General features: G+C 42.3%; 65 protein-coding genes, 1 tRNA gene and 1 pseudogene. 32 read left to right on the top strand and 35 right to left on the bottom strand.

Annotated features, from left to right (window positions below; translation table 11 throughout):
* Window positions 1–344 precede the first annotated feature (344 nt).
* Window positions 345–2,837, top strand: coding sequence for a TonB-dependent receptor domain-containing protein (locus FNH22_RS28640; RefSeq protein WP_143401960.1), 2,493 nt, complete (start codon window positions 345–347; stop codon window positions 2,835–2,837).
* 158 nt (window positions 2,838–2,995) lie between these two features.
* Here the strand turns inward: FNH22_RS28640 and FNH22_RS28645 are convergent, their stop codons facing one another.
* The 6 genes from FNH22_RS28645 to FNH22_RS28670 form a co-directional block, all read right to left on the bottom strand.
* Complete coding sequence (locus tag FNH22_RS28645) at window positions 2,996–4,279, bottom strand: mandelate racemase/muconate lactonizing enzyme family protein (RefSeq protein WP_143401961.1); 1,284 nt, start codon at window positions 4,277–4,279, stop codon at window positions 2,996–2,998.
* A gap of 223 nt (window positions 4,280–4,502) precedes the next feature.
* On the bottom strand, window positions 4,503–5,729 hold the full coding sequence (locus FNH22_RS28650) for a mandelate racemase/muconate lactonizing enzyme family protein (protein WP_143401962.1): 1,227 nt from the start codon (window positions 5,727–5,729) through the stop codon (window positions 4,503–4,505).
* 61 nt (window positions 5,730–5,790) lie between these two features.
* Window positions 5,791–7,008, bottom strand: coding sequence for an ADP-ribosylglycohydrolase family protein (locus tag FNH22_RS28655; protein WP_143401963.1), 1,218 nt, complete (start codon window positions 7,006–7,008; stop codon window positions 5,791–5,793).
* Between the two features lies 1 nt (window position 7,009).
* On the bottom strand, window positions 7,010–7,591 hold the full coding sequence (locus tag FNH22_RS28660; RefSeq protein ID WP_143401964.1) for a DJ-1/PfpI family protein: 582 nt from the start codon (window positions 7,589–7,591) through the stop codon (window positions 7,010–7,012).
* A gap of 2 nt (window positions 7,592–7,593) precedes the next feature.
* Complete coding sequence (locus FNH22_RS28665) at window positions 7,594–8,814, bottom strand: mandelate racemase/muconate lactonizing enzyme family protein (protein ID WP_143401965.1); 1,221 nt, start codon at window positions 8,812–8,814, stop codon at window positions 7,594–7,596.
* Between the two features lie 8 nt (window positions 8,815–8,822).
* Window positions 8,823–9,920 carry a WD40 repeat domain-containing protein gene (locus FNH22_RS28670; RefSeq protein WP_143401966.1) on the bottom strand — a complete coding sequence of 366 codons (1,098 nt, stop codon included), beginning with the start codon at window positions 9,918–9,920 and terminating at the stop codon, window positions 8,823–8,825.
* Between the two features lie 137 nt (window positions 9,921–10,057).
* On the opposite strand from FNH22_RS28670, the gene FNH22_RS28675 reads away from it, so the two are divergent.
* The 7 genes from FNH22_RS28675 to FNH22_RS28705 all read left to right on the top strand — a co-directional run bounded on the left by FNH22_RS28675 (window position 10,058) and on the right by FNH22_RS28705 (window position 23,565).
* A complete protein-coding gene (locus FNH22_RS28675; protein WP_143401967.1) occupies window positions 10,058–10,663 on the top strand; it encodes a fumarylacetoacetate hydrolase family protein in 606 nt (201 codons plus the stop codon).
* A gap of 72 nt (window positions 10,664–10,735) precedes the next feature.
* The gene (gene aceB / locus FNH22_RS28680) at window positions 10,736–12,331 is read left to right on the top strand and encodes a malate synthase A (RefSeq protein ID WP_143401968.1); all 1,596 of its coding nucleotides are present in this window, start codon (window positions 10,736–10,738) and stop codon (window positions 12,329–12,331) included.
* Between the two features lie 33 nt (window positions 12,332–12,364).
* Window positions 12,365–14,047, top strand: a complete 1,683-nt coding sequence (locus FNH22_RS28685) for an L-lactate permease (protein ID WP_143401969.1) — start codon at window positions 12,365–12,367, stop codon at window positions 14,045–14,047.
* Between the two features lie 400 nt (window positions 14,048–14,447).
* Window positions 14,448–16,685: a fibronectin type III domain-containing protein gene (locus FNH22_RS28690; RefSeq protein ID WP_143401970.1), complete on the top strand. Its 2,238-nt coding sequence runs from the start codon at window positions 14,448–14,450 to the stop codon at window positions 16,683–16,685.
* Between the two features lie 470 nt (window positions 16,686–17,155).
* A complete protein-coding gene (locus tag FNH22_RS28695) occupies window positions 17,156–20,578 on the top strand; it encodes a putative Ig domain-containing protein (protein WP_143401971.1) in 3,423 nt (1,140 codons plus the stop codon).
* 5 nt (window positions 20,579–20,583) lie between these two features.
* Window positions 20,584–21,024: a hypothetical protein gene (locus FNH22_RS28700; protein WP_143401972.1), complete on the top strand. Its 441-nt coding sequence runs from the start codon at window positions 20,584–20,586 to the stop codon at window positions 21,022–21,024.
* 171 nt (window positions 21,025–21,195) lie between these two features.
* Window positions 21,196–23,565: a putative Ig domain-containing protein gene (locus FNH22_RS28705; RefSeq protein ID WP_143401973.1), complete on the top strand. Its 2,370-nt coding sequence runs from the start codon at window positions 21,196–21,198 to the stop codon at window positions 23,563–23,565.
* A gap of 81 nt (window positions 23,566–23,646) precedes the next feature.
* Here FNH22_RS28705 and FNH22_RS28710 read toward each other — a convergent pair whose 3' ends face one another.
* Both FNH22_RS28710 and FNH22_RS28715 read right to left on the bottom strand, forming a co-directional pair.
* Window positions 23,647–25,497 (bottom strand): glycoside hydrolase family 2 protein, encoded by a 1,851-nt coding sequence (locus FNH22_RS28710; RefSeq protein ID WP_143401974.1) that lies wholly within the window; start codon window positions 25,495–25,497, stop codon window positions 23,647–23,649.
* Between the two features lie 56 nt (window positions 25,498–25,553).
* The gene (locus FNH22_RS28715; protein WP_143401975.1) at window positions 25,554–26,579 is read right to left on the bottom strand and encodes a LacI family DNA-binding transcriptional regulator; all 1,026 of its coding nucleotides are present in this window, start codon (window positions 26,577–26,579) and stop codon (window positions 25,554–25,556) included.
* Between the two features lie 202 nt (window positions 26,580–26,781).
* Here FNH22_RS28715 and FNH22_RS28720 point away from each other — a divergent pair, with 202 nt between their 5' ends.
* The 7 genes from FNH22_RS28720 to FNH22_RS28750 all read left to right on the top strand — a co-directional run bounded on the left by FNH22_RS28720 (window position 26,782) and on the right by FNH22_RS28750 (window position 35,370).
* Window positions 26,782–27,372 (top strand): RNA polymerase sigma-70 factor, encoded by a 591-nt coding sequence (locus FNH22_RS28720; protein ID WP_143401976.1) that lies wholly within the window; start codon window positions 26,782–26,784, stop codon window positions 27,370–27,372.
* Between the two features lie 33 nt (window positions 27,373–27,405).
* Window positions 27,406–27,645, top strand: a complete 240-nt coding sequence (locus FNH22_RS28725) for a hypothetical protein (RefSeq protein ID WP_143401977.1) — start codon at window positions 27,406–27,408, stop codon at window positions 27,643–27,645.
* A gap of 23 nt (window positions 27,646–27,668) precedes the next feature.
* Window positions 27,669–30,554 carry a TonB-dependent receptor gene (locus FNH22_RS28730; RefSeq protein WP_143401978.1) on the top strand — a complete coding sequence of 962 codons (2,886 nt, stop codon included), beginning with the start codon at window positions 27,669–27,671 and terminating at the stop codon, window positions 30,552–30,554.
* Window positions 30,555–30,566: 12 nt separating this feature from the next.
* Complete coding sequence (locus FNH22_RS28735; protein ID WP_143401979.1) at window positions 30,567–32,174, top strand: T9SS type A sorting domain-containing protein; 1,608 nt, start codon at window positions 30,567–30,569, stop codon at window positions 32,172–32,174.
* A 3-nt stretch (window positions 32,175–32,177) separates the two neighbouring features.
* The gene (locus FNH22_RS28740; RefSeq protein ID WP_143401980.1) at window positions 32,178–32,645 is read left to right on the top strand and encodes a DUF5004 domain-containing protein; all 468 of its coding nucleotides are present in this window, start codon (window positions 32,178–32,180) and stop codon (window positions 32,643–32,645) included.
* A 30-nt stretch (window positions 32,646–32,675) separates the two neighbouring features.
* The gene (locus tag FNH22_RS28745; RefSeq protein ID WP_143401981.1) at window positions 32,676–34,214 is read left to right on the top strand and encodes a hypothetical protein; all 1,539 of its coding nucleotides are present in this window, start codon (window positions 32,676–32,678) and stop codon (window positions 34,212–34,214) included.
* A gap of 163 nt (window positions 34,215–34,377) precedes the next feature.
* The gene (locus tag FNH22_RS28750) at window positions 34,378–35,370 is read left to right on the top strand and encodes an NAD(P)H-quinone oxidoreductase (protein ID WP_143401982.1); all 993 of its coding nucleotides are present in this window, start codon (window positions 34,378–34,380) and stop codon (window positions 35,368–35,370) included.
* 8 nt (window positions 35,371–35,378) lie between these two features.
* On the opposite strand, the gene FNH22_RS28755 is transcribed toward FNH22_RS28750, so the two are convergent.
* The 3 genes from FNH22_RS28755 to FNH22_RS28765 all read right to left on the bottom strand — a co-directional run bounded on the left by FNH22_RS28755 (window position 35,379) and on the right by FNH22_RS28765 (window position 37,978).
* Complete coding sequence (locus tag FNH22_RS28755; RefSeq protein ID WP_143401983.1) at window positions 35,379–35,777, bottom strand: hypothetical protein; 399 nt, start codon at window positions 35,775–35,777, stop codon at window positions 35,379–35,381.
* Between the two features lie 68 nt (window positions 35,778–35,845).
* Window positions 35,846–36,283, bottom strand: coding sequence for a cytochrome B (locus FNH22_RS28760; RefSeq protein ID WP_143401984.1), 438 nt, complete (start codon window positions 36,281–36,283; stop codon window positions 35,846–35,848).
* Between the two features lie 63 nt (window positions 36,284–36,346).
* Complete coding sequence (locus FNH22_RS28765) at window positions 36,347–37,978, bottom strand: S8 family peptidase (RefSeq protein ID WP_143401985.1); 1,632 nt, start codon at window positions 37,976–37,978, stop codon at window positions 36,347–36,349.
* Window positions 37,979–38,399: 421 nt separating this feature from the next.
* Between FNH22_RS28765 and egtB the strand changes: the two genes are divergently transcribed.
* The 3 genes from egtB to FNH22_RS28780 all read left to right on the top strand — a co-directional run bounded on the left by egtB (window position 38,400) and on the right by FNH22_RS28780 (window position 40,843).
* Window positions 38,400–39,653, top strand: coding sequence for an ergothioneine biosynthesis protein EgtB (gene egtB, locus FNH22_RS28770; RefSeq protein ID WP_143401986.1), 1,254 nt, complete (start codon window positions 38,400–38,402; stop codon window positions 39,651–39,653).
* A gap of 17 nt (window positions 39,654–39,670) precedes the next feature.
* Window positions 39,671–40,606, top strand: coding sequence for an L-histidine N(alpha)-methyltransferase (gene egtD, locus FNH22_RS28775; RefSeq protein WP_143401987.1), 936 nt, complete (start codon window positions 39,671–39,673; stop codon window positions 40,604–40,606).
* Window positions 40,607–40,759: 153 nt separating this feature from the next.
* Window positions 40,760–40,843 (top strand) — tRNA-Leu (locus FNH22_RS28780).
* A 491-nt stretch (window positions 40,844–41,334) separates the two neighbouring features.
* Here FNH22_RS28780 and FNH22_RS28785 read toward each other — a convergent pair.
* The gene (locus tag FNH22_RS28785; protein WP_143401988.1) at window positions 41,335–41,688 is read right to left on the bottom strand and encodes a hypothetical protein; all 354 of its coding nucleotides are present in this window, start codon (window positions 41,686–41,688) and stop codon (window positions 41,335–41,337) included.
* Window positions 41,689–41,789: 101 nt separating this feature from the next.
* A complete protein-coding gene (locus FNH22_RS28790) occupies window positions 41,790–41,975 on the bottom strand; it encodes a general stress protein CsbD (RefSeq protein ID WP_185154474.1) in 186 nt (61 codons plus the stop codon).
* 158 nt (window positions 41,976–42,133) lie between these two features.
* On the opposite strand from FNH22_RS28790, the gene FNH22_RS28795 reads away from it, so the two are divergent.
* Entirely contained in the window at window positions 42,134–42,889 is a 756-nt protein-coding gene (locus tag FNH22_RS28795; RefSeq protein WP_143401990.1) for an NYN domain-containing protein, read from the top strand.
* 161 nt (window positions 42,890–43,050) lie between these two features.
* Here the strand turns inward: FNH22_RS28795 and FNH22_RS28800 are convergent, their stop codons facing one another.
* Window positions 43,051–43,872, bottom strand: coding sequence for a ThuA domain-containing protein (locus FNH22_RS28800; RefSeq protein WP_143401991.1), 822 nt, complete (start codon window positions 43,870–43,872; stop codon window positions 43,051–43,053).
* A 346-nt stretch (window positions 43,873–44,218) separates the two neighbouring features.
* On the opposite strand from FNH22_RS28800, the gene FNH22_RS28805 reads away from it, so the two are divergent.
* The 5 genes from FNH22_RS28805 to FNH22_RS28825 all read left to right on the top strand — a co-directional run bounded on the left by FNH22_RS28805 (window position 44,219) and on the right by FNH22_RS28825 (window position 49,780).
* A complete protein-coding gene (locus FNH22_RS28805) occupies window positions 44,219–45,121 on the top strand; it encodes a hypothetical protein (protein ID WP_143401992.1) in 903 nt (300 codons plus the stop codon).
* 351 nt (window positions 45,122–45,472) lie between these two features.
* Window positions 45,473–45,949, top strand: a complete 477-nt coding sequence (locus FNH22_RS28810) for a nucleoid-structuring protein H-NS (protein WP_143401993.1) — start codon at window positions 45,473–45,475, stop codon at window positions 45,947–45,949.
* Window positions 45,950–45,992: 43 nt separating this feature from the next.
* Window positions 45,993–46,538, top strand: coding sequence for a hypothetical protein (locus FNH22_RS28815; RefSeq protein WP_143402024.1), 546 nt, complete (start codon window positions 45,993–45,995; stop codon window positions 46,536–46,538).
* 4 nt (window positions 46,539–46,542) lie between these two features.
* A complete protein-coding gene (locus tag FNH22_RS28820; RefSeq protein WP_143401994.1) occupies window positions 46,543–47,370 on the top strand; it encodes a hypothetical protein in 828 nt (275 codons plus the stop codon).
* Window positions 47,360–49,780 (top strand): leucine-rich repeat domain-containing protein, encoded by a 2,421-nt coding sequence (locus FNH22_RS28825; protein WP_143401995.1) that lies wholly within the window; start codon window positions 47,360–47,362, stop codon window positions 49,778–49,780. The genes FNH22_RS28820 and FNH22_RS28825 overlap by 11 nt, the downstream gene beginning before the upstream one ends.
* Here FNH22_RS28825 and FNH22_RS28830 read toward each other — a convergent pair whose 3' ends face one another.
* Entirely contained in the window at window positions 49,781–50,926 is a 1,146-nt protein-coding gene (locus FNH22_RS28830) for an alpha-hydroxy acid oxidase (RefSeq protein WP_143401996.1), read from the bottom strand.
* A gap of 605 nt (window positions 50,927–51,531) precedes the next feature.
* On the opposite strand from FNH22_RS28830, the gene FNH22_RS28835 reads away from it, so the two are divergent.
* Complete coding sequence (locus FNH22_RS28835; protein ID WP_143401997.1) at window positions 51,532–52,032, top strand: RNA polymerase sigma factor; 501 nt, start codon at window positions 51,532–51,534, stop codon at window positions 52,030–52,032.
* A gap of 167 nt (window positions 52,033–52,199) precedes the next feature.
* On the opposite strand, the gene FNH22_RS28840 is transcribed toward FNH22_RS28835, so the two are convergent.
* On the bottom strand, window positions 52,200–52,775 hold the full coding sequence (locus tag FNH22_RS28840; protein WP_143401998.1) for an N-acetyltransferase: 576 nt from the start codon (window positions 52,773–52,775) through the stop codon (window positions 52,200–52,202).
* A 78-nt stretch (window positions 52,776–52,853) separates the two neighbouring features.
* Window positions 52,854–53,174, bottom strand: coding sequence for a TfoX/Sxy family protein (locus tag FNH22_RS28845; protein ID WP_143401999.1), 321 nt, complete (start codon window positions 53,172–53,174; stop codon window positions 52,854–52,856).
* Between the two features lie 206 nt (window positions 53,175–53,380).
* On the opposite strand from FNH22_RS28845, the gene FNH22_RS28850 reads away from it, so the two are divergent.
* Window positions 53,381–54,739 carry an NAD-dependent succinate-semialdehyde dehydrogenase gene (locus FNH22_RS28850; protein ID WP_143402000.1) on the top strand — a complete coding sequence of 453 codons (1,359 nt, stop codon included), beginning with the start codon at window positions 53,381–53,383 and terminating at the stop codon, window positions 54,737–54,739.
* Between the two features lie 71 nt (window positions 54,740–54,810).
* Here FNH22_RS28850 and FNH22_RS28855 read toward each other — a convergent pair whose 3' ends face one another.
* The 14 genes from FNH22_RS28855 to FNH22_RS28920 all read right to left on the bottom strand — a co-directional run bounded on the left by FNH22_RS28855 (window position 54,811) and on the right by FNH22_RS28920 (window position 80,237).
* Window positions 54,811–55,929 carry an efflux RND transporter periplasmic adaptor subunit gene (locus tag FNH22_RS28855; RefSeq protein WP_143402001.1) on the bottom strand — a complete coding sequence of 373 codons (1,119 nt, stop codon included), beginning with the start codon at window positions 55,927–55,929 and terminating at the stop codon, window positions 54,811–54,813.
* An 11-nt stretch (window positions 55,930–55,940) separates the two neighbouring features.
* Window positions 55,941–60,311: a CusA/CzcA family heavy metal efflux RND transporter gene (locus FNH22_RS28860; protein WP_143402002.1), complete on the bottom strand. Its 4,371-nt coding sequence runs from the start codon at window positions 60,309–60,311 to the stop codon at window positions 55,941–55,943.
* An 89-nt stretch (window positions 60,312–60,400) separates the two neighbouring features.
* A complete protein-coding gene (locus FNH22_RS28865; protein WP_143402003.1) occupies window positions 60,401–60,781 on the bottom strand; it encodes a hypothetical protein in 381 nt (126 codons plus the stop codon).
* A 207-nt stretch (window positions 60,782–60,988) separates the two neighbouring features.
* Window positions 60,989–61,537: a hypothetical protein gene (locus FNH22_RS28870; RefSeq protein WP_143402004.1), complete on the bottom strand. Its 549-nt coding sequence runs from the start codon at window positions 61,535–61,537 to the stop codon at window positions 60,989–60,991.
* Entirely contained in the window at window positions 61,491–61,925 is a 435-nt protein-coding gene (locus FNH22_RS28875; protein WP_143402005.1) for a DUF983 domain-containing protein, read from the bottom strand. The genes FNH22_RS28870 and FNH22_RS28875 overlap by 47 nt, the downstream gene beginning before the upstream one ends.
* A gap of 8 nt (window positions 61,926–61,933) precedes the next feature.
* Window positions 61,934–63,793: a cbb3-type cytochrome c oxidase subunit I gene (locus tag FNH22_RS28880; protein ID WP_143402006.1), complete on the bottom strand. Its 1,860-nt coding sequence runs from the start codon at window positions 63,791–63,793 to the stop codon at window positions 61,934–61,936.
* Between the two features lie 17 nt (window positions 63,794–63,810).
* On the bottom strand, window positions 63,811–64,866 hold the full coding sequence (locus FNH22_RS28885) for a cytochrome c oxidase subunit II (RefSeq protein WP_143402007.1): 1,056 nt from the start codon (window positions 64,864–64,866) through the stop codon (window positions 63,811–63,813).
* A 63-nt stretch (window positions 64,867–64,929) separates the two neighbouring features.
* Window positions 64,930–65,832, bottom strand: coding sequence for a helix-turn-helix domain-containing protein (locus FNH22_RS28890; RefSeq protein WP_143402008.1), 903 nt, complete (start codon window positions 65,830–65,832; stop codon window positions 64,930–64,932).
* 840 nt (window positions 65,833–66,672) lie between these two features.
* A complete protein-coding gene (locus FNH22_RS28895) occupies window positions 66,673–70,800 on the bottom strand; it encodes an AAA family ATPase (RefSeq protein WP_143402009.1) in 4,128 nt (1,375 codons plus the stop codon).
* Window positions 70,801–71,180: 380 nt separating this feature from the next.
* Window positions 71,181–73,316 (bottom strand): family 10 glycosylhydrolase, encoded by a 2,136-nt coding sequence (locus tag FNH22_RS28900; protein ID WP_185154476.1) that lies wholly within the window; start codon window positions 73,314–73,316, stop codon window positions 71,181–71,183.
* A gap of 93 nt (window positions 73,317–73,409) precedes the next feature.
* Complete coding sequence (locus FNH22_RS28905) at window positions 73,410–74,972, bottom strand: hypothetical protein (protein ID WP_143402011.1); 1,563 nt, start codon at window positions 74,970–74,972, stop codon at window positions 73,410–73,412.
* 53 nt (window positions 74,973–75,025) lie between these two features.
* The gene (locus FNH22_RS28910) at window positions 75,026–75,706 is read right to left on the bottom strand and encodes a hypothetical protein (protein ID WP_143402012.1); all 681 of its coding nucleotides are present in this window, start codon (window positions 75,704–75,706) and stop codon (window positions 75,026–75,028) included.
* An 11-nt stretch (window positions 75,707–75,717) separates the two neighbouring features.
* Window positions 75,718–77,205 (bottom strand): SusD/RagB family nutrient-binding outer membrane lipoprotein, encoded by a 1,488-nt coding sequence (locus tag FNH22_RS28915; protein ID WP_185154477.1) that lies wholly within the window; start codon window positions 77,203–77,205, stop codon window positions 75,718–75,720.
* 11 nt (window positions 77,206–77,216) lie between these two features.
* Window positions 77,217–80,237 carry a SusC/RagA family TonB-linked outer membrane protein gene (locus FNH22_RS28920; RefSeq protein ID WP_143402014.1) on the bottom strand — a complete coding sequence of 1,007 codons (3,021 nt, stop codon included), beginning with the start codon at window positions 80,235–80,237 and terminating at the stop codon, window positions 77,217–77,219.
* Between the two features lie 573 nt (window positions 80,238–80,810).
* Here FNH22_RS28920 and FNH22_RS28925 point away from each other — a divergent pair.
* The gene (locus FNH22_RS28925) at window positions 80,811–81,410 is read left to right on the top strand and encodes a hypothetical protein (protein ID WP_143402015.1); all 600 of its coding nucleotides are present in this window, start codon (window positions 80,811–80,813) and stop codon (window positions 81,408–81,410) included.
* Between the two features lie 184 nt (window positions 81,411–81,594).
* On the opposite strand, the gene FNH22_RS32215 is transcribed toward FNH22_RS28925, so the two are convergent.
* The 4 genes from FNH22_RS32215 to FNH22_RS28940 form a co-directional block, all read right to left on the bottom strand.
* Window positions 81,595–81,762, bottom strand: coding sequence for a hypothetical protein (locus tag FNH22_RS32215; RefSeq protein WP_185154478.1), 168 nt, complete (start codon window positions 81,760–81,762; stop codon window positions 81,595–81,597).
* A gap of 103 nt (window positions 81,763–81,865) precedes the next feature.
* Window positions 81,866–83,416 (bottom strand): glycoside hydrolase family 10 protein, encoded by a 1,551-nt coding sequence (locus tag FNH22_RS28930; RefSeq protein WP_143402016.1) that lies wholly within the window; start codon window positions 83,414–83,416, stop codon window positions 81,866–81,868.
* 61 nt (window positions 83,417–83,477) lie between these two features.
* Entirely contained in the window at window positions 83,478–84,338 is an 861-nt protein-coding gene (locus FNH22_RS28935) for an N-acetylglucosamine kinase (RefSeq protein WP_143402017.1), read from the bottom strand.
* Window positions 84,339–84,446: 108 nt separating this feature from the next.
* A complete protein-coding gene (locus FNH22_RS28940; protein WP_143402018.1) occupies window positions 84,447–85,082 on the bottom strand; it encodes a response regulator transcription factor in 636 nt (211 codons plus the stop codon).
* A 448-nt stretch (window positions 85,083–85,530) separates the two neighbouring features.
* Here FNH22_RS28940 and FNH22_RS28945 point away from each other — a divergent pair, with 448 nt between their 5' ends.
* The 5 genes and pseudogenes from FNH22_RS28945 to FNH22_RS28970 form a co-directional block, all read left to right on the top strand.
* Window positions 85,531–86,247 carry a DUF1349 domain-containing protein gene (locus tag FNH22_RS28945; protein WP_143402019.1) on the top strand — a complete coding sequence of 239 codons (717 nt, stop codon included), beginning with the start codon at window positions 85,531–85,533 and terminating at the stop codon, window positions 86,245–86,247.
* Between the two features lie 27 nt (window positions 86,248–86,274).
* Window positions 86,275–87,231: a phosphate/phosphite/phosphonate ABC transporter substrate-binding protein gene (locus tag FNH22_RS28950; RefSeq protein ID WP_185154479.1), complete on the top strand. Its 957-nt coding sequence runs from the start codon at window positions 86,275–86,277 to the stop codon at window positions 87,229–87,231.
* Between the two features lie 55 nt (window positions 87,232–87,286).
* Window positions 87,287–88,693, top strand: a complete 1,407-nt coding sequence (locus FNH22_RS28955; RefSeq protein ID WP_143402021.1) for an aminotransferase class V-fold PLP-dependent enzyme — start codon at window positions 87,287–87,289, stop codon at window positions 88,691–88,693.
* A 73-nt stretch (window positions 88,694–88,766) separates the two neighbouring features.
* Entirely contained in the window at window positions 88,767–89,069 is a 303-nt protein-coding gene (locus tag FNH22_RS28960) for an antibiotic biosynthesis monooxygenase (RefSeq protein ID WP_143402022.1), read from the top strand.
* Between the two features lie 7,662 nt (window positions 89,070–96,731).
* Window positions 96,732–97,819, top strand: a pseudogene (locus FNH22_RS28970) (hypothetical protein); the annotation flags it as partial.

The following is a 97,819-nucleotide window of genomic DNA, read 5'->3' on the forward strand; positions in this document are numbered from 1 at the left end:
CTGTATCCTATCGGTAGGTTAACCATTTGGGTGAATTTAAAACTCCTTCAAAATCGCCCTTTAATTCCTTTATACAAAAAATTATTGCATTTTCTGAAATCCTATTGCATAATCGCGGTTAAACAAGAAATTGCAACGCCCTTTTGTTTCGGTTTGGCCATTGTATGCAACCCGAAGATGTGTAGAAATCATTCGCTGAAACAACATTACCTTATTATTAAATTGCGCTAACGGTCTTAATTTAACTCCCGGAATGCCGTAGTTTTATCCGCTGGATAAGTGATCAGTAATGTTGGTGATGATCTATAAAACATGCCGTTTTACAGCTTTAATATGTGAGATCGATGAATGCTGCTAAAAGGAATTTTGGGGCTATAAAGCATATCTTTTTGGTTGGTATGTTATTGACAGTTACGTATGTGGCCAAATCGCAGGAATTGAATGGAAGGGTGATAGACTTTGCCCAGGGTGAGCCACTTGAATATGCGAGTATTGCTCTCTATAACTTATCAGATAGCGGTCTGGTAGCAGGAGTGATCACCGATGAACAGGGAACCTTTTCCATCAAGGGAATGAAGGAAGGAAGTTATTACCTCATAGGTCAGTTTCTTGGATATGAACCGTTGACTATCAGCGATATCAAACTTAAACAAGATCAACACCTCAACCTGGGTACGTTGAAACTTGAGCCTAACCAAAAACTATTGAAAGAAATAGAGATTACAGGAGAAAAGTTAACGGCTATACACAAAATTGACCGTCAGGTGTATACTGCTGAAAAGTTTCAGACAGCCCGGGGAGGAACAGCAACTGACCTTATACGTAATATGCCCTCGGTATCTGTGGATGCATTAGGTAACATTTCGGTACGAGGTGCCACGGGTTTTGTAGTATTACTGAATGGTAAGCCTATTCAGACGGATGCTACCACTGTACTTAATCAGTTGCCGGCCAATGCTATTGAAAACATCGAACTTATTACTGTTCCGTCTGCAAAGTACGATCCGGAAGGTAAGGGAGGTATCATTAATATACTTACCAAAAAGGGAGCTACAGACGGCCTTTTTTTACAGGTTAACGGGCGTTATGGTTTGCCTAGTATAGCCCCATACGATAATGCTGAAAATGCACACAGGTATGGTGGAGATCTGGTAATGAATTATAGAAAAGACAAGTGGGATGTGTCGTTTGGCTTCAATTATTTACGTAACGATATTTCAGGGAGAAGAGAGGGGAATGTCAATACTACCCAGGGAGATAGATTTACTTCTTTTCCTTCTGACGGGGAACGAAGTTTTGATGAAATCAACTATTCGGGAAGGTTTACGGTAGGCTATTCACCCGGGAAAAATAACGAGATCAACCTGGGGTTTTTCGCTGGTAAAAGGACAAAAGACCGCACCGCAGATATTCTTTATTTTAATAACAGGGCAGAGCGTCTTTCGACGGGAGAAGAGCTCTATGCTTTTCAATATTTCAATGAGAACCTGAGAGTAAGAAAAGGAGATTTTGTGTTGGGGAGTTTAGACTATGCGCATACATTCGGTAATCAGTCCAGCTTAAAAACCTCACTGTTGTTTGAATACACGTTGCTTGGAGGTCCTACCACAAATCTTAACCTTAACCCTGAGACCGGGTTCGTTTACCAAGACGAATTTAATACGAATGACAATCCTTTAAACGGTATCCGATATCAACTGGATTACTCATTAAAGCCAATGGAATGGGGTAAAATAGAAGTGGGATATCAATTCAGAAGCCTGGATCATACAGGCGATTTTATTTATGAGCGCAGGAATAATGAAACAGGAGATTTTGAATTAGTTCCTGAATTTTCCAGTGAAGTCGATCTTCTGAGAAGTATTCATTCAGGTTATGGTGTACTATCCGGTGGCAAAGGTAAATGGAATTATGGTGTTGGCCTGAGAATAGAGGTAATGGATCGTGAATTAACGCTAAAAGACAAAGCAGGAACCCTGAATACAACGTTTGATTATGACTTTGTCCAGGCTTATCCGTCCGCTAATTTGCAGTATGCGATGACTTCGGACTTCAGGCTAAAGGCAGCCTACAGCCGACGTGTGGAGCGCACCACTACATTCAAAATGAACCCTTTTCCTGAACGCGAACATTCGGAAACATTGGAACAAGGTGACCCTGAGTTGCTTCCTGAGTTTATTGACGTGGTGGAACTGGGTGCGGTGAAAGACATCGGTGATCATTCCTTTTTTGGTAATGTGTATTACAGGCATGTTAATAACCTTGTCAACCGTGTCAATACAGTTTTTAACGATACCATATTAAACAGGATTTACTCCAACGTCGGTACTGGCCGTTCATTAGGCTTTGAACTGGGAATGGAACTAAAACCTACAAATTGGTGGCAATTATTTTTGGGTGGGAATACCTATGAATACAGGGTCAAAGGTGTGTTTGATAATCGGCCCGTAAACACCTCAAGCTGGGTATATAATATCAATTTGAATACAACTTTTGACATCGGAAAAGCCATATCACTTCAATGGACATTAAACTACATTTCAGATAGGAACACTGCTCAGGGGGAAGACTCCCGTTTCTTATCACCTAACCTCACCTTGCAAAAAACATTTTTAGACAACCGCCTGTCCACTACTTTACAATGGCTGAATATGGACGCAGGTCTGCTATCTACCAATGAACAACGTATTACCACTTCCAGTCCCGGAGAATTCTTCACTACCACCAATTACGTGTATGAAGTGGATGTACTCATGATCAACATTAGTTATAGGATCAATAAGATTGCCGATAAGACCAGGTTTATTAAGAGTGAATTTGGTGAAAAGGAGTTTTAACCTGCCGTATTGATCAGGTAGGTTATGTATTTTATACCTTAGATTGTGGTTCCGCAATGTCCTTGTGCCTTGAAAGCTATAGGTCATGGCTTCTGATATTATTGAAAGTCAGAGCTCTTGCTGTTTCACCTTATCTTCCCGGCTATAGCTCAAAAGCACTATATGGTCGTGATTTTTACGGCCTTTTCAATGAAACCAGGTTCAAATTCAACGCCTAAACCCGGTTCACCCGGAACAGTGATCTTACCTTCTTTAGGTTGCAATGATGATGTAACAGAAAATACAGGCACTTTATCTTTATTACCTTTGAACTCCTGGTAATTACCTATATTGGGTACGCAGGATGCAAAGTGCATCATGTATAAAAAACCAAGAGCCTTGCCAGAGATGTGAGGTGTACAGTCAATTCCGATGGATCTTGCCATCCGTGCTACTTTTATTGAACGTGTAAGTCCACCAAAAAAGAGGAGGTCCGGCTGTACTATGGATAGAATGTTATGATCCATTAACCACATGAACTGGCGCATGCTTACTTCTTCTTCTCCCCCTGCTATGGGAATATTTAATCCGTCGGCTACAGCTTTTGTTTCTTCATAATGGTCAAATCGACAAGGCTCTTCATAAAATGCTGTTTGATATTCTTCCAATAGTTTACCTATTTCTATACCCATTTTGACATCGTATGACCCATTGGCATCTGTGTAAATCGTGGTGTCATCACCCAGCGTTTTGCGTACCAGTGGGATCAATGCCTTGTCCCTTTTTGTAGAGGCATCGTCGTAGGTCATGCGGGCGCCCAGGCGATATTTTACAGCCTTAGCGCCACTTTTTTCTATTAACCCCTGTAAGTATTCTACTTCCTCTTCAGGCCTGTTACCCCGATTTCCACTGGCATGGTAAATAGCAACTTCATTTCTTACCCTTCCGCCTAGAAGCTCACCAATGGGTTTTTTGGATACCTTGCCAAGCAGGTCCAAAATGGCCAGTTCAACATAGGCAACACCTACCCAAAAAGCCAGTCCTTGCCATTTGTAGTTTAATGCGGACATATACACTTTGTCCATTAGCCTGTCCAGGTCACGGGCATCTTCATTGAGAAAGTGTGGGGTCACACGATTGTACATTAATGCATAGATACTCTCGATGTATTTTTTATTATTAACAGAAATGCCTGTGACTCCATCTTTCGATGTTACTTTCGTAAAGAAATGCTCGCCGCTTTTAAATATTCCAATGGATTCGATCCACACGGAAGAAGAAATGAGCTCAGACCGCAATACCGGCTTTTGGACAATTTGCCTGAAAGTTGAAAGTCTTTCACTTGGAGCGTAGCCACTTAACTTTTTTTCAGGTGCCCGCTCTTGTATAGGTTCGCAGCTAACCAATGACGCCCCTAATGAAAGGGCAGTAGTGTTTTTGAGAAAGTCTCTACGTGATCTCATGACTATATGACGAAAATGAATAATTCACCCCTCACGATACCGGGATTTTCTGTGTTATAAGCTTTGGTCGATCATGCCTTTGCTTTCTTGATATCAGTACAGTCTTTGTTTCTCTGAATATTTAACAATGAAACTATTAGAGGAAGCCGCTCATGGTTGCAGAGCTTGCAGCCATCAACCTTACTTTTGATGAGAATGATCTTCGACTGTTGAATGCGTTTGCTTAGACCGGTTGAAATTTTTTCATATAATCTTCATCGTAATTTACTCCGAAGCCGGGCCCCTTAGGCACTTTTACTTTTCCATTCACTACCGGAAGATCCGGGGACAATCTTGAGCTCTCTTCCAGTTCTGCCCGATATTCCTGGAAAGGGCCGATGTTTTTGGTCATAGATGTAAAATGTAGCATATATGCTGCAATGGCATTCTTTTTTGGTGAATGTAAGGTGCAATTGATGCCTTGCGCTTCGGCCATTTTAGCTACTTTGATGGTCCTTATCATTCCTCCGTTATACATAATATCCGGCTGTACAGTATCAAAACCTTTATTTTTGATCATCCAATCCCATTTGGGCATACTATGGTCCTGTTCGCCACCTACCACCGGAATATTCAGGGCATCATTCACCGCTTTGGTGCCGGCAAAATCTTCCCAGGGTACCGGCTCTTCATAAAAACCCACCTTATACTCTTCCATAAGCCTCCCTATTTCTATGGCTTTAGGTACGTCATAAGATCCGTTGGCATCAAAGTAAAGCGTGAAGTCATCGCCCCAGGTTTTTCTGGACAGGCGTATCAGGTCTTCGGACCGTCCGGGATATGCATCCTTATTTTTACTCATTCTACCGCCTATTTTTAATTTTACTGCCCGGGCACCGGTTTCCTGTACGCGATCAGCTACCCACGATACTTCTTCTTCAGCTGTAGTACTTCTCAACGTGCTTGACATATACACCGGTATTTCTGTTTGTAGTACTTCACCGAGAAGTTGATTAACAGGTAAGCCAGCTTCTTTCCCCAGCAGGTCCAGAATACTTAATTCTATTTGTGCCAGGCTGTTCCATAAGGACAGCCCGGAATATTTATAATTCCGCCGAAAGGTGTACAATCCTTCTATCAGGGACTCTATGCTCGTAGCATCTTTACCTATGAAGAAAGGCTTTACATTCTTATCATAAAAAGTGAGCATTTGATTTAACTTACCATTTCCTGTGCAAACCCCTCTGGCGCCGCTTTTTGAAGTAACCACAGTGATGTACTCACCCTTGTAAGTCTTTAATTCTATGGAATCAATAATAACTGCCTGGCCTACTTTCTTTTTTAGATCAGGGATGAGGTGATCGTTATCGTTATCTTCCACAAAAGATAGACCCTTCAATGGATTGGTGATCAAACAAGCGGCCCCTATTGATCCAATGGTGCCTTTGTTTATGAAGTCTCTTCGGTTCATGATATTCACATAGTCAATGTACTGGATACTAAATTCAGTGGGTTAAGGCTATAATGACCTTCTATTCATTTAACAATATCTCCCTATTCATCAAACGCTCTTTATCCTTTTGATGGATGATCTTTATGGTCTGAAGAAATTCCGCTGCTATTTTTGAGAAGTCGCGCTGGTTTGCTGTAACCGAGGCCTGCATTAAAGACCGTGGTAATATAGAACTTCCATGGATGGCAGCAAGTAACCCTGTGGCAACTGCAGCGATGGATTCACAGTCCCTGCCATAGTACATGATGGTTCTTAGCGTTTTCATATAGTCACCCTGCCCATATTTTAATGCGGCATAGATAACAGGCAGGTTTTCTATGGTTCCCGTACGTGAAGGCCTTCCTACATTTGTTCCGGATTTATCCATATGTGGTACCTCAGGATCTTTTTGAGCTAATAATGCCGGTGGTAGCTGGGCATAATTCAGATAGACCTGGCGGACCTTTTTTCGGAAGGTTTCAAAATCATCTTCATGGTCAGTAGCCTTTAACGCATCCTCTAAAGCTAGTTTAGTGCCATCGCGGGCTACTTTTCTTGCCGTAGCTATCACGGATTCCAATGTGGCGTCAGGTGCAAAAGCAGCAGCAAAAGCGGCGGCATTTACAGCCCCTGCTTCCAGGGTGTATGACTCTGTATGGGCTATACCATAGCTGGCTGTTTCGTCATAGGCCCGCCATGGATCACCCGCATTGACGGCTCCTGTGGGGAGCGTAAAGGCTGAAAACCCATTCCCTAACCAGTTGCCTACACCGGCTTTGCGTGGATTTACCTGGTTCCATACCAAACGATGATACATGTACCTTTCCGGCCAGAACAAGGGTCTGTCCAATGGATAACGGTCTTCTTTTCGTTCAGGAATATAAACTTTCTTTTTGCCAATTTCCCGGACGAATAACTCCGCATAATCATAGGCGTCCAGGTGGTCCTGGTGTGTGTTGTAGATGTTAATAATTGCTTCTATTGCCAAAAGATCATCGGTGAAACGGCCATTCCCTTTGCCGGTATCTTTTTCAAGGTCTTTTTGTTTTGTGGGGGGGAGAAACGTTGTGAAATCCCAATCCGGAAACCTTTCCTGTATTTTGTCCGGATGCCAACCTTCTATGGGCGCCCCCATAGCATCACCAATAGCTGCGGCAAAGAGTGCCGCAGTTAATCTGTCTTGAAATGCAGGTGATGAGGGTTGCGCAATAAGATAACTGCTTACCAGTAATAATATGGCTGGCAATAGCTTGAGCATATTAAAGGGAAATTTGAGTGCCCAAAATGTCCAGAAAACTTCTTATCCATTTCGGATGTCCGGGCCATGCCGGAGACGTTACCCAATTGCCATCTGTAACCGCTTCGGTGGCACCTACCTCTATAAATTCGCCTCCGGCCATGGTCACTTCAGGACCTACTGCAGGATACGCCGTTAGTTTTTTTCCCCTTACCACATCTGCTGCCGTCAATATCTGGATACCATGGCATATGGCTGCGATGGGCTTGTTAGCCTGAGCAAAGTGCTGCGTGATGGCGATGATCCGGTCATTTAAACGAAGGTATTCAGGCGCCCTTCCACCCGCGATCATCAGCGCATCATAGTTGGAAGGTTCAGCCGCATTAAAGTCATGATTCAGTACAAAATTATGTCCTCGTTTTTCCGAATAAGTCTGAAAACCGTCAAAATCGTGGATGGAAGTAGCTATGAAATCCCCCTCTTTTTTACCGGGGCATACAGCATGAACTTCATGACCTACCATAGTCAGCATTTGAAAAGGGACCATGATCTCGTAATCTTCACCAAAGTCACCTACCAGGAAAAGGATCTTTTTCTTACTCATTTTTATTGGTCTCCATTTTTTTCCATGGCTTTTTCATTTACTATCAATCCGAGTCCCGGCGTTTCGGGCACTTTCAGAAAACCATCTTCAAATTCAAAGTAATTTTCGAAAAGCTCATAAAGCGAGCCGTACCCCTGATGCAGACGTTTGCCGGCGTATTCCTGGAAACGAGCTCCGTTAGGAATAGAGGCAAGTAGCTGTAAGCTTGCTCCGGTAGCAAGTGTAGGTTTGGCATTGTGTACCATGATCTGCTTACCAAAAGCATGGGCCATAGAAGCAGTTTTGCGACAATCGGTAATACCTCCGCACTTAATCACATCCGCGTTGATCACATCTACATTCGCCACAGTGATAAGGTCCTTCATCATCCATTTATTGTATTCATGTTCACCGGCCATTACCGGAATATCAAGCGCATCTACCACCTGGCGTAATCCTGTATAGTCTTGTTGAAATACCGGCTCCTCTAAGGCATCAATGCCCAATTTTTCATGCAGCTTTTTACCCATTATCACGGCCTGGGCCGGTGTGTACCCATTATTGAAATCAACAAACAGTTTTATGTTATCACCGATGGCAGACCGTATCTCTTTGACACATTCAAAAATGTCATCAGGATAAGGATTTACATTTTCCTGGCGGATTTGCATACGTGCTTTTACTGCTTTGTACCCCTGACCAACGAAGTCAGCAGCTATTTTGGCCATTTCCAAAGGAGTCTGGTAACGATCACCTTGAAAGCGCCCATAAGAGCCGTATACCTGGATCTTTTCCAATCCATTGCCTCCCAGTAGTTTATGTACCGGCATTTTCAGGATTTTACCTTTCAAATCCCACAATGCACTATCAACTCCTGATAAGGTTCCGGGGTGGATACCTCCAATGCCCGCTTCCAGCCCTTTGAGATAACATTCATGCCAAATGCCTTCACTATCAAAAGGGTTTTTACCTACAATGTATTTTTTTAAACCTTTTTTCAGGTAATCATTCGCATACAATTTGTTAGCGCCGTCACTTTCTCCCCAACCGGATATGCCGGCATCCGTTTCTATTTTTACAAAATGAGCTTTTCGAAAACGATACCCTTTCACATCGGTGATTTTGATATCAGCGGTGTTATCCGGAACAGGTATTAAGGACCTGTTTTCAGATCTTGCCGTCAGTGGTAAACTGGCCCCGGCCGTACCAAGAGCAGCGTATTTAAGAAATGCTTTTCTATCCATGTGTGTGATTATTTGCTTTTCATATGTTCCTTTTGGATCACTTTGACGTTTTTGTGGCGCCGTTCATTGAGGCTCGGATCTTCTCCCATCCAGGCCCATAGTTTTATAAGCCCGTTTTGATGGGCGCTTACAAGGAAACTGCCATCGTTGTTAAAATCGATATATTCAGCATGGTCACCGGCCCATACCTTGTGGGCTAAAGGAATACGATCATTTTTGTATGCAATGACTTCTTCTACCCTGTAAACACGTATATAAGGATCATGTCCTGCAAACAAAAGATAGTTGCCATTAGGATGCCAGGAGACCGTTTCTACCTTTTTACCTGTGTGCGAGAATTTTTTTAGCAATTTACCTGATTGCCATTCCCACAGGTAGAGGTGGCCATCATTGGCACCTGCAAAAACATATTTGCTGTCAGGTGAGAATACCCCTGTAATGAATTTCATATAAGTATCGGCCTCAAGTGTTTGTAACAGAGACCAGTCAGAAGTGTTATAGATTTTTATTCCGCCATGGCCGGTAGCAAGAAGATAACGATCATCTGCAGAAAAAAACAGCTCGTTGATAGTGCCGCCGAAATCTATGGCTTTGATCTCTCTTCCTGAGGGCACTTCAAATACTCTTATGAACGCCTCTTTGGACCCTTTTTTATTTTTGATCTCTTCTTCTCCGCTCACTACCAATGAACCGGTATTGGACCATGTCAACCCGTCAATTCCATTTTGATGCGGTAGTTTTAAAATGATTTCTCCTGAGGCGGCAGAATATACCGTTACTAGAAAATCTTCACTACAGGCTGCTACATATTTGTCATCGGCTGACCAACCTACCCGTTCTATTTCCTGAGCAGCATATTGCCGCCATATTTCAGTTCCGTCAGAAGTACGCCACATAATGACAGAATTGTCATATTTGGTACCACTTACAATGAATTTTCCATCCCGGGAAAACTCGGCCGATTCTACTGATCCGGCTTCGCCGAATACGTCTGCCACGCGTGACCAAACAGGTTCTAGTCTTAGCTGATAATCATAATGACCCTGTGACAAAGACACATAGGACAGAAGAGAAAAAAGACTGGATAAACCAATTGATTTTATCATGATAAATAGCTATTTATTGGTATGACGAAAATATCATGATTTACCATCACAAGGCCATTTAATTTACTTATGGCCTTAAGGGTTTACGTGATTTAAAACGTCAATAAAAAAGGTGTCACAAATCAACTTCATAAGATATGAAAATCATTGGTATAGGTGTTAACTACAATAAATCACCGGATGAAAAAAAAGACATTCCGGATGACTTAATGATCTTTTCCAAACCAGAAACCGCACTGGCCTCAGGAAGTGTATTCCACTATCCGTCGTGCAGTGAAAAAGTTTTCTATGAAATGGAAATTGTCCTTAAACTGAACAAAACATTGAAAGAGGCAACGCTGGAGGAAGCCTTTAATTCATTTGATGAAATAGCCCTGGGTATAGATTGGACGGCCAAAGATCTGCAAAGGGGGGCCAAAGAAAAAGGCTGGCCCTGGGTGTTCGCCAAAGGTTTTGACGAATCAGCTTTTTTATCGGACTGGATACCTGTAAGGGAATTTGAAAATGTACGTGATCTGGACCTTACCTTTAAAGTTAATGGTGAGATACGTCAACAGGGCAACACGCGTCAGATGATTGCAGCTTATGAGCATATCATTGCTTACGCATCACGCTTTATGACATTAGAACCCGGAGATATTATTATGTCTGGTACTCCTCCCACAGCCGGAGAAACCTTTAAGGGCGATCATGCAGAAGGATTTATTGGAAATACTAAATACCTGGATTTTAAAGTGGTTTGAGGGTTGAACAGTTGACACTCCAGTAATTCATCACAGACCTAACAGGCCTAAGAATTTAACCAAAAAATATAAATGAATACATCCAATGTAACTATTTCAGGACTTCTATTGCCTGGCTACGAAACTATACTCACAGAAGGTGCATTAAAGTTCGTCAGTCATATGCATGAAACATTTAATGCCCGGCGTGAAGCGCTGTTAGCTGCACGCGATGAACGTCAGAAAAGAATAGATCTTGGAGAGATGCCTGACTTTCTACCTGAAACGGAAAGCGTGAGGACGGGTGAATGGCAGGTCAATCCTTTACCGGATGACCTGCAAGATAGAAGAACTGAGATTACGGGCCCTGTGGATCGAAAGATGGTGGTCAATGCGCTGAACTCAGGTGCCAAAGTATTCATGGCAGATTTTGAAGATGCAAATTCTCCCACCTGGAAAAATACCATCGATGGGCAGATCAACTTGTTCGATGCCATACGAAGACAAATAGATTTTACGGCTCCCAACGGTAAAGAATATAAGCTAAAAGAAGAAACAGCGGTGCTGAAAGTCAGGCCCCGGGGTTGGCATCTGGTAGAAAAGCATGTGCTGGTAGATGGAGTGCCGGTCTCTGCCTCAATTTTTGATTTTGGACTTTTCTTTTTTCATAATGCCAGGCAGTTAATAGCCAATGGATCAGGTCCCTATTTTTATCTTCCTAAAATGGAGAGTCACCTGGAGGCCAGGCTATGGAATGAAATTTTCAAAGAGGCCCAGCGGCTTCTTGATATTCCTTCCGGTACAGTCAAAGTCACCGTGCTCATAGAGACGATACTGGCAGCATTTGAAATGGAAGAGATCATTTACGAGCTGCGTGAACATATGGCGGGGCTGAATGCAGGACGCTGGGATTATATATTCAGCATTGTAAAGAAATTCAGGAATCATCCTCAATACACTCTACCTGATCGTGCGGAGGTTACCATGACGGTACCCTTTATGCGTTCGTATGCACAGTTGCTGGCCAAGACTTGCCATAAACGGGGAGCACATGCTATGGGAGGAATGTCAGCCTTTATTCCAAGTCGTAGTGATGAAGAGGTGAACCGGACCGCTTTTGAAAAAGTAAAAGCAGACAAAAAATTAGAAGCTTCTACGGGTTATGATGGTACCTGGGTGGCACATCCCGACCTTGTGCCTGTCGCCATGGAGGAATTCAATGAATTTATAGGCACAGGAAAACATCAAAAAGAACAGCTGTTGGATGATGTTCAAATACAAGGAGAGGACCTTATTAATTTTTCTATTGAAGGAGCTAAGATCACAGAAGCCGGATTACGGATGAATATCAATGTGGGTATTTTGTATATCGAATCCTGGTTAATGGGAGTAGGAGCAGCTGCTTTATACAATCTTATGGAAGATGCTGCCACCGCTGAAATATCTCGCGCACAAGTTTGGCAGTGGCTTCATAACCCTTCCATCAAACTGGAAGATGGCAGGGCTATTGATGAGGCATTGTGTGACAATGTACAAAAAGAAGAGTTGGCAAAAATAAAGGATATGGTGGGCCAGGAGAGATATGAAAAAGGCCGGTTTCGGGAAGCTGCTGCTATTTTTGATCACCTGGTAAAGACCGAAGAATTTGTGGATTTTCTTACGCTAAAAGCTTACGATGCCATTGATTGATATTAATCAACTGTTTATGAGTTCAATCTAACCATGTCGTTATCTCTACAGGCTTTTTTTGCTGCGGTGCCTATACTATCCGGCGCTATTCTGATGGTAGGTTTTCGATGGCCTGCCAAGGTAGCTATGCCTTTAGTTTATCTGTTAGCCGTGATACTGGCTTTTTTTGCCTGGGAGATACCTTTTTTACACATTCTTGCGTCCACTTTTCAGGGTTTTTTTATCACTTTTGATATTATTTACATCATTTTCGGAGCCATTCTTTTGTTGAATGTGCTGAAATATTCAGGAGCGGTAAGTGTTATCAGATCAGGTTTTTCAGGAATAAGCAAAGACCGACGTGTTCAAATGGTGATCTGTGTTTGGCTATTCGGTGCTTTTATTGAAGGTGCCGCAGGTTTTGGTACCCCTGCGGCTATTACTGCACCACTATTAGTGGCTTTAGGTTTTCCTGCTGCAGCTGCTGTAATGCTGGGTATGATGGTGCAGAGTACACCTGTTACCTTTGGTTCGGCGGGTACCCCGGTGCTGGTAGGTGTAAAAGGTGGGCTTGAAAATCCTGATCTTATGGCTACGCTGGCAGCTTCCGGGTGGACTTTTTCTGATTATATACAATGGGTGACTAATCATGCGGCACTGATGCATGCCATCACAGGAACACTGATGCCGTTATTTATGTGTGCCATGATGACCCGTTTTTTTGGTAAGAACAAGTCATGGAAGGAGGGTTTAGAACTATGGCCATTTGCCCTGTTTGCCGGAGCATCGTTTACTGTTCCATATTACCTGACCGGTATTTTTCTCGGACCGGAATTCCCTTCTTTGTTGGGATCATTGGTAGGCTTGGGTATTGTGACCAGTGCAGCAAAAAGAGGTTTCCTTATTCCTAAAAAGGTTTGGGATTTCCCTTCTGAAAAAGAATGGCCTTCTTCCTGGATGGGGAGCCTGAAAATGGATTTGAGTAAAGGGAATGATAGTATGAAACTCAGTAAGGCCTGGCTGCCGTATTTATTTGTGGCGCTTTTATTGGTACTGAGCCGGTTGAACCAATTGCCTCTTAAAGCCGCGCTCAACAGCCTGGCATTCCAATGGACTGACATTTTTGGTACGGGCATCGGCGCGTCGACTAAAATACTTTATTTACCAGGTACTATTTTGATGATAGTGGTGGTGGTGACCTACTTTCTGCACAATATGAAGCCTGTCCAATTTCGGGCTGCTTTCAAAGATTCTGCTAATGTGATCCTTGGTGCCGGTTTCGTTTTGATTTTTACCGTACCCATGGTACGAGTATATATTAATTCCGGAGTCAATGATCTTGGACTTTCCAGCATGCCGATTGCAATGGCTGAATGGGTAGCTGCTTCAGTGGGTAACATATGGCCCTTATTTGCTCCTTCGATAGGAGCTTTAGGAGCCTTTATAGCCGGCAGCAACACGGTAAGTAATTTAATGTTTTGTCTGTTTCAATATGGAGTTGCTGAAAAGTTGAGTATTTCAAGCACCATAGTAGTTGCATTACAGGCAGTAGGTGCCGCAGCCGGAAATATGATCGCTATTCATAATGTAGTGGCTGCTTCGGCTACGGTAGGTCTAATGGGACAGGAAGGCGCAATACTTCGTAAAACTTTTTTGCCCACCCTATACTATGTGGTAGTAGTAGGTATTCTGGGCTATCTATCCATCTATGTTTTGCAGGTAACAGATCCTTTTTAGCTCACTCGGAGGTCTTTAGCTCTTAATCTGATCAAATCGGCTGAGATGAAAGGCTTTGCCTGAATTTTTATTTATAAGTAAGTAGTAAGATCAAACTATATTACTCTGACAGGTGAGGTGTCGGCTTTAGTAACTTTCTGTCTTTTCAGACTGTTTTGGTTCAAAGGTAAATTAGTGGAGGGGCTGAAGTTCAGGGATTTCTTACGCTTAAGATTTTCTTAAACATGAGTTATATCAAAAAAATGGCAAAGATTCGTCATTGGAAATTTGATGTTGAAACGGCTTCTTTATTACTGTAAGGATATAGTCTGGCGAAAATATATGTTTTGTATATTTTTTTAAAGAAACCGTAGTTGTAATGTTCCTATTGATGTTCTGTTAATACATAAGCAATTTAGTTATGCGGCACTTTTTGTGGATAAGTATATGTACAATACCACTGTTGTGCTGGTCCCAGGAAAGCTATGTTGTGAATTCAATCAATTATTCCTACAAAACACTGACATCACCTACTGCTATAAGTAAAAATGCCATATCCGATGTGTCAATTCCCATAGGATTTGATTTTACTTTTTATGATCAAAAGTATGACGAGGTTTATAGTAATATAAATGGGTATATTACTTTTCTGGAGTTACAAGGGGACAGTGATTTTGGAGGGCTGTCTATTCCTGGCAATGATATACCCAATGGGTTTATTGCCGGAAACTGGTCATTTTTGGCACCTTCCCAGGGTAGTTCAATTACTTATCAAACTATGGGAGAAGCTCCTGAAAGAGTCTTTATTATAGCACATGAAAACTTCTCCTTATCTGGTAATAACCTGGCTAACTCTCGTTTTCAAATACAACTTTTCGAAGGTTTAAACACGATTGAAATACATTGTGAAAACTGCACCAATAGTGGAAGTCCACAAACCCAGGGGATTGAAAATCAATTTGGTACAGAAGGTATTACCTATCCCGGAAGAAACCGTAATGTTTATAATTTATGGAATGAAGGTGTCATCTTTGTACCAATAAGGGCCTTGCCAGGCTTAAATGAGATAACACTTTCCTGGCAGAATATCTTTAATAAAGCAGGGTATACTTTACAAAGGTCGGTGGATGGTAATAATTATACTACGATTGCGACACTCTCTCCCAGCCAGACTTCTTTTAACGACACGGCTTTAGATTCAGATACTGAATACTATTACCGGTTGATGATCCCCCGCACAGAAGGTACCAGGCAAATTGATATAGTATCAGGTACTACACCGAACATACCTACGGGTTTATCGGCTGCGGTAAACGGAGCTATTGAAATTGAACTGAGATGGGTGGATGATTCAAATACAGAAGACGGGTATGTGATTGAGAGGTCTTTGCCAGATGAAGATGGCTTTGAGATCATAGCTTCCATACCTGCTAATTCCGAAAGTTATGTTGATAAATCGCTTAACTCGGAGACCACATATGATTATCGTATATCAACATTTAATGCAAGAGGCACTTCTCCTGTTTCCAAACTGGCATCTGCTACCACCAGGGCTCGATCGTTGTATTTTGTGGATAAGGATGCCACCGGAAGGAATAATGGAAAATCGTGGACCGATGCGTTTACAGATTTAAGTGCTGCTCTAAAGGTAATTGGCGATGGTGCTGATATCTGGATAGCCGATGGCACCTATAAGCCCGGTGGCATTGCTCCTATCGAAACCTCCTCTTTTGAAATTAATGTAGCTGGTCTGAGGATTTACGGCGGCTTTAATGGAACTGAAGAGAAGCTGGAGGATCGGAAAGTAGAAATATATACGACCATACTAAGTGGAGATATAGGAATAATTGATGATCGATCGGACAACATTGATCAGATCATTTATTATTCGAACTCTTCTAATTTTTTACAGGTATTTGACCTTACCATAGAAGATGCTGATTCAGATACGGCAAAGGGAGGTGGATTGCAAAGTGTTGGTAAAGTGAGACTTGAAAATGTAACATTTAAAAATAACAGTGCTTCCAACGGTGGTGCCCTTTATGCCTTTGAAGATACTTACCTATCTGGTTGTATATTTAAAAATAACAGTGCGGTAGGTAGTAGCCATGGTTATGGAGGAGCCATATATTATAATGGCACAGAGCATTCGAAAGTATGGATCAATAATTCTGAATTCACAAATAACGAGGCAATGCTTTTTGGCGGTGCCATTGCAACAGCTAATCGCAGATCAGGATTAAGTACTATCAGTATGAATGATGTTTATGTCTCAGAAAACGAGGCAAGCTATGGCGGAGGTATCTTTTTTCAGGATGTTAATGCGTTTGTGTCGAATACTATCATCAGCGATAATATGGCTTCTGCATCTGACGGGTTTGGAGGAGGAGGAGGGTTATTTATATATCACAGTACCGTGACTATAGATAGTGCCACGATCTCAGGAAACCATACGGCAGCTACCGGGGGAGGATTATACGTGGAACGTTCTTCTGAATTAAAGATGAACCGGGTGATCATTGTTAATAATCTGGCAAGTACTGATGGTGCCGGCCTTTGCCTTGAATATGTGAATGATCTATCCAATGATCAGGTGCAAATTGTGAATACAGTAATAGCTGATAATGAAGGTATGGGGGCTTGCCATGAAGATATGTAGGAAGAGATTTACTATCCCGATGAATAACACGGACTCACCGAGCCCTGGTTTCAATGTAATTTTTAGTGTTGTACTAAAAAATGACAGATGAATCAGGCTATTCATGATGGTGATAATCACATCCACAGTTTTGCAAATCTCGTTTTTCCTTTAGGTCAGAGATGATCGATCTTAAACAGTCTACAGAAGGTCTGTCTGCCAGGGCTTAATTTTAAGTTTCCCGATTCTTACAGTTTCAGGAAATAGTTAACGATGAACATTCTCCTAGAGGTGACAACTTTCAATTAAAATGATCATACATGCCCCTTTTTGGACTAGCCATCTGATTTACAGGGATTAGTAAAAAATGACCAACCTTGGTCATTGACGTTAGCGTGTATAACCATTTGCTTTGTATTTATACCATTTTTTAAGCGTGCCGTTGTCATGAGCGGATTTTTTTAACAAATGCACCCAATTATCATCAGGTTATGAAGTATTTTTTATGGATAGGCTTATGGATCTATCCCTTACTATGTTGGTCTCAAGAAGACTATATAATCGCAACTGCTCCGTTTTCTTATAAATCATTGACTTCTGCGAATGCGATTAATTTAACCCGTGGTGATGTGAAAGGCCCGATCCCTATTGGATTTACCTTTAATTTTTATGGAGAAAACTATACGGAGGTTTACATTGGCAGTGCTGGATTCATCACGTTTTTACCCTACCAGAAAGATGGATGTTGTGAAGGACAGACCATTCCCAACCCATCAAGTCCTAATGGTTTGATAGCAGGGTATTGGGAGGATTACGTGCCTGAAAGAGGAGGATCTATTTCTTATCAAACCTTAGGAAATGCTCCCAACAGGATTTTTGTAGTGCAATATGCTGACATCAAACACAACTATGGACAAAATCCGGAAGTAAGCTTTCAGATACAATTATTTGAAGGAGCGAATACCATTGAAATACATTGCCTTGATTGTACGTCCGATGGTGATGAACATACACAAGGAATTGAAAGCCAGTCTGGTAATGAGGCTGCTGTGCGGGATGGAAGAAGCGCTGCTGATTTTAGCGTTGTAAATGGTGCAGACATTTTTGCCAGGTTTAATGTACAATCAAATAGCAATGAAATTACACTTTCCTGGCCCGGTTTTCCCCAAGCAACGGGCTATACACTACAACGATTTGATGGCGGCACCCCGGTTGATATTGCAACGCTTTCGGCCAGTGAAACTTCTTTTACTGATAGCCAGTTATCCCCGGATACTAACTATGATTACCGGTTACAGGTGTCTTTGCCCGGGGAAGAGCTAATAGAATTTAACTTTACAGCAAGTACAATATCCAGCTTACCTGGTGACTTTAGGGGAGTGGTGAGTAGTCCAATAGAAGTTCAACTTAGCTGGACGGATAATTCTTCATCAGAAGATGGTTATATCATCGAACGGTCATTGACATCAGGTACCGGATTTGTCGAAATTGCCAGGGTTGGTGCAAATGAAGACGAATATGATGACAGATCACTGACCAGCGAAACAACTTATTTTTACCGTATATCAGCCTATAATTCAACCAATACGAGTGAATTCACTGCCGAGGTGATGATCACTACACCGGGTCGGTCGCGGTATTTTGTAGATGCGGATGCAGAGGGGGGTAACGACGGAAGTTCATGGGAAAATGCCTTTGCAAACCTCTATGATGTTCTGGCCATTGCAGAAGATGGCGCTGAAGTGTGGGTTGCCGAAGGAATATACAAACCGGAACCAAAACCCAGATCTCGTTCTGCACGCTTTGACATCTCTCAGGCAGGTTTATCCATTTATGGTGGGTTTGCAGGAGATGAAAGTAGTATTTCAGCACGAAACATACAAGCCCATCCTACCATATTAAGTGGGGATATTGGAGAAATAGGAACCACATCGGATAATGTTTATCAGTTAATTAGCAATACTTCAGAAGATAATTCACTTCACCTGAATGGTTTGACAATACGTGATGTCAGAGGGGGTGGGGCAAGGTCAGGCGGAGGTATGTATAGCCGAGGTCATATTAGGTTGCATAATGTTATTTTTGAAAACAACCAAGCTTCAACAGGTGGCGCTCTTTACGTGAACAGCGGTGTGGAACTAATCAACTGTACTTTTAAAAATAACAGTACAACCAATACATATGGGCGAGGAGATGGAGGTGGAGCGGTGTACCTGAGGATGCAGCCTGATGAAAATGAAGACATTTATATCAAGGATTCAAGATTTATCGATAATGACTCTGATTATTATGGTGGTGCTCTTTATATCGATGTAAAGAGCAATTACACACCAAAGGTGAGTTTTAATCAGGTTGAAATACGAGGTAACACTGGAGGGTGGCATGTTGGTGGCCTGTACATTGAAGGTAATTGCGAAGTGGATATAACAAGTTCTACCATCAGTGAGAATTTGGCTGATCGCCTGGGAGGAGGCGCGTGGATCAGAAATGATGGTAGCCTTAGTATCAGTAATTCTACGATTTCAGGCAATACGAGTCGCTTTAGTGGTGCGGGATTAGCTTTAAACATAGGTGGTAATGCTTCCTTAAATCATGTCACTGTTTTTAACAATAAAATAACCGGAAATGGTGATTGGGAAGGTGGAGGAATTTTGAATTATACTCCCTTGACCTTAAAAAACTGTATTGTGGCAGGTAACAAAGGTGTCAATTCAATAAATGACGATATCAGTGGAAATAATGACGGGCAGTTTATCAGTTTAGGCAATAATATCATAGGGGATATCGGTTTACAACCCTTTGATGCTAATACTATCGGAGACGTTTATGGGGATACGGAAGGAACCAGTGAGGCCAATGAAGGTGCTGTCAGGGTCACCGATGCACCGGTTGACCCGGGATTAGAAGACCTGGCAGAAAATGGTGGGTTTACACTTACCCATGCATTGAAAAGTGATAGCCGGGCGCGTAACGGAGGTGCTCCTTCTGATTTGTCAGCTGATCAACGGGGATTACCTCACGTCGGACTTCCTGATATTGGGGCTTTTGAGTTTAATGCACCCCCGTTTTTAGCGGACGGTATTCCGGATCAATTTGCTGCACGTTTACAGGATTTTTCTTTCACCATTCCTGAGGGAGCTTTTAATACCGGAGACGAAGGAGATGTATTTACATATACCGCTGTATTGACGGATGATACCGACCTTCCGGCCTGGCTCACGTTGGATGGGACTACCGGACAATTTACAGGAGTTCCAACAGAAGATGATGTTACTGTGGTGGTGAAAGTGACCGCTCAAGATAGACAAGATATCACCATTACGGATGAGTTTGAAATTAGCGTGATCAATGGTCCTGCCGTGGATAATATCATACCGGATCAGGTAGCCTTTCAACTTCAGGAATTTTCATTTATTGTTCCTGCTAATTCGTTTAGTCCCGGAAATGAAGGGGATGTAATTACCTATAGCGCTACACTAAGTGATAATGCTCCTCTACCGGCATGGCTTACATTTGATGCTGATACACGGCAGTTTTCAGGCACACCTACGCTTACCGATATATCGGCCATAGTAATAAAGGTGGTAGCCACCGATCAACGGGGGTTTTTCATTTCGGATGAATTTGAGATCTCAATTAACATTATTACCCGTGTGGATGAGGTGAACAATACTCAGTTGCATCTTTATCCTAATCCAGTGACAGATGTCCTTCATGTTTACCTGCCCGGAGAGGTTTCCGAAGAAGTACAAGTGAAGGTCTCAACACTCAATGGTCTGCTTTTACTTCACCATACCTTGACCAATCAGACCGGGGAATTGACACTTTCAACCTCCAGCCTCAAACCAGGCATATATGTAGTAGAACTATCTTCCAAAACCAATATCTACCAGAACAAAATCATCAAAGAGTAAAAGATATGAAAAGTATAAAAAAATGGACTTACCTGTTAAATGCAGGTGTATTACTAGCTGTTTTTACATTGATAGGCTGTGGCAAAGATGATGATGGCCCGTCAGCGTCTGAAGTACTCCTTTCAGAGCTAAGTGCTAAAAAATGGACGGTAGAAAAAGTAATGCGTGACAATACAGAGGTCACTTCCGAATTTTCAGGGTTTACGTTTTCCTTTACTAAAGAAGGTAAATATGAGACAGAGAATGGTGGGTTAGCCTGGGAAGCAGAAGGCACGCTGATCTTACAAGAGGACTCATCGGATACGTTCACGAGAGATGACGATGTAGTGGTGAAGATCACCATTCAGGAAGGAAGTGCCCTGACCATGGCATTCACAATTTCTGAAAATGTGCATAGTGGCCGAACCACAAGTTTGAAAGGGGTGTACAGTTTCGAGTTGAAGTAATCTGTTTATAGAAGCATAGACAGATCAACTTACTTATTTACTGCAAGGTAAATATCGAAATGCCTTTTGATGTCATAACGGTCATAAGACGGTATGATCATGGTGTAAGCTTCCTCTAAGCTCCTTACGAAGCTATATTTTTTCAGATTTTATCTAATTAATTATCTAGTTATGAAGTTTTTTTTATGCGCAGGCCTGTGTTTTTTACACTTCTTTGCTTTATCGCAAACCAGGTATTTTGTTGACGCGGATGCCTCGGGCTCAAACGACGGAAGTTCCTGGGAAAATGCCTTTCTCAATTTAAGTGATGCTTTGACTGTAATAGCGGAAGGAGATGAGATATGGATGGCCGAGGGGACCTATCTGCCGGGCAATAGCAGATTTTCCTCTTATAACATAAGAGTTTCTGACTTAAAGATATACGGAGGGTTCAACGGAACTGAAACCGATTTGACTGAACGTGATATAACCGCTAATCCTACCATACTCAGCGGAGAGATTGGAGGAAGTGCTGCTTCTGACAATATTCACAGGATTATATTCTTCGGGTTAAGTTCAGGTACCTTAGAAATTAACGGATTAACCATAAGAGATGCTTATAATATCTCTCGCGGAGCTTCCTCAAACGGAGGCGGTATCGTTTCATCCGGGCGGCTAAAACTTGAGAATATGACTTTCTTGAATAACAGGGCGCCGTATGGGGGTGCAGTTTATGTTGGCGGATCGATAGAAGTGGTCAATAGTCGATTTGAGGGGAATATGGCTTCGGGTAGTTCAGAAACAGGAGGTGGCGCTATAGTTATTTCTTCTGGTAGGGATGGTGGGAAGGTATCCTTTGTAAACACGGAGTTTATTAATAATGGTTGTACAACAGGAAATGGTGGCGCAATAGCAATTGGAGGCAGCGTTTTCTCTGTTTTTGAAGAAGTGATCCTGGATCAGGTGATGCTGGAAGGTAATTATGTCCGAAAGACGTCGTATGGTGAAAGAGGAAATGGCGGAGGCATTCACCTGGTGTGTGATTGTAAGGTAGTGATATCTAATACTACTATCAGCAGCAATGAGGCACAAGGTACCGGTGGAGGGATGTATTGCTTTCCGCAGGATTCCTTACAGATTATAAACACAACTATTTCCGGCAATTATGCAGAAGAAGCATCAGGTGGTCTGATAACTATCGGAGGAAATGTAACTACATTAGATCATGTAACCATTGTTGACAATAGCTCTAAAGGAGGGGTAGGAGGCTGGCTTAATAGCGAAGGTAGCCGTACACAATCTGCCGTCAAAACCCAGGTGATTAACTCTATTATTGCAGCGAACAACTCTGAAGAAACCGATTTTCATGATATTTTCGAGGAAGTTGAAGAGGGTAAAATCACCAGTTTAGGCTATAATATCATAGGAAACATTGGAAATCAACCTTTTGACTCCAATACTATAGGTGATATTTATGGTGATCCAAACGGAATCAGTGAAGCCAATGAGGGCGCTGACCGGGTAACCACAGGAGCTGTCGATCCACTGATCGAGGCATTGGCAGATAATGGAGGTTTTACGTTAACACATGCATTGCGTGAAGATAGTCCTGCCCGAAATGGAGGTACCCCTTCCGATCTTTTGAATGACCAAAGAGGTTTGCCTTATGTAGGACGTCCTGATATAGGCGCTTTTGAGTTCAATGCGGCTCCATCGCTTGAGAATGACATGGCAGACCAACTGGCCATTCGGCATCGTGAATTTTCTTTTACGATACCTGGCACGACATTCAATTCGGGAGATGAAGGAGATATTTTATCTTTCACCGCCACAGCCGTGGGTGATGCCGTGCTGCCTTCGTGGCTTACGTTTGATCCTCAAAACACCCGGTTTACGGGGACCCCGCTCAATGAAGATGAAACCATTACGGTGAAAGTAACGGCCTTAGATCAACGATCAGAGGAAATAACAGATGAGTTTAAGATAATAGTGATTGATGAGCCAATAGTGGGCAATACTATACCGGACCAGGCAGCTTTCCAGCTTCAGGCTTTTTCATTTACTATCCCAGAAAATACGTTTAGTTACAGCGATGAAGTGGCAGACAAAGTAAGCTATACCGCTACTCAAAGCGATGGTAGCGCTTTGCCGGCATGGCTTACTTTTGATGAGGACACAAGACAGTTTTCGGGTGCTCCTGCTGCCAATGACCAATCCATATCGGTTAAGGTAACCGCAACATATCAGGAAGGGTTTTCTATATCTGATGAGTTTGATATCACCATGAATGTGATCACCAGCTTGCATGAACAGCATGGTGTGAAGCCATTCTTTTATCCTAACCCGGTAGGGAATGTCATGCATATCCGTTTCCCGGAGAGTACAGGAAATGAAATACAGCTTATCATTTCATCCATCAATGGAAAAGCCTTTGTTCACCATACTTTTGTCAATGATCCGGGAGAATTATCACTTTCTATGAATGAGTTAGCTCAAGGAGTGTATATACTTGAATTCCATACAGAGGTTGATAATTACCAATACAAGATCATTAAACAATAAGTGACTAGCAAAGAGTTTGGAGTCACGGCATGCGTGTAATAGAGGGATGTCGGTAGCTGAAGGTTGAAGTAAAAGGTTGACTTAGTCATTGATTTTATAAGAATATCTTTTCTCCATCTCGTCATAAAAAGCTTTCAAAATGTAGAAAGCCTGTTTTTTGAATCCATTATCAGAGATCAGCCCCTTTCTGTTCCAACCGTCCTGAATGATGGGCAGGTTCCTTCTTGGTGAGCGGAAGTCAGCGAGTATCCAGGGGGTCATCCCTCTGAGTGTCGGGATTTTTTTCAGCATTTTGATCTGTTCACGATACAGATATGCCTGGTATTCTTCCGTCCATCTGGTGAGAGAGTCTCCATGATGATTATATAAAGCCCCACCGCCAAACTCACTTACAAAAAAAGGTTTGTCCGAAGGTAGTTGCCAGGTGACCTTATCACATTTGTCAGGAAGGCCTGAATACCATCCGATGTATTCATTACAACTAAGCATATCTACATCTCCGGCAAAAGGATCAGGTATCTTTACTACATTTTGTATATCTTTTTCATCACGTTCCAGTGCGGCGCTGACGAACCGGGTGTTGTCAATGCCGGTAGCAATATCTTTCAGTTGGCGTAAAAATGCCAGGCGCGAAGGTACATCAGGCGTTTCATTGGCCACAGACCAGACAATGACACTCGCCCGGTTTTTATCACGATGTACCAGGGTTTCCAATTGGCTTTTTGCCTGGTTAAAAGCTGCAGGGTTTTCATAATCTATACCCCAGTAGACCGGAATCTCTTCCCATAGTAATAACCCCATTTCGTCTGCAAGTCGCGGCATATTTTCGTTATGTGGGTAGTGAGCCAGGCGTATGAAGTTACAGTTGAGTTCTTTGGCCCAGCCCATTAGCATCTGTGCGTCGTCCATTGAGTGGGCCCGACTCATACTTTTTGGATTTTCTTCATGTAGTGATATGCCCCTCAAAAAGATAGATTTTCCATTAAGTAAAATGTCAGCCCCTTTTGTTTCGATCGTTCTGAAACCTATCTGATCATGGAGTAGGTCTGTACCGGCACTTACAGTGACATTATACAATTTCGGGCGTTCAGGATACCATTTTTTGATCTTTTTTGCTGAAAAAATGAATGAAGCCCGTCCATTATCGTCTGTAGTTATCGTTTCATTGATCCCCGCTTCAGGAATAGCTATGTTGACTTTTCGCTTAGAAGTAGCATTACGTAGTTGCACATAACCTTTTATCTGTCCGGGTGAGTTTTTATCCAGTTGAATAAAATAATCCTGTATATAAACAGGAGGTACTTCCATCAGTTTTACGCCTCGGGTAATTCCCCCATAATTCCACCAGTCGGTAGTATAGTTGGGTACGCGATCTTTCTCTCTGCGATTATCTACTCTAACCACCAGAGAATTATTCTTCGGCTTTACAAATGCGGTGATGTCAAAGTTAAAGGGATCAAAACCTCCTGAATGCTGGCCTGCTTTTTGGCCATTGACATATACATCCGTTTGATAATTAGCCGCGCCGAAGTAGAGGAACAACCTGTTTTTATCTTTTAGATCGTAGTCAAAAGTAGTCCGGTACCATATAGAACCTTCATAGTATAGCAGCATACGGTCCTGGGAATTCCAGTCTCCGGGTACCTTTATCTCGTCTGAGTTATTGAAATTATATTCCACACGGTCCCACCTTTCCTTGATCACTTTATCCGTGTAATAAGGTTTTGCCGAGTTTTTGGTGGATTTTGCTTGGTCAAAGGGTGCCCAGTTCCGGTGATTTCTGTAGCCGGTTTCATAAGGATCTACTACAAATTTCCAATTACCATTCAAACTGGCAGATGGCCTGTTATAAGCATTATGCAAAAGGCCATTTTGTGCCAAAACCTGCCCGAAGATACTTATAGCTATAAATAAGAGAGCTACTTTATTCATCAATCTTTTTTTAGTTGATGACGTCTATCGAGGTAGCATTCCCCTACATCAGACTATTATAAATATTTGCTTCTAAGAGAAGAATCTCTAACGATCAAATTGCTTTTAATGACCTTAGAGGAGGGGGGTAAGTTTTCATTTTCAATGTGTTTGAAAAGCAGTTCCGCAGCGGATTGTCCTAATTCTTCAGCGGGACTTTCTACGCTGGACAATGGAGGGTCGAAGTATTGGCTAAGTTCATTGTTATTGAAACCTACAATGGCAATATCCTGTGGTATCTTTAGCCCCTCTTGTTTGATGTAATACATTATCTGTATGGCAGACCGGTCATTAAGGGCAAAGATGCCATCCGGGGGTGAGTTTAAGGATAACAGACTTTTGGTGTAAGGTTTGGCATCCTGTTGGTAGTTAGAGGCAAATATGATCAATCGCTTATCAAGGTAAAGATCATGGTCTCTGATAGCATCTTTATAACCTTCCAGTCTTTTTCTGCTGTTGAACAGGTTTGGGGGGCCGGCTATATGTGCTATTCTTCTACACCCCTCATCTATCAGATGTTTGACCGCTTTATAAGAGGCTTCATAATCATCAATGACCACTTTAGAGGTATCAAGCCCTTCGTTTACACGATCAAAAAATACGATGGGTGTGTCCGTGTTAAGGATCTTATTAAAATGTTGAGCGTTAATGGTTTCTCTGGCAAGAGATACAATCAATCCATCCACCCGGTTGGCCATCATGACCTCTACGTTTTTCTTTTCTATTTCTAACGACTCATTTGATTGAGAAGTAATGATATTATAGGCATGTTGACTTACTACCTGTTGGATCCCGGTAAGTGCTTTGGCAAAGAAACGATTGTCAATGTTTGGCACGATCAGACCTATGACATTTGATTTTCTTTGTTTGAGATTAACGGCAATAGGGTCAGGGTAATAGTTTAACTCATCTGCCAGTTGATTAACCAGTTGACGTGTCTCTGCACTGACATCTGAATGACCTGCAAGGGCACGAGAGACGGTTGAGGTGGACAGGCTCAAACGGTCTGCTAAATCTTTAATACGTATTCGTCTGCCTCGCATAAGTGGTAAAGAAACGAAAAGATACGGAACGGCAAGATAATATCAAATCGCAAACGTTTTCGATGTTGGCAAAATCCCGGGATCGTTCCCGGGAACGATCCCTATAAAATTTTATTAACATTTGCAAGTAAATCATTTATTTTTTTGAAATAATTCTTTACTATCGTGTAGCTACTTTTTAAAAAACTATACTTTTTGGCTTATGATATACGCAGAGACGCTCCGTGCAAATACATCTACGCATCCTATCTCAGATGAGGTTCTTATTGTAAAAACTCAACACCACGGAGAGTATTCTGCTTTTGAAAATTTGTATCGAAAGTTTTATGGTGCGCTGACTAATTATGCATATCGCTACATGAAATCCAGGGAAAAAGCGGATGATATGGTGAGCGAGGTGTTTTACAAACTTTGGAATAAAAGGAGTTCAATAGCTGTAACCACCTCGTTGCAGTCGTACTTGTTTACTTCAGTAAGAAATAAATGCCTGGATCAATTAAGAACAGAAGGTCGTGTAAACCAATGTGACGATTCTTTGTTAATAGAATTTGACTCAGCTTGTGCCACACCTTTACAATATACCGTAGGAGAAGAACTTCGGAAAAAAATTGAGTCAGCCATTGAGGCATTGCCGAAAGACAGAAGAAGGATCTTTAGGATGAGCCGCGATAATGGCCTAAAATATAAGGAAATAGCTGCTACGTTGGGAATTTCTATAAAAACAGTAGAAACCCAGATGGGGCGTGCACTTCGATTTCTCAGAGAGGAGTTAGACGAATACGTCCGGATGTAGGGGTAGTTCAGAAAGCTTATCGTCATATGATCAATGTGTAAGCAAGAGATCATGACGGATGCTGACTGGGAACTTTTGGCTAAATGCCTGGCCGGAGAAGGTGATACTATTGATATGCTTTGGCTCAAAATGTGGATCAACTCAAACCCGGAAAACGAGAAGGTTTTTTTTAAGCTTTCTCAGATCTATCATACCCCCGTGTTAGATGAGATGAATGAAGATGAATCGTTTCAAAAGCTCACTGCCAGACTTAAAAAGGATGAATTGTTATAGTTTCAAATTATAGTTGCTTGAATATGTATAAAAAATTTACACACTTTTTTTTCTTTGTTCTGTTTTTTTTGGCGGCATCCACGCAAACGTTTGCTCAGAGATCCGGTGGTCTGACAGGCAAGATAACGGACGCCCAAAGCGGTGAAGAATTACCTGGCGCAACGGTACGTGTTAAAGGTACTACGGTGGGTGCAGTAACAGATATTTATGGAGAGTATTTACTCACCGTACCAGCGGGCAAGCATACGCTGGAATTCAGTTTTTTGGGTTATGCATCCAAAGAATTGGAGGTTGATGTTGAAGTAGGAACCATCGCGGAACTTAATATTCAACTTTCTACAGATGCCCAACAGTTAGATGAGATTGTGGTAACCGGGCAGGCGTTGGGACAGATGGCCGCTATTAATCAGCAGATCAACTCAAATACCATTGTAAATGTTGTTTCTAAGGATAAAATTGAGTCCATACCAGACCAGAATGCTGCGGAGTCCGTGGGTCGTTTGCCAGGTATTGCCATTCAGCGTGATGGAGGAGAAGGGCAAAAAGTTGTGGTGCGTGGGCTTTCACCGAGGTTCAACGCTATTACTATAAATGGTGAAAGAATCCCTTCCACAGACCCGCAGGATCGATCGGTAGATTTAAGTTTTATAGCCCCGGAGCAATTGGAAGGTATTGAAGTTTATAAAGCCTTGACCCCTGATAAAGATGCGGATGCAGTAGGCGGAACGATAAACTTCATTGCTAAAAAAGCCGACAGCGGATGGTCGGGTAGAATCAGGGCCTCAGCCGGGTATAATAGTTTAGCAGAAGAGTATGGTCAACCTAGAATAAATGCGAGTGTAAGTAATCGTTTTTTAGATGATAAACTAGGGGTTTTACTTACCGGTAATTTTCAAAGGGCTAATAGAAGTTCTGATGTGCTCACAGCAGGCTATGAGTCATTTGGTAATGCTCAGGAAATTAGATTGATAGGTGGTGAAGCCTCTGATATAGATGAGATCCGTAAGCGCTTTGGAGGTAGTATGGGGCTTGATTATAAATTGGGTAAAGCTGGTTCCCTTACGCTCAACACTACTTGGGGAGAAACACAAAGGGATGAAACCAGATTTAGACATAGTCACAGTTTAGACGGTAATCAGGAAAGGTTTCAAATTAGGGAACGAGAACAACAAATAAGGGCTATTTCTAATACGTTGGCCGGCGAACATAATGTTTTTGGAGGTTGGATAGTAAATTGGAAAACCTCTTATTCATTTACAAGACAGGAAACCCCATTACAGCAAGAGATGCGTTTTCGTGTAAACGGTGCTTATCCTGCAGAGCAGCTTAGTGTAACAGGAAGAGGACCAACTCAGCTATTCAATGATTTAAGTTCAGAGTCATTAGAAAATGTGTCAGAAGCAGCATTGCAGAGAGGAGATGTAAGAGGTTTCGAGCAATTGACGAAGGAAGATATTTACACTGCCAGTATGGATTTCTCTAAGGATTTTAATTTAGGATCTAAAATAACTGGAAAGCTAAAATTTGGCGGTAAGGCAAGGTTTTTTGATAGATCAAATGATGCCCAAAATTTCAGAGACAATGGGAATGGTCCAAATGACGGTCTTTCTGATCTTGTGGATGAATTTCCCGATGAATTCGAAACGGATGCATCGGGAAATATTTTGTTTGAGCAGTTTATCAGTAGCAATAGTTCAGATGATTTCTTAGATGGAGATCTGGACTTTGGTCCGTCCGTAGATATTAATAAATCCCGAAGGTTTTTTGATGTGTTTGGAAATGTTGTCTTAAACCGAAGAGACATATTGGATGCTAGTATAGGAAATGCAGATTATGAAGCTACAGAGTTAATTTCAGCAGGTTATGTGATGAGTGAGTTCAAGGTAAAAAAGTTGACACTGCTCGGCGGTGTACGTGTTGAACGAACGGATGCGAAATATACGGGGTTTGAGACGTTGTCTCAGGATGATGATAACACGGAAGAAGGTGAAGAGTTAGATGTAATCGTTCGTGAGCGTGTTAATGAAGTCTATTATGTAGACGTTCTGCCAATGGTCCATTTACGCTACAATTTTACGAATTGGTTTGATGTTAGGGCAGCGGTCACAAAATCACTATCCAGGCCAAATTTTCAAAATTGGGTGCCATGGCAAAACATTGATAATGCTAATCGTGTGGTAAGACGGGGTAACCCTAATTTACGAAATGCCATAGCATGGAATTATGATCTTTTCTTTTCCTTTTACAATGAGTTAGGACTTTTTACCGTGGGTCTGTTTCATAAAGAAATTGATAACATCGATGTTCTCTCCACCAGAAGAAATATCACTGGCTTGGAATTTCGTGGTTTTACAATAGAAGAACCCATTTTCCTTTCAGAGACATCTACTGTTCAAGGTATTGAAATAGACTTTCAAACCAACCTACGGCAACTGCCTTCCCCGTTTGATGGCATTGTGTTTTCAGCTAATGCTACCTTTATAAAATCCGAAACATTTTACCCGGTTTTTGATTTAGGGGATGAAACCAGACAACCTGATTTATTCAACCCTAATCCTATTCTTACCTTTCGGGAGGGTTCAATACCGGGTCAACCGGACTTGACAGCTAACCTTTCATTAGGCTATGAAAAAGGAGGGTTTTCCGGACGGGTTTCAGTGCTGGTTCAAGAAGATAGCTTTGATGAATTAGGCTCTCAGGAGTTATTTGACAGCTTTACCGGGCTTTTGACACGCTGGGATGCTTCAGTAAAACAAAATGTAACAGATCAATTACAAGTTTTTGCTAACTGGAATAACATTACTAATTCTCCACCTACAAGTTTCCAGGCCTCTGGTAGTAATGAGACTTTTCGTGAATTATTTGGTGCCACAGTGGACCTTGGTGTGAGTTACAAGTTTTTCAAATAAAGAATTTAAAGAATGAAAAGTATTTATAAAATAGGCTTAGCTGTAACCTTTATAGCTGTACTTCCCCTTTATTTGAAGGCTCAAGCACCTCGTACGGTCATTATCGAGCCGGATACGCTAGCTGCTTTGAATAATACGATTAACGGTGATACGCTGGAAAATGGAGAGCGTGTGGACCCTAATACCGTTTATATCTTAAGAAGGAATTCCGTTTATAAAACCAATGCTTTTATATTAAATCCAGGTTTTAAGTTAGTAGTAAGGGCGGAAGAAGGGCCTGGTTCAATGCCTATTATACAACCAACACCAATCAGAGGCGGTGATGCATTCAGGGCGTTTACACTCTCAAGTGACTTTGAGCTGGACGGTGTATATGTAACCAATATTGATGATACCGGAGGTTCCTTAAATAGGATATTTCGTGTAAACACAGCTGCTACCATACGATTAAAAAACTGTTGGTTAGATGGTACCAGCCAATCTGTGGTAAGATTTGATTCGCCAGGATCATCTGTTTTTATTGAAAACTCTATAATAAGCCATGTTGGTGAGACTTTTGATACAGGGAATGGCAGAGTAATAGATGTCCGCGGAGGAGGAGCTATAGCTGCCGATTCTATTGTTTTTAGGAACAATACAATTTTCAATATTGCTCGACGCTTAGTTCGTCATAATAACAACCTGTCTTCTAATTACATCGAGATCAGTAATAATACTTTGGTCAATTCCATTTCTGCCATTGGGTCTTTTGAACAGACCAGAGAAATCAAAGTAGTTAATAACCTATTTGTAAATCCAAATATGGAAGGAGATACCCGGTCGGCTAATTTATTTTCAATCGATGCGTTTGATTCAGAAAATCTGTATACAGAAGCCGGTATAGACCCTACCAGAAGACTGGAAATTCATCATAATTGGTTTTATTTTGATCCTGTTATAACAGATGTCTGGGCTGATACCGTTGATATGCCAGACTTCTATGATGGTGATATTTTTGAAGATTTGGTTGATTTAAATGGTGACCTTTTTAATGATACCACAGCCGCAGAGAATGCACTTATGTCTGAGCCCTACACATTTACAGGGCCAATAAAATTCAGAAATGCTCCAAGGCCTTCAGAGGCAATTGTTATTGGTGTGGTAAATGATGGCTTAACGGCACCATCGAGAGATGACGGCGTATCTCCCAATTGGAATTACGCTACTTCTCCATTTTTCCAGGTAATACAAGGTACATTGTCATTACCATGGGAATTTCCTTATGATTTTACATATGATGCATCTTCACTAGCGGCTTCATCCGCTCTAAACGGTGGTCCGGTAGGAGATCCTAGGTGGGTACCTCAGGTTTTGAACGACGTCATTGTCAGTTTGGACGACCTTATGGCAAAAACATCTCTTTTTTACCCTAACCCTGTCACACATAATTATATAGCGTTTAAGAACGCCTCTGACATTAAGTCTCTACAAATATACGCCCTTAACGGTTTGGAAGTGAAAAATAAGGAAGACATGATTTCCGGACGGATAGACTTGTCCGGCTTACCTGACGGTATGTTTATTTTGAAAGTAACCAACAGTAGAAACCAAATATTGAATCAAAAAATTATAAAGAAATAAGCTATGAAAAGCTATAAAAACTTAACCATAGTAAGCTGTTTATTAGTGATTTGTTCATTGATGCTGAGTTGTGACAATTTTGTTGATGAAGCGGCTGATTTTAATGACATAGAAGCTCAAACCTTAGCTTTATCGAAGACCTGGAATGCTGATCAGGTAATTTTTGATGGAGTGGACGTTACTGACCAGGAAAGCTTTTCAGATTTTAGCATAACATTCAGTAGTGATAATACCTGGACTGCTGAAAATGGCTCACCTATTATTTTGTCAAATGGTTCATGGAATTTTATTGAGGGGGATATAAATCGAGTGGATATGAGTGGAACCACGGTAATTATTGGATTCTCCATCGACAAAACAACGAGCAGGGTAATCACATTGACATTTACCGCGGGCGGGAGCGCCATTGGTGCCAGAACTAAGGGCGTAGACGGCGAGTATGTCTTTAGACTCTCAACCCTAGAAGAATAATTTATTAAATCACAAACAAACTAATGGAATATGAAAGCTAATCTACATTTGCAAATTTTCAAGCACATATCTATGGCAATGGTCTTACTATTAATACCATTGTTTTTCATAGCTTGTGGCGACGATGACGGAGATGATGTATTGCCACCCAAACCACGTGTAAGTTTTACGAATGGTTCCACAGCTACTGTGGAAAGAGGACAGTCTGTGGAGATAGCGATTGAGATCACCGCTGAGGGTGGTGTGAAGGGGCTTACAGTAAATGATGCTGATCAGACCTTTACCGTAGATGCTGCAGATGCTACAAAGGCCACTGCTACATACACTTTTGAAGCTGGTGACACTGAAGCGGTTGGAGATCAAATTTTAAGCTTTGAAGCGACAGATAACAGGGATCAGACTGGCACAGGGGAGTTTACAGTAACTGTAGTTGGACAGAATATTAGTTTAGCAGCAGATATCACTGAAGATTTAACCTTGGATCCTGATAATTCTTATACTATTGAAGATACAATAAAGGTGTCCGGCGCTACTCTTACCATTCCTGCCGGACTTACCATTAAGTTTAAAGTATTTGAAAAGTCCGGAGATGCATTTACCAGAGTGGCGGGACTGGATGTAAACAATGATGCAAATATTGTAGTCGAAGGTACCGCTGCAAATCCTGTGATTTTCACCCCGGACAGTGATTCGCCTGAACCAGGCATGTGGTCCGGGATACGTATTAACCAGGAGGAGGCAGTTGCAAAACCTGGTGCAGATAAACTGAGTTATGTCAGAGTAGAATATGCTGGTACCGATGAAGAGGAATTGACAGCAAGCAGACCAGCTGTGAGACTTAATGGTACGGATGAGACAGCGATTTTAGAATATATCCAGATCTTCAAACCACTGGATGCAGGTTTTAGGTTAGATGGATCTGAGGTAACTATGAAATACATCATGGTGACCAATGCAGGATCTTCTTCTTATCTTGTGCGTAATGGATCAATACTGAGAGGGCAATTTATCATTGCAAATTCACCGAGTTCTGATCATGGGGATAGAGATTTAAGAACGCGTGATGAAGGTTCAGTGGCAATTTTATCCAATTTCACTTTTTTAGGAAGTGGTATGGATGCGGGTACTTCACTAGACGGAATGAGGTTGGATGCTGAGGATGGTCAATATTATAACCTTTACAATGGAATTGTGGCCAATTATCCTGATGATGGCATAAGAGGAAGAAGTTATACTGCCGGACTAGACAGCATAGCCCATACTTATGTATTTCAGATAGGAGGAAGTGGAAATCCTGATTCTGAAGGGATAGAAGAGCTTAACTGGTCTCAGGCGCTTCGTGAAGGAGCAGTTAATTTTTACAATATGCACGGAAATCAAGTAGATCCCGATAATACACTGATAGCAGGAATAGGTGTAGATGATTTTGTTCCGGATGCAGAGGAAAGTTCGGCACTTGACCCATCTTCTTTAATTACAGGTTTTACGGCCGCAACATATGTAGGAGCCATTGGTGCTACCGACTGGACGTTAGGCTGGACGCTTAATGTCGATGGCAGTACACGATAATTAATTTCCGCTAATGACCAAAGAAGCCCTGATCATTTACTGGTCAGGGCTTCTTGTTTTATAGGCTAAGATAAAATTTGTAATGATCGTTATTTACAGCATTACATAATGGCATTTCATTTAACAATGTTTAGCATTGCCAAATACTACTGAAAGTAACCATATGAAAGCCATCCTACTCAAATCCCCGGGCCGGGCCGATAACCTCTACATCGGAGAAGCTCCTACTCCACAAATCAGCAACCGCCAGCTTTTGATCAAAGTGCGTTCCTGTGGCGTTAACCGTGCCGATATTTTACAACGTGAAGGAAAGTATCCACCTCCCAAAGGGGAGTCGCCTATTATTGGATTAGAAGTCTCCGGGGTAGTGGAAGAAGTGGGTGGGGAATGTGAGCGGTTCCAGGCAGGCGACCATGTAGTTGCTTTATTGGCAGGCGGAGGTTATGCGGAATATGTCGCGGTAGATGAATCATTGGTCATGCCGGTTCCTGCGGGGCTCAGCTTTGAAGAAGCTGCCGGTATTGCCGAGGTGTTCATCACTGCTTACCAGGCCCTTTTTTATATCGCCAAGTTGGAAAAAGGGCAAACAGCTTTAATACATGCCGGTGCGAGCGGAGTAGGCACTGCGGCTATTCAACTGTGTCATAGCATAGGAGCCAAATCGATCGTAACAGCCGGGTCAACAGAAAAGATACGTTTTTGTGAAGCGCTAGGGGCTTCTTCGGGGATTAACTATCGTGACACTCCTGCTTTTGACGGGCATGTTTTAGAGCATACGGGAGGTAAAGGTGCGGATGTGATCATTGACCCTATTGGGGCTTCTTATTTCGATCGCAACCTGAAGGCTATTGCTACTGACGGTCGTTGGGTACTGCTGGCGGCTATGGGAGGAGCAAAAGTTCCGGAGATGAACCTTGGCAAGTTGTTGGTGAAAAGAGTCAGTCTGACAGGTTCTACGTTAAGAAGCCGGGATTCAACCTACAAAGCCAGGTTAGTCAGGCAGTTCAGCGAACAATTCTTGAATAGTTTTGAAAGCGGGGCTTTGAAGCCCGTTATAGATCAGGTATTCCCTTGGGAAGAGGTGGCTAAAGCTCACCGCTATATGGAGCAGAACAGGAATACAGGTAAAATTATTCTCAGTATCACGCGTGAGTAATGAATCCTCTATTCTTCCTGTAATTCTTTTAAAACCTTCTCTTCCTTTAGTTTTTTGTAGAGAGTGATGGGATCATTTGTATCCATTAATGTTTGCCACGTTTCCTTGGTTACATTATCGTATATTTTTTCGACATCTTTCGTTTCCCGTACGATGAGATATCCCGTTTGGCCGTCGCAGGAATAATACCAAGCCTGTTGCGGTATTTTGTAACGTGAAATTTTCATTTGCTCCTGGTAACGGAAAGAGGTGTTCCTTATTGTTTCAATCAGCCCTCCTGTATCCTCTTTTGTAATGGAAAGACTGTCGCACGTGGTTTTTGAAGGGCCTAGTACAAAATTATGTTCTACCTGGGCTCTTAGCGAGTTAGTAACACATAACAATGCTATACAAAGGATCAATTTCATGAAAAATCTAACGCAGGAGCAGTGGCTATGTTGTGTGTGCTATTCTGATACTACAACCTTTTAACACTTTAAAACCAACTGGTACCATAATTTTGGAAGGGCCATGGAATACCTGCCAGCATAATCACCAACCCGATTAAATAAAAGATCAGTACAAGCTTGAATTTTTTACCATTATCCTGTGCTTTTTTAGATTTACTATAGCCTATCGTGATCAGTACAACTGCAATTAGCATAATGAGGATATGTTCTACCAGGAAGAAGCGCAATACACTGTCTTTCATAGATGCACCGGAAAATACTACTTTAGGGCTTATAGAATATAGAACAAGCCCTATCAGGAACTGCGTATGAGTGAAAATCAGTGCGAACAAGCCAAGCTTTTTGTCCTTTTCGGTGAAAGGAGTCGACCCGTTTGTTTTTCCGAGAGCGTTAAAAATGGCGAAAAGTAAGCTGGCCAGTACCAACCATCTGAGCCCTGAGTGGGCATGTTTAAGTATTTCCATAGTGTATAAATAACAAAAGCAGTCTAAAGGTAGACTGCTTTCCATTCAGGACAAAAAACTTCTTTAATTTCCTTTCTTAAGTGTCATTGATTCTGCCATTTTCACCGCTTCATAAGCATTGATGATCCCACCGGTAATGGATAGTTCTTCAAAATCGATTTTCTCTTTGTCTTTTCCCGGTTTAACCACTTTGAGGTGGTCAAAAGTTCGGGCTGATTTCCGGATAATGTCCCTTACCTGAAATGCACTCAACTCAGGGTAGTAAGACATAAGCATGGCCGCTACACCACTGGTAGCGGGTGCAGCCATACTGGTTCCGTCAAAGGTCTTATAGGAATCACCTGGAGTGGTAGAATAGATCTGTACGCCTGGAGCAAATACGTCTACAGTATTTTTGCCGTAGTTGCTGAAAGAACCAACGAAGTTTTCATCGTCGCCCCAGGAAGAGGCCCCTATTTCCAACCAATTGTTTGCAGAAAGGTCTTCAGAATACTTTTTGGTGGGGTAGTTTTTACCGGTATCAATGTTCTTGGAACTATTGCCTGCTGCATGAACCAGCAGAACACCTTTACTCTCAGCATATTTAATTGCTTTGTCTACCGCCTCTTTTTGAGGAGAGTATGATTTGCCGAAACTCATGTTAACAATATGTGCTCCGTTATCAACAGCATAAATAATAGCATTGGCTACATCTTTATCCCGTTCGTCGCCATCAGGTACGGCACGGATCACCATTATTTCTACATTGTCGGCTATTCCATTTATTCCAAGGTCATTATTACGGTTAGCTGCTATGATGCCTGCTACATGCGTTCCATGGCTCGGGTCATGACCTTTAACGTCATTATTTCCATAACCCTTTTCATAAGGGTCATCATAATTGTCACCGATCACGTTCCTGGGATCGAAATCCGTATTGTAGGCGTAGTGTACTTGATTTCCAAAATATTCTACACCCTCTTCCAATTCTTCTGCCAATGCTTCAAAGTCTGCATCCGGGCCTACATTTTGAAAGATCATACCAGTTACAGCCCTGGCGGCTAAAATGGTAGAATCCTGTGTATTGATTTTTTTAATGTCATCTATAGTAAGCTTCTCTACATCAAGATAAGCTTTGAGCAGATCATTGTACCTTACTATGTTTTTTTGAAGGCCATAGTAAAAATCGTATTGTTGCTGGGCTTTTTCCCGAGTCTTTTCAAAATCAGATTTTACTTTTTGCCAGAATTGATACTCTTCCTTTTGTTTCTTTTTGATCTTTTTTTCCGGTATCTCGTCATATTTGGCCTTCAATTCTACATAAATACGTGTTAATTCATAAGTATCTTGCTCCACATTACCTTCTTTTCCACCAATAAAATTCCAACCATACCGATCGTCGATGTAACCATTGCCATCATCATCCACACCGTTACCTTCTACTTCATCTTCGTTAATCCATATTTTACCAGCTAAGTCTTCATGATCTATGTCTACTCCTGAGTCTATTACTGCTACCGTTACCTTTCTTGAAGACTTGCCCTGCAATAGTGTTCTGTAGGTCTTTTCAGCACTAACTCCCTGTGCCTTATCTTCTTCCGGGTCCATTACCTGCCACTCTTTGACATGCATTTCACTGCTGTCCTGGGCCATATCTTGCGCTACAATAGCATATGAGGACATAAGCATGCCTGCTATAATTATATTGCGTACCATATAGTAGGTGTATTTTTATAAAGGCTACGAAGATACATCAAACCTATGATACTTTAATTATATTTTATATGGCTGGTGGCTGGGCTGTAAGCTTTTGTTTAAATAAGGAGAAAAACTTACAGCAGTCAGGGAAGGGCATGTTCAGGTTTTGATACGTTTTGTTGGTATGCGACATTTGTTGGTTCACTAGTGAGGGAGATATCATGTATTACCTGTGTTTGTTGTCCATAGCATTATTCTTTTTTCTTTTCTTTTTAGTAGCGTTCAAGGCTATAGTTGGCAGGGCGCGGCGACGTAAATTCACCAAAGACCTGTCCCGAAGATATTTCGCAGAATAAATTTTTCGATCAATTAATCGGTGCAGGACTTTATCAGGAAGTAAAAGTCTTATAACTTTAAGAATAATTATTTCACCTGCCCGATGGTAATTGAAGGAAACCGTGTAAGAGAACGTTATTTACAAGTTAGAAACCAATCTGAGCAAATATGCAGTCCGTTAACGGCTGAAGATCATGTAGTTCAGCCTATAGTCGATGTCAGCCCACCTAAATGGCATTTAGGGCATACCACCTGGTTTTTTGAGACGTTGGTATTAGCTCAAAATGATCCGGATTATAATGTATTTGATGATAACTATGGATTCCTTTTTAACAGCTACTATGAAACCGTAGGAGCCCGTACGATTCGTACAGACCGTGGTAATCTGACCAGACCAACGGTAAAAGAGATCCTTGAATACAGATCTTACGTAGACGAGAAGATGGAGGGCTTTCTTGAAAAAGTCGAAGACCCCGAAGTTCTTGAGCTCATTGAATTGGGCATACAACATGAACAACAGCATCAGGAACTCTTGTTTTACGATATTAAATATATCCTTGGGAACAATCCACTATTTCCTGTCTATGTTTCTAATTATATATCACCGTGCACGACAGAACTTTCTTCAGCCAATGATTTGATCATTGAGGAAGGAGTCTACCAGATTGGTCACCAAGAAGAAAATTTTCATTTTGACAATGAAAAAGGAGTACATAATGTATTTCTCCATTCCTGCGCACTTCAGGACCGTCTGATAACCAACAAGGAGTACATAGAGTTCATAGAAGATGGAGGATATTCCGATTTTAGGTTCTGGTTATCCGAAGGGTGGGATTGGGTAAAACAAAACGCAATTAAGGCGCCTTTTCATTGGCATTTTAAAGAGGGCGATTGGTTTATGTATTCATTGAATGGTGGCTTGGTGAAAGTGGACCTATTTGCACCTGTCATACATATTAGCTTCTTTGAAGCGGATGCATATGCCAAATGGAGCGGGCTTAGAATGCCTACGGAATTTGAATGGGAAGTAGCATGTAATCAATACGGGACTATAGACAAACAGACCAATTTCATGGAGTCCAATCATTATGCACCTGTATCTCCACTGAATGGAAATAATCAGTTGTATGGAGATGTTTGGGAATGGACTTCGAGCGCTTACAGACCTTATCCTTATTACAAAGCTCCTGAAGGCGCTGTTGGTGAATACAATGGAAAGTTTATGGTGAACCAAATGGTCCTTCGGGGAGGGTCCTGTGCAACTTCCCGCACACATATCCGTAACACCTACAGAAACTTTTTTCACCCACATTTGAGATGGATGTTCTCTGGCGTTCGTCTTGCTAAAGATCTTTAATTCGATATACCCATTTCATGATTGAACAGTTTGCACGTGATGTGCTGGATGGCTTACAACAGTATCCAAAAACGTTACCATCGAAATATTTTTATGATAAAAAAGGCGATGAGCTGTTTCAACAGATCATGGAGCTGGATGAATACTATTTAACCCGTTGCGAATATGAGATATTCCGAACACATAAAGCTTCCTGGCTGGAGATGTTTGCCAACGCTACCGAAAAATTTAACCTGATAGAATTTGGAGCAGGCGATGGTTTCAAAACCAAGGTATTGCTAAAGCACTTTTTAGATAATGGCGCCAACTTCCAATATGTACCTATTGACATTTCCGGAAATGTCTTAAAGCTTTTAGAGACCTCACTGGGGAAAGAATATCCTGATCTCTCAGTAAGATGTATTCAGAATGACTATTTCAAAGCGCTTGAAAGCATGGAAAACGGAGGATCAAGAAATATTGTGTTGTTTCTCGGCTCTAACATTGGCAACTTTTATGATGAAAGCGCTATAACGTTTTTAACTACACTCTCACAACGTCTTAAGCCGGGAGATCTGGTGCTTATTGGTTTTGATCTTATGAAGGACCCTGACGTAATCCTAAAAGCCTATAATGATGATAAAGGGGTTACTGCAGCATTTAACTTTAATTTGTTTGATAGAATCAATACAGAACTTGAGGGAAATTTTGACCTGACAAAGTTCAGGCATTGTCCTGTTTATGACCCCTTAACAGGGACAACTTCCAGCTATTTAGTAAGCACAGAACAACAGACCATAGAGATAATGGATACAGCGATACACTTTGAAGCCTGGGAGGCGATTCATACGGAGATATCGCAAAAATATAACCTCAAAGAGATTACCAGGCTGGCAGAAACATCGGGCTTCAGCGTAAAACAAAACTTCTTTGATGGCAGGAGGTATTTTGTAAATTCTGTGTGGCAGCGTTGAGAGATTGTTAAATGAACTATTGATATCATCAGATTAGCTTTTACAGTTTATTGTTAATCAAACAAAAGGTTGTTAAATTTGCGCTTCGTTTTTAACGCGGTGCTTAAGTGCATTTACTGAAAAGGGTGCTGCGTAATTTTGACATAGTAGTTTGCCCAGGTGCTGGAATTGGTAGACGGGCTCGGTTGAGGGCCGAGTGTCCTAACGGACGTGGGGGTTCGACTCCCCCCCTGGGCACATAAAAATGGCTATATTTACTGAAAGGACAGCTGTTTATTAAACGAGAACCTGATACTGTATCAGGCTTTTTATATTTTTATTGCATGCTTCCCTTCCTTTGATATTTGAGGAAATAGCAAGGTCAAATCAAGAAGTGTACTGCCTCAGTTATATAGGGCTCTCTCGAAAATTCCATTTTCAAGGTTTGTTTCTGGGCGCTGGTCACTGGGCCACTGGCAATACAGCGCACAATTTATTGATTATCATCATATTACAAATACACTTGAAAAATGATATTGCTCAGTCGCTTATTGCAAATCAGACCGTGATAGAAGACAAAAACCTCGAAAATGGCATAATACCGATGATTTTGAGGTTCAAAACACCAAAACCTCCCATAAAAGGTGCATTTAAGCGTCAAAAACACACTTTTTGAGCTAAAACTATTTTTCATGAGTGGCCTATATAAGATAAGTTTTGAGGTAAAAAACTATTAAAGGCCTGAAATATCAAATTTCCTCATCTGATTCTTCCACAGGTATTTCTTCCTGTTTCACATGCAGGATAAACTGTTTATCCAATGTAAACTCATAAATAGCGGTAGAAGTGAGTTCTTGAGCCTTTCCGGATTGTTGAAGGATGAGTAACAGATGTTGTGCCACTATTGAAGTTTTGATATCATTTATCACCTTACCCTTAAAGGAACGTAGTGTGAAGGAATAGCCCCCTTTTTGCCTTGGATCAATATCCAGGAATTCATGTTTTGAAAGCGCATACTCCTGTGGCCCTTGAGCAGCGTCTAACATAAGTTTTAGAAGGACAGGGCGGTATTTATGCCATACAGGTGTATATTTTTCAATCACGTGTTCAAATTTTAAAATAAATCTTGATCTTTTTTCTAAAAGTACTCTTTTAGCCTTTTGAATAGGTTATTCTTACATTCAATATTTGAAAGGGCTGAAAATCAGTAGCGTTGTAAGTCGGCAAAAACTAACTCTAGTTGCGCCCTCGTCTTATCAAGTTTGGCAGCCAGTTTGTCCAGCATTGTTTCCCTGTCTTTATCTTCCAATGCGAAGTCTTCGTCATTAATTACTGGAAATATTCTTTTAAGCAATATTTTCTGCTCTCTCCAGCTTCTAACTATTTGCATATTTGAAGCTACGAATAAATAATGCTTTTTCGTCATGCTGTTGAATAATAGTGTCATAATAGGACAAAATTGATACCTTCACGACACCTTTTAGTTATAGATGAAAGGTTCACCGGACCCGATAGGATCATAAAAATCCCATCATTAACAGACAATTTATGAATTTAAATCTGGCAGTACTTATAGATGGTGATAATATTCCATCATCTCATGTAAAGGAGATGATGGAAGAAATAGCGAAATACGGTAATCCAACCATTAAGAGGATTTATGGCGATTGGACTAAACCTCATTTAACCAAATGGAAAAACCTATTGCTGGAAAATGCTATTACTCCCATTCAACAATATGGGTACACTACTGGTAAAAATGCAACGGATTCGGCTATGATCATTGATGCCATGGATATACTGTATTCAGGTAAAGTCAGTGGTTTTTGCCTGGTTTCCAGTGATAGCGATTTTACAAGGTTAGCCACGCGTTTGAGAGAAGCAGGAATGCAGGTAATCGGTATAGGAGAAAGAAAGACGCCAAATCCATTTATAGTGGCTTGTGATAAATTTGTTTATATCGAGGTGTTGAAAAATCCATTGGATAAGAAGGAATCCGAAAGTGAAAAAAGACTCGGGAAAGAAGAGATAGATAAAATTACTGCAAAGGAAATTAAGCTCATTAAAACCTCCATCTCTGATCTGTCTGATGAAGAGGGTTGGGCATTTTTAGGAGATGTAGGAAGTTTAATACAAAAAAAACAACCCAATTTTGACTCACGGAATTACGGTTTTCAGAAATTAACTCCCCTGATCAAGTCTTTAGATGGTTTTGAAATAGAGCAACGGGAAGGTTCCAGTAGCCGAAACAAACTCATATTCGTTAAAAATAAAGAGAAACACTCCGGCAGGAGTAAAAAGTGATATTCATTCAGTTCGTTTTCTTCATTATCAAGGCTGGTTCTATCATTAGGCCTGAAAATCATTAGGTAATGCCGCGGTAAGCAAGCCTTTCCCCGGAAATTAAAATTGTAGTCACCACCGAAAAGAGATCAAAATGAATTTTCTATGACATCCTAAGTGAGTCATACTGATGTTTTATACACCGGACTCACCCACTTCTCCGGACCGTCATACTTACTGGCACTGGCCCATCTTATACCGCGTTTAATAAGCTTTATAGCTTCAGGTACTTCTGTGACATGACTCAAATTATGCCCTAACGATGTATAGAAAATGCGTCCCTTACCATACATCTTTTTCCAGCAGACAGGCATCGTACACCCTTCTATCCAGTCGTCATGCTGTGCATCGAATTGTGTGGTAGCGAGCACTTTAACATTGGGGTCTACATGCATATAGTATTGTTCACTGGTCATGTCAAAATCCTTCAGGTCATGCGTAATGGTATCGTCATTATCAATGATATTTACTGTATAGTCAATAATACCTCCGGGATGAGCTACCCACTGACCTCCCGTCATGTATTGATAGTTTACATTTTGCCGGAACGCATCACACATGCCACCATGCCAGCCTGCCATTCCGGCCCCCTGCTTCACGGCTTTTAACAGGCCTTTTTCCTGCTCTTCGTTGATCGTCGACATGGTGTGAGTCTGAACAATCAGGTCTATATCTTTCATCAATACTTCGTCCGAATAGGGGGTAAGGTTATCAAAAACGTGCACTGTGGCGCCTTCTTCTTTCATCCAGGGCACCAGGTAATCACGGAATTTTTCCGGCTCATGTCCTTTCCAACCGCCATATATGAACAAGACCTTACGACCTTTTAACTCAGGTAGTGGCTTAACTTCTGTTGAATGTGTTTGGGCCAAACTTGCATTTAACCATGGGGTAGTGGCCAGTAAAAGGCCTGATTTGCGTAGGAACGATCTTCTTGATTTCATATTGACAGTGTTTTGGGCATAGATTGGCAAACTATGGCTTATCATGATTAAATGTAAAGGGTTTTAAAAATACGATTATATATATTCAATTGGAATAGGTGTGCTGTTTACGTGCCATGCTGTTTATTATCAGGTTTTCCGGATAAAGCCCGGGTTAAAAAAATGTTACACCTTGTCATTTGTATTCAAACTTTTTAATCCATCATATAGCGGCATGATTTGTGGAATTCCTCCACAAATTGGGGATGTATTCATTTATAATCAGTATGATTTTCATTAAATACATCACCTCTGCGCTTATGGCACGGCAATGGATACTATTTGGTAACATCAAATAGGAAATCATATGAAACTGTTAAAAAAATACGGTCTTGTGTTGATGTTGGCACCCATAGTTTTGGCTTGTAATCAAAAAGAGATGAAAACGCTCTCCAGTGAGAATAAGGAGCTGGATTCAGCAAATCACCAGTTGGAAAGTGAGTTGGAAACCTATATGCGGACGTTCAATGAAATAGAAAGTAACCTGGCTGAAATAAAAGAACGGGAAAGCGCCATAGCGCTAAAAACACAGGATAATGTAGAATACGAAGGTGATGCTAAACAGGTGATAGTGGACGATATTAAGGCCATTAATGCATTACTGGTCGAGAATCACGAAAAAATGGCACAACTTCAGTCTACGCTCAATACTACCAATGGTGAATTTAAAAAGATGGTAGGGCGCTTGAACCAAAAGGTCAAAGAAAAAGACCAGGAGGTGGTTCTTTTGAAAGAAGAGCTTACAGCGCTTAACCTTGAAAAGGAAAGCCTTACCGAAAGTGTAGCAGAATTGAACGGTTCGGTGGAAACGCTGGAGGGTAGGACTATGGTTCAGGACTCTGTTATTTCTGCTCAAACACAAATGATACAAGATCAATACAATGGTCTTACTACGGCTTTTGTAGCGATAGGCACCTATAAAGACCTGGAAGAAAAGCAGGTATTGCAGAAGGAAGGGGGCTTGCTGGGATTAGGAAGGACTGAAAAACTGAATGAGGATCCTGATTTAGCTGCTTTTACTCGTATTAATATTGATAATGAGTTGCAAATCGATGTACAAGGTAATAAGGCAGAACTTGTCACTAATCATCCGAAAGGGTCTTACAAGTTTGAGATGAATGAGACAGAAGACATTGAAAAGCTGGTAATTTTAGACAAAGATGATTTTTGGAGATCATCAAAAATGCTGGTGGTGATGGTGAATGAGTAAGAAAAAAGTAAAACATACATCAAATACCGGCCCGTATGAACGGGTCGGTATATTTTTTTACGGGCCAATGAAAGTGAATGTCATCAGGTCAGGGTTTTAATAACATAACTATTCTATTGCCGTTGTATTTTTTGTTGTCCTCTTTAACGGCGAGTTACACATTTAGTGCATTGTACCTGGATGATAATCAATGAGATTTCATCCCAGATTTGTTATGAATAAACAATGTTAAATCGCAAAAGAAGGCGAATATTGTGATGCGGACACATTTGCGCCTCAAGTAATGGTTTTTGGCGTACATTTTGCTAATAACGGACATAATCAGTGATCACTAAAATCAAATCTACCATTATGAAAAACATACCTTGGAATTATTTAGTATTCATTTTTTTATTTGGAGTAGCGGTTGGCTGCAAGAGTAAAAAAAAGGTAGCCGATATTACCACACCTCAGGAATCTGCCCCATCGGAGGTTGTGGAAAAAACACCTGAGAAGGAATACCCTGATCATGATGAAAACATTAAAACGGTTGAAAAAGAAGTAACCACTGAGCGTAAGTTAACGGAATATTTAACCGCTATTTCCACTGCCCCTAGTACTACCTCTGCCAACAAAACCATTGGTGAAACTCTTAATATGTTTTCGTCACCCGATGCACTGGTATTGATCATCATCAGCGAGTCGGATGGTATTAAAGACTATGACCGGCCTACTACCATCCAAAAGTATCTGAACTATCTCAAAGATCAGAAAAAAGAGATGGACGAGGTGCACAGTATTAAAAAAGATGCTAATGGTAAAATAACCGAGCTTGAACTAAAGAAATAACGCACTAAATAACACTATCATGAGAGTATTGAAATACGGTATTATGCTGACGTTTTTTGCCCTGACATCTGCGGCCATGGCACAAGAGATCAGTCCCGAAAGAAAACAAGCTATAGATTCACTGGCGTTGGAGAAAGTTCGCGACCTGAGTAAATACATCAGCATCATAGGCGATAAAGAAACACCATTCTCAGAAGCCCAACGCGTGATGGATCGTGCAGAAGAGTTGTTTGCACCTGACAGTGAGATGGGTGTGTCATCTCTTTCAAGAGACGAAATAAATTACTACAAAGTCCGTGAGTATTTTGAACGGCTAATAGCTTTGAATTATGATAAAGTAAATATCAAGTGGTATGATATTCACTACATCAGCGACCTGGAAAGACAGCCGGATGGCAAGTACGTCGGGGTAGTGACTGTTTACCAACGCTTTGAGGGATCATCGGATGATGAGCTCACTTACAAGGACACCACCAAAAAGGACATTACCATTTATGTGGAGAGAAAAAAGACACAGATACAAGGTCGAACCATTGCTTTTTGGGATGTATTGTTAGGCGATATTCGTGTAACGGAGACATCCGCATAACCAGATGCAGAAATTCATCGTATTCGTTTTCCTTCTGGGTACTTTCAGTTTCCGGGTCAGTGCACAGCTAGTCACTGACCTGGAAGATGAGTCAAAGTTATATGCACAAACCAAGCAGGTAGGGCAGTTTTTCAGAAGGTTCAACGGGGAAGAAGATGAAAACGGAGACAGGTACTATCCGAAAGATAAAAAGTACAGAAGCCAGAAGCTGAGGAAATCTTATCTGGGCCTTTTATTTGACAGGGAAAATACCTCTATCAAAAATGAGCTGAAGGTGGCTTTTGCTAAAGAAATGCTGGATAAAGATCAGCCCCGGTACCTGGATTTTCATGGAGGTCAATGGTATGCAGAGGTGAATGCGTTATTCAGGAATAGTGGGAAAAAAGAGATTTTTACCCTATTTATGAAATTGGAAAAAGACCGCCTTGGGTCAAAATGGGTCATTGAAGGGGTAGCTGGGGAGCGTTATGACAGGCATTTTGAAAAAGCTGAAAAGGGAAGTAAGCAATTTCTACACCCCATGAGTCATGAGTTGTCCTTCATGAATTTGCGTAAGGCCTTTGATGAGCCTGATAGTATTTCAGAGTATACCACATCCACATTTGAGCCGGATTATCTGACCTTGTTTATTTATGAATTGGAACTGGGCAAAATGAAGTTTGAGACTGTACAACATGTGAAATTTCATTTCTTTCAATTGGATAACTGGTATTTTGAACTGTCGAATTTTAATCGCCCGGGATACAATACCGGCTGGTTGATATCAAATTTGGTACAAGTGAATGAAGAGACCTCTGAAAGGCTAAAAAAACACCTGTTTTATGAGCAATAAGATCATATCCTTTTGTTGTTGGCTAAGTCTCATTCCATGGGTGGCATTTGCTCAACCCACTGAAGATGAAATAGCTACTTATGAAGGGGAGGCCAGGGAGATGGTGGGTTTTCTGGGATACATGATGAATACCATGGGAAACCCGAATACTTCTGCGCGTGATAAAGAAGTAATTGTTTCGCAAAGTTTCAAAAAAATATTCAGAGATGGTGAAGTTCAGATCCAGGATGATCTGGATGAAGCGCGTAATGTTATCACCAATAAAGACGTTACGGCTTACTTAAAGGACATCGACTTTTTTTTCAGATCGGCCAATTTTGAAATTAACGTAGAGGACATTCAAAATGAAACGACCACGGAAGGAGGTTTGTTTTTCAAGATAACTGCCAGCAGGAGATTATCTGCCATTAGCATCAATGGAGATTCCGTTAATAACACGCAACCCCGTTTCATTGAGATCAACGTAGATCCTGAAAATAAGGAATTAAAAATAGTGAGCATGTATACACGTGCTTATGACAGGACCAAATATCTGACCACCTGGTGGAAGGAGCTTTCATACGAGTGGCGCTCTCTTTTTAAAAAGGAGTTAAACCTGATATCAGATAGTCTGACGCCTTCACAAATCAATAAAGTTGTGGGTATAGCATCCCTGGATCTTTCGGGGAACAGATACATAAACTCCATAGCGCCATTAAGTGAGTTGACAGATTTAAAAAACCTCAACCTTCAGGGCACTAATATTAAAGACCTTTCTCCGTTACGAAACCTGAACCACCTTACGCACTTGAATGCATCAGGTACCCGGGTAACATTGCTGGAACCTTTGAAATATGCCGGCCGTTTGCGTGAACTTAACCTGAAAAATACTCAAATAGATACTTTAAGGGCATTGGCCAGGTTAAGCCAACTGGAATATCTGGATATTAGCCGTAGTGCTGTAAATTCCTTGCAAGACCTCTCCGAACTGACCAAATTGAACCGATTGGATATATCCGGTACGAGGGTGAATGACCTGACCGGTGTGGGACGTATGGCGGATTTGAAAGAGTTCAGAATAAATTCAACTACCGTGGCGGAGTTGGGCCCATTGGCAGGCTTGCAACAACTTACTGCACTGCATATGGATTCCACCCTCGTAAACGATCTAACCCCTTTGAAAGAGTCGAAGGCGCTGGAGATCCTGAGCATCAATAGTTGCAACGTTACCAGCCTTGATCCTCTGAATGGACTTGAGGCATTACGAAAGATCTATTGTGACCGTACCGGTATTAATCATCAAATGGCAAAGAGCTTCATGGATGCCCATAATGGAGTGATTGTGGTGTATGATTCTGAAGACCTGTTGACATGGTGGTCTGCCCTTCCTGAAGTTTGGCAATCTATATTCAATGCGTCCACAGGCATAAACACTTCTCCCTCAAAAGAGGAGCTGGCTAAAGTGGTGTTTATAGACTCTTTGAACATATCCGGACGAAAAGTATTTTCCCTTGATCCGATTATTAACCTGGACAAATTACGTTACCTCAATGCCAGTAATACCTCCGTATCACGCCTTGAACCTCTTACACAACTGAGTGAACTGACTTACCTGGACCTGAGTAGTACGGATGTTGAAAGCGTAGATGACCTGGCACGTCTTGATGGCTTGGAAACCTTGATCATTCAGGATACTTATGTAGATAATTTACAGTCACTGCATGCTTTGGCTAAACTGACATTCCTGGATTTGAACGATACCCAAATTTCAGAAGAGGATATCATTGATTACCTGGAGACTCATTCGAAAAGCCTTGTGCTGTATAAAACAGAACATCTCACAGGGTGGTGGCAAGGATTGAACAGTTTGTGGAAAAGTGTACTTGGTACGGCTATTAGTGCTATTGACTCACCCTCGGCGATTGAACTTCATCAGGCAGCGCAAGTGAAAAGCCTTGAATTTGAAAATGTAGCGGTACAGGACCTTAGTCCTTTGCAAGAGCTTATGCTTCTGAAAGACCTGGCCTTGTCAGGTACACGAGTGACGTCCCTGTCCCCTCTAAACACGCTGGATAAATTAAGGCGATTAAAAGTAAATAAGACCCCGATAGTGGACCTAAGTCCAATTGCTGATCTTAAATTAACTGATCTGGATGTATCAAATACAGGGGTAGTAACCCTGGAACCATTACAGGATATGATCAGTCTCAATGCTATTAATTGTTCGGGTACTCCTTTAAAACGTCTGAGAGGGCTTGAAAACCTGTCAGATCTCCAGTCGTTGGATTGTTCAAATACTGCAGTTAAAAAGCTGGATGAGGTAAAATACTTAAACCTTAAGGCCCTTTCCTGCTTTAATACTAAGATCTCAGATAGCCGGTTAGATAGTTACAGGGAGGAAAACCCTGATTGTAAAATCACTTTTTACTGATCATGATGGCAGTATCAATCGTTGTGGCAATTCTTCCATTTTTTCGCACCCCAGTTGTTCCATCACTTGCTGAAGTTGCATTTTCAATAACTCCATAGTATGGTTTCCGCCTTCATTACCTAATGCACCCACACCATACATAAATGGACGGCCCAGAAAAACAAACTTGGCGCCGCTGGCAATACAACGTGCGATGTCAGGCCCTGATCTGACACCACCATCCATCATGACTGTCATTTTATCTTCGAATGATTTTGCCAGGTGCCCCAAAGGCTTAATCGTAGACTGACCTGCATCTAACTGTCTGCCCCCGTGGTTAGACACAATTATACCGTCCGCACCAAGTAAAAGCGCTTTTTGTGCATCCATTTCATTTACCACTCCCTTAATTACCAGTTTGCCTTTCCAACGGTCTCTTAACCCTTTGATTTTTTCTTCATTCAGGCGCCCGTTGAATGTTTTATTCATAAACTGTCCCAGCTGGCTCATATTCATATTTTTGGGCATATAAGGAAGTAAGGTAGTAAACTCTGGTTTACCATGATACAGCGTTTTTAAAGCCCATATTGGTTTGGCCAATATTTGAAGCACATTACGTAAAGACATGCTGGGTGGCATTGAAAGTCCGTTTCTAATGTCTTTGTAACGTATTCCAAAGCTCGGTGTATCTGCCAGGGCCACTAATACATCACACCCGGCATCGCTCGCTCTTTTTAGTAATTTATCTCTTAAGCTGTCTTCAGCCGGATGATACAGCTGAAACCAGAATTTCCCTTCTGTTAGGTCACTGATCCGTTCGATACTTGCGGTAGTGACGGTGCTTAAAATAAAAGGAACGTTGTATGCTAATGCGGCTTTAGCCAGTATTTCCGGAGAATTAGGCCAGATCAGCCCCTGTAAACCAATGGGAGAGATGCCAAAAGGTGCATTATATTCATGACCAAATAGCTCTGTGCTCAAGTCAGCCTTGTCAAAGTCTTTTAAGTATTGAGGCATGAGCTCTACCTGCTGAATATCAGATTTATTTCTGGCCAGATTAATTTCTTCATTGGCTCCTCCGGTAAGGTAATCAAAGGCGAATGTTGGAATATTTCTGCTTGCCTTCTTTTTTAAGTCTTGTATGGATGGATAGTTCGGGTTGAACATGGGTGGTAGCGTTTAATGATCTGGTGCTCGCCTGTCAGGTACGATGTTAATAAACTAACAGGTTCATGGCTTACATCTTTTATGTCTTACTCTTGCATATCATCCGGAGCAGGAAAATCAGGATTAAGATAAAAAGAAAGATTATTTTTTGCTTCCTGCTGTATCCTGTTCGACTCAGAGAGTATACCGCTCGGTCTTTATCAGGCACAATGGTCCTGGGGGTCAGATGAGCTGACAGTTAAAGGTTCTTCCTCCTTTTTGGGTCAGGAAGAACCTGGAAGGAATTCTGCGGGTACTTACGTTAAGTCAGCTTCATTATAAAATAAGAGGTTTCCCTTACTTCGTTTTACCCGCGAACTCTTACAGGATTTTTAACTACAGAGTTTAATAAATCTGTGAGATGATAAAAAGAAGCTTTAACGAGTAATTAAGCCCCTTTTTCTAAGTGATACACTGATATGTCTATTTAAGATTTACACTAAGGAGCGGACCGCGATTAATTCCAACATTTGTTATGCAATTAGTTCTTACATAGAAACTAATTCTTAATCAATCACAAGTCTGATGCTACCGGACAATCACGACAAAAGTTAAATAACACAAAAATGGCAGAATTTGATCACGAAATAGCCTCTCTTCACGGAACGTTGCAATTGTTTACAAAGCGATTCACTAACAATCAGGAGGAATCAGAAGACCTAATCCAGGATACTATCTTAAAAGCGCTTACCTATAGAGATAAATTCAAACAAAATACGAATCTCAAAGGGTGGCTTTACACCATAATGCGTAATGTGTTTATCAATAACTACCGTAAAATGCAAAGGGCACGTACTACTTTGGATGATACGAAAGATTCCTATTACCTTCATGTACCGGATACACATACATTCTCCACGCCGGATGGGAGTTATGAGTATAAGGACATAACAAAATGTGTGAATGAGATCAGGGCAGATCTCCTTGTGCCCTTCAAACTGCGGACAGAAGGTTATAAATACCATGAAATAGCCGATAAACTCAATGTACCTATCGGCACGGTGAAAAACAGGATATTCCATGCCCGGAAAGAGATCCAGAAGAAATTAGTGGCCTATTCTTGTTGAATTACAAGCACTGCAAAAATGATGGTCAAAAGATTGGATGGCTGACTTTTCAATGGCTTATGATCAGTTCATGTCTTTAGCAAAGGTATTCTTTGATTTAAAATCAAACGGAAATGCAATCAATCACCTGGTTTATTCAGTAGTGTGATGTGATAAGAAATTGGAATTTATTGAATTGCTTTTTTAAGAAGATAAAGATCATAACCCATATCGATCTTGTGATACACCTGAAAGCCAAAAGAGCTATACCAGGGCAGGTTTCTATTTACTGACGTTTCTAAATAAAAGGGTAGTGAACTGTCGGAGTAGTGTTTTATGATCTGTTGGAGCAACAGGCTTCCTACACCTTTCTGTTGTTGGTCCGGGTCAACACCAATGAACCAGATATAAACATAGGAATAATCCGTATAATATTGTTTTATTTGTTTTTCTCTACCCATAACTTTTAAGACCCGACGAATTCCAATCGCCTTTATAGCCAGGCGTAAATCCAGTAAGACTGATCTCAAAGTAGTTTTCTTTTGGTCTGAAAGCAGGATCATCGCTGCTGCACTGCGGTCTTCCGAGATCCATACCTCACCGAAAAGCATACATACATCAAAAGAATAAGAAATCAGCTCCTCTATTCTTTTTTCACGGAGGTGGTCTTGTTTAATCACATCATTGACACTAGGGTTTTGATGGAATGACCGGCTGATGATATCCAGGACGAGTGCTTTGTTGGAGAGTGTGGCTTTATTCATTGAATTATTGACAGAAATTAAAGCGAATCTAAATCTAATGTGGAAGCTTGGGAGCCAGTAATCGAATTTATGAGAACTTTACTTACAATTAAAATCATGGGTAATACCCATCCAATAATCAAACCCTTCCTGGCTTTTTAGTCCTTCAGAACCTATAAGTAACCAGTCTTTCATGTTGGTTTTACCTTTCATTTCAAATCGTCGGGCGCCTTCCTTTTTCAATAGCTCTTCTGTCACGTTTTTATCACAACGGACCATGAGGTCATTGTCCTGAATCCGGGCGTATAGTTTTCTATCCTTCATGAAAGTCAAACCACCCATTTTTTCTTTTTCGACCACACCGGAAATGCCTTTGAGTTTTGTTTTTACTCTTTCTGCCAATTCTTTATTGTAAGCCATGTTGTTTCTGTATTAATAGAAAGTAACAAAAATATGTTCGGTAATAAAACAGGTACAGATGCATTACATTATTTACACCACCTATATTTTGTTCGGATTGTTCCGGTTAAGTATGGTGAAGCTTAAAACTAAACTAAGTAAATCTTATAGTATAGTGTTGAGCCATTACTCATTCAATTTATGAACTTTACAAGAAATGTTCACTTATGCTATTTCAAAGTATTAACCCTAATGATCTTTCAGTAGTTGCCGAACATGAAACCATGACTGATCATCAGATACAGCAGGTACTGGAACTTTCTGAAAAAGCCTTTAAACACTGGCGTAGAACGAGGTTTACAGAGCGGGCTGTTTTAATGAATAAAGTAGCAGATCTGCTTCGTGAGCAAAAAGAAACACATGCCGGCCACATTACTACCGAAATGGGGAAAGTATGGCAGGAATCAATGGCTGAAGTGGAAAAATCTGCTCAACACTGCAATTACTATGCTCAAAATGCAGAGCAATTTCTCCGGGAAGAATTCATTCAAAGTGAAATAAAAAGATCTTCTGTAGTTTTTGATCCTATAGGATGTGTGTTTGCCATCATGCCGTGGAATTTCCCCTATTGGCAGGTGTTCAGGTATGCGGCAAAGGCACTTATGGCAGGGAATGTGACTATCTTAAAACATGCTCCTAATGTATGTGACTGTGCTAAGGCTATTGCAGGTCTTTTCAAAGAAGCAGGTTTTCCGGAAGGCGTTTTTCAAACAGTTATTATAGACATTCCAAAAGTGGAGGCGATTGTGGCGTCAGATGTAATACAAGGAGTAACCTTTACCGGAAGTGAAATGGCAGGAACCTCTGTAGGCGCCTTTGCCGGGAAATATATTAAAAAATCAGTACTTGAATTGGGAGGATCAGATGCTTTGCTGGTATTGGAAGATGCAGACGTGTCTCGTGCAGCACAAGTGGCTGTCCAGTCCAGAATGTTGAATGCCGGGCAGGCCTGTAATATTGCCAAACGGTTCATTGTAGAAGAAAAAGTGGCGGATACCTTCTTGACTGAGATCATCCAAAACATCCGTCAACTCAAACAGGGTGATCCAATGAAGGAGGAGACGGATATAGGCCCTGTGGCGCGTATTGACCTGGCCGAGAAATTAATGGGCCAGATAAGTGACTCCGTCGATCAGGGAGCCCGGTTGGTGGTAGGAGGTAATCAGGACCAGTGCCATATTCAACCATCATTGTTGGTGAATGTTCAACCCGGAGTAACGGCGTTCGATGAAGAATTATTTGGCCCCGTTGCTGCCATGACCATCGTTAAGAGCGAGCAGGAAGCTATTACCATGGCGAATCATCACAGGTACGGGCTGGATGCGTCTATCTGGACTAGAGACCTGGACAAAGCTGCTCATATAGCACGCCGACTTGATGTAGGAGGTGTATTCGTAAATACCCATTCCAGGTCGGACTCACGTTTCCCTTTCGGAGGGGTAAAGAAATCAGGTTATGGACGGGAGTTATCCGTTTACGGGCTGAAAGAGTTTGTGAATATTAAGACCTTGATCATAGAATCTTAGTCCGGATTGGGTACTTCTCCGGATGGGTAAAATGATGGCAGCTTGAGGCATCGTCAGGGATAAGATAATTGCTAAAGGGTGGACAAGTAATAAGCACCTTTAGAAACATATTCAGTATCCGGATCAAGGTCAGTGACTTCGACCCATCCTTTACTTTTTGAACCGGTTTTTATCTCAACAGGTTTAAGCTGATATCCTTCTGTATCTTTTGACATCACAGCATAAATAAACACCTTATCGTCGATGGATATAAGGGACTGCTCCTCTACCGCGGCCACTTCCTTCCGTTCCGTAGTGATTTCAGCTTCTATATAAGCACCAATTTTGAATGACTCATTGTCACCATTGACATGTGCGTGTACTCTTACGTAACGTTCGGCATCATCAATGATAGTACTTACGAGGTAAACGGCCCCCAGGTAGGTTTGCTCACTTAGCTGAGGAATGGCAAATTGAACTTGCTGATCAATAGAAACTTTATTCATATCACTTTCAAATATCTTGAGCTCCGCATGTAAATGATCGCTGCTGATGATTTGGAATAAAGGTTTCGAAGGTTCCACCTGTTTACCGATGACCGTATGTATTTCAGAAACCTCACCCTCTATTGGGGCTGTGATGTATAAGTGGCCCGATATCTTTCCGTTATTCAGGTCATCTAAATTGACTCCCAGAAGATTCAGTGTTTTGCCGGTGGCGTCTAATTTAGTCTTAGAGGAAAGATATTCAGCCTCGGACTTCAGTAGATCTTTCTTCGCGTTGATCTTTTCCTCTGACAGCATTTTGTTACGTTCATAAGTAGCTTGAATGTAGCTGAATTGGCTCTTGAGTTCCGTATACTCTTGTTGAAGCCTTAAAAACTCCGGTGAGCTTATCACCGCAAGTACTTGTCCTTTCGTCACCTTTTCACCTACCAGTACCTTGATGCTACTCACATACCCGGTTACAAATGTGCTGACTTCAGCTTTTTGGTTCGGAGGTGCTTCCAGGTATCCGTTTGCATGGACCGTTTGGGTCAGTACCTGTTGTTTTACCACACTGGTCTCAAGTTCTGTTATTTTTACCTGTTCCATACTTAAAGTGATCATATCATTATCATCGTTTTTCACTTCGTTTTTGGCCGGTTGTTCCTGGGTGCAGGATATCAGGGCGGTGAAAATAAGTAAGATTATTGTTCTCAATAGTTTCATGGTCTGGGGTTTTATTCTATGGTCAAATAGTTGAGGTCAAGGACCAGCTGATTGTATGTATTCAGTTGATCCAGGTAGGATAGCTTTATTCGTTGTACGTTTTCCATACTTTGTATGAATGTGATAAAGCCCGTTTCTCCCAATGTATATTTTTTACGGGCCATTTCAGCGATTTCTTCTGCCATTGACAGTCCTTCATCTTCGTAGAATTTTAGTTTTGTGAGACTGTTTTGAATTTCATTCGCTCCTCTTTTGTACTCGGATGACAGCCGTAGCTGATAGAGGTCAGACAGGTTTTGATACATAGCGTATTCAACATTTTTAGCCTTGATCCTGGCTTTCTGTGTATGGTAGAATAAAGGGAAACTAACCCCTAGCTGGTAGCCGAAAAGATTTTGTGCATTTTCGTTAATACCTCTGCCCATAAAGTACTCCAGGTTAATGTCAGGCAGTAGCTTATTTCGTTCCAGCTTTACTTCCGACTTTCTGGCCACTAAAATGGCTTGCTGTAACCTGAGACCTGCATGGTTGATCAAAGCGCTGCTCACGTTCTGGCGTGTAAAAGGAAGTTTTTTTACAAATGCGAAAGGAAGGTCCGGTGGTTTATCTAATCGTAGCAGTTGCGTAAATTCTAACTCGGCCGAAGTATACTGTGTGGTGACATCATTTTTTTGCTGGAGGAGACTTACACGATGTGCTTTGGCGTTCAGTACTTCAAGGTAATCGGATTCTCCCAACTCAAACTTTCGATTAACCGCTTGAAGTGAGACCTTAAATAAGCTGTCAAGCTGCTTCAAAACGGTTATTTTCTGTTGGAGAAACTGAAGGCGGTAAAAAAGTTTTGAAACTTGCCGTGTGATCCTGACCTTTTCCAGTTCATAAGATTCTTCACTCACGGATATTCTTTGTGAGGCTAGCTGTCGCTGTGTACTCATTACGGAAGGGAAAGGTATGGACTGTGATATCCCATACACGTTAAGAGGAAACCCGTTTTCAGCAATGTTGTTTTCGTCGTAAGCATGGTAAAAAGATGTTTTTCCCAGGTCAAATGCTGTGCGCTTTAAGAGTTGATTTCGGTCGATATCCAGCTCCAGGGCTTTCAATTTCAGGTTGTTTTCCAGGGCTACAGTAATGGACTCTGTCAAACTCAGCTCAATTTTGGTTTGAGCACTACTAACGGAGGGGATCAAAAAAGCAGCTATCAACAAGAGGAGTGCTATTGACTTTGGTGAAATATTGGAGGGGACTTTTTTAGTTTTGCTCACCCCGAATAACATGTATAGAACGGGAAGTATTACCAGTGTGAGAATCGTGGAAGTAAATAATCCGCCAATAACTACTGTGGCCAAAGGTCTTTGAACTTCAGCTCCGGCAGAGGTAGACACGGCCATGGGAAGAAAACCCAGTGCAGCAGCCGAAGCTGTTAATAATACAGGTCTCAAACGTTGTTTCGCGCCCATCAATATCCTTTCTCTGATATTTGTGATGCCTTCGCCTTCTAATTGAGTGAAAAACTCTATCAATACAATTCCATTGAGTACGGCAATGCCAAACAGCGCTATGAAGCCTACACCGGCAGATATGCTGAAAGGTAGCCCACGTACCCATAACGCCAGGATACCCCCGATGGCCGCCAGTGGAATGGCGGAATACACCAACAAAGCCCGTCGGAACGACCTTAAGGCGAAACGCAGCATAATAAAAATCATAGCCAAAGCTGCAGGAACAGCCAATTGTAATCTTTTTATAGCATTTTGAAGGTTTTCGAATTGCCCGCCATATGTAAGAGAATATCCATAAGGTAGTTTAAATTTATCTTTGACAATTTCCTGAATCTCTTCCACAAGAGAGCTAACATCTCGATTTCTTACATTGATGCCTATTACTATTCGTCGTTTGGTATTGTCACGAGATATTTTGGCGGGCCCTTTTTTATAGTCGATAGTGGCAACTTCCCGCAAAGGGATCTGGCTACCGTTGGGAAGGTCCACATACAGGTCTTTCATATTTTCGATGTCTGTCCGAAAGCGCTCCTGGAATCTGACTACCAGGTCAAAACGTTTTTCGCCCTCATAAATGGCTCCGGCTGTTTCACCCCCAAATGCTAACCGTACCATTCGGTTGAGGTCTGAGGTATTGAGTCCCAGCTGGGCCAGCCGTTTCCGGTCGTATTCTACCGAGATCTGTGGCAGGTCATCCGTCTTTTCTACTATGATATCTGCGGCGCCCTCTACATTATGGATGAGTTGCTTAAGGGTATTGGCATACCTGAAAAGCGTGTCAAGGTCTTCGCCATAAATTTTGATGGCCAGATCAGAGCGTACTCCTGTGATCAACTCGTTAAAACGCATTTCAATAGGCTGTGTAAACTCAAAATCCATACCTGGGATAACAGACATAGCAGATTTCATTTTTCCCGCCAATTCGGCTTTGGAAGAAGCGCTCCTCCATTCACCTTTTGGTTTTAGTTTAATGATCACATCAGTTTCTTCCATTGACATGGGGTCTGTAGGTACCTCAGCGGCGCCTATGCGGGACACGACCTGGTCTACTTCGGGGAAACTGTCCATCAGAATGTTTTCTAATTGGGTCATTAAGTCAATGGTTTTGGAGAGGGAGGTGCCTGTTTTTAATACAGGTTGTACTACATAATCCCCTTCATCCAAAGTGGGGATAAACTCTCCTCCCATGCGTGAAAATATGAACAGGCTTACGGTAAGAAAGATGACTGCCGAACCTAATACGAGCTTATGACGCTTTAAAGCCCATTGGATAACGGGTTTATATATTTTGTATAAAAACGCCATGATCCGGTCTGACACCTTGTCCAATATGCCTTTCTTTCGATGGTCCGATCTGCCACCGATCAATGAACTTACCATCGGCACATAGGTCAGGCAAAGTAACATGGCGCCCAGGAGTGTAAAACCAAAGGAGAGCGCCATAGGGCCAAACATTTTTCCTTCTATTCCTGATAAGGCAAGAATGGGTATGAATACAATAAGAATAATGATCTGACCGAAGATGGCCGGCTCCATTACCTTACTGGCGCTTTCAATGGTGATATTATCTCGGATGGACTGGGTGATTTTTGTCTCATGGATCAATTGACCCTGATTTTTTGAGAACTGGAAGAGGATAAACTCAATAATGATCACGGCGCCATCAATAATAATGCCGAAATCAATGGCACCCAGACTCATTAGGTTAGCGGATATGCCGAATAAATTCATCAAAGAGATCCCGAATAGCAGAGAAAGCGGAATAACAGAGGCAACGATCAATCCCGATCTGAAATTCCCCAGCAGTAACACCAACACGAAGATGACGATGAGAGCGCCTAAGAGCAGGTTTTCAGCTACCGTGTGAGTGGTTTTGTCAATTAATTCAGTACGTTCGAGAAACGGATTGATCGTGATCCCTTCAGGAAGCACCTTTTGAATTTCGTCTACCCGGGCTTTGACATTTTCAATGACCTGTTTGGAATTCGCATTTTTTAGCATCATGATTTGTCCCATTACCTTTTCTCCCTGCCCGTTCCCGGTAATAGCTCCAAATCGTGTGGCATGGCCATACGTTACTTTGGCAACGTCCCTGATCAGTAGCGGTACGTTTCCTGTTGTTTTAACTACGATTTGCTCTATTTCTTCCAGTGATTTTATCAGACCCTCACCACGTACAAAATAAGTTTGCTCGTATTTTTCAATGTATCCACCTCCGGTAACGTCATTATTTTTTTCCAGGGCATTGAAGATTTCGGCTATGGAGATGTTCAATGCTTTAAGTTTTTGCGGGTTAAGCGATACCTCATATTGTTTTAAATATCCTCCCCAGGTATTGACTTCCACTACCCCGGGTATTCCTGAAAGCTGACGTTTTACGACCCAGTCCTGGATGGTCCGAAGATCCATAACGGAGTATTGGGATTGATAAGCGGGTTCTACCTCCAGCACATACTGATAGATTTCGCCTAGTCCCGTGGATATCGGCCCCATTTCAGGGCTGCCGAAGTGAGGGGGGATTTTTTCCCGGGCGGATTTTAGTTTTTCAGCAATGAGTTGACGAGGCAGGTAAGTGCCCATATCATCTTCAAATACAACAGTTACTACGGATAAGCCGAACTTCGAAATGGACCTGATCTCCAACACCCCCGGCAAATTGGCCATTTCCAGTTCTACAGGGTAACTAATGAACTTTTCAACTTCTTCCGTAGCCAGATTCCGTGATGTGGTGATGATCTGTACCTGGTTATTTGTGATATCAGGAACGGCGCCAATGGGGATCTGGAAAATGGAATAGCCCCCCCAGGTTACCAGGCCAATGATCATCAGGGTCACTAATAATTTATTTTTGACACTAAAGGCAATAATTGAGTGAATCATTTTTAACTCGTTAAAAAGTGGGATAATGAGTACGGGTATAGGTACCCGGTAATGGTCAGGCCAATGAAGGCCCTGACATATTCAGAAGATTAACTCAAAGACGGTGGGCCCCTTAACGGAAAGCATTTGTTCGTCCACTTGTCTGTTATGGGGAAATCACAAACGAAATAGGAAGGAGTAGCATCATGTGTTGATAACGTGATGATAGACAGTTGCCCCAGGGCAGGGGGAAATAAATAAATAGTACTGAAGGAGGACGGTTTGAAACTTTCTTTTGCGATTTGAAAATCCTCCAGGTGCCCGTCTCCTAAGTCATTATTTACAATGTCAGAAAGGAACCCTATCCAATCAGGAAGTGGAGATTCATGATCAGGTAAGACACAATCATGATGATGCGGTACAAACTGGTGTACCTGGATCAGAAAAAGCGAAAAGGTAAAAAAAGTAATATGTAGTGCCTTTTTTATCATTTCAAAAATTATCTTTCAGATCTTATCGTCTGAATAAAAATACGGTTTTGACCCGGAAGCTTTAGTGACTTTTGTGCCTCAAAAATATGATTTAAATCGTTTAGACTGTTTCTAAAAAACAGAGCATTCACAGAGTGTTAAAGTACAAAACAGACTGAGTATTTTGTTAGGAGCACTCTGTTTTAATCCAACTATGGATGCTTTTGATTAATGTATGAACAATAAGAAAACCACCCAAACGATCCCCAAAAAATGCCAGAACCTGAAAACGTTGGAAGCAAACCCCAGTGCTTTTGAGTGTATTTGAAAGCGTTTTATACGTGTAAGAACTATTGTGATCAAAATTAGCCCGGCAACAACGTGCACAAAATGGAGAATTGAAAATGGGAACAGAATGTTTCTGAAGGCATCGTTAACGGTCAGTAGTTTTTCCAGCCCTAATAGTTGAATGAGTCCAAACACAATACCCACCCAAAGGCCGAAACCCGTCAACAGAAAAGCTTTTCTGATTTCATTTTTTTTGATGGCCGCCTGTCCAAGAAAGATCGACATGCTGCTACCTGTTACTACTAAAATGTTCCAATAGTATAATTTGGGAATGTTCAATTTCGGCGTTTTTTGAACGAGCCAGATAAACGCCAGCGTTCCAAAAATTAAGATACTTGACAGGATAAAAAGCTCTACGATTTGTCGATGAGCGTTCTGTCTTTTAGACTTCTCCTCTAACCTTGCCGCTATAATTTGACGTTCTCTCATTGCTATACTTCACATTTGCGTTGCGCTGGTCATAGGAAACAAAAAAATGGATCCATAATGACCTGCTAAGTCGAAAGATCATTGGACTAAGTAAAATAGCCAATGTAATAACCCCACCTATGTACCACGCTGTCCCGGCGTTGGGGTGCAATACGTTCAGGGCCACAGATACGGTTGCGAATAAAGCCACTTGCATGGCATAACTTACATACATCGCTCCATCATAGAAACCCGGTTCCATCTGAAATGTTTGACCACAGCAATTGCATGTGTTATTCATTTTAGAGAATTTCTTTAAATTATACGGTCTGGAAGAAAATAATCTTCCCTTTCTGCATTTTGGACAACACTGCGCTAAAACACTTTGAAGATAATTTTTATTGCTCATTCCCGGCTTTAATTATTTTGAGTATTCGTAATTTCTTTTTTCAGTTGAATGAGCCGTTGATTTTCGTAGTCTGTGTTAGACTCAATGGTTTCTGTTAGAGAGACAGTTTGTGGTATGAAATCTTCTTTGGCCCCCGGCTTACTGTAATCATAAGGCCATCGATATACTTCAGGTATATCGCCTTCCCAGTTCCCATGTCCTGGTACTACTTTTTCAGTGGTCCATTCCAGCGAATTGGAGCCCCATGGGTTGGCAGGGGCTTTTTTACCTCTCCAAATGCTGTAAAAGAAATTAAATAAGAAGATCAACTGGGCCGATGCGGTAACAATAGCTGCGACGGATATAAACCAGTTGAGATCAATGAAGTTATTCATGTATTCAAAATTGGTAAAGCTATAGTACCTTCTCGGGTAACCGGCATAGCCCATGTAATGCATTGGAATAAACATAAGGTAAGAACCTGTGAGGGTGATCCAGAAGTGGAGCTTCCCCAGCCCTTCATGCATCATCCTGCCAAACATTTTTGGAAACCAGTGATATACTCCGGCAAAGGTTCCGAAAAAGGCCAGAACACCCATGACCAGGTGAAAGTGCGCTACGACGAAATACGTATCATGCAGGTGAATGTCCAGTGGAGCATTACCTAAAATAATACCGGTGAGCCCACCGGAAATGATGAATGAGATCAGCCCGATAGAAAAAAGCATGGCTGCCGTGAATCGGATATTACCTCCCCAAAGTGTGGTGATGTAGTTGAATACCTTAATGGCAGAAGGAATAGCAATGGCCAGGGTAGTTACCATAAAGGCAGTACCCAGAAATGGATTCATGCCCGAGGTGAACATATGGTGGGCCCAAACTACAAAAGATAAAACTACAATGCCAGCCATGGAAAGGATCATGGCTTTGTACCCGAAAATAGGCTTTCTGGCGTGCGTGGCCACAATTTCAGAGGTAAGCCCCAGGGCAGGAAGGAAGATAATGTATACCTCCGGGTGCCCCAAAAACCAAAATAAATGCTGATATAGCACAGGGCTGCCTCCCATGTTAGGTAGCGCTTCACCGGCTATGTAAATTTCAGACAGGTAAAAACTTGTGCCAAAAGACCGGTCAAAAAAGAGTAGCAATAAGGCGGCAAACAGTACAGGAAAAGATAAGGTGGCGATGACTGCCGTCAAAAACAGAGCCCAGACAGTTAGCGGCATTCTGGCCATAGACATACCCTTGGTTCTGAGGTTAATAACCGTAGTGATATAATTAAGTCCTCCCATAAGCGTAGAGACTATGAAAAGTATAAAACCTATGATGTAGAGGGTCATTCCAAGGCCTGACCCGGAGATGGCCTGAGGTATGGCACTTAGTGGCGGATAAACAGTCCACCCACCCATAGCAGGTCCTGACTCGACAAAAAAGGAAACAAAAAAGAGAACACTTGATAACATGTAAAACCAGAAAGACAACATGTTCATAAAAGGAGAAGCCATATCTCTGGCACCGATTTGCAAAGGGATCAAAAAATTGCTGAACGTTCCACTGAGGCCGGCAGTAAGCACGAGAAACATCATGATCGTGCCGTGCATCGTTACCGTGCCCAAATAAAATCCGGGGTCGAGTTTGCCATCTACGATCCATTTACCGAGGATAGGTTCCAGCCATGCCAGATTTGATTCCGGCATACCTAGTTGTATCCGGATAAGTACAGACAGAAGTCCGCCGATAATGGCCCAGAAAATTCCCATGATCAGGAATTGCTTTCCTATTACCTTGTGGTCTGTACTGAAAATGTATTTTGTCCAGAAATTCAGTGAATGGTCATCGTGCTGATGATGTTCCGGAGTGGGCGCTATTTGTATATCTGCTATTGACATGGTTTTTCTTTGTCTTGTTATTTAGCTACTATCGCAGGGAGTTGTTCTATTCCTGACTTGATCCTGGCTATCTCTTGGAGGTTTTCAGGGATCTTAGCCAGGTATTCGGGGTTCATTTTAAGCCAGGTAAGCTGAGAAGCTTTCCATTCTTCGTAGGCTTCGGGTTCGTCTACCACCACTACCATTCTCATGGCGAAATGACCGGTTCCGCATATTTCCGTGCAGGCCATTTCATAATTAAATTCAGGGTTACCTACCATCTCGCGCATTTCTTCAGTAGTATACTTTGGTGTAAACCAAAAACGAGTGGGCATACCAGGTACAGCATCCATTTTTAACCTGAAATGAGGTAAGAATACGCTGTGGATCACATCTTTGGCAAATATGTTGAGCAGTACTGGTTTGCCTTTGGGCAAATGTATTTCCAGTGGCATAAAGTCGTCAAAAGACGAAGGGTCAGACAGGTCCATACCAAACTGATTGACCGCGTCTGCCAATCGGTAATCGTGACTGCCTAATGTATCATCTGCACCCGGATACCTTACGCCCCAGGCAAATTGATATCCCATTATATTGATCACCTCAGCGTTCTCCGGCGGGGCAGTAGTAATCCGACTCCAAACATTAGTACCCATAAGAATGAGAACAGCAAATACAAGCCCGGGTACTACTGTCCATATCACTTCAAGCTTGTTATTGTGCGGATAGAATCGGGCAAAGGTTCCTTTTTTATACCTGAACCTGTAGGCCGCGTAGAATAAGAGTATATTCAGTAAAGTAAAAGGGATGAGTATTACCCCCATGGCTATGCGAAACAGTTGATCGGTTTCCTCTCCATGCGCAGAGGCTGAGACGGGTAATAGATCAGGGGAAGCGTAAAAAAAGTACCACCAAAATCCAAAGAGAAATAATATGACAAAAATAAGAAGCAACAATGCTGACGTATTATTGTCAGAGGGGACTTCAGATTTAGCAGGTCTCTTTATGATATCTACAAACCTCAATACCTTGAATATGGCGTAGGCAATAGCTATCACAAAAGCAGCGCCGACAATTCCTATAATCTGGATCATGTTTTGAAATGATTTTCGTCACCTCAAAGTTATTCACCAGCTTTCTGTCAGTGTTAGGACAATTTACTGGTCCTTGGGTACATTTGGGAAGGTCTTTCTGTATTCATCGGGGCTCAAGTTCATCTTATTTCTAAAAAAACGAGCGAAATAGGAATTGTCATTGTATCCCAGGTTGTAAGAAATTTCCGAGATACTCTGATCGCTGTGTAAAAGCAATCTTTTAGATTCCAGGACTATCCTTTCCTGTATCAGCTGGCCTACCGTTTTGTTCAACCCTTTTTTGCAAAGACTATTCAGGTGCTTGAGAGAGAGACTCATCATATCGGCATATTCACTGGGCTGTTTATACGTTCTGAAATTTGTATCAATCAGAGATTCAAGCTCCCGGATGCGATACGTTAGGGGTCTCGGGTGTTCATCCCCAATTAAACGATGGTAATGCCTTGAAAGCTTGATCAACAATATATCTAAATAGGCGCGAACAACCTTTTCTCTTCCAAGTTTGGCGGTTTGGTTTTCCCGGTATATTTCATGGATCACCTGCTTCACGATAGGGTCTATCCGGCAATCGAAATAGAGTGCAGGAGACGTATTCATAGTGTGGAAAAATGGAAAATCCAATAACTTTTTTAGCTTATGGTCCATGAGGTAAAAATCCGGTTTGAAAAAGATAGAAAAGCCCTTTACATCGTGTGATAAGTCCCAGGAATGTACCTGTCCGGGTGTCAGAAAGAATATGCTACAGGGCTTTACCTCATAGGTTATAAAATCTATGGTATGAGTGCCTGTCCCCTCAGTTATAAACAGGATATCGTAGAAGTCGTGTCGATGTGGTTGATTGACAAACTCAAATTCATCCACAAGCTCCTCTAATATTTTAATATCAAAATCCAGTTCGTGGGTATTGGCGTCTTGAAACGTAGCGATACAATAGACTGGGAGATGGTTTTCTTTTTTTTGATCCATATATAGTAATCTACTGTCTGTCTATGAAGTCAAGGATCAATCACTTGTTTCGACTTGTAACTTTATGATAGTGAGAGCTTTCTCCATAGGCACGCCTGATGAAACAGAACATATGCTATCATATACGTTACAATAAATAAAAAGTATACTTCCGGAAGATGAATTAATGTGATAATTGTCACATAAAGATGAGAAACAAAAAAGTAACACCAGTACTTGATCGGGAAAATTGTAGTGCCGAAGCCAAAACTTCTTTTATAGTCCCCAATCACTCAAGAGCTGAGGGAACTACTACAGCGGTACTACATAGTGTCCGTAACAGGTATTCTGGATTTTATCAAGAAATGAACTTCTGCTAAAACCCATGTTCTCTGCGACAGGGTCTTTGCAATGACAAAAGCAAGTTGATCCGGAAGTATGGTGTGATGCCCTATCCGTATCATCTTGATTTTTCGATCATCCTTTCCAATGGCACATAACGGTTAGTCGATAATAGGGTCGCCAGTCGGCAAAAACAAGCAAGTGATAATGTGTCATAAAATTTTGCCGACTGCTTGTTGCTTACTGCTGATTCCTTATAATCATCGACGCAACACTAGTGTCGTGTCAAGCCTCAATTGACGTTTAGAGTTAGATTATAAACGCTATTTGCAGTGTTGGAAAGTTCTCGGCCAGTCAGCAATCTGCAAAGGGCAGTAGGCAAAAAAGTGGAAGTTGTCCCGTATTTTTTTGCCTACTGCCCTTTGCCTACTGCCGACTTTAAGAATGAGACCTAAAAAATAGTGTAACCGCCATTTGAGGTGTGACATGACACTAGGTTTTATGATTCTCCTAATGCCGTTATTTCGGTATATTAATTAAGATCATGGTTCCCGTACCGGGCTGACTTTCTATAGTAAAGGTGCCTTTTAAAAACCTCACTTTTGATTCTATAGTATGAAATCCAAAGCCATACACTACCTGGTCTTGGTCCATTCCCTTACCATCATCTTCTATGATTAAATTGATGGAGTCGCCGTGGTCTATGAGTTGAAGGCGCATCGTACTGGCTCTTGCATGTTTGAGGACGTTTTGCACCAACTCCTGGCATATTCTATAGAGCGATACTTCTGTTTGTTCCGGTAACCTTTTATTCAACCCCAATATCTGTACATCGACTTTCAGGCTTTCCGATAGTTGGATTGTTTCGATAAAAGTGTCTAATGCGGCTTTCAAGCCAAATTTGGTTAGTGCTGTAGGTAGCATATTATGTGCTATTCTCCGCAGCTCGTCAACGGCATCATCTAACAGGTCCAGCGTGATATTGAACAGGGGCTTTTTATCCGGTAGATGTTCCACAACATCATCCTGCAAACTATTAAACCGGAGCTTAATAGTAGATAGCAGAGAGCCCAGACTGTCGTGAAGGTCCCTGGCGATACGTTTACGTTCCTTGTCCTGGGCATGGACCAGTGCGTTGAGATGAATGTCCTTTTGTGTTTTCACTACGTTGGTGAGATGTTCTTTCTCGGCCATTTCTTTACGGAGATGGCTGTTTAATTTTATGGACAACTCATGGATATGGGCGTTTTCAATGATCACAGCGCCCTGGTTAGCGGTGATCATTATCCAACGTATCACTTCCGTAGTGAAACATTTTTCTTCCAGACAATTTTCCAGGTAGATCACTAATGACAGGTTGCGGATGGTCACGGGTTGAATGCATAAGGATTTTACACCACGATTCGAAAAGGGGCTCAGATCTCCAAAAAGATGTGGTGATTTGAGATCATTTACTATAATTTGATTTTGTGACCTGTGGCTTAGCAGGATCAGGGACATGGGGACATTGGCAGTATCAGGATCTACATTACCGGGTAGGTTAAAACAACCTATTCGCGTGAGGCTTTCATTATTCAGCGCCGATTTAACCACTACTCTTGTGGCGCCTGAAATTCTTAGAAGTAGTACCATGAGCTTATTTACCAAAGACCTTACCTTCAGGTCCCCACTGAACTCATGCTGGATCATTTGTATATTCATATTCCCTCCATGTTGATATTCAGAGGGAAGAATGGCACGATATTGCTGACTTAACTGCTTTACCTTAGCGGTAGCGCCCCATTTTTTGTACAGTTTGATGGCTTCTATAAAATACCTGGCAGCAGTAGTATTGTCGCGGAGCGTTAACCAATAAACGGCAAAAAGCTCACAACTTATGGCCTTGTTATAAAGATTACTTCCGGAGGTTTCAATAGCCCGGACATAGCTGGCACGTGCTTCGGCCTTTTCTCCGGATATTCTCAGAAACTCTCCTTTGAGCAGCCACCAGGGCGCGGTATAATTATCCGGGGCATGCTTACTCCAGAGCTCGAACTGATCCAGGATGTCAGTAAGACGCTTCTTGAGCCTTGCTCTGCGTTTTACTTTATAGTTGAACCAGTTTTGTGTAACGGCCAATGACCAGGTCATGAGATTAGCAGGGAGCAAGGGGGAACCTTCTTGTAATTTCCTGTTAGCATTCGCTTCTTTAGCGGCGCCTGCAGACAGTTTATAATAGCCAAACATGAGATAATACCTTGCCCACACATGATTTCTATAAAAACGCTCTTCCCGAATAGTGAACCTGGCTGCAAGTCGCGAAGGCCTTTGGTAAGAGAGGGAGAAGAACGGCGTCCCTTCCTGGAGAAACTTTATAAAACTTCTTTGATAGACCGTAATGTAGTAGGTCATCTCTGTTTCCAGGTGAGTTTCATCAAACTCCAGTGACTCGAGTCCATCGAGAGACAAGCCTGACAGGAGATGGATGTTCAGTTTATGCGTTTTTAGAATATAACTGCCAATAAGATCGCCTGATGCCTCGCCGGCTTCAATACCCTTGTCCAAAAGATGAAAGCTGTCTGAATATGCCTTTTTCCAGGGCTGTATGTAAAAGGCATAAACGCCATATACCCGGCACCTTAGGTTAAGACCATTAAGTAGATTGTTGATTTCCAGTCCTTTGTTTCCATAGCTGTATCCCTTGTCAATGGCCCCGTCAATCATCAGCATTCTACCGTAGGACACATACCCTATCGCTCTTTCTTCGGTGGCATGTTGCGTTTTACCCCTGGTTATGATCTGTAAAGCTGCCCACTTCATCAATATATCTGAGGTATGGTGCAAACTCATTCCACCGATATAGAGCAATTTCAGGACAGCTTGTTGTTTTTTGATATCCTCTTTATGTTTTGGTGCTGGAAAGGGGGCTGTCTCATTCTCTTCTAAAAGAGGGGTAAGGTTTTCGATCTCGGTAAGTAGCTGAGGTTGCTCAAGGGGTAGCGCTACTCCAAGCTCCAAAAGACACTCCTGTAGTATGGACACTGCTTTTCGGAACCTTCCCAGGTGATTATTGATGATCACCTTCAATTCGTAGATATTTACCCGCTTAAAAAGGTCCGTAATACGCTCTAAAATATAGTCCAGGTGGATCTCCGCCAGGTCATAAACCCCTAACTGATACTCTACCTGCGCTCTTGCCATATATACCAGGTAGATTTTATCACTTACTTCTTCCCAGGGGCATTCCTTTAGTAGGTCTGCACTCATTTTGAAAAAATACTGTGCCTGGCTTAGTGCATTGTTTTCCCTTGAATGCTTTCCCGCCAGGTAGTTCAAATCAGCACACATGGTTTGTTCACCAGATTTTCTGACCCTATTCAGTGATTGATTGAACTGTGTGGTCATCAATACGATTTGTGTATCGTTGAGTGCGTCCAGCCCTTCCTGATAGAGTAGTTGTGCTATACGGTAATGCACCTTTGTTCTCTGATCCTGGGACAGGTTTTCATAGATCATTTCACCGATATGCCGTTCTGAAAAGACATAAGAATCATTCTCTTTTTTCACAAACCCTTTTTCTTCTGCTTCATTCAGCAGGTGGCTGAGTTCGATACCCTGATGATCCCACCACAGCGTCAAAACGTTATGTTGATAGCCTCCCATGCAAGCCATTATGTGGAGCATTGACCGGGTATTTTCGGATAGGTGGACCAAGCGGTCGAGCAAGATCTTTTCCGTCCCACGACCCTTATAATATTGATGAATGGCCTGTGCATTGCAGTGCCAGATACCTTCTACCTGCCAGATATGTTCTGTGTTTTTTATACTTTCGATCAATACCTGTAAATAAGAAGGGTTATGATCACATAACTCATAACAGGTACGGGCCAGGTCCATATGGGCTGTTGATCCAAGGTTTGTCTCAATGATCTTTTTAGCTTCCTCCAGGGTGACATGTTCCAGGTGAATGGTTTCAACCCTTTTCTTATTGAACCCCAATTGTTCTACCAACTGAAAATAAAGATAAGCCTGGTTGGGGTTTTCCCTGCATGAAGCAATCCAAACCAATTTTTCAGGTGCCAGTTCCAATAAAAGGTATTTCAGAAGACCTGTGCCGGATGAATCGACCCATTGAAGATCATCTGTAAAAAAGAAAACAGGGCGCTGATAGTAGGTGTGAAGAAACGAGAAGAACGTTTTAAAAAGTACAAAGAGCTGGTTCTTGACCTTTGGAACATATCGTTGAGACACTTCATAATCTTCACGTATGATCAGGGATATTTCGGGGAAATATTCCAGGAATATGGAGAAGCTTTCCCCAAAATGACGTTTAAGATGAGAAGCTAATTTTTGGAATTGCGGTGTGGGGAGTTCGTTGTATTTTTTTGTCAGAAAATCAGAGATGGCTTGCTTCAACCCGTAATAGGGGATATTCAAATGTTGTTGACGATGACGGGCTACTAAAACGGGATATTCCGGTGGACAACGGTTGAGATATGATTCTACAAAATAAGTCTTTCCGATACCTGCATGGCCTAATATCAGTATGCCATAAAGGTCACCTTTTCCCGATAGCATAACCTTTACGTAGTTCTCTAACTTTACTTTTTGATCGTTCCGATCCGACTCTTTAAGACCGGAAGTTTTTGGCGCCGACTTTTTATGCATGTCCAATACCTTTTATTAAAACCTGTCCATCTCAAGTCAAAGTATGACGTTTTGTATATGGTAAGTGTCTGAAAATCAGAATAAAAATATAATTATTGGATGGTTAACCCATCCTGGGTCAGTATGTCTGCCGGCAAGGCAATTATCTTAAGTATAAGGTATCCCTGATTTTATAAGACTGGGTAAAAAAGAAAGGCATTCCTTTTACTTTAAAGTGTATCAAATAGATTCAAACAGAGGGGTAAATATTTTTGATATTCTTCTGTTTATGGATGACATTTACCTTGATCCTACTATTGTATACGTATAACCTTCACCTGATAACTGAGGGATGATGATCATCTGCCCATCATCGAAAATGCCTGCTCCACCGCCCGGTATCAATTCAAAATCATTCGTTTGGTTTGCCGGAAACCATCTGTTTTGAGCCGAAGTACGTAAAGCCCTTTGGGCAATGATCGGCAGTCGACCTTTATTTCATGCTCGCCCTGATCATAGTGCTGAGGAGCTACCTGCATTTTCCTGTTGCCCGCAAGGGCTATGATGTCCACCGATATTTGAGAAGACTTTTTTAGCGTAATGTAAAGATGAACATCATTCCCGGATGACGGATTCGGGTACAACGTTATATGGTCGAGGTACGGATTGTGTTCAATCCCGGTAACAGGATCGCCCAATACAATCGTATAAACAGGGGTCCAGTTACTTGGTCCTGCTTCATTAGAAGCCCTTATCCTGAAATAGTATGTGCCATTCCCCAGATTGGAGAATAGCTTTGCTTTCGCTGTGCCGTTGAGTTCGCTGTTTTCATCCAGCAGGGTGGTGAATTCACTGTTGGTAGCTAATTGATAGTGATAGGAAATAATATCAGGTTGTTCTTCCCATTCAAACCGGATGAATTTTTCATTGCTGGTGGTGGATTGTTGGTCCGGTAATGTTATCGAAGGTGTCTGAGGTAGCGTAATGGTCTTTTCAATGCTTACAATATTACTCAGCGGGCTGGCCTGATTATTTTCACCCAGTTCTGCTATTGACCAATACGATAAGCCTGCCGGTATATCAGCATATGGTATTTCTTTTCCTTCCGATACCGTTATATCGTAAATAGCATCTGTCGCAGGTACATCCCCGGTGGCATCCTTTAGCCTGTAAACAATGTATCTTTTGAAATTAAAGGTATTACCGGCACTTCTTGTCCACTGTAAAACGGCATTACCGCTGCCCTCGTTAATCTGATACACAAGATTTTCAGGAGCGGAAGGTTTGTCAACAGGTAGCCAGTCCATTTCAGGTGGCGCTGCAGGGTAGGGGTATATGGTAGCCTTGAGATTATCGGTGAATCCTGATGGGTTGGAGGTGAGATTAGAGGCCCTGAAGAAAACACTTCCCAGTGCATTTTTATCATTATTATCTCTTACAATGGAGATTTGATTAGGCACTTCTTTTATGGACTGCATTACCCTATGGTTACTACTTTCCCTTGCCCTGGTCTTAACTGTAGCTTCCAATATAGCAATCGACCGACCGTTGGGATTGGAAGAAGAACTTATGTCGCTCAACGTGTGTCCGGCATATAAGTGCCTGGAAGAAGCAGATGCTTTTTCTGCCCACCACTCCAGCAGTTTTTTGAAATCCTGGTTACCGCCAATAGGCCAGTAGAGTTGAGGAGTAATGTAATCAACGGAGCCATTTTGTAACCAATGAGTGGCATCGGCATAGATCACATTATAGGCGTCCAGGCCTATGATGCCATTAGGCACTCCATTTTTCCAAATGCCAAACGGACTGACACCAAAACGTACACGGGCATCGGCTTTTTTAATTTCATTTTGTACAAGTTGTATCGCCTCATTGATATTGTGCCTTCTCCAGTCTTTAATGTCTGCAAATTCACCTCCGTAGGTAATAAAGTCATCTGCATCTTCATTGCTGATGCCTGAAAACCCTGCGCTTGGGTAAGGATAGAAATAGTCATCAAAATGGACACCATCAACGGCGTAATTATTCACGACATCCACCACTACAGAGGCTATATAATCCCTGACCTCCGGCAGCGCCGGGTTTAATATTTTTTGCCCTGTGGAAAACTCCAGTAACCATTCAGGATGTGTTTTTGAGACATGATCTTCACTATAAACTGTAGAAGCGGAAGTAGAAGCATTCACCCGAAAAGGATTCATCCATGCATGGAGTTCCAGCCCTCGTTTATGGGCTTCTTCTATGGCAAAAGCCAATGGGTCATATTGAGGGTCTTGCCCTTGCGTACCCGTAAGATACCTGGACCAGGGTTCAAAAGCAGAGGTGTACAACGCATCACACTCAGTGCGTACTTGTAATAGTACAGCATTTAGATTAGCATCCCGTGTTTTATCAAGCAGGCTGATCAGTTCGTTTTTTTGATCCTGGATGCTGCTCGCTTTAGGCCAGTCCAGTTTAAAAACGGTTGAGACCCAAACAGCCCGGAATTCACGATTTGGCAGTGCTATATTCTGAGCTGATACACTTTTGAAAAGCATACAAAGACATAGGTATAAGAAGCTGGAGAATTTCATAAAAGCGTTAGGGTTTGAGTTGAAATACAGAGGGAGCAAAAGCTCCCTCTGATTATTTTATCTTGGCGTTGTGTCGATAACGATACCGTAGGGAACATATCCTGAAAGAAACATTTCCGTTCCTGTTCCGTCCAACTTAGCTCGTTTTATGCCTGAGGTGGCTACAGCGTTACCATTGTCCCGATATCCCCAGTAAACATAGTCATCCAGTATTGTGATGCCCGTAACCCCAATATACTGAGCTTCGCCCCCTGTACCGTCAAAATCCGTTCCCGGCTCATAGGCTTCGATCAGGGTAAGTTCACTGCCATCTGAATTAGCTACATACATTCCTATGGACATATCACCGACAGGTTTATTCAAAAAGAAGTATACTTTTCCAGTATTCTCATCAATGGTAAGTGAGCGCATTGGGTAGTTTTCCAGTAGTTTGTCTCCAGTAACTTTTGAGTCCACATTTCTGGGCAAATCAGGGTGGATAGTGTAAAGTCCCTTGCCGTTACTGCATTTAGTCCACCATATCTCATTGTTATAAAAAACCAGCCCACCATTTTGATGTCCCCAACCAATGCCATTGGTGTAATATTCGCTTTCATTATGATGCAACCATCGGGTAAGGTCTGGCATATTTTGATTTTCAACCGTTTTGTTGATTTTAAAAATGCCCTCTCTTCTGTCAGCAAAATAAAGGTCGTTACCGTTAATGGTCATAGCAAAAGGTACAATATGTCCCGAGCCTCCGGTAGCGATGGTTCTATGATCAGTCCCATCCCATTTAAAGGATTTGATCTCTCCGAAAGTAGCAGTGCCGAGTGTTTTGTCGGTATTAGAATAATATACCCGACCATTGTCTACCAATAAAGTAAGAGGTAAACTACCACTGGACAAAAATGCGCCGGTAGATGTTACTTCTTCATCCGGTTCTCCGCTTATTTTGGTCATAAAGATCTGTTCTGTTCCCATATCCGTGAAATATAGCGTAGGGAATAATATGCTTTTGACAGATACGGTTGTCTCAATGGTAAATACTTCCTCTCCATCATTGAGCTTTAATACTACTAGTTTGTCACCCGCTGCCTGGAATTCAACCGACGGATTTTCCTCCGCAGAGGTAGCGGGATCCCCATCTTCAAAGGTCCATTCGAATGATGGTGTTTTGTCTTCAAATCTTAAAAAGTCTACCGTAAAATGAACTGCGGTATCCATGAGAATGCTCTCCGGTGAAAACGTTACTACGGGATCTTTTTTGGTAAACTCATACGTTTGGGTGTATGTCTCATCTTTCTGGCCATCTGATCCACTTACCGTTATGGTTACATTATAAGTGCCTGGTATAGGGAAATGTACAGAGTCCGGAGACATACCGTTGAATGTGGTTGGCCGTGCCGGATCATTTTTTAAATAAGCTGTAGAAAAATCCCAGTGGTAGGAAAGTCCGTTTTTAGAAGCATTGCGAAATAAAATGTCTCCGGGAGCTTCCATGGCTTCGGTATTGGAAACGGACGCTTTAAAGTGCGCCGACATTTCGGGGACAGCTTCATCTTCATCACAGCCTGTTATTGCAATAAGGCTGCACCATGAGAGTATAAATAAGCTTCTGACTATATATCTTGAAATCATATTTTTATTTTTTAGATGTGATCATAGGATATCGGTTAAAAGGATATCTATTTTCATTCGATAAGTGCTCCAATCCTGGCGTCAGATACGGACGACTCATTAAAATTGCCGCCCTGATCATGGACACGTGCCCTCAGGTTCAGTGTACTTTCAATTTTCAGTTCCACAGCGGTGGTAATACCAGCCAGGTCATCCCAGGTGGTGGAAACACCACTTTGCTGCAAACGAGTAAGAATGAGCGATTGAATTTCACTCGAAAAAGAAAGCTCGTTCACCTTAAGAAAGGCGTCATTTTCAGTCTCTGAGATCTCCCAGAGCTGGTACTTGGCAGGAATGGTGAACGTTAAACTTCTTACATACTGGTTCAGACTGGTCCGGTAGTCCAGCGGGTCATGCTCCAGGTCATCCTGAAGGGCTAATTCCGTTACAAATAATGTGTCCAGCGTTAGCGATACTTCACCGGCGCCGTCATCTACCGAAATAGTGCCGGACAGTTGCGTTTGGTCTCCCAATATGATGGACAGGCTCTGAACGTCATCTCTGTCTGTCCAATACAATGCGCTGTAATTGATAGTGTCTCCGGCGCTGTACAATGAGTTTACCGATGAAAGCCTTACAAAAGGCACCTTTCCTTTGGATTCCCCCAATTCACTGATGGGGTCATTTTCCGAACATGCCAGTATAAGTCCTGCCAGCATAAGGAATAAGGGTATATATATAAATCGTTTATTCATGATCGTCTTTTTTATTGTTGCATCCACCATAATTTCACCGTAAGGAATTCAGGCTCCCTGGCTCCCAGTCTGTCGATTTCCGGTAGATTGTAGATGTACTCCGTTTCCATATTATAAGGTACACGCGTGATCCATTTATCCGTACCATAAATGTCTTCTGCTACGTTTGTAGGGCGTGATAACTCGGGGTAAATATTGGGGTCCCAGTTATATCTCCGAATGTCTACCCACGCTTCAGGAGACAGGTAAGTGGCTATTAGCTTTTGGACCATGATATCGCTTAAGGTCAGATCATCAGAGCTTTGTACTACCAGGTCACTGTTAGAAAGGAAAGTGTCCTGTTCTCCCTGGTCTACTTCCAATTGCTGCATATTACTGATGATCCCTGAGAGATAGCTGTTGTAAGCAGCCGTTTTATCACTTTCAAATTGTGCTTCGGCACGTATAAAAAAGAGTTCAGACTCAGTCATAAAGGCCAACGGACTGTCATCTTTTGTAAGTGCCATGTCCAGCAGGTTAGGGAGGTCATCTCCGTCAATACCTCCTCTTCCTTCTCCGGATACCAGTGAAAGTATTTCACCTCCCTCATTAGGTTCAAAATGTTTGAATGCGCGAGGGTCTAGCTCCGTATCGCTTTTCATTAAGTCCAGAAAGAATGTGGAAGGTACTGAGTTGCTCAGAACATTGGCGCGCATGGAAAACAGTAAAGGTCGTGCCTGTAATGGTCCCCAGGGATTTTGTGTCCATGTATCTACCCCTGAAAAAATGTAAGAAGGTGTCACCCAGTTACTCAGGGCGGTATTTACTTCTTCTATGACTTTACCCATATCTGACGCTACATTTTTCTGATGTAAAAGCCATCTTGCTTTTATACCATGTGCGAAAGCTGTCCATGCAGTGAGGTCGCCGGAAAACAGTACATCATCACTTGCTGTCATAGGCTTGGCAGTATTTCCTTGTGCTATGGCCTCCTGAAGGTTTTGAATGCCTTCATCGAGTAACAAGCCTATTTGTTCATATACCTCTTCCTGAGTATCATATTTGGGACTGTCTTTTCCGGTAAAAGCTTCCTCATAAGGCATGTCTCCTAAAACATCCGTTGTGATCAGGAAAGCATATGCCTGCATGATCTGTCCCACGCCTGTATAATTTTTAGCCAGCTCATCGTCGGCGGCAGTATTGATTAAATTATGGGCGTTACCGGCTACATCAAAATAGTGATGCCTGAATATGCCCACCCGTACTTCCTGACTGAAGTCCCACCGGTCACGTGTTCGGTCAAAGCCGGTTTCCGTAACTAGCTGTTGGCTGTAATAAGCGCTGATTTCCCCTGCATTGTAGGTCAGGGTAGCTGCATTACCCAGGATGGCGGGCAGCAGGTTTTGAGGCTCTGTGGTCGACGGGTTGTCCAGATCATCATTTACGTCCAGGTAGTCGTTGCACGCTGATAATAGGATCATTCCCGCTATGAAGAATAGTCTATGTGCTAATGTGTTCATTTTTTTCATTTTTAGAATGATGCCTTTATTCCAAACGTCAATCCTTTCATCTGAGGAATGGCCCCGAAGTCAATCCCCATATTTCCCGAACCGCCGCGGTTACCGGCTGAACTCACTTCCGGGTCAATGCCTGAATAAGGAGTGAATAACAACAAGTTCCTTCCGGTGGCTGTTAACTGAAGGTTCGAGATCCCTATTCTGTCTAACCATTCAGAAGGAAGGTCATAGGAAAGGGTAACAAATCGTAATCTTGCCCAGTCGGCATCTTCCAGGAAGTTAGTCCCGATAGATGAGTGTTCAATCTGGAAGTAAGCCTGGTCTAATACCACTTCCTGTGTGTTTTCTTCCCACACCGGACTTTCTTCCGAACCGGTATTTACCACACCATCAAATACATATTTAATGTTTCGATACTCTTCCAGCATCTCATGCATGCCTACCCCCATCATGCTTTGACCGGTGGCATTCAGCACTTTTCCTCCTACTCTGAAATCCCATAAAAAGGAAAGGTTGAAGTTTTTGTAGCGGAATGAATTGGTGAGTCCTACAATCATGTCCGGTTCCCTGTCACCCAAATAGTTTTCTTTGGAACCGGTTTTGGTGGGAAGACCGTTTTCTCCGATTATTCTACGACCATCGTCATTGTACACGTAATCCACACCGGAAACAGCGAAGAAAGCACGTCCGGGTACGGAAGTAGCGTTACCTGCCGCTGTCTGTCCATAGGTCTGGCGATATTCTGCCATATGGGATGGTAAAGTCTCTAATACCGCATCATTGTGAGAGGCGTTGAGAGTAATGTTCCAGTCGAAGTTATTTCGTTTGATAGCATTAGCATTCAGCATGATCTCATACCCTTTATTGGATACGGATCCGGCATTGAACGTTTGGATAACAAAACCTGTACCCGGAGATACCCTGGCCCTGATGATCTGGTCTTCTGTAAGCATATCATAGTAGGTGGCATCCAGTCTGATCCTGCTATTGAAAAAATGGAGCTCTACGCCTAGTTCTTTAGAGGTGGTCATTTCCGGTTTCAGATTGGGGTTACCTGCTGTATGCAAATTCTTAAAACCTCCTCCTTCAGTCTGATTAGGAGTTAGTACGGGTGTGAGGCTATGAGGAGATGCATCAAAGCCTACCTGTGCCCATGAAGCCCTTATTTTTCCAAAGGAAAAAACATTCAATTCAGTAGGGATAAGCTCCGAAAAGACTAATCCTGCGCTTATGGATGGATAGAAGAAAGAATTATTCTTCTCCGGAAGTGTAGAAGACCAGTCATTTCGGCCGGTTACATTGAGATAGGCTATGCCGTAGTAATCCAGCTTTACATCGCCAAATACACCCGCAATGTTCCGCCTTCTGTTACTGCTATTTACTACCTGTCGCTCTGTGTTATTCAGTGAATAAAGCCCTTCGTTCAAAAGCCCTTCGCCAGTAACAGCTAATGACCGGGTCCTGTCTTCGCGTATGGAGCTTCCTACAGTACCTGACAGGTTAAACCTTGAACCTATCTTTTTGTCTACACTGACCAGGAAATCAGAAGATAAGATCTCATTGTCTCTTTCTAGCTCATATACTGACCCCAGACCATTGCCTCCTGTAGAAATAGCCCTTTGCCGTTTCAGGTGAAAGTTCGATCGGTCTAAGCCAAGTCTGTAAGTAAGCGTAAGCCATTTTAAAGGGTTATAACTTATGTTGAACTGGTTGATCCATCTGTTCACGTCATCTACAGTAGGGTTATTTTCCAGGAACCAGTAAGGGTTATCTGTTTGTGCAGGGAAATTTTCAATGGGCAGCAAAAAGCGCCTGGTGCCATTTGGATTAAGATAGTTGCTCATATCATCGGACAGAGGCCATCTCATTACCCTGTTCATGAACCCTCCTGAGTTATTGCTAAAAGCCCGGGTGTTTTCAGAAGTTATGTAATTCACTGAAACGCCCAGTGAGAGGTTATCTCTCAACTTGTGGGACCCTTTTAACAGCCCGCTGTGCTTGGTGTAATCCGTCATGGGCACGATCCCCGATTGGTCCAGTAAGTTGTAGGAGAAATACATGGTGGTCTTATCATTACCCCCTGACACATTGAAGTTGTAATTTTGAGTCACCCCGGTCTCGAAAAACTCCTCCTGATTATCATAAATGGGTTGGTCCCGGCGGTATGTAGGTCCCCAGGATTGTGTGGTGTTGTTATCCGGAAGTCCGTTCAGGCCGCGCTGATACATTTTTTGCTGTGGCATGTAGCGCGTTGGCCTGTCGAATGATAGGGATGAACCCACGTTAATGGAAGTTTTTCCGGATTTTCCCGATTTTGTGGTAATGATCAATGCACCATTGGCGGCTTGCAGCCCGTACAGGGCTGCTGCAGATGGTCCCTTCAAAACGGTGATAGATTCAATATCGGCCGGATTCAGGTCCATACCACGGTTACCACCTTGCTCTACTGCTGAGTTATCAATAGGGATCCCGTCAACCACGAAAAGGGGCTGGTTATTCCTTCCTTCCCCTACGGAAGACGCACCCCTGAGAAGTATTTGTGAGGGAGCTCCCGGAGCTCCGTTTCCTGTAATCATAGCGCCGGCTACTTGTCCCTGCAAAGAGTTGACAATGTTGAGCTGCTGTGGAGCTTCAATGTTTTTGGCTTCGATTTCCTGCACGGCGTAGTTGATGCTTCTTTTTTCCTGCTCTATGTTGAAGGCGCCTACTACGGTGATCTCCATCAACATCTGCAAGTCGGGATAAAGGGTAACATCAATGACGGATCGGCTACCCACCTGTTCTTCCGTTGTCTCGAAACCAATGTAAGAGAAAACCAGGATTTTCTCGTCTTCGTCGAGTTCTAACCGGTAGTTCCCTTCAATATCCGTTACGGTACCATGTGTGGTTCCCTTGACAACAATATTTGCTCCTACTAAAGGTTGATTATCAATATCCACGACCTTACCAGAAACGGTGAGTTGCTGTTGGGCCGTAGCACTGAATGCCATCAGTAGTAAGAGTAAAAAAATACTCTTCCTGTAATTTTGATCCATACTGTAGTGTTTAAAACGTGTAATGATTCATTTGAAGGGCTTCCTGGCTAGAGGTTAACCCTAAACAAATTTTTTAAATAAAGGCTTGAATTTTATCCCTGAAAACAGTGATTTGGCAAAATCACTGTTTCAATATCCAGGGGTTAAATAAGAGCTATGATGTTTCTGGTCAGGACTTTTTGTATTACTAAGTGAGGGGTGGTCAGGGCAACCCGTTTTGTGATATTTTTTACGCTCCGGGACTTTAACGACAAGTGATGAAAAGGGCGTAAATGGAAAAATATATTTTACAAGAAAATGCCTGTTCATGACCATTGCTTCCTTTTCAATATGGTTGATGTACTAAAAACCATCTCATCTTAGATGAACCATGCGTTTGAAAGATTTAATACCACTTGTTATCTTCATAGGTATGAAAAACACATTCACTAGTAAAGCCCGGGTGGATGATACCCTATCCTGTTGTAGGTCTTAGGACCACCACGCTTAACCAATGACCGGGAGAGTATATGAACACTTGAAAATGATAGAAATGCTTCAGTTGTGTATGATGAATCTGAAATTCTGGGCCTGATGTTTAAAAAAACTGAAGATATGTCTAGCCCTCTCTTGAAAAACAAAACTTACAATAAGGTAATAACTTGCTTTTTGATTTCAATTGCGTTTTCAGGCTGTTCTACCTGGAGTCCTGACTATGAATATGCTCATCCAAATGCCCAAGTGCTATTGAAGGATGATTTTTTTTGGGATCAGACTAACTCATTTGCTCCTTTTGGAAATGACGACGGAAATGATGCCATTTATGAATATCATAATTGGACTAAATTAAACCCCCAAAAGGAATCCACTGAATTTTTGAATTATCTCTTTAATAAATGGAATTACACGCTTTATGATTACACTAAAACGGATACTGCCATAATTAGACAATTCATAAATTCGAGTCGAATCGGGGATAGACTGTTTTACGGAATAGATGATGTAATTATAGCTACAGGCTTTGGAGAATTCATTATCAGAGGAACAATTGGGGCTAAAATGAAATCCTTGACTTTATTAGCCCTTCAAAGGCAGTTATTGCCAATTTCATTGGCAACCATAGATGCTGAATATAGAGATGAAAGGATCAAAAGTTTAAAAAAAATGATTGAAGTCATTAACGCAACTTCATAAAACATAAATTTTTTTCAGGAAGGTGACTAAACTGGCAATTTAAATAAGTTAAAAATACATCCCATTTTGGGCATAATCTTATTTGATGGTTATTTGACCGTGGATCCCAAAAAGGCCTCTCTAGTATCATCAATGGTATTAAATAAGCTTTTCTTATTTGATCTCAGCGACCACATTGCCAGTACTACAACTCCTTCACAGCCCGGTGCGCCTCTCTTGTCTTAATCCTTTTCTCAGCACTCACCTGGCTTGCGTTGTGCTTTCGATCTACTGCCATTACCAGGTAGCGATATTGAGTACGTGCCTCTGTACTTCTGTTCGTGTAGGACCGCCCTGGTCTTAGGTTTAGCAAAGCGGTCCTAAGACCTAACTCTTGAATAGAGCGTCCGCTCGATTTATCTTGTTAAATACAAGTTTTATCGAAAAGAAATGACCTAATCTACTAATATCACACCCTACAACTCCTTCACAGCCCGATGTGCGCCTCTTGTCTTTACCCTTTTTTCAGCACTTACCTGGCTTTCATTGTGCTTTCGATCTACTGCCGTTACCAGGTAGCGATATTGAGTGCGTGTCTCTGTACTTCTGTCCGTGTAGGACTGTGTATGGTAGGGAGAGCGTGGTACGGTGGCCAGTATTTTAGAGGGGTCATGAATGTTAATCTCCTCATCCGCATCAAAGCGGTAGACCACATAGTAATGGGCATCGCCGGGAGTACTGTCCTGCCATTGGAGTTTTACGCCATACTTTTGATTCCCAATGATTTCCTGCCAGACCGGCGCCTCAGGTGGCGTATCGTCCAGCCAGGGCATGACCGGTATTAACGCCTCCGATGGATACATTTCTTCCATTTTTTGCTGGACACTGTCCTTGTTTTGAACAAAAACCTTTGTGCTAAAGTACATGCTGCCATGCACGTTGGGTGTAGCCCTGTTCAGGTTGATCTGATTAATTATTTCTCGTTTATCTTCCCATCCCTTTTGGCCCAAACGATAGATGCCCTGACCAATATACATATGCCGCCCATACGTGTGTTTGCTCCACCAATCTACCAACACTTTGTAGTCTGCGGGAGCAAAGCCTATGTGCCAGTATAGCTGTGGAGTTATGTAGTCAATCCACCCTTCTCTAAGCCATTTCAGTACATCAGCATACAGGTCATCATAGTTGGTCTGTCCGGCTTTGGTATCCGAACCCATCGGGTCTTTGTCATTATTACGCCATACACCAAACGGGCTTATACCGAAGACTACGTGTGGCTTTTCGTTCCTGATCCTGTCATGCAGCTCTTCTACAAAGGCGTCTACATTATACCTTCTCCAATCCTCCTTGTTTTTGTAACTCTCACCGTAGCAGGTGTATGAGCTGTCATCCGGAAACTCTTCATTGGCAATACGATAAGGATAAAAATAGTCATCAAAATGAACAGCGTCGAGGTCATAGTGTCTGACTACCTCCATGATGGCATTTAATACATATTCACGGGCTTCGGGATGGCCGGGATCGTAATACTTTTTGCCACCATATTCTACAAACCATTCCGGATGTTGATTGATCGGATGATCTTTTGAATGGATAAAATCTTCTTTCATACTGGCACGGTACGGGTTGAACCATGCATGGAACTCAAGCCCTCTTTTACGTGCTTCTTCAATCATGAAGGTCAATGGATTGTAGTAGGGAGTAGGGCTTTCTCCCTGCTCTCCCGATAAGTATTCTGACCATGGTTCATAAGAGGACGGAAACAGCGCATCGGCAACAGGCCGTACCTGTACTACTACGGCATTCATTTTCATGGACTGCAATAGATCCAGTAGCTCCACAAATTCTTTTTGCTGATCATGGGCGTTCAATGCCCTTTGCGTAGGCCAGTCTATATTTACTACAGTGGCAATCCAGGCGGCCCGTAATTCCCGTTTGGGTGCCGGGAGATCTTGTGCAAAGGAAACAGGGCTAAAAGTAAGGCTTAGCAAAAACAGGCAGAAGAAAAATACGGTTTTAGACATTGACAGGGAGTTAGATTTACTTTTGGTATGAAAGATTGTCAAAGGGTATGACATTATAATTTTAATGATTTACATGTATTGTACTACAATGGAATTCAACCAGGCCATCCATAGGGTTTTTCAATATCTTGTGAATAGATATACCTAATTCATCGGCTACCTGCAGTAAATATTTTTGATAGTAATAGCCAATGGACCCGACTACGCTGATGCTTTTTACAGTATGCAACTGCGGATATCGTAATACATAATAGTTGAAAAAAGCTTTGAAATTTTGCGTGATGATCTTTGTTACAGCTGCTTCCTCAGCATATTTTAATAAAAACGGACTGAAAGAAGCAAGAAAACGATTGGCCAAAGGTTGGTTATATATTTTATCCAATACCTGGACAGTGGTTAGTTCATAGGTATCCAGGAAATCTTCTATCATATACTGCGGAAGTTTTTGCTGAAATAGCAGACCCAGAAAATCTTTACACATAACAGTCCCGCTACCCCAATCAGACAGCATATAACCTAAAGAAGGCGCTGAGTCGATGATCATTTTGCCGTTGTATATACATGAATTGGCGCCTGTACCCAATATACATGAAATACCGGGTTGACCTTGAAGTGAACCTCGCGCCGCCGCGAGTATGTCACCGGCTACCTCCACTGAGCAGGACGAAGGTAGGGTACGTTTTAAGGCCCTTTTTACCTGGTTGGCTTTAGCAGGTTTGCCGCAGCCTGCTCCGTAGAAAAACACCCCTTCTACGTCGTAGACCTTTTCGCATACTTTCTCCTGGAACGTGTTACTGATCTCATGGTCTGTGAGAAAGTAAGGGTTTAGTCCTTCGGTTTCCACAGATACCTGAAGTTCACCTTCCTGGTTAACCAGTCGCCAGTCTGTTTTGGTAGAACCACTATCTGCAAATAGCCACATTAGTTCATCTGTTTTGAGGGTAAACAATCATTACTTATCATCCATGCTCAAACAAAGATGTCTTTTATTCTGACTCGTGCTATCCCTGAAAACAGGGATTTTAAATAATCACTGAATAAGTCCCTTTTTGTAAGCCTTGGTGATGAGTTCAGCGGTATTTTTAGCCCCCAGTTTGTAGAGTAAATTTTTCCTATGGGTTTCAACCGTGTTTTTACTGATAAAGAGTTTTTTTGCGATTTCCTGTGTGGTAAGCCCCAGGGTAATGCTTTCTAAAACTTCTGATTCACGTTGTGAAAGCTTATCATCTACCTGGAAGCGTCTTTCTTTTTTCATGAACGTATCAAGCAACGTATTTCTTACTTCTTTGCCAATGTAGTTCTCCCCTGATTCGATCATATGTAATGCGGCCACCAGCTCGTCTTTTCCCGTATTTTTTAAAATATATCCACTGGCCCCTGTTTTCAATAATCCTGAAATAAAATTACGGTCGTTATGCATCGAAAGGCCCAGCACCTTGATGCTTGAGTTCTTTTTTAAGATCTCTCTTGTGGCTTCTATTCCGTCCATTTCAGGCATGCTTACATCCATGATCACGACATCAGCCTGGGTATCTTTACACATTTCTACAATTTCCTTTCCATTCGTGGCCTCGCCAATTACTTCCACATCATCAATTTCCTCGAGCATAGATTTCAAACCATCAATAAACATCTGGTGGTCATCTGCGATAAGTACTTTGATCATTTGAGTCCTCCTTTTTTAAAAATTCAATCACCGGTAACAGGCTGCATTATGATTTCCAATACTCTTGCCAGTTAGCATGCAGTAAGAGAAAGTGTAAAGCTTTAATTACTTAACTGGTAGTTGTTTACTAAAGTTTGTATTGTTCAGGTAGATACAAAAAACCGATAAAACACTAAGTTGTACAACTCAAAACCCGGAAAATATGATTGGCATGTAAGGTCAATTGTGTCAACAGGGTTGTTTGCCTGTTTATCTATGAGATTGGTCTTCAATTATATAGTAAACAGTAAATAGATATGAAAATTTTTCCTAATGTTGATGAAACCACTAAAATGCTACCTTGAAAAGCCTGATGACATAACTATTCCGATCTTTGTGGTAGTAAAACTTCATATATATAGTGCTTTTGTCATGATTTTCAAATTGTTTCATCAAACCTCCCACAACAATGTTTAAGATTTTTCCTTTCATAGTATTTGCCATGACTATGGCCTGTAAAAACAATTCGGACCAGGCGGATCAGCCTAAAGACCGTCTCCTTGAAATGGATCAAACGAAAAACGACCTTTTAATGCTTAGCAATTCAGACTCAAATACATTCCAATGGCTGAATGAACCGGAGGAATTTGAGATGATTGAAAACATCTTACGTATAGAGGCCGTAAAAGGAACGGACTTTTTCAATAATCCGGAAGATGGATCAATTACCGCGACGGCCCCATTTCTCTACCAGGAGGTGACTGGCGATTTTGTTGCTACTGCTCTTGTAAAACCGGATTTTGCATCAGTTTGGAATGCAGGAGTAATTATGGTTCATATTGACAGTACCCACTGGATCAAGTTTGCTTTTGAATACTCAGATGCAACAGGCAAGAGTATTGTTTCAGTAGTCACTAATGAGGTTTCTGACGATGCAAACGGGGTTATACTCAGTGCATATGATAAGATATGGCTGAGGATCATCAGAAAACGAGATATTTATGCTCTGCACTGGTCAAAAGACGGCAAAGAATATAAAATGGCAAGATTATCGTCCTTACCACCTGCTCAGACCGTGAAAGTAGGAATAGAGGCCCAATGCCCCGTTGGTAAAGCGGCCATACATGAGTTTCTTTACTTCTCAGTCGAAAATAAAACCATTAAAGACCTTAGGAAAGGAGCGTAAATGCAGTGGCCGGAGGAAAAAATAGAAATGAATTACAAAAAAGTTATGATCAACACGTTAAAAACGCAACTATTACTATTCACATGTGTATGTTTTATGGCCTGTATGATGGGGTGCAATGCATCCAATGAAACACTCACCGTCGCCACCTATACCTATGCCACTAACAACAGAATTGACAACATAAAACCGTTCTCTCAAGGAGTCAAAGAGTTGCTTGACCAACCTACAGAAACGAAAAGCTATCCGGGAGTCGCTGAATTGTTGGAAGCCATAAAAGAAGGAGAGGTAGATATCGCATTTATCAATACACTCGGATATCTGTTACTGGCGATAGACAATGAAGCAGCAGTTCCGGTGGCCGCACTCGAGGTAGACCCTTCATTCATTGATAATTACAAGTCTGTAATAGTAGCGCGTAAAGACAGAGACGTAAAAGGACCTGAAGATTTAAATAATGAAAAATCATCATTGTCTTTCACATTTGTGAGTGAAACCTCTACTTCTGGAAATTTAGTGCCGCGTTTATTTTTGAGCTCATTGGGTATCATTTCTCCTGAGAAAGATTTTAAGAATGTAACCTATGGAGGTGATCACGAAAGTACATTTCGCAAACTTTTAAACAATGAAACAGATGTATGCGCATTGGGCAGCGCTACTTTTTTTAGTATGACCCAAAAAGACTCTTCCATCATGAAAGAAGTAGACTTGCTTTGGATCTCTCCTGAGATACCGTTAGGGCCTGTACTACTCAGTAAAAAGCTTCCTTCAGCAAAAAGAAAACGGATAAGTGACTTTTTGCTAACACTTGACAGTACAGATCCTATGGCCTTTAATGGTATTAAAGGTGGATGGTCAGAAGCTAAACATGCCACGAGATTCATCCCCATCTCTGACAAATATTATAACTCACTGCGCCATTACGGACAAAATAGTGCTGACATATTGCATATTTTGAGTCCCGGACCAGCACAGAAAAATTAAATGAACCAGGCGATGAATGTAGGTTTGATACTCCAATGAAATAGTTAAACTTAAGATGAGCAACGATAAATATTCCCTCCAAAAATCAATGTACCGGCAGGTAACTGATAAGGACCTTTTCCATCAGACACATAAGTACGCTATGGATTACCTGGATAATGTCTTTGACCGTGAGGTATACCCATCAGAGGGATCTTTGGCTAAGCTGGAGGCTTTTGACACAGCCATTCCTGAGAGTAGAGGGGATGCTGCTCAAATAATTAAGCTCCTTCACGAAAACGGAAGCCCAAATACTGTAGCTCAATTGGGGGGGCGTTATTTTGGATTTGTAAATGGCAGTGCCCTTCCTGTAACCCTGGCAGCTAAGCAACTTGCCACATTTTATGATCAAAATGCCGGTATGACTGTAATTTCTCCATTAGCAGCAAAGTTGGAAGAGGTGGTGATCCGTTGGCTTCAGATGCTTTTTGGTTTACCAACTTCAACAGCAGTGGGCTTTGTAAGTGGAACAGCCTCTGCCAATATCTGTGGTCTGGCTGCCGCCCGGCATCGACTGCTACTTAACCAGGGTTGGAATGTCAATAAAAGAGGGTTACAGGGGGCACCGCAACTTAGAGTTGTTGCCGGCAAGGAAATTCATGCTACCATTTTTAAGGCATTGGCAATACTTGGATTAGGCCATGATATTATTGAGTGGGTGGATGTTGACGACCAAGGGAGACTGATGGTAGAAAAATTACCTCAGTTGGATGACCGAACGATTGTCATTCTTCAGGCCGGCAATGTGAACAGCGGTTCATTTGATCCATTTGATGAGATCTGTGATCTGGCTGCCAGGACTGGTTCCTGGGTGCATATTGATGGGGCTTTTGGCTTGTGGGCACAAACGTCCGGTGAACTCAGGCATTTGACCAAAGGTATTGAGAAAGCCCATTCATGGTCGGTGGATGCCCATAAAACGTTGAATGCACCCTATGATAGTGGGATAGCCATGTGTGTAGATGAAGAAGCCATGGGCTCCGCTTTACACATGACAGGAGCTTATATTATGAGCGAAGGAGGGCGTGAGGGGCTTTATTTTACCCCCGAAATGTCCAGAAGAGCACGTATCATCGAGCTTTGGGCGGCCCTTAAATATCTTGGCAGGGCCGGTATAGATGAATTAGTGTATGGCCTTCATCAAAGGGCGCTCCAATTTGCCGGTCAGATCGGGACGGTTCATGGATTAAACGTGCCTAATGAAGTGTGTTTTAATCAGGTGCTGCTTCATTGTTCATCTGATGAGCTTACAGTTCGGTTAATGGAGCAAGTACAGCAGCTTCGGACCTGTTGGGTTGGGGGTTCTTCATGGAAAGGGCGTAAAGTTATTCGTGTAAGTGTTTGCTCATGGGCCACGACAGAAAGTGACATTACCAGGGCAGTGGCCTCTTTTGATCAGGCGTTGAAAATGATCACTTCCTGATAAAGGATTATAACCACCCTTACGAATTTGTGCCCTTTTTAAATCTAATTAAATCATTGAAAATGAGTATATTATGTATGTAATCCAATGGAAGTATAAGGTAAAGCCTGAGGAAACGGCGAAATTTGAGCGTGAATATGGGGCGGAAGGGGCCTGGTCCGGGTTATTTAACCAATCCAAAGATTATTTGGGTTCTTATCTATATAAAAGCGAGGAAGAAAAACACAGTTATCTCCTTGTTGATACCTGGACAGATAAAGGAGCCTATGAGAAGTTCAGACAGTTGAACAAGGAGATTTATAACAGGCTGAGTCTAAAGTTTGAGGGCCTGTATGATGTAGAAGAAAGAGGTGGAACTTATTTTACCATTGCATAATGTAACTCCCGATCGTTTTGTAGAGGAATGGTTGCGACAAGTTAATTAGACAACTATACTAAATGTTAGGACACTTGAGTATTGTGCCCTTTAATCAAAGATGGGCAGATACTAAAATGAAGGTGTCCATTGGAAACTCGTTGAGTCTGTTTGGCAGGTAAAAAGCACCCATTTACCTGTTGATACTCAGACTCAACTTTTTTTATTGATTCGCGCGAGTGAGTTAGTGAGACGTTTAGGTTCTTCCTTTCATTATTGTCATAAAACGAAAATTTTATTACACAAGTACTTATTGTTAAATCTTAGCATGTTTATTAAACAGTTAATTGTACTTAATTGCAATTAATTGTATTATTTATAAAATCTTACTGATCTCCTCTAACCTCTTAATATCTAGTCTTCTAACCACATATTTTGGGCGTTTTTCCGATGGGTAACCCGTGAGAAAGCCTTTTTTGGCTCGTTGAATCGTTAAAACGCTTTCACAGGTTTGAAAAGGAAGCTAAAGCCCTTTATAAATATTCATTTAGGTTGAAAATCGCATTGAGATAGAGAATAATGCTAAATTGACAAGCATCGTATCTGTTCTTCGAACTAATTTTGATGTCCTTCTAAATAGGAATTTTTTTAGTGACATTTTTTAATAAAACATTTTTAGTTGTCATACATGGTTTTTGGTCTTGTTTAAATTTTTTACCCGGACCCAAAGCCCCAAAATCCATAAAAGATGAAAAGTATAGTTCGGCTGTGTATTAAAGGTGCGTTATGTTCCTTGCTTTGTGTTTTTTCTTCCTTTAAGAGCATACCTAAAGAAAATATCAACTCTGAAGTCAAGTCTGTGTCTAAGAGTTTGAACGATTCTGATGCTTTTAACATCAGGAGCGGTACCACTTACAAAGTAGGAAGTTATACTGATCCTGTCGCACCTTTAGAGACCTGCGTTGTAACGCATTGGGAGGAAAATTTTAATGATCTAAGTAACGGTACCCGGGTCGATACCGGTCCTACTGCCTGGACGAGGAGTATTGCCGGGACCAGTCTTGACAATGACGATCATGCCGAGGTGCGTGGTAATCGTTTTTCAATCAATGATACGGATGGTGAGATCAAATGGGCTTCTGAAGTGATTGATATTTCAGGAGCTGGTAAGGTTAACATTTCTATTGATTTACGCTCAGAAGGACCTCTTGAGAATGCGGATTATATCAGGGCATTTTATAAAGTAAATGGGGGTCCTGAAACTATGCTGCAAAACGGTTCGCAAATCAATCTTTTTGATCCCGTCACTGCTACTGCCAATGAAATAAGTGGCAATACATTGCAGGTCGTGGTACGGGCCAGGAATTCAGAACATATCGAATTTTATACTTTTGATAATGTCAGACTATTTTCTGAATACACTCCCAGGGATATAATAGCTACAGGAGGAAATCTTACATGCAGCGTTTCTTCCATCAGCCTTACGGCCAACTCAGCCATATCAGGGGTCACCTATCGTTGGATCGGTCCCGGAGGCTTTTCATCCAATCAACAGAATCCCTCTGTAAGCGTTGCAGGTAAATATACAGTTACGGCTACTATTCCCGGGTCTGGCGGCTGCACATTGACTAAAAGTGTGTTGGTTACCGATTTTAAGGGAGAGAAAGTTTGGGAAGAACCCTTTGATCTGGCTGACGGAACCTCAGCAGATGCAGGTAACACTGCGTGGTCCACCAGCATAGTACCTATCCAGGATGTTGGTGGCGCGGGAGATGTTTTTTTCGAAGTTCAGGCACAGGAATTCTATGCTTTCAATCTGGATGGTGAAGGAATATGGACTTCGGAAACGATCGACATCAGTAATGCCGGCAACGTCATTGTTTCGTTAAATGCACAAGGCTTCGGAGGTCTGGACGGTAATTCAAGCTCAGATCAGTACGATTACTTCCGTGTTTTTTATGTCCTCGATGGCGGATCGGAAACAAGCATTGCAAGTTTTGATGGCGAACTTCCTTTTACAGCTATTCAGTCCACAGGTACTATTTCAGGAAATACGCTTAAAATTGTTTTAAGAATTAAAAACACAGGCCTGGAGGAGTCCTATACTTTTGACAAAGTAAGTGTGTTTTCCGAATATGATTTAGGGCTTAATGCCACTGGTGGTAGCTTGTCCTGCGAAGCCGATGTTACGCTTGCCGCAAACTCTACTGCTTCTGGTGTTACATACGATTGGACGGGACCGAATGGATTTTCTTCCAGCCTGCAAAATCCGGTAGTTTCCGCCGCCGGGACCTATACCGTGACGGCCACCACATCGAATGGTTGTTCGGAATCTGCTTCAGTGGAGGTAACTGCGGCTACAAACCAAACGGAGACTATCTGGTATGAGAAATTTGCAGGTCTGGCCCACGGTACTACAGTGGATAATGGATCGACCGCCTGGTCCATTCAAAATGAAAAGGGCACCTTTAAAGTGGCCAATAGCCAAATTGAAATATCGGACAATGATCAGGAAGGTGTCTGGCGTTCTGAGCAAATTAATATTTCCGGTAAGGCCTCAGTCAGTGCATCTGTGGAACTTAGCAGCAGCATATCCAGTGGTGAATCGTGGGAAGATTCAGATCACATAAAAGTGTTCTATAGGATAAATGGAGGAGCAGAAATTCCTTTTAAAGATGGCATCCATATAGGTAAGGGCGTAAACGATATTGCCACGGCCGATTGGTTAGTGGGTAATACGCTTCAAATCATTGTACGCGCAGTAACAACGCATACCAGCGAGAAATACTTTTTTGACAGGGTGAAAATTAAGTCCAATACGAGTGCTGGACTAAATGTCACCGCCACGGCCAGCGGTGTACTTACCTGTACAAACACGCAGGTTACACTGTCTACCAATGTTAGTGCTTCCGATGGAAGTTTTAGCTGGGTTGGCCCCGAAGGTTTTACCTCTACACAAGCAACTCCATCGGTCAGCGTGCCGGGCAATTATGCAGTTACTGTTACGAGCAGTTCAGTCTGTGGAGGTACGGCAATGGTTACTGTCAATGAGAATAGTAGCCCACCCAATGTTTCTGCTACAGGCGGAAGCCTTTCCTGTGAAGCTAACAGCAGTGTTACTCTTACAGCAAGCTCTACTACGCCTGGAGTTACCTACAGTTGGACGGGACCTGATGGTTTTTCTTCCAGTCAGCAAAACCCTGAAGTTTCTGTTGCGGGAACCTATACCGTTACTGCCACTACACCAGGAGGTTGTACGAAGTCCACGTCCGTAGAGGTAACTCCTCCTACAAACCAAACTGAAACTATCTGGTTCGAGAAATTTGCAGATCTGGCCCACGGCGCTACAGTGGATAATGGAGCGACTGCCTGGTCTATCCAAAATGAGAAAGGCATTTTTAAAGTGGCAGACAGTAAAATTAAAATATCCAATAATGATCAGGAAGGTGTCTGGCGTTCAGAACAAATTAATATTTCCGGCAAGGCCTCGGTCAGTGCATCTGTAGAACTTAGTAGCAGCATACTTAATGGTGATGAATGGGATGATCCGGATTATATAAAAGTGTTTTACAGCATAAACGGAGGGATGGAAATTCCTTTTCATAACGGCATCCATGTTGGTAAGGGTGTGAACGTTACTGCCACTGCTGATTGGTTGAAAGGGAACACCCTTCAAATCATTGTGCGGGCGGTAACGTCGACCGATGATGAAAGGTACTTTTTTGACAGGGTAAAAATTAAGTCTAATTCAAGTGCCGGATTAAATGTCACTGCCTCGGCTGATGGCATACTGACATGTACTAATACACAGGTTACCCTATCTACCAATATTAATTCTGCTGACGGAAGCTTCAGTTGGTTCGGCCCCAACGATTTTACTTCTACCCAGGCAACCCCATCGGTCAGTGTGCCCGGTAATTATGTGGTTACAGTTACAGGCGCTTCAGGATGCGGAGGTACGGCAACCGTTATGGTGGACCAGGACATTAGCAGACCCAATGTTTCGGCCACCGGAGGAAATCTTTCGTGTAGCGTGCCGTCGATTACGCTCACAGCAAGCTCCACCACTTCTGGCGTAACCTACAGTTGGGCAGGCCCTGGCGGTTTCACTTCCAGCGTACAGAACCCTGTGGTAAACGTTGTTGGAGAATATACGGTCACCGTAACCCGCACCGGATCTACAAATGGTTGTACATCTTCTAAAACCGTGGTAGTGACCAGGGAAGAAGGATCAGAGATATGGGCAGAGTCGTTTGACCTGACAGATGGTACCTCACAGGATAATGGTACTACCGCCTGGTCTACACAAATTACTCCTATCGAAGAGGTTGGCAACCCTGGGGATACCTTCTTTGAGGTAAGATCAAAAGAGTTTTATGTTTTCAACCTGGATGGTGAAGGGAAATGGACCTCTGAAACGATAGATATCAGTGATGCTGGTAATGTCACTATTTCGTTAAATGCGCAGGGCTTTGGAGATCTCAATAGTGATTCAAATGATAAAATGTATGATTATTTCCGGGTTTTTTACATGCTGGATGGTGGGGCGGAAACTAATATTGCCAGTTTTGAAGGTACGCTCCCTTTTACCTCTATTAAGTCCTCAGGCAATATTTCCGGAAGCTTCCTTAAAATCGTCTTAAGAATTAAGACCACCGGTCTGGATGAGCATTATGTGTTCGATGATGTAATAGTCAGAGGCAGTACATCCGGCGGTGCAATTGATGTAACCGCATCGGTAAATGATGAGATCGATTGTGATACGCCAACGGTTACTTTGTCTGCCACGAGTACGGCAACTGGTGCTACTTACAGTTGGACCGGATCTGGCGGATTCACTTCTTCAGCGCAAAACCCAGTGGTTAATTCACCTGGTGAATATGTAGTTACGGCCACATCGTCAGTGGCAGGGTGTACAGGTACAGACACTGTTATCGTTGTGGGAAATACAACAGTTCCGGATGCTACCGCCAGTGTGAGTGGTGAGTTGACCTGTACTGTATCTAGTGTTTCGTTACAAGGCGCATCGACTACAGCAGGTGTTAGTTATGCCTGGAGTGGCCCTGAAAGCTTCACTTCCGTATTACAAAATCCTACCGTCGGTGCTCCCGGAACGTATACTTTGACGGTCACCGATACCCTCAACGGTTGTACCTCTTCAGCCCAGGTAGCAGTGGAACAGAACATTACTGCACCTGGAGCCACCGCCGGTGTAAGTGGCGAGTTGACCTGTGCCGTAACCAGTGTTTCGTTGCAAGGTACTTCAGCTGCGGCCAGCGTTAGCTATGCCTGGAGTGGTCCTGAAAGCTTTACTTCCGCATTACAAAATCCTTCCGTTAGTGCGCCGGGAAATTACATCTTGACAGTTACTGATACCCTCAATGGCTGTACTTCTACCGCCCAGGTCGAGGTAGGGCAGGACATAACAGGACCACCTATACTTGCGGTATACGCGACCGGGACACTGACCTGTACAAATGCAAGTGTTTCAATCCTGGTTCAAACTCTTCCGTTTAGTTCTGTCAGCCTTAGTTATGTCTGGAGTGGTCCTAATGGCTTTACTTCAGTATTGAAAAACCCTGTGGTCACTGAACCTGGAATTTACGAGCTGGTAGCCACCAAATCGGCCAATGGCTGTACTTATACAGCGCAGGTTGAGGTAGAACAGAACATTACTACACCTGGAGCTACAGCTGATGTAAGTGGCGAGCTGACGTGTGCCGTAACCAGTGTTTCATTACAAGGTACTTCGAATGCAGCTGGTGTCAGCTATGCCTGGAGTGGCCCTGAAAGCTTCACTTCAGCGCTACAAAATCCTTCCGTCAGTGCGCCTGGAGCTTACACCTTGATAGTCACCGATACGCTCAACGGCTGTACCTCTTCAGCCGAGGTAGTAGTGGAACAGAACATTACTGCACCTGGTGCTACTGCCGGTGTAAGTGACGAGTTGACGTGTACCATGACCGGTGTTTCGTTACAAGGCGCTTCGGCTACAACTGGCGTTAGCTATGCCTGGAGCGGCCCTGGAAACTTCACTTCAGTGTTACAAAATCCTTCGGTTGGTGCCCCCGGAACTTACACCCTGACGATTACCGATCCTACCAATAGCTGTACTTCAACGGCCCAGGTGTTAGTAGAACAAAACATAACAGCACCAGGAGCAAATGCGAGCATAAATGGGATTCTGGGTTGTCATCCGGAGGTTATATTAGAAGGTACGTCTTCTACAACGGGTGTTAGCTATGCCTGGAGTGGTCCTGATTTTAGTTCAGTCTTACAAAATCCTATAGTCGATGAACCGGGAACTTATGTATTAACAGTTACCAATCCTGCTAATGGTTGTACTTCAACTGCGCAGGTGTTGGTGGAACAGGTCAGTAATCCGATAAGTGCTACTGCCAGTGTAAATGGTGTACTTACATGTACCACAACGAGTGTTACATTACAAGGTACTTCTAATAACCCGCTGGCGGTTACTTATTCCTGGAAAGGGCCTGGGTCTTTTAGGGCTTCGGGACGAGTTGTTGAGGTGACCGAACCCGGAACTTACACGTTGACGGTTACCGAGCAGTCGTTGAATTCGTGTATGGCTGTTGATCAGGTGGTCGTAGAACAGAATATCACCGAACCTGGCGCTACTGCCGGTGTAAGTAATGAATTGACCTGTGCTACGCCGAGTGTTGTGTTACAGGGAGGTTCATCTGCCACTGGTGTTAGCTATGCGTGGAGTGGGCCTGAAAGCTTTACTTCCACGTTGCAAAACCCTTCGGTTAATACCTTGGGAACTTATACCCTGACAGTGACTGATCCGGTCAATGGCTGTACTTCAACTGCACAGGTGGTAGTGGAAGGAAATATCACCGAGCCAGGGGCTACGGCTGATGTAAGCGAGGTGCTTACATGTGCTGTTACCAGTGTTACGTTGCAAGGAGCTTCAGCTACGACTGGCGTTACCTATTCCTGGAGTGGTCCGGAAAGCTTTACTTCAGCCTTACAAAACCCATCCGTCACGGAACCTGGCATTTACGAATTGACGGTAACTCATCCGACGAACGGCTGTACTTCCACAGCCCAGGTAACCGTAGAGCAGAACATAACTGAACCTGGTGCAACTGCCAGTGTCAGTGATGTACTGACCTGTAGTTTGGAAAGTGTCACGCTACAAGGCAGTTCTTTCACAGCCGGAGTAACCTACGCGTGGATTGGTCCTGACTTTAGTTCAGCCTTACAAAACCCATCCGTCACGGAACCGGGCATTTACGAATTGACGGTAACTCATCCGACGAACGGCTGTACCTCCACAGCCCAGGTAACCGTAGAGCAGAACATAACTGAACCTGGTGCAACTGCCAGTGTCAGTGATGTACTGACCTGTAGTTTGGAGAGTGTTATGTTGCAAGGAGCTTCAGCTACAACCGGAGTAACCTACGCGTGGATTGGTCCTGACTTTAGTTCATCCTTACAAAATCCAACGGTTACCGCATCTGGTATTTACGAGTTGACGGTAACTCATCCGACGAACGGCTGTACCTCCACAGCCCAGGTGACGGTGGAGCAGAACATAACTGAACCNCGGTAACTCATCCGACGAACGGCTGTACTTCCACAGCCCAGGTAACCGTAGAGCAGAACATAACTGAACCTGGTGCAACTGCCAGTGTCAGTGATGTACTGACCTGTAGTTTGGAGAGTGTTATGTTGCAAGGAGCTTCAGCTACAACCGGAGTAACCTATGCGTGGAATGGTCCTGACTTTAGTTCAGCCTTACAAAACCCATCCGTCACGGAACCTGGCATTTACGAATTGACAGTAACTCATCCGACGAACGGCTGTACCTCTACTGCCCAGGTAACCGTAGAGCAGAACATAACTGAACCCGGTGCAACTGCCGGTGTCAGTGATGTATTGACGTGTAGTCTGGAAAGTGTCACGTTGCAAGGAGCTTCAGCTACAACTGGAGTAACCTACGCGTGGAGTGGTCCTGACTTTAGTTCATCCTTACAAAATCCAACGGTTACCGCATCTGGTATTTACGAGTTGACGGTAACTCATCCGACGAACGGCTGTACTTCCACAGCCCAGGTAACCGTAGAGCAGAACATAACTGAACCTGGTGCAACTGCCAGTGTCAGTGATGTACTGACCTGTAGTTTGGAGAGTGTTATGTTGCAAGGAGCTTCAGCTACAACCGGAGTAACCTATGCGTGGATTGGTCCTGACTTTAGTTCAGCCTTACAAAACCCATCCGTCACGGAACCGGGCATTTACGAATTGACAGTAACTCATCCGACGAACGGCTGTACCTCCACAGCCCAGGTGACGGTGGAGCAGAACATAACGGAACCTGGTGCAACCGCCAGTGTCAGTGATGTACTGACGTGTAGTTTGGAAAGTGTCACGTTGCAAGGAGCTTCAGCTACAACTGGAGTGACCTATGCGTGGAATGGTCCTGACTTTAGTTCATCCTTACAAAATCCAACGGTTACCGCATCTGGTATTTACGAGTTGACGGTAAGTCATCCGACGAACGGCTGTACCTCTACCGCCCAGGTAACCGTAGAGCAGAACATAACTGAACCTGGTGCAACTGCCAGTGTCAGTGATGTACTGACCTGTAGTTTGGAAAGTGTCACGCTACAAGGCAGTTCTTTCACAGCCGGAGTAACCTACGCGTGGATTGGTCCTGACTTTAGTTCAGCCTTACAAAACCCATCCGTCACGGAACCGGGCATTTACGAATTGACGGTAACTCATCCGACGAACGGCTGTAC

Source organism: Fulvivirga sp. M361, assembly GCF_007097395.1.
In the GTDB taxonomy this organism is placed as follows: domain Bacteria; phylum Bacteroidota; class Bacteroidia; order Cytophagales; family Cyclobacteriaceae; genus Fulvivirga.

Bases quoted from the DNA above. Each gene is read 5' to 3' on its own strand.
- FNH22_RS28640 (WP_143401960.1), top strand. From the start codon at position 345: ATGAATGCTGCTAAAAGGAATTTTGGGGCTATAAAGCATATCTTTTTG.
- FNH22_RS28645 (WP_143401961.1), bottom strand. From the start codon at position 4,279: ATGAGATCACGTAGAGACTTTCTCAAAAACACTACTGCCCTTTCATTA.
- FNH22_RS28650 (WP_143401962.1), bottom strand. From the start codon at position 5,729: ATGAACCGAAGAGACTTCATAAACAAAGGCACCATTGGATCAATAGGG.
- FNH22_RS28655 (WP_143401963.1), bottom strand. From the start codon at position 7,008: ATGCTCAAGCTATTGCCAGCCATATTATTACTGGTAAGCAGTTATCTT.
- FNH22_RS28660 (WP_143401964.1), bottom strand. From the start codon at position 7,591: ATGAGTAAGAAAAAGATCCTTTTCCTGGTAGGTGACTTTGGTGAAGAT.
- FNH22_RS28665 (WP_143401965.1), bottom strand. From the start codon at position 8,814: ATGGATAGAAAAGCATTTCTTAAATACGCTGCTCTTGGTACGGCCGGG.
- FNH22_RS28670 (WP_143401966.1), bottom strand. From the start codon at position 9,920: ATGATAAAATCAATTGGTTTATCCAGTCTTTTTTCTCTTCTGTCCTAT.
- FNH22_RS28675 (WP_143401967.1), top strand. From the start codon at position 10,058: ATGAAAATCATTGGTATAGGTGTTAACTACAATAAATCACCGGATGAA.
- aceB (WP_143401968.1), top strand. From the start codon at position 10,736: ATGAATACATCCAATGTAACTATTTCAGGACTTCTATTGCCTGGCTAC.
- FNH22_RS28685 (WP_143401969.1), top strand. From the start codon at position 12,365: ATGTCGTTATCTCTACAGGCTTTTTTTGCTGCGGTGCCTATACTATCC.
- FNH22_RS28690 (WP_143401970.1), top strand. From the start codon at position 14,448: ATGCGGCACTTTTTGTGGATAAGTATATGTACAATACCACTGTTGTGC.
- FNH22_RS28695 (WP_143401971.1), top strand. From the start codon at position 17,156: ATGAAGTATTTTTTATGGATAGGCTTATGGATCTATCCCTTACTATGT.
- FNH22_RS28700 (WP_143401972.1), top strand. From the start codon at position 20,584: ATGAAAAGTATAAAAAAATGGACTTACCTGTTAAATGCAGGTGTATTA.
- FNH22_RS28705 (WP_143401973.1), top strand. From the start codon at position 21,196: ATGAAGTTTTTTTTATGCGCAGGCCTGTGTTTTTTACACTTCTTTGCT.
- FNH22_RS28710 (WP_143401974.1), bottom strand. From the start codon at position 25,497: ATGAATAAAGTAGCTCTCTTATTTATAGCTATAAGTATCTTCGGGCAG.
- FNH22_RS28715 (WP_143401975.1), bottom strand. From the start codon at position 26,579: ATGCGAGGCAGACGAATACGTATTAAAGATTTAGCAGACCGTTTGAGC.
- FNH22_RS28720 (WP_143401976.1), top strand. From the start codon at position 26,782: ATGATATACGCAGAGACGCTCCGTGCAAATACATCTACGCATCCTATC.
- FNH22_RS28725 (WP_143401977.1), top strand. From the start codon at position 27,406: ATGTGTAAGCAAGAGATCATGACGGATGCTGACTGGGAACTTTTGGCT.
- FNH22_RS28730 (WP_143401978.1), top strand. From the start codon at position 27,669: ATGTATAAAAAATTTACACACTTTTTTTTCTTTGTTCTGTTTTTTTTG.
- FNH22_RS28735 (WP_143401979.1), top strand. From the start codon at position 30,567: ATGAAAAGTATTTATAAAATAGGCTTAGCTGTAACCTTTATAGCTGTA.
- FNH22_RS28740 (WP_143401980.1), top strand. From the start codon at position 32,178: ATGAAAAGCTATAAAAACTTAACCATAGTAAGCTGTTTATTAGTGATT.
- FNH22_RS28745 (WP_143401981.1), top strand. From the start codon at position 32,676: ATGAAAGCTAATCTACATTTGCAAATTTTCAAGCACATATCTATGGCA.
- FNH22_RS28750 (WP_143401982.1), top strand. From the start codon at position 34,378: ATGAAAGCCATCCTACTCAAATCCCCGGGCCGGGCCGATAACCTCTAC.
- FNH22_RS28755 (WP_143401983.1), bottom strand. From the start codon at position 35,777: ATGAAATTGATCCTTTGTATAGCATTGTTATGTGTTACTAACTCGCTA.
- FNH22_RS28760 (WP_143401984.1), bottom strand. From the start codon at position 36,283: ATGGAAATACTTAAACATGCCCACTCAGGGCTCAGATGGTTGGTACTG.
- FNH22_RS28765 (WP_143401985.1), bottom strand. From the start codon at position 37,978: ATGGTACGCAATATAATTATAGCAGGCATGCTTATGTCCTCATATGCT.
- egtB (WP_143401986.1), top strand. From the start codon at position 38,400: ATGGTAATTGAAGGAAACCGTGTAAGAGAACGTTATTTACAAGTTAGA.
- egtD (WP_143401987.1), top strand. From the start codon at position 39,671: ATGATTGAACAGTTTGCACGTGATGTGCTGGATGGCTTACAACAGTAT.
- FNH22_RS28790 (WP_185154474.1), bottom strand. From the start codon at position 41,975: ATGCAAATAGTTAGAAGCTGGAGAGAGCAGAAAATATTGCTTAAAAGA.
- FNH22_RS28795 (WP_143401990.1), top strand. From the start codon at position 42,134: ATGAATTTAAATCTGGCAGTACTTATAGATGGTGATAATATTCCATCA.
- FNH22_RS28800 (WP_143401991.1), bottom strand. From the start codon at position 43,872: ATGAAATCAAGAAGATCGTTCCTACGCAAATCAGGCCTTTTACTGGCC.
- FNH22_RS28805 (WP_143401992.1), top strand. From the start codon at position 44,219: ATGAAACTGTTAAAAAAATACGGTCTTGTGTTGATGTTGGCACCCATA.
- FNH22_RS28810 (WP_143401993.1), top strand. From the start codon at position 45,473: ATGAAAAACATACCTTGGAATTATTTAGTATTCATTTTTTTATTTGGA.
- FNH22_RS28815 (WP_143402024.1), top strand. From the start codon at position 45,993: ATGCTGACGTTTTTTGCCCTGACATCTGCGGCCATGGCACAAGAGATC.
- FNH22_RS28820 (WP_143401994.1), top strand. From the start codon at position 46,543: ATGCAGAAATTCATCGTATTCGTTTTCCTTCTGGGTACTTTCAGTTTC.
- FNH22_RS28825 (WP_143401995.1), top strand. From the start codon at position 47,360: ATGAGCAATAAGATCATATCCTTTTGTTGTTGGCTAAGTCTCATTCCA.
- FNH22_RS28830 (WP_143401996.1), bottom strand. From the start codon at position 50,926: ATGTTCAACCCGAACTATCCATCCATACAAGACTTAAAAAAGAAGGCA.
- FNH22_RS28835 (WP_143401997.1), top strand. From the start codon at position 51,532: ATGGCAGAATTTGATCACGAAATAGCCTCTCTTCACGGAACGTTGCAA.
- FNH22_RS28840 (WP_143401998.1), bottom strand. From the start codon at position 52,775: ATGAATAAAGCCACACTCTCCAACAAAGCACTCGTCCTGGATATCATC.
- FNH22_RS28845 (WP_143401999.1), bottom strand. From the start codon at position 53,174: ATGGCTTACAATAAAGAATTGGCAGAAAGAGTAAAAACAAAACTCAAA.
- FNH22_RS28850 (WP_143402000.1), top strand. From the start codon at position 53,381: ATGCTATTTCAAAGTATTAACCCTAATGATCTTTCAGTAGTTGCCGAA.
- FNH22_RS28855 (WP_143402001.1), bottom strand. From the start codon at position 55,929: ATGAAACTATTGAGAACAATAATCTTACTTATTTTCACCGCCCTGATA.
- FNH22_RS28860 (WP_143402002.1), bottom strand. From the start codon at position 60,311: ATGATTCACTCAATTATTGCCTTTAGTGTCAAAAATAAATTATTAGTG.
- FNH22_RS28865 (WP_143402003.1), bottom strand. From the start codon at position 60,781: ATGATAAAAAAGGCACTACATATTACTTTTTTTACCTTTTCGCTTTTT.
- FNH22_RS28870 (WP_143402004.1), bottom strand. From the start codon at position 61,537: ATGAGAGAACGTCAAATTATAGCGGCAAGGTTAGAGGAGAAGTCTAAA.
- FNH22_RS28875 (WP_143402005.1), bottom strand. From the start codon at position 61,925: ATGAGCAATAAAAATTATCTTCAAAGTGTTTTAGCGCAGTGTTGTCCA.
- FNH22_RS28880 (WP_143402006.1), bottom strand. From the start codon at position 63,793: ATGTCAATAGCAGATATACAAATAGCGCCCACTCCGGAACATCATCAG.
- FNH22_RS28885 (WP_143402007.1), bottom strand. From the start codon at position 64,866: ATGATCCAGATTATAGGAATTGTCGGCGCTGCTTTTGTGATAGCTATT.
- FNH22_RS28890 (WP_143402008.1), bottom strand. From the start codon at position 65,832: ATGGATCAAAAAAAAGAAAACCATCTCCCAGTCTATTGTATCGCTACG.
- FNH22_RS28895 (WP_143402009.1), bottom strand. From the start codon at position 70,800: ATGCATAAAAAGTCGGCGCCAAAAACTTCCGGTCTTAAAGAGTCGGAT.
- FNH22_RS28900 (WP_185154476.1), bottom strand. From the start codon at position 73,316: ATGCTTTTCAAAAGTGTATCAGCTCAGAATATAGCACTGCCAAATCGT.
- FNH22_RS28905 (WP_143402011.1), bottom strand. From the start codon at position 74,972: ATGATTTCAAGATATATAGTCAGAAGCTTATTTATACTCTCATGGTGC.
- FNH22_RS28910 (WP_143402012.1), bottom strand. From the start codon at position 75,706: ATGAATAAACGATTTATATATATACCCTTATTCCTTATGCTGGCAGGA.
- FNH22_RS28915 (WP_185154477.1), bottom strand. From the start codon at position 77,205: ATGAACACATTAGCACATAGACTATTCTTCATAGCGGGAATGATCCTA.
- FNH22_RS28920 (WP_143402014.1), bottom strand. From the start codon at position 80,237: ATGGATCAAAATTACAGGAAGAGTATTTTTTTACTCTTACTACTGATG.
- FNH22_RS28925 (WP_143402015.1), top strand. From the start codon at position 80,811: ATGTTTAAAAAAACTGAAGATATGTCTAGCCCTCTCTTGAAAAACAAA.
- FNH22_RS28930 (WP_143402016.1), bottom strand. From the start codon at position 83,416: ATGTCTAAAACCGTATTTTTCTTCTGCCTGTTTTTGCTAAGCCTTACT.
- FNH22_RS28935 (WP_143402017.1), bottom strand. From the start codon at position 84,338: ATGTGGCTATTTGCAGATAGTGGTTCTACCAAAACAGACTGGCGACTG.
- FNH22_RS28940 (WP_143402018.1), bottom strand. From the start codon at position 85,082: ATGATCAAAGTACTTATCGCAGATGACCACCAGATGTTTATTGATGGT.
- FNH22_RS28945 (WP_143402019.1), top strand. From the start codon at position 85,531: ATGTTTAAGATTTTTCCTTTCATAGTATTTGCCATGACTATGGCCTGT.
- FNH22_RS28950 (WP_185154479.1), top strand. From the start codon at position 86,275: ATGAATTACAAAAAAGTTATGATCAACACGTTAAAAACGCAACTATTA.
- FNH22_RS28955 (WP_143402021.1), top strand. From the start codon at position 87,287: ATGAGCAACGATAAATATTCCCTCCAAAAATCAATGTACCGGCAGGTA.
- FNH22_RS28960 (WP_143402022.1), top strand. From the start codon at position 88,767: ATGTATGTAATCCAATGGAAGTATAAGGTAAAGCCTGAGGAAACGGCG.